The 115,343-nt window shown below is 40.9% G+C and carries 94 protein-coding genes, 1 tRNA gene and 2 pseudogenes; 30 read left to right on the top strand and 67 right to left on the bottom strand.

Annotated elements, in window-relative coordinates; all coding sequences use genetic code 11:
* Positions 1 to 80 precede the first annotated feature (80 nt).
* From AAEO50_RS01045 to AAEO50_RS01015, 7 genes are all read right to left on the bottom strand, one after another.
* Positions 81 to 153: transfer RNA gene (locus AAEO50_RS01045), tRNA-Val, on the bottom strand.
* Positions 154 to 346: 193 nt separating this feature from the next.
* A complete protein-coding gene (locus AAEO50_RS01040; protein ID WP_341979475.1) occupies positions 347 to 1,951 on the bottom strand; it encodes a M20/M25/M40 family metallo-hydrolase in 1,605 nt (534 codons plus the stop codon).
* 16 nt (positions 1,952 to 1,967) lie between these two features.
* On the bottom strand, positions 1,968 to 3,128 hold the full coding sequence (locus AAEO50_RS01035; RefSeq protein ID WP_341979473.1) for an aminotransferase class I/II-fold pyridoxal phosphate-dependent enzyme: 1,161 nt from the start codon (positions 3,126 to 3,128) through the stop codon (positions 1,968 to 1,970).
* A gap of 30 nt (positions 3,129 to 3,158) precedes the next feature.
* A complete protein-coding gene (locus AAEO50_RS01030) occupies positions 3,159 to 4,442 on the bottom strand; it encodes a TRAP transporter large permease (RefSeq protein WP_341979471.1) in 1,284 nt (427 codons plus the stop codon).
* Complete coding sequence (locus tag AAEO50_RS01025) at positions 4,439 to 4,930, bottom strand: TRAP transporter small permease (RefSeq protein ID WP_341979467.1); 492 nt, start codon at positions 4,928 to 4,930, stop codon at positions 4,439 to 4,441. Before AAEO50_RS01025 ends, AAEO50_RS01030 begins: the two co-directional genes overlap by 4 nt.
* Before the next feature lie 223 nt (positions 4,931 to 5,153).
* Positions 5,154 to 6,167: a DctP family TRAP transporter solute-binding subunit gene (locus tag AAEO50_RS01020; RefSeq protein ID WP_341979465.1), complete on the bottom strand. Its 1,014-nt coding sequence runs from the start codon at positions 6,165 to 6,167 to the stop codon at positions 5,154 to 5,156.
* A complete protein-coding gene (locus AAEO50_RS01015) occupies positions 6,164 to 6,820 on the bottom strand; it encodes a GntR family transcriptional regulator (RefSeq protein ID WP_341979488.1) in 657 nt (218 codons plus the stop codon). The genes AAEO50_RS01020 and AAEO50_RS01015 overlap by 4 nt, the downstream gene beginning before the upstream one ends.
* Positions 6,821 to 7,128: 308 nt before the next feature.
* On the opposite strand from AAEO50_RS01015, the gene AAEO50_RS01010 reads away from it, so the two are divergent.
* Positions 7,129 to 8,493, top strand: a complete 1,365-nt coding sequence (locus AAEO50_RS01010; RefSeq protein WP_341979463.1) for an FAD-binding oxidoreductase — start codon at positions 7,129 to 7,131, stop codon at positions 8,491 to 8,493.
* Between the two features lie 490 nt (positions 8,494 to 8,983).
* On the opposite strand, the gene galE is transcribed toward AAEO50_RS01010, so the two are convergent.
* On the bottom strand, positions 8,984 to 9,979 hold the full coding sequence (gene galE / locus AAEO50_RS01005) for a UDP-glucose 4-epimerase GalE (protein ID WP_341979460.1): 996 nt from the start codon (positions 9,977 to 9,979) through the stop codon (positions 8,984 to 8,986).
* 319 nt (positions 9,980 to 10,298) lie between these two features.
* On the opposite strand from galE, the gene AAEO50_RS01000 reads away from it, so the two are divergent.
* From AAEO50_RS01000 to AAEO50_RS00990, 3 genes are all read left to right on the top strand, one after another.
* On the top strand, positions 10,299 to 11,366 hold the full coding sequence (locus AAEO50_RS01000; protein WP_341979458.1) for a LysM peptidoglycan-binding domain-containing protein: 1,068 nt from the start codon (positions 10,299 to 10,301) through the stop codon (positions 11,364 to 11,366).
* A 242-nt stretch (positions 11,367 to 11,608) separates the two neighbouring features.
* On the top strand, positions 11,609 to 12,853 hold the full coding sequence (locus tag AAEO50_RS00995) for a glycosyltransferase (protein ID WP_341979456.1): 1,245 nt from the start codon (positions 11,609 to 11,611) through the stop codon (positions 12,851 to 12,853).
* A gap of 62 nt (positions 12,854 to 12,915) precedes the next feature.
* Entirely contained in the window at positions 12,916 to 13,803 is an 888-nt protein-coding gene (locus AAEO50_RS00990; protein ID WP_341979454.1) for a helix-turn-helix domain-containing protein, read from the top strand.
* 75 nt (positions 13,804 to 13,878) lie between these two features.
* Here AAEO50_RS00990 and AAEO50_RS00985 read toward each other — a convergent pair whose 3' ends face one another.
* The 12 genes from AAEO50_RS00985 to AAEO50_RS00930 form a co-directional block, all read right to left on the bottom strand.
* Positions 13,879 to 14,979 carry a plasmid pRiA4b ORF-3 family protein gene (locus AAEO50_RS00985; protein WP_341979452.1) on the bottom strand — a complete coding sequence of 367 codons (1,101 nt, stop codon included), beginning with the start codon at positions 14,977 to 14,979 and terminating at the stop codon, positions 13,879 to 13,881.
* A gap of 418 nt (positions 14,980 to 15,397) precedes the next feature.
* On the bottom strand, positions 15,398 to 16,267 hold the full coding sequence (locus AAEO50_RS00980) for a carbon-nitrogen hydrolase family protein (RefSeq protein ID WP_341979450.1): 870 nt from the start codon (positions 16,265 to 16,267) through the stop codon (positions 15,398 to 15,400).
* Between the two features lie 57 nt (positions 16,268 to 16,324).
* Complete coding sequence (locus AAEO50_RS00975) at positions 16,325 to 17,449, bottom strand: glycerate kinase (protein WP_341979448.1); 1,125 nt, start codon at positions 17,447 to 17,449, stop codon at positions 16,325 to 16,327.
* Positions 17,450 to 17,466: 17 nt separating this feature from the next.
* Positions 17,467 to 19,440: a BglG family transcription antiterminator gene (locus AAEO50_RS00970; RefSeq protein ID WP_341979446.1), complete on the bottom strand. Its 1,974-nt coding sequence runs from the start codon at positions 19,438 to 19,440 to the stop codon at positions 17,467 to 17,469.
* 56 nt (positions 19,441 to 19,496) lie between these two features.
* A complete protein-coding gene (locus AAEO50_RS00965) occupies positions 19,497 to 22,145 on the bottom strand; it encodes a glycoside hydrolase family 38 C-terminal domain-containing protein (protein WP_341979444.1) in 2,649 nt (882 codons plus the stop codon).
* Positions 22,146 to 22,245: 100 nt separating this feature from the next.
* Positions 22,246 to 23,265 (bottom strand): PTS fructose transporter subunit IIC, encoded by a 1,020-nt coding sequence (locus tag AAEO50_RS00960; protein ID WP_341979442.1) that lies wholly within the window; start codon positions 23,263 to 23,265, stop codon positions 22,246 to 22,248.
* 31 nt (positions 23,266 to 23,296) lie between these two features.
* Complete coding sequence (locus AAEO50_RS00955) at positions 23,297 to 23,608, bottom strand: PTS fructose transporter subunit IIB (protein WP_341979440.1); 312 nt, start codon at positions 23,606 to 23,608, stop codon at positions 23,297 to 23,299.
* A 22-nt stretch (positions 23,609 to 23,630) separates the two neighbouring features.
* A complete protein-coding gene (locus tag AAEO50_RS00950) occupies positions 23,631 to 24,092 on the bottom strand; it encodes a PTS sugar transporter subunit IIA (RefSeq protein ID WP_341979487.1) in 462 nt (153 codons plus the stop codon).
* A gap of 431 nt (positions 24,093 to 24,523) precedes the next feature.
* Complete coding sequence (locus tag AAEO50_RS00945) at positions 24,524 to 25,834, bottom strand: (Fe-S)-binding protein (protein ID WP_341979438.1); 1,311 nt, start codon at positions 25,832 to 25,834, stop codon at positions 24,524 to 24,526.
* Entirely contained in the window at positions 25,827 to 27,245 is a 1,419-nt protein-coding gene (locus tag AAEO50_RS00940) for an FAD-binding oxidoreductase (RefSeq protein WP_341979436.1), read from the bottom strand. Before AAEO50_RS00940 ends, AAEO50_RS00945 begins: the two co-directional genes overlap by 8 nt.
* Positions 27,238 to 28,122, bottom strand: a complete 885-nt coding sequence (locus tag AAEO50_RS00935) for a DUF6282 family protein (RefSeq protein WP_341979433.1) — start codon at positions 28,120 to 28,122, stop codon at positions 27,238 to 27,240. The genes AAEO50_RS00940 and AAEO50_RS00935 overlap by 8 nt, the downstream gene beginning before the upstream one ends.
* On the bottom strand, positions 28,094 to 29,017 hold the full coding sequence (locus tag AAEO50_RS00930) for an alpha/beta hydrolase (RefSeq protein ID WP_341979431.1): 924 nt from the start codon (positions 29,015 to 29,017) through the stop codon (positions 28,094 to 28,096). The genes AAEO50_RS00935 and AAEO50_RS00930 overlap by 29 nt, the downstream gene beginning before the upstream one ends.
* Before the next feature lie 179 nt (positions 29,018 to 29,196).
* Between AAEO50_RS00930 and AAEO50_RS00925 the strand changes: the two genes are divergently transcribed.
* Together AAEO50_RS00925 and AAEO50_RS00920 are read left to right on the top strand one after the other, a co-directional pair.
* Positions 29,197 to 30,564, top strand: coding sequence for a sodium/glutamate symporter (locus AAEO50_RS00925; RefSeq protein ID WP_341979429.1), 1,368 nt, complete (start codon positions 29,197 to 29,199; stop codon positions 30,562 to 30,564).
* Positions 30,565 to 30,651: 87 nt separating this feature from the next.
* Positions 30,652 to 31,362, top strand: a complete 711-nt coding sequence (locus AAEO50_RS00920; protein ID WP_341979427.1) for a FadR/GntR family transcriptional regulator — start codon at positions 30,652 to 30,654, stop codon at positions 31,360 to 31,362.
* Between the two features lie 126 nt (positions 31,363 to 31,488).
* Here AAEO50_RS00920 and AAEO50_RS00915 read toward each other — a convergent pair whose 3' ends face one another.
* Positions 31,489 to 33,429: a PTS fructose transporter subunit IIABC gene (locus AAEO50_RS00915; RefSeq protein ID WP_341979425.1), complete on the bottom strand. Its 1,941-nt coding sequence runs from the start codon at positions 33,427 to 33,429 to the stop codon at positions 31,489 to 31,491.
* Between the two features lie 136 nt (positions 33,430 to 33,565).
* On the bottom strand, positions 33,566 to 35,497 hold the full coding sequence (locus AAEO50_RS00910; RefSeq protein WP_341979423.1) for a BglG family transcription antiterminator: 1,932 nt from the start codon (positions 35,495 to 35,497) through the stop codon (positions 33,566 to 33,568).
* 198 nt (positions 35,498 to 35,695) lie between these two features.
* Between AAEO50_RS00910 and AAEO50_RS00905 the strand changes: the two genes are divergently transcribed.
* From AAEO50_RS00905 to AAEO50_RS00890, 4 genes are all read left to right on the top strand, one after another.
* The gene (locus AAEO50_RS00905) at positions 35,696 to 36,505 is read left to right on the top strand and encodes a nuclease-related domain-containing protein (RefSeq protein ID WP_341979421.1); all 810 of its coding nucleotides are present in this window, start codon (positions 35,696 to 35,698) and stop codon (positions 36,503 to 36,505) included.
* 150 nt (positions 36,506 to 36,655) lie between these two features.
* Positions 36,656 to 37,645 carry a LacI family DNA-binding transcriptional regulator gene (locus tag AAEO50_RS00900; RefSeq protein WP_341979419.1) on the top strand — a complete coding sequence of 330 codons (990 nt, stop codon included), beginning with the start codon at positions 36,656 to 36,658 and terminating at the stop codon, positions 37,643 to 37,645.
* A 143-nt stretch (positions 37,646 to 37,788) separates the two neighbouring features.
* Positions 37,789 to 39,180: a sucrose-specific PTS transporter subunit IIBC gene (locus AAEO50_RS00895; protein WP_341979418.1), complete on the top strand. Its 1,392-nt coding sequence runs from the start codon at positions 37,789 to 37,791 to the stop codon at positions 39,178 to 39,180.
* A 426-nt stretch (positions 39,181 to 39,606) separates the two neighbouring features.
* The gene (locus AAEO50_RS00890) at positions 39,607 to 41,097 is read left to right on the top strand and encodes a sucrose-6-phosphate hydrolase (protein ID WP_341979417.1); all 1,491 of its coding nucleotides are present in this window, start codon (positions 39,607 to 39,609) and stop codon (positions 41,095 to 41,097) included.
* 113 nt (positions 41,098 to 41,210) lie between these two features.
* Here the strand turns inward: AAEO50_RS00890 and AAEO50_RS00885 are convergent, their stop codons facing one another.
* The 4 genes from AAEO50_RS00885 to AAEO50_RS00870 all read right to left on the bottom strand — a co-directional run bounded on the left by AAEO50_RS00885 (position 41,211) and on the right by AAEO50_RS00870 (position 49,340).
* Entirely contained in the window at positions 41,211 to 42,335 is a 1,125-nt protein-coding gene (locus AAEO50_RS00885; RefSeq protein WP_341979416.1) for a glycerate kinase, read from the bottom strand.
* A 68-nt stretch (positions 42,336 to 42,403) separates the two neighbouring features.
* Positions 42,404 to 44,092 (bottom strand): alpha-amylase family glycosyl hydrolase, encoded by a 1,689-nt coding sequence (locus AAEO50_RS00880; RefSeq protein WP_341979414.1) that lies wholly within the window; start codon positions 44,090 to 44,092, stop codon positions 42,404 to 42,406.
* A 517-nt stretch (positions 44,093 to 44,609) separates the two neighbouring features.
* Positions 44,610 to 47,246 (bottom strand): glycoside hydrolase family 38 C-terminal domain-containing protein, encoded by a 2,637-nt coding sequence (locus AAEO50_RS00875; RefSeq protein ID WP_341979412.1) that lies wholly within the window; start codon positions 47,244 to 47,246, stop codon positions 44,610 to 44,612.
* A 138-nt stretch (positions 47,247 to 47,384) separates the two neighbouring features.
* On the bottom strand, positions 47,385 to 49,340 hold the full coding sequence (locus tag AAEO50_RS00870) for a fructose-specific PTS transporter subunit EIIC (RefSeq protein ID WP_341979410.1): 1,956 nt from the start codon (positions 49,338 to 49,340) through the stop codon (positions 47,385 to 47,387).
* Between the two features lie 390 nt (positions 49,341 to 49,730).
* Here AAEO50_RS00870 and AAEO50_RS00865 point away from each other — a divergent pair, with 390 nt between their 5' ends.
* Positions 49,731 to 50,474, top strand: a complete 744-nt coding sequence (locus AAEO50_RS00865) for a MurR/RpiR family transcriptional regulator (RefSeq protein WP_341979407.1) — start codon at positions 49,731 to 49,733, stop codon at positions 50,472 to 50,474.
* 274 nt (positions 50,475 to 50,748) lie between these two features.
* On the opposite strand, the gene manA is transcribed toward AAEO50_RS00865, so the two are convergent.
* Complete coding sequence (manA, locus tag AAEO50_RS00860; RefSeq protein ID WP_341979486.1) at positions 50,749 to 51,696, bottom strand: mannose-6-phosphate isomerase, class I; 948 nt, start codon at positions 51,694 to 51,696, stop codon at positions 50,749 to 50,751.
* A gap of 166 nt (positions 51,697 to 51,862) precedes the next feature.
* Positions 51,863 to 52,723, bottom strand: coding sequence for an ROK family protein (locus tag AAEO50_RS00855; protein WP_341979405.1), 861 nt, complete (start codon positions 52,721 to 52,723; stop codon positions 51,863 to 51,865).
* 360 nt (positions 52,724 to 53,083) lie between these two features.
* Between AAEO50_RS00855 and AAEO50_RS00850 the strand changes: the two genes are divergently transcribed.
* Entirely contained in the window at positions 53,084 to 53,563 is a 480-nt protein-coding gene (locus AAEO50_RS00850) for a hypothetical protein (RefSeq protein WP_341979403.1), read from the top strand.
* Between the two features lie 213 nt (positions 53,564 to 53,776).
* Here the strand turns inward: AAEO50_RS00850 and AAEO50_RS00845 are convergent, their stop codons facing one another.
* Entirely contained in the window at positions 53,777 to 53,935 is a 159-nt protein-coding gene (locus AAEO50_RS00845; RefSeq protein ID WP_341979401.1) for a hypothetical protein, read from the bottom strand.
* A 19-nt stretch (positions 53,936 to 53,954) separates the two neighbouring features.
* Positions 53,955 to 55,259 carry a helix-turn-helix transcriptional regulator gene (locus AAEO50_RS00840; RefSeq protein WP_341979399.1) on the bottom strand — a complete coding sequence of 435 codons (1,305 nt, stop codon included), beginning with the start codon at positions 55,257 to 55,259 and terminating at the stop codon, positions 53,955 to 53,957.
* Between the two features lie 443 nt (positions 55,260 to 55,702).
* On the opposite strand from AAEO50_RS00840, the gene AAEO50_RS00835 reads away from it, so the two are divergent.
* The 7 genes from AAEO50_RS00835 (at position 55,703) to AAEO50_RS00805 (ending at position 61,914) form a co-directional block, all read left to right on the top strand.
* Entirely contained in the window at positions 55,703 to 56,191 is a 489-nt protein-coding gene (locus AAEO50_RS00835) for a hypothetical protein (protein ID WP_341979397.1), read from the top strand.
* Positions 56,192 to 56,326: 135 nt separating this feature from the next.
* Positions 56,327 to 58,099, top strand: coding sequence for a hypothetical protein (locus tag AAEO50_RS00830; RefSeq protein WP_341979395.1), 1,773 nt, complete (start codon positions 56,327 to 56,329; stop codon positions 58,097 to 58,099).
* On the top strand, positions 58,089 to 58,775 hold the full coding sequence (locus tag AAEO50_RS00825) for an ABC transporter ATP-binding protein (RefSeq protein ID WP_341979394.1): 687 nt from the start codon (positions 58,089 to 58,091) through the stop codon (positions 58,773 to 58,775). The genes AAEO50_RS00830 and AAEO50_RS00825 overlap by 11 nt, the downstream gene beginning before the upstream one ends.
* A 2-nt stretch (positions 58,776 to 58,777) precedes the next feature.
* Positions 58,778 to 59,962, top strand: coding sequence for an ABC transporter permease (locus AAEO50_RS00820; RefSeq protein ID WP_341979392.1), 1,185 nt, complete (start codon positions 58,778 to 58,780; stop codon positions 59,960 to 59,962).
* Positions 59,963 to 59,966: 4 nt separating this feature from the next.
* On the top strand, positions 59,967 to 60,965 hold the full coding sequence (locus AAEO50_RS00815; protein WP_341979390.1) for a hypothetical protein: 999 nt from the start codon (positions 59,967 to 59,969) through the stop codon (positions 60,963 to 60,965).
* Positions 60,966 to 60,975: 10 nt separating this feature from the next.
* Positions 60,976 to 61,482, top strand: a complete 507-nt coding sequence (locus AAEO50_RS00810) for a DUF4825 domain-containing protein (protein ID WP_341979388.1) — start codon at positions 60,976 to 60,978, stop codon at positions 61,480 to 61,482.
* A gap of 225 nt (positions 61,483 to 61,707) precedes the next feature.
* Positions 61,708 to 61,914, top strand: coding sequence for a hypothetical protein (locus AAEO50_RS00805; RefSeq protein ID WP_341979386.1), 207 nt, complete (start codon positions 61,708 to 61,710; stop codon positions 61,912 to 61,914).
* 64 nt (positions 61,915 to 61,978) lie between these two features.
* Here AAEO50_RS00805 and AAEO50_RS00800 read toward each other — a convergent pair whose 3' ends face one another.
* On the bottom strand, positions 61,979 to 62,278 hold the full coding sequence (locus AAEO50_RS00800; RefSeq protein WP_341979384.1) for a hypothetical protein: 300 nt from the start codon (positions 62,276 to 62,278) through the stop codon (positions 61,979 to 61,981).
* A gap of 507 nt (positions 62,279 to 62,785) precedes the next feature.
* Here AAEO50_RS00800 and AAEO50_RS00795 point away from each other — a divergent pair.
* Positions 62,786 to 63,148, top strand: coding sequence for a DUF948 domain-containing protein (locus AAEO50_RS00795; protein ID WP_341979382.1), 363 nt, complete (start codon positions 62,786 to 62,788; stop codon positions 63,146 to 63,148).
* A gap of 500 nt (positions 63,149 to 63,648) precedes the next feature.
* Here the strand turns inward: AAEO50_RS00795 and AAEO50_RS00790 are convergent, their stop codons facing one another.
* The 6 genes from AAEO50_RS00790 to AAEO50_RS00765 form a co-directional block, all read right to left on the bottom strand.
* Positions 63,649 to 63,801, bottom strand: coding sequence for a hypothetical protein (locus AAEO50_RS00790; RefSeq protein WP_341979379.1), 153 nt, complete (start codon positions 63,799 to 63,801; stop codon positions 63,649 to 63,651).
* Positions 63,798 to 64,358: a transposase gene (locus AAEO50_RS00785; protein WP_341979377.1), complete on the bottom strand. Its 561-nt coding sequence runs from the start codon at positions 64,356 to 64,358 to the stop codon at positions 63,798 to 63,800. Before AAEO50_RS00785 ends, AAEO50_RS00790 begins: the two co-directional genes overlap by 4 nt.
* Before the next feature lie 172 nt (positions 64,359 to 64,530).
* Positions 64,531 to 65,511 carry a glycosyltransferase family 2 protein gene (locus tag AAEO50_RS00780; RefSeq protein WP_341979375.1) on the bottom strand — a complete coding sequence of 327 codons (981 nt, stop codon included), beginning with the start codon at positions 65,509 to 65,511 and terminating at the stop codon, positions 64,531 to 64,533.
* Positions 65,512 to 65,632: 121 nt separating this feature from the next.
* The gene (locus tag AAEO50_RS00775) at positions 65,633 to 68,323 is read right to left on the bottom strand and encodes a YfhO family protein (RefSeq protein ID WP_341979374.1); all 2,691 of its coding nucleotides are present in this window, start codon (positions 68,321 to 68,323) and stop codon (positions 65,633 to 65,635) included.
* 33 nt (positions 68,324 to 68,356) lie between these two features.
* On the bottom strand, positions 68,357 to 68,737 hold the full coding sequence (locus AAEO50_RS00770) for a GtrA family protein (protein ID WP_341979371.1): 381 nt from the start codon (positions 68,735 to 68,737) through the stop codon (positions 68,357 to 68,359).
* Between the two features lie 95 nt (positions 68,738 to 68,832).
* Complete coding sequence (locus AAEO50_RS00765; RefSeq protein ID WP_341979369.1) at positions 68,833 to 69,735, bottom strand: cysteine peptidase family C39 domain-containing protein; 903 nt, start codon at positions 69,733 to 69,735, stop codon at positions 68,833 to 68,835.
* Positions 69,736 to 70,286: 551 nt separating this feature from the next.
* Between AAEO50_RS00765 and AAEO50_RS00760 the strand changes: the two genes are divergently transcribed.
* Positions 70,287 to 70,610: a DUF2628 domain-containing protein gene (locus AAEO50_RS00760; protein ID WP_341979368.1), complete on the top strand. Its 324-nt coding sequence runs from the start codon at positions 70,287 to 70,289 to the stop codon at positions 70,608 to 70,610.
* A gap of 130 nt (positions 70,611 to 70,740) precedes the next feature.
* Here the strand turns inward: AAEO50_RS00760 and AAEO50_RS00755 are convergent, their stop codons facing one another.
* The 3 genes from AAEO50_RS00755 to AAEO50_RS00745 all read right to left on the bottom strand — a co-directional run bounded on the left by AAEO50_RS00755 (position 70,741) and on the right by AAEO50_RS00745 (position 73,556).
* Positions 70,741 to 71,202 carry a hypothetical protein gene (locus tag AAEO50_RS00755; RefSeq protein ID WP_341979366.1) on the bottom strand — a complete coding sequence of 154 codons (462 nt, stop codon included), beginning with the start codon at positions 71,200 to 71,202 and terminating at the stop codon, positions 70,741 to 70,743.
* Positions 71,203 to 71,334: 132 nt separating this feature from the next.
* Positions 71,335 to 72,168, bottom strand: a complete 834-nt coding sequence (locus tag AAEO50_RS00750) for a DUF6574 domain-containing protein (RefSeq protein ID WP_341979364.1) — start codon at positions 72,166 to 72,168, stop codon at positions 71,335 to 71,337.
* A 14-nt stretch (positions 72,169 to 72,182) separates the two neighbouring features.
* Positions 72,183 to 73,556 (bottom strand): TcaA NTF2-like domain-containing protein, encoded by a 1,374-nt coding sequence (locus AAEO50_RS00745; RefSeq protein ID WP_341979362.1) that lies wholly within the window; start codon positions 73,554 to 73,556, stop codon positions 72,183 to 72,185.
* Between the two features lie 604 nt (positions 73,557 to 74,160).
* On the opposite strand from AAEO50_RS00745, the gene yidC reads away from it, so the two are divergent.
* Complete coding sequence (yidC, locus tag AAEO50_RS00740) at positions 74,161 to 74,898, top strand: membrane protein insertase YidC (RefSeq protein ID WP_341979485.1); 738 nt, start codon at positions 74,161 to 74,163, stop codon at positions 74,896 to 74,898.
* An 89-nt stretch (positions 74,899 to 74,987) separates the two neighbouring features.
* The gene (locus AAEO50_RS00735) at positions 74,988 to 75,383 is read left to right on the top strand and encodes a hypothetical protein (protein ID WP_341979360.1); all 396 of its coding nucleotides are present in this window, start codon (positions 74,988 to 74,990) and stop codon (positions 75,381 to 75,383) included.
* A 103-nt stretch (positions 75,384 to 75,486) separates the two neighbouring features.
* Here the strand turns inward: AAEO50_RS00735 and AAEO50_RS00730 are convergent, their stop codons facing one another.
* The 4 genes from AAEO50_RS00730 to AAEO50_RS00715 all read right to left on the bottom strand — a co-directional run bounded on the left by AAEO50_RS00730 (position 75,487) and on the right by AAEO50_RS00715 (position 79,985).
* Complete coding sequence (locus AAEO50_RS00730) at positions 75,487 to 75,891, bottom strand: hypothetical protein (protein ID WP_341979358.1); 405 nt, start codon at positions 75,889 to 75,891, stop codon at positions 75,487 to 75,489.
* A 68-nt stretch (positions 75,892 to 75,959) separates the two neighbouring features.
* Positions 75,960 to 78,017, bottom strand: coding sequence for a carboxypeptidase regulatory-like domain-containing protein (locus AAEO50_RS00725; protein ID WP_341979356.1), 2,058 nt, complete (start codon positions 78,015 to 78,017; stop codon positions 75,960 to 75,962).
* Positions 78,017 to 79,324, bottom strand: coding sequence for a hypothetical protein (locus AAEO50_RS00720; RefSeq protein ID WP_341979355.1), 1,308 nt, complete (start codon positions 79,322 to 79,324; stop codon positions 78,017 to 78,019). Before AAEO50_RS00720 ends, AAEO50_RS00725 begins: the two co-directional genes overlap by 1 nt.
* Positions 79,325 to 79,667: 343 nt before the next feature.
* Complete coding sequence (locus AAEO50_RS00715; RefSeq protein ID WP_341979353.1) at positions 79,668 to 79,985, bottom strand: hypothetical protein; 318 nt, start codon at positions 79,983 to 79,985, stop codon at positions 79,668 to 79,670.
* Positions 79,986 to 80,558: 573 nt separating this feature from the next.
* Between AAEO50_RS00715 and AAEO50_RS00710 the strand changes: the two genes are divergently transcribed.
* Positions 80,559 to 82,733 carry a N,N-dimethylformamidase beta subunit family domain-containing protein gene (locus tag AAEO50_RS00710; protein WP_341979351.1) on the top strand — a complete coding sequence of 725 codons (2,175 nt, stop codon included), beginning with the start codon at positions 80,559 to 80,561 and terminating at the stop codon, positions 82,731 to 82,733.
* Positions 82,734 to 83,207: 474 nt separating this feature from the next.
* Here AAEO50_RS00710 and AAEO50_RS00705 read toward each other — a convergent pair.
* Positions 83,208 to 83,576, bottom strand: a pseudogene (locus AAEO50_RS00705) (glycosyltransferase); the annotation flags it as partial.
* Positions 83,577 to 83,596: 20 nt separating this feature from the next.
* On the opposite strand from AAEO50_RS00705, the gene AAEO50_RS00700 reads away from it, so the two are divergent.
* Positions 83,597 to 84,883, top strand: coding sequence for an ArnT family glycosyltransferase (locus AAEO50_RS00700; RefSeq protein ID WP_341979349.1), 1,287 nt, complete (start codon positions 83,597 to 83,599; stop codon positions 84,881 to 84,883).
* 1,285 nt (positions 84,884 to 86,168) lie between these two features.
* Here the strand turns inward: AAEO50_RS00700 and AAEO50_RS00695 are convergent.
* From AAEO50_RS00695 to AAEO50_RS00605, 19 genes and pseudogenes are all read right to left on the bottom strand, one after another.
* Positions 86,169 to 86,673, bottom strand: a pseudogene (locus AAEO50_RS00695) (fructose PTS transporter subunit IIA); the annotation flags it as partial.
* A gap of 74 nt (positions 86,674 to 86,747) precedes the next feature.
* Complete coding sequence (locus AAEO50_RS00690; protein ID WP_341979347.1) at positions 86,748 to 87,851, bottom strand: hypothetical protein; 1,104 nt, start codon at positions 87,849 to 87,851, stop codon at positions 86,748 to 86,750.
* 144 nt (positions 87,852 to 87,995) lie between these two features.
* Positions 87,996 to 89,744, bottom strand: a complete 1,749-nt coding sequence (locus AAEO50_RS00685) for a phospho-sugar mutase (RefSeq protein WP_341979345.1) — start codon at positions 89,742 to 89,744, stop codon at positions 87,996 to 87,998.
* A gap of 141 nt (positions 89,745 to 89,885) precedes the next feature.
* Complete coding sequence (locus AAEO50_RS00680) at positions 89,886 to 91,277, bottom strand: sugar phosphate nucleotidyltransferase (protein WP_341979343.1); 1,392 nt, start codon at positions 91,275 to 91,277, stop codon at positions 89,886 to 89,888.
* Between the two features lie 2 nt (positions 91,278 to 91,279).
* A complete protein-coding gene (locus tag AAEO50_RS00675; protein ID WP_341979341.1) occupies positions 91,280 to 91,987 on the bottom strand; it encodes an acylneuraminate cytidylyltransferase family protein in 708 nt (235 codons plus the stop codon).
* Positions 91,988 to 91,989: 2 nt separating this feature from the next.
* Positions 91,990 to 92,637, bottom strand: coding sequence for an HAD-IA family hydrolase (locus AAEO50_RS00670; RefSeq protein ID WP_341979339.1), 648 nt, complete (start codon positions 92,635 to 92,637; stop codon positions 91,990 to 91,992).
* 4 nt (positions 92,638 to 92,641) lie between these two features.
* Positions 92,642 to 94,219: an aldolase catalytic domain-containing protein gene (locus AAEO50_RS00665; RefSeq protein WP_341979337.1), complete on the bottom strand. Its 1,578-nt coding sequence runs from the start codon at positions 94,217 to 94,219 to the stop codon at positions 92,642 to 92,644.
* Positions 94,212 to 95,717, bottom strand: coding sequence for an O-antigen ligase family protein (locus tag AAEO50_RS00660; protein WP_341979335.1), 1,506 nt, complete (start codon positions 95,715 to 95,717; stop codon positions 94,212 to 94,214). The genes AAEO50_RS00665 and AAEO50_RS00660 overlap by 8 nt, the downstream gene beginning before the upstream one ends.
* Complete coding sequence (locus tag AAEO50_RS00655; protein WP_341979333.1) at positions 95,717 to 96,949, bottom strand: hypothetical protein; 1,233 nt, start codon at positions 96,947 to 96,949, stop codon at positions 95,717 to 95,719. The genes AAEO50_RS00660 and AAEO50_RS00655 overlap by 1 nt, the downstream gene beginning before the upstream one ends.
* Positions 96,950 to 96,956: 7 nt before the next feature.
* Entirely contained in the window at positions 96,957 to 97,817 is an 861-nt protein-coding gene (locus AAEO50_RS00650; RefSeq protein WP_341979332.1) for a glycosyltransferase family 2 protein, read from the bottom strand.
* Positions 97,817 to 98,587: a WecB/TagA/CpsF family glycosyltransferase gene (locus AAEO50_RS00645; protein ID WP_341979330.1), complete on the bottom strand. Its 771-nt coding sequence runs from the start codon at positions 98,585 to 98,587 to the stop codon at positions 97,817 to 97,819. Before AAEO50_RS00645 ends, AAEO50_RS00650 begins: the two co-directional genes overlap by 1 nt.
* 9 nt (positions 98,588 to 98,596) lie before the next feature.
* Positions 98,597 to 99,910 carry a lipopolysaccharide biosynthesis protein gene (locus tag AAEO50_RS00640; RefSeq protein WP_341979328.1) on the bottom strand — a complete coding sequence of 438 codons (1,314 nt, stop codon included), beginning with the start codon at positions 99,908 to 99,910 and terminating at the stop codon, positions 98,597 to 98,599.
* Positions 99,891 to 100,871: a GDP-mannose 4,6-dehydratase gene (gene gmd / locus AAEO50_RS00635; protein WP_341979326.1), complete on the bottom strand. Its 981-nt coding sequence runs from the start codon at positions 100,869 to 100,871 to the stop codon at positions 99,891 to 99,893. The genes AAEO50_RS00640 and gmd overlap by 20 nt, the downstream gene beginning before the upstream one ends.
* Before the next feature lie 32 nt (positions 100,872 to 100,903).
* A complete protein-coding gene (fcl, locus tag AAEO50_RS00630) occupies positions 100,904 to 101,842 on the bottom strand; it encodes a GDP-L-fucose synthase (RefSeq protein WP_341979324.1) in 939 nt (312 codons plus the stop codon).
* Positions 101,843 to 101,857: 15 nt separating this feature from the next.
* On the bottom strand, positions 101,858 to 102,475 hold the full coding sequence (locus AAEO50_RS00625; RefSeq protein ID WP_341979484.1) for a sugar transferase: 618 nt from the start codon (positions 102,473 to 102,475) through the stop codon (positions 101,858 to 101,860).
* A 72-nt stretch (positions 102,476 to 102,547) separates the two neighbouring features.
* A complete protein-coding gene (gene galU / locus AAEO50_RS00620) occupies positions 102,548 to 103,438 on the bottom strand; it encodes a UTP--glucose-1-phosphate uridylyltransferase GalU (RefSeq protein ID WP_341979322.1) in 891 nt (296 codons plus the stop codon).
* Between the two features lie 379 nt (positions 103,439 to 103,817).
* Positions 103,818 to 104,585: a tyrosine-protein phosphatase gene (locus AAEO50_RS00615; protein ID WP_341979320.1), complete on the bottom strand. Its 768-nt coding sequence runs from the start codon at positions 104,583 to 104,585 to the stop codon at positions 103,818 to 103,820.
* A 98-nt stretch (positions 104,586 to 104,683) separates the two neighbouring features.
* Positions 104,684 to 105,358: a CpsD/CapB family tyrosine-protein kinase gene (locus tag AAEO50_RS00610; protein ID WP_341979483.1), complete on the bottom strand. Its 675-nt coding sequence runs from the start codon at positions 105,356 to 105,358 to the stop codon at positions 104,684 to 104,686.
* 19 nt (positions 105,359 to 105,377) lie between these two features.
* Positions 105,378 to 106,124, bottom strand: coding sequence for a YveK family protein (locus tag AAEO50_RS00605; protein ID WP_341979318.1), 747 nt, complete (start codon positions 106,122 to 106,124; stop codon positions 105,378 to 105,380).
* Positions 106,125 to 106,322: 198 nt separating this feature from the next.
* Here AAEO50_RS00605 and AAEO50_RS00600 point away from each other — a divergent pair, with 198 nt between their 5' ends.
* The gene (locus tag AAEO50_RS00600) at positions 106,323 to 107,129 is read left to right on the top strand and encodes an SGNH/GDSL hydrolase family protein (protein WP_341979316.1); all 807 of its coding nucleotides are present in this window, start codon (positions 106,323 to 106,325) and stop codon (positions 107,127 to 107,129) included.
* 97 nt (positions 107,130 to 107,226) lie between these two features.
* Positions 107,227 to 108,162 (top strand): LytR family transcriptional regulator, encoded by a 936-nt coding sequence (locus tag AAEO50_RS00595; RefSeq protein WP_341979314.1) that lies wholly within the window; start codon positions 107,227 to 107,229, stop codon positions 108,160 to 108,162.
* Between the two features lie 48 nt (positions 108,163 to 108,210).
* Here AAEO50_RS00595 and AAEO50_RS00590 read toward each other — a convergent pair whose 3' ends face one another.
* Positions 108,211 to 108,750, bottom strand: coding sequence for a DUF6241 domain-containing protein (locus AAEO50_RS00590; RefSeq protein WP_341979312.1), 540 nt, complete (start codon positions 108,748 to 108,750; stop codon positions 108,211 to 108,213).
* A gap of 317 nt (positions 108,751 to 109,067) precedes the next feature.
* Positions 109,068 to 110,000, bottom strand: coding sequence for a LysM peptidoglycan-binding domain-containing protein (locus tag AAEO50_RS00585; RefSeq protein ID WP_341979310.1), 933 nt, complete (start codon positions 109,998 to 110,000; stop codon positions 109,068 to 109,070).
* Positions 110,001 to 110,530: 530 nt separating this feature from the next.
* Between AAEO50_RS00585 and treP the strand changes: the two genes are divergently transcribed.
* The 3 genes from treP (at position 110,531) to AAEO50_RS00570 (ending at position 114,686) form a co-directional block, all read left to right on the top strand.
* Positions 110,531 to 111,946 carry a PTS system trehalose-specific EIIBC component gene (treP, locus tag AAEO50_RS00580; RefSeq protein WP_341979307.1) on the top strand — a complete coding sequence of 472 codons (1,416 nt, stop codon included), beginning with the start codon at positions 110,531 to 110,533 and terminating at the stop codon, positions 111,944 to 111,946.
* A gap of 446 nt (positions 111,947 to 112,392) precedes the next feature.
* On the top strand, positions 112,393 to 114,081 hold the full coding sequence (gene treC / locus AAEO50_RS00575) for an alpha,alpha-phosphotrehalase (RefSeq protein ID WP_341979305.1): 1,689 nt from the start codon (positions 112,393 to 112,395) through the stop codon (positions 114,079 to 114,081).
* A gap of 431 nt (positions 114,082 to 114,512) precedes the next feature.
* Positions 114,513 to 114,686 carry an aspartyl-phosphate phosphatase Spo0E family protein gene (locus AAEO50_RS00570; RefSeq protein WP_341979304.1) on the top strand — a complete coding sequence of 58 codons (174 nt, stop codon included), beginning with the start codon at positions 114,513 to 114,515 and terminating at the stop codon, positions 114,684 to 114,686.
* Positions 114,687 to 114,723: 37 nt separating this feature from the next.
* Here the strand turns inward: AAEO50_RS00570 and AAEO50_RS00565 are convergent, their stop codons facing one another.
* Entirely contained in the window at positions 114,724 to 115,332 is a 609-nt protein-coding gene (locus AAEO50_RS00565; RefSeq protein WP_341979302.1) for a nuclear transport factor 2 family protein, read from the bottom strand.
* Positions 115,333 to 115,343: the final 11 nt, after the last annotated feature.

The following is a 115,343-nucleotide window of genomic DNA, read 5'->3' as shown; positions in this document are numbered from 1 at the left end:
GCGTAGTGATGCTCCGCTTCGCTGCGCAAGGTTAAGGAAGGATCTTTTTACTCCGCTAACGCTCCGTAAAAAATCCTAAATGGAGGATGACGGGATCGAACCGCCGACCCTCTGCTTGTAAGGCAGATGCTCTCCCAGCTGAGCTAATCCTCCGGTTTATAACCAAAACCTGAATGGTATTGACCACATTATCAAGACCTCTATTAATCTATCAATTTCTAATTCAATTGTCAACTTCATATCTAAATTTACTTTAAATTCGTACAGAACTATTGAAATAGGACAGGCAACCTGCCCCATTTCTAAAGCCTTTCAAAACTCAAAAAAATGGGACACCGGACCTGTCTTACGCCCCACTCCCCATAACAGTCTTTATCACCTCTTCTACAAACACAGGCGTCTTCACGAAGGCACTTTCAATGTGAAGTCGTTCGGTTCGTTTATGCGCATCCTTACCGAACGGGCCTACGTTGAGGACAGGACCTTCAAGCTTATGCATCTCTTCGAATGGAATGGAATAGGTCGTATTCCAAACCGGGGTATTTTTTTCATAGACGGCCCAGCCTTTATTTTCATCTTTGTAATTGACATAGCTCAAGTCCGAGATGCCGTTGAAGTAATGAATCTGTTCGACCGGGAGATCAAAGTGATCCTTCGCAGACTTTACCACAGCTTCAACGCACTCTAACACCAGCGGATGCTCAGACGTATTTACGGGCGGATAATAGGGCGGCGTGAACATGATGACCATCGCTGGTGCAAGCTCCTGACAATTGATCATGAGCGTATCGGCAATCTTAAAAGACTTTTCCCTGTCGTCTCCTTCGTGGCCGCCGATATCATGCTTGAGGGCTACAATATAGTCCCTGCCGAGCTTCTTCTCCGCATAGGCAACCAGTTCTGAGTACCGAAGTACCCCGACTTCACCAACAGAAGGAATCCCTTCCCGTTCACACAGTTCCCTGTACCACTGATTGCACTCAGCCGCTGCAGACAAGGCGACTTGTTCAAATTCATTCATGACATCCGCCGCTGTCTTCTTCATTGTGAAAACATTGTATAGAGCAGCGGTTCCAAACGGCGTTTGAGCAGAATAGTTCAACCTCAAATCATCCTGCTGCAAGGTCACAGGCAGCGGGGTGGTTTCACCAAAATCGGTCTCCTTAAACCTAGGATTCCATTCCATTTTCCTTGTGAGGAACGAAGCGATGAACGGTGATGTCATCCCGCTCAGCGGTTCACCGACATGCGTTTCCCTTCCATAAAAAAGAGCGGAGGGCATGATCTTCCCGATGGTTCCTGAATATACATTATAAGACGTATCAGTCGGGTTTTGAGAAAACACCGGTTCTCCGTTTAAGAACAAGGTATAGTCGAGGCCATGCACTTCCTTCAGTTCATTCAAATGAACGACAGCCTCTCTCATCCCGGAGGAATTCACTTCTTCATCAGGTACAGTTACAAGGACAAGGTTGACCGGCCAGCCTTCATCGGCAGCTTTTTCAATAATGCCCATATGAATGGCCAATCCGGCCTTCATGTCCATCGTCCCTCTTCCCCACAGGTAGTTTCCCGATTTCAAATCATTCTGTGCATCCGGATGGAGCTCATCCATGTAATTCTTCAGCTCTTTTGTCAGCTGCTCCGGGTGAAAGGCAAGGGCTTCGAGCTCCCCATATTCCTCCGTACTCACTGTGTCAAAATGACTGATGAGGACGATGGTCTTTTCAGCTTTCTCATGCTTGTATAGCGCTGTAAAAAACCGCCTTCCATAATCGGCATCACCAAGGTGAAGATGAGTCGGATTCGCACGGAAATATGGAACAGCCTCCATCTTCTCATACACTTTTTTCGGAAATTCGATTTCTCCCTCAGTCAGCGTCCTGCTGTGCCAGCTGACCAGTTCACATAGCAGCGCCCGCAATGTATCAGGTGTCCCCCAATGTCTCATGATATGACCTCCTTATTTACAAAAACTCCTGATTAAGCCAGCACTCCAGCCGGTTCATCGCTTCTTTAATTAATTCCATGCTGTATGCAAAAGAAATACGGATATACCCTTCACCAAACTCAGTGAACGAGCTACCGGGCACAACAGCTACCCCCGCTTCCCTTAAAAGCCGCGTCGCAAATTCCAGCGAAGGCACGCCGAACTGTTTAATAGAAGGAAAAATGTAAAAGGCTCCTTTAGGCATGACGACATCAAAGCCCATTAACGTCAAACGCCTGTAAACATAATCCCGCCGTTCCCTGTAAGCGATATTCATCTGGGCGGGAACATGCCTGTTGTTCGTCAGTGCTTCGATCGCTGCGTACTGTCCCGGTACCGATGCACAAACCCCATTGTATAAATGGACCTTAACGACATGCTCCATGATGAAGGCAGGCCCAAGGACAAAACCAATTCTCCAGCCCGTCATCGAATGGGATTTGGACAGGCCATGAATGAGAAACAACCGTTCCTTTAACTGAGCATACGAAGCAAACGTCTGATGCTCCCCTTCCAGTGTATTCTCACTATAGATTTCATCCGAAACGATGAAAAGGTCGTACTTTGCGATCAGTGATGCCAGCTCGTCCATCTCCTCTTTACTGAGGGACACTCCGGTAGGATTCGAAGGATAATTAAAGAGAACCGCTTTGGTATTTTCATTGATCAAGGCTTCCAATTTTTCAGGAGAAGGCTTGAACCCAGTAAGGGATGTGTCCAAATAAACCGGCTTCGCCCCGCACATCGTGATGATTGGTTCGTAGCCTGAATAAAGCGGCGCCGGAAGAATCACCTCATCCCCTTCTTCCAAAATCGTCCTGAACACTGAATCCAGCGCCTCACTGGCACCGGTCGTGACAACGATTTCCGTTTCAGCATCATAATCAAGTCCATATGACTCGGCAAAAAAATCACGGATGGCCACGCGCAGCTCAAGCAAACCGGCATTATGCGAATAGATCGTCTGATTCGAAGCTATTGCTCTGATACCCGCTTCCTTCACCGCTTCCGGTGTGGGAAAGTCAGGCTGGCCTATGGTCAAATTTATGGCATTCGGATAAAGAACGAGCTGATTTGAGAATTGTCGAATACCCGGAATGACCAACCCTTGTGCTGCTGCATTTATTGATAACGACATAACCTTTCACACACCTTTCACATACCTAACCTATTTCATCAATCCCGGTAACCAAAGGGTCAGAGGCGGGAAGAATGTAATAACAAGAAGACAGATAAACATCGATATCAGGAACGGAACGATCGCCCATGCAATTTTCTCGAAACGAACGCCGCCCACGCTTGATGCCACAAAGAGATTCACTCCAAGAGGAGGTGTAATAAAACCGATTGCTAGATTTGCCACCAGAATCACCCCAAAATGAATCGGGTCTACCCCTACGGCAGTCACAATCGGCAGCAGGATCGGCGTTAAAACGACTAGGGCAGAAATGGTATCGATAAACATACCCACAATTAATAGCAGGATATTGATTGCAAGTAAAATAATAATCGGATTCGTTGATAAGTCAGTTAAAAAGTCAGAGATATCGGTTGGAATCTGTTCCAACGTCATAAAGTAGGCAAAGGAAACCGATAGACCGATGATAATCATGGTTGTGGCATTGATCACAACCGCCTCACGGAAACATTCAAAAACGGATTCCCAGGTCAGCTCTTTATAAACGAACAAACCTACCACCAATGAATAGACCACAGCCACTACAGCTGCTTCAGTCGGAGAGAATACGCCTCCGTAAATCCCGCCAAGAATGATGACCGGAATCAGTAACGCCCATTTTGCTTCATTGGTCGCTTTCAACACATCTTTAAAACGGAAAGGCATGGCTTCTTCAGGCTTATAACCCCTTTTTCGTGAAATGATATAGGCCGTGAACATAAGCCCTCCCCCGATCAGGATCCCAGGGATGATACCGGCAAGGAACATGCTGCCCACCGATACGCTTCCGATAACCCCATATAATACAAATGGGATACTCGGAGGGATGATGACCCCGATTGAGCCCGCTGAAGCTGCCACTGCCGAAGCAAAGCCGCCTTCATATTTGCGTGCAACCATTGCCGGGATCATAAAGCCGCCTATGGCTGCTACGGTTGCAGGACCAGAACCTGAAATTGCAGCAAAAAACATACAAGCCACGATGGTGACCATCGAAAGCCCGCCAGTCATCCAGCCAACCATCGCCGTGGCCAGGTTCAAGAGTCTCTGTGAAACCCCGCCCTTCCCCATCAGAATCCCGGCGAGCATAAAGAAAGGAATCGCGAGTAATGGAAAAGAATCGAGTGATGTAAACGCTTTTTGGGTGATGATATCGAGCGGCAAAGTGGATCCGAAATAAATAGCCACGAGCGCCGATACCCCCAATGAAATTGCAATCGGCACCCCGATCAATAAACAAACGGCAAGGGTGCCAAATAACAAGGCGACTGTCATACCCTCACCTCCCCTGAAGGAGAATCATCACTATTTCGCCAAATGGTCACCATTTGCTGCAGCAGCCGGAGCGCCATTCCTCCTCCTCCAAGAGGTATCGCAATGAAAGGAATCCACATCGGCAGCTGCATGGCCGGGGTTACCTGCCCATTTTGCAGGCTTGCAAGAACGAGTTGAGTCCCAAAGACGGCAAGAAACAGGGCAAGCAGAAACCAAATGATGAGAGCAACTGTTTCAATCACCTTTCTGGCTGTGCCTTTGAAAAGCTCAATAAAACTTTCAATACGGATATGCTGCCTCTTTTTCACGGCATAGCTTGCACCGATCCACACCTGGAATATATGTATATAACGGGCCATTTCCTCTGTCCAGCTAGGTGCAGAAGAGAACACATAACGCCCCACCACCTGTCCAAAAATGAGAGCCACCATCAAGGCCAGCGTCAAAACAAGAATCGTCTCTTCCATTACATCGAATTTCTTTTTCATCTAAGAAGCTCCTTTCTAAGAAAAGCGCAAGCGCCTTGATCAGCCCCGACGCGCTTTAGGGCCGACCGGTGAAGTCGCTTTTTGACTTCAGTGGGCGGACCGAAACGTCTCGAGGGGCTAGGCGCTGGAGCTGGATCATTCTCGAATTATATTTATACTTTCCTATTTTTCTAAAAAAGCAAGGAATCAAGGTGAGCCTTGATCCCTTGTTTCATACCGATGATTAGTTGTTCGCTTCCAATGCCTTGTCCACTAAATCCTGACCAATGCGGTCTACGTATTTGTCGTATACAGAGGATGCTGCATCACGGAATTCATCCCTCTGTTCATCGGTTAATTCATTTACTTCCATACCACTTTCCTTCAATTTCTTAAGGAACTCAACGTCCTGCTTTTGAGCCAGTCCGCGCTGTTCTTCCCTGTACTCCTCGGATGCTTCAGTGACAAGCTTCTGTAAATCTTCAGGCAGCTCATTATAAAAATCATTGTTCATCAACAGAGCCGTTGCAGCGTACACATGACCAGTCATTGATAAATAATCCTGTACTTCATAGAACTTGTTTGTATAATAAAGCGAAACCGGACACTCCATTGCGTCGTATGTACCTTGCTGAAGAGCCGTGTACAGTTCACCGAATGCAAATGGTGATGCATTTGCGCCAAATGCTTTGAATGTATCCGTATGAAGAGGATTTTCAAGCGTTCTGAACTTCTGCCCCTCTATGTCTTCAGGACTTTCAATGGGTCCTTTGTTATTCGACATATGACGAAAACCATTTTCCCCAAAGACAAGACCCTTAATGTTATTTTCTTCGAGATCCTTCATTAGTTCCTGACCAAGTTCACCATCCAGGGCTTTATAGGCAGCTTCATTGTTGTTGAACAGGAATGGAAGGTCGAACACCATGAACTTTTCATTAAAAGAAGCAAGCGGAGCCACAGCAGGGATCGTCATTTCGATATTGCCCAATTGAACCGCCTCGATTGCCTCACGATCAGAACCATACAGCTGGCCATTTGGATATAGTTCAACCTTGATACGGCCATCAGATTCTTTTTCAAGCTTTTCTTTGAACATCTCAGCAGCAACATGGGAAGACTGTTCTTCAGGTACAAGGTGAGCAATACGGATCGTGTATGTTTCGCCTTCTCCCTCACTGCCGGATGAAGTGCTTGGACGTCCGCATGCAGCCATCATCAAGACCGCCATCAATAATAAAATCAAGTATTTTTTCATTTCTCTTCCTCCTCCAAGTAATAGCCTTTGATTCTCCGTGAAATATTCTTCATGTGGTTGGCCATCTCTATCTTGGCCCCTTCAACCACTCCACTTTCCAATGCATCCACTATGCGTTTGTGTTCTTCATATGCTTCCATGGCACTTAACTGCAGCGTATTCGACAGAACCAGGAACGCCCTGTTCACCCCGGTATTAACCGAATGGATTAAAGCCCTTAGCTTAGGGTTGGGGTTTTCACCGGCCAATAACAAATGGAATTCCCGGTCGAGATCGATAAATTCTTCATAGCACCCTTCTGTAATCGCTTTCAATTGTAAATCCAAGTTTTCTCTTAATCCCTCAAACACTTCATCCAATAACGGAAAAGTCGCTTCAAGATTATAAACCTCCAACAGTGTACGAATCTCCATAAAATGCATGGCATCTTCTTCTGTAAATGAGGCTACGGTCGCTATCTTCTGATCGGATAACACAACCAGCCCCTCCACAGCAAGCCTTGTCAGCGCCTCCCGGACAGGTGTCCTGCTGATACCAAGTTCCTGTGCAAGCTTTTTTTCAGGAAGCTCCTCTGCCGGTGCCAGTTTTCCTGATATGATGTCTTTCTTGATCAGGTTAAAAGCCTGTTCAGCCAGAGTTTCTTTTTTGATCACCCTTTGCAAGCTGTTTCCTCCCCTTCCCCAGCCTCTAGACAATAGTTTTGTAAATCATAAAATTAAAAGGTGAATAGACTATGTATGTTTATTCTTAGTTGATTGATAGAGTTTGGTGCGCATTGCGTCTTCCCTTTGATAAAAAAATATCTTGGTGAGATGGATTCATTGTGATGAAATGATATTCTTGGTGGGTTTTCATAATGAAATGATTCAAGGTGGTATACCGTATACATTTATGATAATTTATGCTAATCTATTTGTAAATATAAAATTTAGAATATTTTAAAAACGGAGGTATAACCTGGATGGGTACTGCATGGATAGAGAACCTGAAAGAGATGATAGGGAGCGAACGGGTAAGTACAAGTGAAGGAGAGTTGTTCCGGCACAGTAAGGATGAATCCTTTCATCCTCCTGTTCAGCCAGAAACGGTGGTTTTTCCGGAATCGACGCAAATGGTCAAAGATATCGTAGACTTTGTAAGGGAAAGGAACCTCCCCATTACCCCATATGGAGCAGGATCGGGTCTCGACGGCCAGGCCATTCCTGTTTCAAGGGGTGTTTCCATGAATTTTGACCGGATGAAGAAGGTCATTTCCTTTACCCCTGAAGACTTATCCGTGACAGTCCAGCCTGGTATCACACGGCTTGAATTGAATCGAGAAATCAACCGGCAAGGTCTGTATTTCCCCATCGACCCGGGAGCAGATGCCTCAATCGGCGGCATGGCTGCCACCAATGCAAGCGGAACAACCGCCGTTCGATACGGGTCCATGCGCGATCAGGTACTAAACCTTGAAGTCGTACTGGCGGACGGCAGGATCATCAGAACCGGCAGCGCGGCAAAAAAATCATCCAGCGGATATCATTTAAACGGGCTCTTTACCGGATCGGAAGGAACGCTGGGCATCATTACCGAAATCACCTTGAAACTCCACGGCATCCCCGAACACACAATTGCAGCACGCTGTACGTTCGATACACCGAAACATTGTGCGGCAGCGGCTCAAGCTGTACTCACGAGCGGCATCCCCGTGCTTCGGATAGAACTCGTCGATGCGCCCAGCATCAAACAAGTCAATGCGTATGGAGACTATCACTTTCCAGAACAGCATTCATTATTCTTCGAATTCGCCGGGACACAGACATCCGCTGAAGAAGAGGCCTCTTTTGTAGAAGAATTAATGGCTGATATGGGGTGCGGCAATTGGGAGCGGGCAAGCGGTTCCATCGAGCGGGCCGAGATATGGAAAGCAAGACATGAACTGGCCTATGCCTTCCGTCACATGAAAGGAAAAGAAGTAGTGGGATCAGATGTGTGCGTCCCCCTGTCGAAGCTTGCCGACATGGTCGACTTTGCCCGCGGCCAGATTGAAGCAAGCGGTCTGCTCGGGAGTGTCTTCGGGCATGTCGGAGACGGGAACTTCCATACCATCATCGTGTATGATCCTAAAATTCCTGAAGAGAAGCAGGCATCGGAGACGATCAACGAACAACTCATCTTAAAGGCAATAGAAGCGGGTGGAACCTGTACTGGAGAGCATGGAGTCGGCCTTGGGAAAATAAAGTATCAGGAGATGGAGCACGGCGAGGCTTTAGAAGTTATGAAGTCGTTTAAAGAACTGCTGGATCCAGGGAAATTGTTGAATCCGGGGAAGATTTTTATCTGATTGAGAGGCAGAGTGATAGGGAGATGATACAGGTATGCATACTTCACCCAAACATAAGGATGCTGGGACAAAACTAAAAAAACACCACATAATTACGAACAACTTCAGTGTAGACTCTTAATACCGCTAATGATTTCCGTGCAAGACTTCGCTTTCCGCAGGAGTCTTTGTCTTGCACTCCAACCAACCGCTGGAAAGAGTTAAAATCCAGATGTATATTTGAACAAGTTGAAAACCCGAACTAATTTGACTCTTAGAAGGCTAATTAGTTCGGGTTTTACTTAGACTTAGACACTTTTGTCCCAGCCTCTCTATTAATAGACTAATCTTCACTTATCACGGAAGATGCCGTTACTGTCTCCCTGCCCCATGTTAAAGCTCCTGGACTGGTGTCACCGAAACTGTTATATTCCCGTGGCACTTTCCGAACTGTATTATTCTATCTGTTTTTCTTTAAAATATGCCATAACTCCAATCCCTTTATGATCTTTTACTGATTGAAGTTTTTTTCAAATCTCCAGGCATCCCTGCACATAGCGATCTTATCACGTGTAGCTGACCAGCCTAATTCACGCTTTGCTTTTGAAGTATCAGCATAACATGAAGCAATATCACCAGGTCTGCGTTCTGTTATTTCATAAGGTATTTCAACCCCATTCGCTTCTTCAAAAGCATTAATAAGCTCGAGTACGCTTGTACCTCGACCAGTCCCCAAGTTATAAACATGAGCACCTTCCTCAAGGTGATCCAGAGCTGCAACATGTCCATCAGCCAAGTCCAATACATGGATATAATCTCTGACTCCAGTACCATCTATAGTAGGATAATCATCTCCAAAAATACTCAGTTTCTCTAATTTCCCATTTGCTACCTGAGTAACATAAGGCATAAGGTTATTCGGGATTCCATTAGGTGCTTCTCCAATTAACCCGCTCTCATGCGCTCCCACAGGATTAAAATATCGAAGAAGAGCAACCGAGAAACCAGGGGCTGCTTTAGCAATATCAGTTAGAATCCTCTCACTCATTGCTTTTGTCTCACCATACGGGTTTGTGGTCGGCAAAAGTTCCATGGTTTCTACAAAAGGAGACTCGTTATCTCCGTACACTGTTGCAGAAGAACTAAACACGAATCGGTTCACACCGAATTTCTTACAAGCCTTTGCAAGGGTCATCGTGCTGACGATATTATTGTAGTAATAGTCCAGTGGTATTTCTACAGATTCACCTACTGCTTTCAGACCTGCAAAATGGATGACTCCATCCAAACTATTACTTGAAAAGATATCGTTGACTGCATGTTCATCTGTCACATCAACATTATAGAACTTGACTTCCTTATTCGTTATTTGTTTTATATTATCTATTGTTTCAAATTTACTATTGCATAAGTTATCGGCCACTACAACCGAATGACCTGCTTCTAGTAAAGCCACACATGTATGCGAGCCTATATACCCGGCACCGCCAGTTACTAGTATGTTCATGTGGTTATGTCCCCTTTGGAAATTAATTTACTAATCACAATCTTTGTTATTATAAACTCCAATCTACCATCAGTAAACCTTTGCAGCAATTCAGGTACAGAAGGTTTCACCAATCTCGCCTTATAACACAAATTTATAGAGTTAGAGAACGAGTTATTAGTTGTCATTTCATCTCCGATTCCCTCTAAAAGTGGTCCCATATTTTGTCGAAAAATATTCTTCCCAACCGCTGTCCAAGGTAATTCCCAATCTAATGGAAAGTCATTATAATTAAATCAGGAATCACTTCCTATACTTATATTTTCGAAGGAGAATGAACATGGTCACGAAGAAAACATTAACAGCTTCTGTTTTGGCAACCTCTCTATTATTTTCAAGCAGCGCACTGATTCATCCAGGTTATTCGGTGGAAGCCGCTCAAGCAATCAATCATCAGCTGGAGTTGGACAAGTTTTCCTCTCATTATGCAGCCATCATACGTACGCTGGAAAGCTATACAAAAAAGATAGATGCTGCAAAGTCCGAAGATGAAATGATGGATCTCTACGCTGAATATATGGATTATTATGATGTAGCTCTAGAAAAAGAGGCTCCTGTCAATGCGTCTAACAGCGATATCGTGAAGCTGGATGAATATATTTATAATAGTCTAATAGAAGTATATAATTCTGAAATCGACACAATCGACTATTATAACGGTGACCTATCAGAGGAAGATTACAAGAAAGCCCTTAATAATATGGAAGACAGTGTAGCCCAGCAAGAGATCATGTTCAAGCAGACTGCAAACAGCTACCAATCCAAACACCGTATTACCTTTAGTAAAGATATGTACTACCTGTTGGGAGAAACCCCTCCAGCTAAACCAGCACAGACAAACACCTACAAAGTAAAGAGTGGCGACACCCTTTATTCCATTGCCAAGAAAAACAAGACAACAGTCAGCAGCCTGAAGAAATTGAACAACTTAAAGAGCGACCGCATTTATACAGGGCAAGTTTTGAAGGTTTCGGGTACTCCATCGACACCGTCCAAGGATGAGAGCAAAGCTCCTTCAAAAACAGTGTCCTATAAAGTAAAGAAAGGCGATACCCTTTATTCCATTGCAAAAAAACATAAAACGGACGTTACCACTCTGAAGAAGCTTAACAACCTGAAAAATGACAGGATATACGCTGGACAAACCTTGAAGGTGTCAGGCTCTGAAACCGTTCCTTCCACTAGCAAAGGTACGTCTCCATCCAATGTCTCGACCTATAAAGTAAAAAAAGGGGATACCCTTTATTCTATAGCCAAAAGATACAATACAACCGTGAGCAAGTTGAAGAAAGCAAATAACCTGATCAGTGATCGAATATATGTGGGAGAACTGTTGAAGGTTAAGTAATCTGAAAAGATAAATGTCTTTTCAATACTTACGTTCTATTAAAAAAAGAAAACCGACCATCGAAAACACCTGCCAAAGTAGCAGGTGTTTTTTCTCTGCAATAACAACCCCTTACAATACTGCATTTTGTCTTCCATCCAAGGAAACAATTCTCTCGTTTGACTGGCATAGAAAAGGTGTAAAAACCTGAAGAGTAAGAACTTAATTATTCATACCATTCTATTTATAAAGGAGAATATCCCTTGGCAGATAAAAAAATTCACAAACTATTCATTATCCTTTTATTCGGACTTATCGTTTCTATGCTATTAGTTGTCAGAAAGTACGCTCACGGCGGTGTGGACTATACTTTAGGAATCTATGGTTCAATCATGATTACATATCTACTTGGAAAAATGGTTCTCTCATTTCAGTACAAGACAAAAGCCGGAACGCCGCCTGATTTAAAAGTGTCAGTCGTCATCCCTTCATATAATGAGAAACCGAATGCCGTCATCAAGACAGTGGAGAGTATCCTGCAGCAGGACTACCCGGTTCATGAGATTTTCTTTGTGGACGATGGCAGTAAAGATACTTCGGGTTATGAAGCTATCCTGGACCTTAAAGAAAGCCGGAACATTGAGAAGTTGATTGTTCATCGACTGGAGAAAAATCAAGGAAAACGACATGCTCAAATATGGGCATTCAAGCAAGCGGCAGGAGACATCATTTTCACTGTCGATTCCGACGGTTATATATACCCCGACGCTACAAGAGAATTGTTGATACCGTTCCACGATCCGGAAGTTCAGGCGGTCACCGGTCATATCAATGCCAGGAACAGAACGGATAACTGGTTTACGAAGTTATTGGACATGCGGTATGAGAACGCCTTTCGAGTGGAGAGGGCTGCTCAATCCTTTACTGGGAACGTTCTTGTCTGCTCCGGTCCTATCAGCTGCTACAGACGTGATGTCATCATGGATAATATCGATGACTACGGCAATCAGACCTTCTTAGGGGAGCCTGTTCAATTTGGAGATGACCGCTGCTTAACAAACTATGCGATTCTAAAAGGAAAGACACTCTATCAATCAAAAGCTGTGTGTCTGACTGACGTGCCGGATACCGTCCGTCAATTTATTAAACAGCAGATTCGCTGGAACAAGTCTTTCTTCCGGGAGAGCCTGAATGCTTTAAAAGTAGGATTCAAGAAACCGAGAACCCTTATTTGGGTGTTATTAGAACTGTCTCTTTGGATCTTATTTGGATTTGTTATCTTATTCGCCTTTATTTTCAAGGCAAAAACGATCGGTTTACTGCTAATGTTCTATTATTTCATCTATATTTGTCTTTCAGCTTATGCAAGGAATATCTATTATATTTTTAAGCATCCAATCGTGTTCTTGATGGCCCCGTTATATGGCCTCATTCACTTAGGACTGCTATTCCCTTTACGGATGTACGCCCTTGCTACCCTTAAATCAAATGGATGGGGCACACGTTAATCCAGTCCTTTACTTTTTCTGTTAAACTATTTATATATAACCTTTGACAAGGAGACAGGAACATGGATTACTCAGCAATCGGCAAAAAGATAAAAGAATTGAGGAAGGTTATCGGACTTACACAAGGAGAGCTGGCAGAAGGAATTTGCACGCAGGCTCTTGTCAGCCGGATTGAAAAGGGAGACATCTATCCTAGTGCTGCGGCTTTGTACCAAATCGCCCTCAAATTAGGTGTGGATGTAAACTATTTCTTTGAAATCGGTACCACTCCCCGGCTTGATTATGTCTTAGAGGTGGAAAAACAGTTAAAGCATCTTAGAATCAACTTTAAATTCGAAGAAATCATGGAGCTGGTGAAGACGGAGGAAAGGAACCCGCTCTTCTATAAAGATAACGAAAAACTTCAGCTTCTATATTGGTACAAAGGAATCTATGCATTTGAGGTGAAAAAAAACGAAACGGATGCTTTTTCCATACTGAACGAAGCCTATCACCTGACTGCTCACCAGAAAAAAGCCATGACCGAAAGAGAGATGGAGATCCTATTGAGTATAGGGACGATTCATTCGTCGTTATATCATCATGACGAGGCCCTCCGCTATTATCATCAAATCGAATCCGCCCTGAAAGCGACTGAACAATTACACGACAAAACCATTAAACCACGTTTGTATTACAACATATCCAGAGTGTTGACTCGCACCGGCAGATATGAGGAGTCTACCGGCTATTGCATGAAAGCCCTTGACTGGTGCATAGAGGAGGAGCTCCTCTGGGGGCTCGGGGAACTGAATTATCAAATCGGGTATAATTTTGAGCTAGTGAACGAATATGAGAAGGCGATTCCTTATTTTCAGCGTTCCTTGCATATGTTCGAACTTCGTCATGATCAGAAAAATCTAGAGTTTCTTGAAGAGAAACTGGAGAGGCTAATGAGTCACACATTGTAATGGCTGGCTCATGGGGCTCAGTTCCCTTGATCACTACATACAAAAAGAACCAAGGGAACTCACCCTTGGTTCAACTCAGCTATTTCTCTTTAACATCCGATTAACATCCCTGATGTCAAATTCACCATATCCCTGCATTTTCCCCCACTCCTGCAAATCCTCCTGATCAGGATGGGAAGGGTCTTCGATAATAGCAAGAAACTCTTCATAACCCGGTTCTCCACCTACATCTTCCGGAGGGGCACTTCCTGCTCCGTCTTCACACACAGGATAGTTGAATGTGTAGTCATCAATGACACATTCAACTTCGATGGTATGCCGCCAATTGTCCCCAAAGTCGTAAGTATAAACGATTGCAGCCGGCAGGTAGTCCTTCACCTTAATTCCGGTTTCCATTTTCATCGGGATTCCCCCTTCATGGGAAAGGACTGCTTCATCACAGACCAGGTGCAGGCTTGGCCGGTCTTGCTGGATGGAACCATCTTCCTTCTTCTCATAAATGTCGAAGTTGTGGAGATGGCTGTCATGCCAGGAGAAAGCCGTCTGCAGGACTTCATGCAGCTGCGGAAACGTAATATTTGCAGGCACCGTAATCCGCCGCCAAACAGAATGCTGCCCGAGTTCCAGCGTGACTTTCAGCACCACGGCTTCCGTTTCGAAAACCGGACGACCGGCAAACTCCTCCAGATCCTTAAACATCTCTTCATTCGGATTGAAGTAATCGTTCTTCCCATCCCCGACCAGCAGCGAGCTTATCCACTTACTCATAGCAACTTGGATGATCTCGCCAGGATCCCAGAATTTCTCACCGAAATGAACCCATTCACACGCTTTATTCAACCTCGAAACCAGCTTCCGGTCCTTCGTTTTAGCAAAAGTGAAATCCGATGATGCCTGCAGATAATCCTCGATGATTTCTTCTTTAATCGATTCTGCCCGAAAAACTTCACGTATGGCTTTCTCAATCAAGGTCTCGATGTTCTTCTTCTCCTTCGCTTTCAAACCATAAAGGACAATGGCATAGCGATTCTTATCATTTACAAGCACAATGAATTTGTGCCTGCCGATTTTCAGCAGGTTCGCGTGCCAGGATAACAGCGGGTTTCCTTCTTCATTCGCTTGAACAGGGGAAGCCTTCAGTTCATCGAGAAGTTTCTTGGTACATTGGATCAGCATAGGGAGCCTCCTTTTTTTCGTAATCTGATAGTAGTTGTTTTGATTGTATCATAAGAGCTGAGTAAACCAGGAAGACAGAGAGTTAATGGCCCTTTTTAATGGGCCGAGCTTCATACATCAAATGGATTCCTGATGGTTTTGAAATCTATGAAGATCCCAACGGAAAAGTATATTTAAAGAAAAATACAACAGTTGTTTAGTGCTGAAAAAGCCTATCTCATTCTGATTAGAAGACTTAATTAAACGTTTGTTTAGAAAGGTATATGCGCTTAAGGACAATTCACTGACTATGGTGGAAACGAAGGTTATTCCAGAGGGAAATAACGTTTGCGTCAAAACGATGAGAGAACATTACTACAAAAAAAAACCAAGTTCATTAAAAAGAAACTTGGCTTTTCTGGAAAGAGCTAGTACCATATTAAGTCATTTTCCGATGACAATCTGCAAGACGTTCATACATTCCTGTTGTTAAATCTCTTAAAACAGGAAAATAAGGGCGGATTTTACCATGATGTTCAATGTCCACATCTCCGAGGGTAATACCCTCTCCTTCGTACGGAGCTTTACATATAAGTGGAGTGCCCGGGAGCTTGGTCTGTTTCTCCCCTGCTCCGATGATGCATCCACCACCCCAATACTCGGTTTCTCCTTCTATTCCTACCAGGTTGGTATATACGAAGTTAACTGTATTTTCCATTGCTCTTACTTTCACAATAGGTTCGAAGATGTCTTTTTCGAATGAAGGTGAGCCTGAAATCCCAACGATGATGTCTGCCCCTTTTAACGTGAGAAGGCGTGAGAGTTCAGGAAAGAAGATATCGTAACAGATAAGAACACCTATTTTCCCAATTTTTGTATCGAATACCGGGAGATCCTCACCCGATTTAAAATATCTTCTATCCGGAAATGCTCCTGGACCTGTTAAGTCTGTTGCATGGCCAGGAAGTGCGTTTTTTCTCCATTTACCTACGTAGCCCTCCGGACCAACCATGGCTGCCGCGTTGTACAGAACATGAGTCAGACCCAGTTCGGGCATCCCCAAAATAATATAAATATCAAGTTCAGCCGCAAGTTTTTCAAAAAAGCGGGTAGAATCTCCTCCTGGAATCGTTTCTGCTACTTCAAAAAAACGATCCCCGCAATTGTAGCCGGATAATGCAAGTTCGGGGAAAGCTACCAACTTAGCCCCATTTTCTGCAGCTTCTATTGTAAATTGTTTCATTTTTTCTCTGTTAGTGTTTTTATCTCCCGTTAATGGAGTAATTTGTCCAATAGCTATTTTTACCATTCAAACAATCTCCTTATTTAGTATTTTATAACTCTTCGGAATGTATCTTCTGCAAAGTCATCTTTTATCTAATTGAATCAGGCGAGCAACATTATAAGCAGTCTCATAGAGTAATTGCTTTGCATTTTCTATTGATTCATTTAGACTCATCGGTCTGTTTGATATCGAATGGCAACTAGTGAAATACTGGTATAGCTGTTGATAATTTTCTCCTAAAGCCCCTGAAATAAGAATCGTCTTTACACCATGGTTTTGGGCAATTTCAGCTACATGCACGGGGACTTTTCCATAAACAGATTGAAAATCACTTTTCCCTTCACCAGTGATTACCCAATCCGCGTGTTTAATATATTGATCAAGTTTCATCGCTTCAGCAACGATAGCAGCACCTGATTGAATTTCAGCGTTTAATGCCAATAATCCAAAGCCCAATCCACCGGCAGCTCCCGACCCCGGAATTTCCCTGATTTTCTGTCCTATCTCATTTTCTATAAGGTTAGCAAAGTGACTTATACCTTGATCAACCTCTGCTAGTTTATGTTCAGGTATTCCTTTTTGCGGACCAAAAACGTAAGTGGCTCCATCCTTACCACATAGTTGAGTCTTTACATCACTTGCAATAATAATTTTAGATTGGTAAACCTCTGGAATGATACCGGAAAGGTCGATTTTAGAAATCTCATTTACATTCCCTCCTCCAAGCGGCACTGGATTTCCACTGATGTCGAAGAATTTACCACCCAAAGCCTGCAGCATACCCTGTCCACCATCATTTGTTGCACTCCCCCCAAGGCCGACAATAATCTTCCGATACCCGTTACTTATCGCATGCTTCATTAGCTCGCCGACGCCATAAGTTGATGCCTTCATAGGGTTTCGTTGAGAAATAACCTGCATTCCAGCAACCTTCGCCATTTCAATGATTACAGTTTGGTTATCACCCAATACACCGTAACCGCTCATAATCTTCTTGCCAAATGGATCTTCCGCTTCGACTTCTACAGTCCTTCCATTCGCAGCATAGACAAGAGCTTCTACTGTTCCCTCTCCGCCATCCGCCATAGGTAAGATATCAATTTCGGCTTCTGGAATGTGGGCTGATAGTCCGTCACTGATGCTCTTGCCCACTTCCGGTCCAGAGAGACACTCTTTGAACGAATCTGGCGCTACAACAATTCTCATAATCAATCTCCTATTTATTATTTAATTTTCTCCAACTTAGCCATGATTTCCGAAAAGCTCAACATATTACATAATTCGGCCACGAGCTTCTTGTCTTGGACGATGTTCCATAGACGAGTAAAAAGAGGACTGAACTCTTCTTTATCTTTTTCATTCAATGCAAGTAATAATACAAATTGAACTGAATGTTCCCCCCACTTCACCGGTTTCTCCAATATTCCGATTGCAATACATGAATCCAGTGCATTCTGATTGATTGGATGGGGAATTGCGACCAAGTTTCCAATCGAAGTTGGTGATATCTTCTCACGTTCAATACAAGATTCAACATAATCTGCAGTTACAAATCCTTTGGTATATAAAGAATTTGCTAAACTTGTAATAATGTCGACGGGATCATCGTATTTCAGTTTCGGGAAAAATATATCCTCGGAAAATAGGTTCTGTAATTTCTCACGAGATTTTTCTTTATTATCGTTTAAATAAGTACTTGTTATATACTCATTAACTTTGTCGACATCTTGTTGATTCATTAATGGGTTGATTGTAAGAACGGGGATTGAATTTCCCTCTACTGGGACCGTACTTAAAATCAAATCTATTTCTTCGTTCTCCATGTTTTTCAAGGAGTAAGAAGGATACGTGCCGACGATCGTCAATCCCGGAAACTTACTTTCAATACTTGCAGCTAATAGTTTCGCAGTCCCCATTCCTGATGCACAAACCACAGCCACTTTTCTGATTTCCCGTTTTTTTCTGGTCTTACTTCTTTCGAGTGCAGCCTCTAAGTGAACAGCGATATAACCGATTTCATCTTCATTTATCGAAATATCGTTATTATTTTGAATGACTTCAGAGGCAGCTATGGCCAGTTCAAAGGAAAAGGGATAGCTTTTCTTTATCTCTTGCAGCATAGGATTATGAAGATTCATTTTATATCTTAAGCGATTCATTGCAGACCTTAAATGCAGACCCAACCCATAAATGAGCTCTTTGTCATCTTCCAATTCCAGTCGATATACCTGTTCGATTTCAGCTAATATATCAATTACCAATTGATAATTTTCAATACCAATCATTTCAATGAAATCTTCCCTGGAAAAACCGCTGTCATGAAATCGTTTGGCACCAAGTAAGTGAATCGTGATATAGGCAATCTCTTCTTTTGGAATTTCTATGAAAAAAGCTTCTTCTAAAGAAGTTACTATATGCGATGCAACATAGTACTCTTTTTGATCTTTTATATGATTCATTTCTAAAGGGTCAAGCTGAATGCTTTTTCCCTTCTTAATACGTTGAATTCCTATTGCAATGTGCATGATTAAATTATTTAGCGGCAATTCTGCAATATCGAAAGACAAATGCCTGATATGCTGCCTGGTAATAGCTTTGATGAAATCAGTATCTATCCCCTTTACAAGGGAGTGATTATGCTGACTGGTTTGTTGTGATTGTTCGTTCTTGAATTCGGCCATACAGGCTGATAAACAAAACCGTATATTCATCTCATTTCCAAGAAGTTTAATTCCGTAATTAGTCTTCTTAAACAGAGAAACATCAAATTTACTTAATATTTTTTCAACCTGTTTCAAATCGTTATCCACTGTCGACTTGCTCACAAACAACTCATTAGCTAAGCGTTCAATCGTGATGAAGTCGTCAGCCATAATGATTTTTTTCAGAATAAACAGCGTTCTTTCTTCAGGTAAAATCGGAAGATCATTGCTGGAATCTTCATGGAGTTGGAAGACTTCCTGAATCAACTCCTTGATTTCACTATCTGGTTGCGGGTTAAGAAAATAACCGACTCCTCTCTGAGCCTCGATCTTCACCCCGATTTTCTTAAATTCTTGATTAAGAAGAATCATATCATTTCTTACTGTACGGGATGTAACCCCTAAAAGTTTAGATAAGTAATCGCTGGTTATTGGCTCATTGTTATCGAGTAATTCAGTTATGATTTTCTTAACACGGTTATTTATTAAAGCCATTGAGATACCTCCTTTCCTGAATGACATTAGTAACCCAACTTAACGTACCCTTTAAATCACCTTGTTAATTTGAAATTAAGAATTTCATTACTGGTAATGTTCTTGATTTCTATAATACCTTTACTAATACTCATTCTTTCATTTGTATTCACAATTGGCTTTTCATTTAAGTCGACCAGTTCAACTTTATTGAAGAACTGCGTGTCGAATGATGCCTTAGCAGAAGACATTTCCTGATTAGTCGCATTATAAATTCTCACAATGACATTTTCATCATCTTCACTTTTTTTCACTGCACTAATGGCCATGTTTTCTTCATACAGTTGGAAGAAGCTATTTTGGTCACTATGTCTAGGGACGCCATCAGCCGAATGACTATTCACTTGGACAGCAAATGCAGGCGTGATGTATTCATTGGACTTCATGGCAACATATGCATCCATTTCGTTTCCCTTATGCGGAATGATCGAGTACTCCATTTCATGCTTTCCTAATAAACTACTATCTGGTGTTTCAACATGCAGACCTGATCTTCTTCCTGGTCTGTATACTAAATCCTGTTTCCCCATATAATCCGTACCACAAAGCAAAGTTAAAGCGATTACAGGTTCTTCACCGTTAAGGATCTCATATTGGGGAAGACCTTTATTAAGAATAGAAATCCCTCTCTTATCATCTGATACATCTACAAATTTTTGTTGTGGATAGATCGGAAAATACTTTTCTTCCCAGTGATCACGTTCCCAATACTCGACTTGTGGTAAGTAGTTCTCCCGGCAAATCGTACCAAACTGTTGGTCAGCCACGTGAGTTTTGGACTTTATTCCAGTATTGAAAAGTGCTCGAATTCTATGATTTTTAACAGTATTATGAATCACCGTCTTTATATCAATGCGATCTTCATGCCGGTTCACTTTTACAAACGTTTCAATCGTCATGATTTCCTGTTCTTTTGAACGTTTATTAACATCGGTATTCACTGGTACATCAATAGTATGGACAATCTTTACTTCAGCGAAAAGAGGACCATTGTGAACGACTGAAATGTCGGGTGAAGAATTTTTCGTCGTGATAATTACATCTTCCCTGGGTGGAGAAAAATCATACTCATCCCCAGCGTTTCCACTTTCCTCTAATACATTCAAATGATCGTATACTGTATCTGTGGAGTAATCCTTAACCGTTAACGAACCATTACTCTCAATCTTAGCTTCAAAATATTCATTTATGAAAACACCCTCTTGGAAAACCAGTTCAGATTCTTTATTGGAGTGTGTTTCATTCTCTTTTATATAATAAGTTTTGTAACCGAGCCCTTCAATCTCTGCAAAAAACATTATTTTAATGGTCCAGACAAACTGATCTTCATTTTTGACACCAATCTCAATTCTCTTGTCATTCAAGTTTTCCTGCTTTGTTTCAACTACTTGGTAAGGGATTACATTACCCTCAGTATCTGTGATAATAAAATGTTCACTCTTAAGCTGGATGGTTGTTTCAACTATATTATCTCTCATATGTCCCAATGTATTAAACACCAGTAAAGGAATACCTTTATCATAATCGAATTTGACTTGATTGATTAATTCCGTCAACGCTTCACTTTGGACAGTCTCAGCTATTTGTTCCGCGAATTGATAACGCATTTCCATTTCTCTATGAGTCTCATCTTTACACACATTACAAATTGAATCATGAGCATGGTTTTGAAGCGTGTATTTCCATCCTTGATTAATTATTTTATTATCGTAAGAATTACCAAGCAGCATAGACATTGAATTGATTGGTTCCAAGTACTTTTCATATAAATTTTGCACTTCAAAGTTCACTTTTTTCAGGTCGAGTCTCGTTGATGCAATGCTGACATGCACTCTCATGTTTTTTCCTTTTCTAAATTCACCGCTTAAGGACTCCAGTTTATCCGCTTCATTTCTAACGTTATCAAAATAATCCATTAGCTTGCTTATCTCAAAGGAGTAGTCAGCGCCTTGACCTGAATAATGACGATTTAACTCATCCATAATTTCCGGCAGCTCTTTAATTGCACTTCGTTGATCGAAGCCGCACATTAATAACATGTTTGGGGATGTTGTCATTTTTTCTAATTCATTTATATTTTCTTCAATTACCTTTACATTCTCTTCAAGATTACTGGAGAGCATTCTCGCGTTTCCATATCCTAAAGGCAGATGAGTAGTAAGCACCTTAGAACCATCTGGCCCATTCCAATAGAAATCTGTTTTTTCCGTTTCTTCCTCTGTAATCCCGCGCCAAAACAATGCACTTTTAATCCCAAATCCATTCAGAACTTGTGGAATCTGTGCAGCTTGCCCAAATGAATCAGGAAGATAGCCTATTTGCATAGCAGTTCCATATTCATTTGATATCTGTTGACCAATCAATAAGTTTCTTATCAAGGATTCTCCGCTGGGGATAAACTCATCCGGCTGTATATACCAAGGACCTATTAGCAGGCGGCCTTCTTGAACCAGTTTCGAAATTGCTTCTCTTTTATCTGGTTTGACCTCCAGATAATCCTCCAGCACAATTGTTTGCCCATCTAACATGAAAGAAGAATAAGCTGGGGTTGATTGTAATAATTCTATTAATTCATCCATAAATCGCACAAGCCTAACTCGATATTGCTGATAGGTTTGATGCCACTCCCTGTCCCAATGTGTATGTGAAATAACATGAAATTTCATTTCATTACCTCCATTGCTTTATTAATATGGTCTATATATGGAAGAAGAGGGAACTATTAATTAGATCCCTCCCAGTTGTTGACGATATGTGTTTTCCGTTTTACACTTCTTCTGTTATGGGAAGCTCTTCCTCAACTTTCTTCTTTAACAGTGCTGCTGTTATAGCTGTTACAATGATACCAACAGCAAATGCAATAACGAACATGATTGGTTTAACGAAGAATGGTACTACAAACACTCCGCCGCTTGGAATTGGAGCTTCTGCACCTAATGCCAATGCTAGTGCGCCACCCACCGCTGAACCGATTACGATTGAAGGAATAACGCGGAGTGGATCACTAACCGCAAATGGTATCGCACCTTCTGTAATACCTGTTGCCCCCATAAAGGTTGTAGGCAAAGCACTTTGGCGCTCAGCCAACGTGAATTTCTTAGGTGCAATTCTTGTTGCCAGAGCTAATCCGATTGGCGGTGTCATGATTCCAATCCAGCAAGCAGCCATAGGATAGTAGATTTCTTGATTAAGCATACCTACACAGAATGCAAAGGCCACTTTATTAACAGGACCTCCCATATCAAATGCCATCATAGCTCCGATAATAAGTCCCAGTAAAAGCATGTTGCCTCCGCTTAGAGATTTCAACCAGTCTTCCAAACCGCTTGATAGAGCAGCAATAGGCTGTCCAATAAAGTACATCAGTAAAGCCACTGCCCCTGCACCAAGCAAAGGAATGACAATAATAGGTTTCAATTGAACCAAATATCTGTGCATCGGCAAACTCTTAAGGGCGTTAACAATATACCCCGCAAGGAAACCTGCCACAATTCCTCCCAAAAACCCTGCACCTATCTCGTTGGCAATGAGTCCTCCTACCATCCCCGGAGCAATACCTGGACGGTCAGAAATGGAGTATGCCATATAAGCAGCCATCACAGGAACCATTAATGAGAAAATAAGAACACCGGTTTCAACAGTCTTTTTGGCGAATCCAGCCTCTTGTTCTCCTCCGCCCATCAATAAGCCAATCGTGAGAATCAAACCTCCTGCCACCACAAATGGCAGCATATATGAAACACCTGTCATAAGATGCGTTTTTGCTTCTTCTAAAACCTTCTTCATAAACGTTCACCCCTTAACCTAATTGAGATAACTACTTATTTGCCAGCTCGATTGCCTTATCAATTAATCCTGGAGCATTCTTCACTGCCTCAGCTACTGAAACTTTAATCTGTGGAATGTTATTGAAGCGCTCAGATTTTGCAATAGCTGTATCCACAGCAAGGATAAGTACATCTGCCTCAGCTACTTCTTTGTCTTTAATTTTGTTTTCAATGCCCATTGCTCCTTGCTTTTCCACTTTAATTTTGACACCTGATTTTTTAGCCGAAGCCTCCAGAGCTGCTGCTGCCATATGAGTATGTGCTACACCTGCAGGACATGCCGTAATTGCAATAATGTTCATATTTTATCTCTCCCTTAATAGATTAGTTATTTTTTTCTGTCATACTATCAGCTAATAATTTTAAAACATCTTCTTTAGCTGTGACACTCATCAAATCATCTCTAAAATCTTCATCCATCAAATTCCCGGATAATCTGGAAAGTAGTTGCAAATGGGTTGACCCACCCTCAGTGTCCGGTACAGCAAGCATGATGACAAATGAAACGTCAGCATCATCCATTGCTTTCCAATCTACTCCATTTTTCAGTTTACCTATGACGATACTGGCACGATTGACAGTATTACTTTTGCAGTGTGGAATCGCTATACCATTCCCAAACCCAGTCGTGAATTGCTGTTCTCTTTCTAATACACCATGTGTAAAAACTGACTTCGAATCAATCCGACCTTGTTCTTCAAGTAAGGAAGCCATCTGTTGAATAACTCCAAGTTGATCTGAAGCATCCAGTTCAAGGTCAATCAATCCTTCGTTTATCATTGCCATCAATTCCAAAGTTTCACCCTCTATCTCCTCGTAGTATAAAAACCTGATAACCCGGATTTCCTATTGCGTTAAAATACCGAGCAAGAATGTCTATTTACTGTTTTCATTATAAGATTCATACAATTAAATTAAAATTTATCAATTTTCCTAAACTCAAAGGAAACGTTTACAAACATGTTAATTGTTATGTTAAGTAATTGGGTTTTTTGTTAGCAACGCCAAAAGGCGAATCCGGCCGGCAGCAAAAAGGCCAAGCTCTTTTGAATAAAGAGCTTGGCTTTTTTATCTGTACCCAATATCTGTTCCTTGCTGCGTTAATGTATTAAATGCGGAAAAGGATCAGTTTAACTTGGCAATCTATTTCAAATAGTTCTATATTGGGAGGGCTGGAACTTCTTCTTTCAATATAAGTCGCCAGGCCGCCTCCTCTATCATTCAACCTTAATCCCACACGCTCTAGCCAATAGTTCAACAAGATGGATAGACTCAGGCTGCCCCTCCCCGTAGGTGTTGATTCCATGTGACATCTGAATTAAACACCCAGGATTTGATGTCACCACAATATCCGGCTCGATCACGTTAACTTCCGTCATCTTACTGCCAAGGATCTTCATGGACTCTTCATATTGTTGGATGTTGTACACACCACCGGAGGCACAGCATGAATGTTTACTTGGTAACTCCATATATTTGATGCCGGGAATTTGCCGTATGAGTTTTTCAGGATAAGCCCCTGCCTTTTGTACATTGTTAAGATGACAAGACGGCTGATAGGTAACGACTGCATCCAGTCTTTCTTGAAACGGCAGCGATTCAAGAGAGCATAGTACTTCCGAGATGTCCTTAATCTTTCCGCTGAAGGCCTTTGCTTTCGCTTTCCATTCTTTTGCTTCTGTGAAAAGATGGTCGTATTCTTGAAGGATCGCTCCGCATCCACCTGCATTGGTGATGATGGTGTCTACTTCATACTCTTCAAACGCCAGAAGGTTTTCTTTTGCCAGCTTTTTTGTTTGCTCCGTTTGTCCTTGATGAGCATGAAGGGCGCCGCAGCAGTTTTGCTCTTTAGGAACATATACATCACAGCCGGATAGACGGAGTAGTTCCAATGTATAGTAGTTCACATGATAAAACACGGCATCATTGATGCATCCAAGGAACAATGCGACCGTTCTGACTGCTTTTTCTGTTTTGGCCGGATATCGTTTCCCTCGTTCAATCTGATACTTTTTAGAAGGGACCCGGGGCAGCGCTTTTTCAAACGCCCCAATATCTTTCACTGCTATTTCCGGCAGATTTACTGATCTGGCTACTTTCTGAAGACCGCTTTTCTGATAAAAGTAGTACAGATCGCTTGATCGTTTCATTGACTTGGGTTTCATGAACAATTGATTCAATGCAAAATCTTTAAATCGGTTATTCCCTTTCCCTCGGACTTCCATGTCATGAATCGTTTCCTTCGCATGCTCCAATATCGATCCATAAGGGACATTAACCGGGCAGGCTACTTCACAAGCTCGGCAGCCGAGACAAAGGTCGATCGGTTCCTTTAAATCTTCCAGAATATCGATTTTCCCCTCTGCAGCCATTTTGACCAGGTTGATCCGCCCCCTCGGCGAAGCACTCTCGGTTTCCATGGAAGCATAGGTAGGACAAGCTGGAAGGCAATAGCCGCACTGGATACATTGACTGACCTCATCATACGTTTTCTTATGAAGGGCCTCGATTGTTTCTGTGTTACTCATTTTGCGTAAGCACCACCTTTGTCTGCCCTTTCTGAGGAAACATCTTGCCGGGGTTTAAAATATTATGAGGGTCCCAGGCTTGTTTGATCATCTTCATTAAATCCAATGCAGGACCCAGTTCGCTCCTCATATAGGGTGCCTTTAATATGCCGATCCCATGTTCTCCGGAAAGGGTTCCTCCCAAATCAATCGCCGCCTGAAAAATTTCTCCAACAGCGCTTTCCGCTCTTTTCATTTCTTCTATATTTCTTTTATCAGTAATGATGTTCGGATGCAGGTTTCCATCCCCGGCATGTCCGAAGACGACTAGATTCAAATCGTATTTCACACGTATTTGATGAAGCCTCTCAATCATTTCCGGAATCTTGCTTCTTGGGACTGTCGCATCTTCAGAGATCTTCGTTGGCCCTAATTGGGTGATCGCCGGTGATACCATCTTCCGGGCTTTCCATATCTTCACCCGTTCTTCTTCCGACTTGGCTACCTTCACAACCGCACCCGGGAAAGATCGACAGATGTCTGAACACTTATCGATTTCTTCATTTACAGAGGCCTCATGCCCGTCAACCTCTATGATGACAATTGCTTCTGCCCCAATCGGCAGACCTGAAGGCTGATAATGCTCCACCGCCTCAATGCAATATTTATCCATGAGTTCCATCGCAGCTGGCAAAACCCCAGCTGACAAAATATTCGTGATCGCCCTTCCCGAATCCACCACACTTTGGAACGAGGCGAGCAATGTCATTTTATGAGCAGGTTTGGGAATGAGACGCAGCGTGATTTCTGTGACTACTCCGAGCAATCCCTCTGAACCGACGATCAGCCTGGTCAGATCAAACCCAGTCACATTCTTGACTGTTTTACCGCCAGTACGGACAATCTCCCCCATTGGGGTAACCAATTCCAAACCGATGACATATTCCTTTGTGGTTCCGTACTTTAACCCTTTTGGCCCGCTCGAGTTCTCAAGGATATTCCCTCCGATGGTAGACACATGTGAACTGCTTGGGTCCGGGGGATAAAATAGTCCTTCTTCCTCTGCTTTGTCATGGATAGACGCTGTAATGACACTAGGCGTCACAATCGCCAGCATATTTTCTTTATCGATCGATATCGCTTTGGGATATTGAGACATATCAAGAACGATCCCACCCATTGTCGGAAGCGGCCCCCCGCTCAGGGAAGTAGCAGAACCTCTGGGATAAACAGGAATACGGTATGTGTTGGCGATGGTCACGATCTTACTGATTTCTTCCTTTGATTGCGGCTGAAGGACTACATCAGGTAAATATTCGCCAAATGAAGCATCAAAGCTGAACGAATACAATTCACTCTTTTTTACCAGTATCCGATTTTCCTGAACGACTTCCCTTAGTTCATTCAGAATCTGTTCACTGATCTTATTCATGCTTATCAACACCTAATAATGATCTCGGATTTTCTTGCACCATCTTTCTTATCTGCCCTTCACTTACGCCATGGAACATAAGCTCTTCAATGAATCGGCTCAAAGCGTGTACAGGGGGTTCATGGTGAGGCTGACCGTAATCAGTTACTAAAATACATGACTCATGCCCGATCATTTCTATCGTTTCTGCCATTTCGGCTGTGCTCAGATCATGAAAATCAGTGCTGCATGCCAGAAAACACTTCTCGATCATGCACCCCAGGGAGGCGAAATACTGCTGGTCTTGAAGCGGAATCTTTGATATTCCCATGTCAGCGTGCTGGATGATGATCTTTTCTATACCTGTTTCTTTGGCTGCCCTGACAATTTTATGCTGTTCAGCTAATGACAAGTGCCCTGTCGCCAGTACTGCGTCATAATCTTTGATCATTTGCAAGATGACAGCTACTTCATCCAGCAGTTTTCCATCTTTTTCAATCGAAACGGTAGCCTCGGATAAAAGGGGATTCCCATTAAAGAGCTTCGTATCTTTTCTGCTAAAATAATGTTGGTGCTGCCCGGCGGAAAGGGTAGGAAACCACACAACCTTCCCACCCATTTTCAATGCCGTTTCCACAGCGTAGGGATTCATTCCCCCGACATGCTGGTTCAGCACAATTCCTCCAAATGCCTTTGGAGATGTTTCCTTTTCATTTAACAAAAAAGCCCGTTCGACGGTTGAGGATTCATGACTCTTTAAGACGATGCCGCCCATCTTCGCCTTCTTCGCATCTTCTAAGAGCTCCCAATCCGTCTGCTTCCGATTGAAAATGCTCGGTGCACTATGAACGTGGCATTCGTATGCCCCTTCAAGTAAGGGATGAAACGGACTTTTCATGTGTACCACCTTTAAATGCGTCTTGTAAGAACTCACCTAATGCATCATTCAATCGAATAAACTCAGCATGATCGCCAAACATGAAATCATTATGCTTTCCTTCTATCCAGTAGAACGTTTTAGGTGACCCTGCTTTTTGATAAAGGGAAACAGATTCAGACTTCGGATGCAATAAATTTTCTTTCCCGTGACCGATGAATAAAGGAACAGGAGAAACATCCCCGACCACATTTTCTGCATTGGTCTCTAAAATGGAATCTGTAAACAACAGTTGTGTTTCATGTCCAAATCCGTATACTGATGCCAATTCATTTTCCACGTAATCTTTCGTTGATGGATCAAGCGGGTAATGGAGGAAAGTATCCGCAAATTGTGAACGCCCAGTTGCCGCCCTTACTTTACGATCCTCTTCCAAAGTCTTTTCAATTTCGACAAATTCAACATACGAATGAATCGATTTCAACCATCTCTCTCCATGGTAGAAGCCATTCAAGCCTGCTACTGCACTCACTCTTTTATCCTTGGCTGCTGCGTGAATGACGTTGCAAGCCCCCATGCCCCAGCCTATCAGACCGATTTTCGTGTGATCTACATTGTCATGACCCGTTATGTAGCTAATCGCGTGCTGGATGTCACGAACTTGTTCATCTAAAACGACTCTTCCTTTTTCTCCTTCGCTGTCGGCAAATCCACGATAATCAAATCCAAAGCACAAATACCCCTTCTCCGTTAACTTTTCTGCAAAGAGCTTTGGATAAAATTCATTAAAGCCCTGGTAACCGGAATTAATGATGATTGCAGGATATTGTTTATTCTCATTAAATTTTTCAGGATAATAATAACTTCCTTTCAACTTCAACCCATCACTGAAGAATTCCACTTTTTTCTCTAGCATGCCGCTCACCTCTTATTAAGTATAGTCTACCTACAAATGAAAACGCTTTATTTAAACTTGTAATACAAGTATACTACTTTTTTGTTTAATTTCAATATCTAATTGTAATTTTCTAAATTTACTGTATACTTGTATTACAAATGATAGCGCTTTCTAAAAATTTCAAAGGAGAGATAAACTTGAACGATTTTTCTATCTGGTCATTAATGGTGGATGTCAGTATTATTTCAGGTCTGCTTCTATTAGGTACGATTCTGCGGGCAAAAGTGAAATGGATTCAATCTTTATTCTTACCGGCAAGTATGATAGCCGGATTTGCAGGTCTTGGTCTGGGGCCAAGCGGGGTGGATATCCTCCCTTTCTCAGATCAACTTTCTTCCTATCCAGGATTATTGATAGCAGTGATTTTCGCTTCCATACCAATCGGCGCTGCAAAAGTGAATCTTAAGGAAATCATTCACCGTGTGAGAGAAATGTGGTCGTATTCCATGCTTCTCACCTTATTGATGTGGGGCGGTGGTGCTTTCTTTGGTTTAGTGGTGATTAAGCAATTATTTACAGACCTGCCAAGCGGATTCGGTGTCATCTTGGGTGCCGGATTCCTGGGAGGACACGGAACAGCTGCCGCTATCGGGGAAGGCTTCAGTCAGTATGGCTGGGAAGAGGCGATGACGCTTGGTATGACATCTGCCACAGTCGGAATTTTAGTGGCTGTACTTGGCGGACTATTCCTTGTCAAAAAAAATACGGAAAAAGGGCATACACAATTTATTTCAAGCTTCAAAGACCTTCCTGCTGAATTAAGGTCAGGTCTGATGAATAAAGATAAACGGATCGCCATGGGTAAAGAAACCGTTTCACCCAGCTCGATCGATCCATTGGTGCTCCATTTGTCCATTATTTCATTTGTCGTCGGAGTTTCTTACTGGCTAACAGGCGCATTAGAGTCCATCCTTCCCGGAATCTCTGTCCCTCTATTAAGTATCGCCTTTGTTGTCGCCCTCGCCTTTCAATTTCTTGTCCGTACAGTCAAGGCGGACGATTATATCGATCAGCGGGTAATGGAAAGGATCGGCGGGAGTGCGACTGACTATTTAGTCGCTGTCGGAATTGCTTCGATCAATATTACAGTGGTCATGGATTATGCCGTTCCATTAATTCTATTATTTGTTTTCGGTTCGATTTGGGCATACCTTATCTTCCGCTTCATCGGGCCGAATATTTTCAAAGACTTCTGGTTTGAGAAATCTCTATTTGGCTGGGGCTGGAGCACAGGTACAGTAGCGATGGGACTCGCACTTCTCCGAATAGTAGATCCAGAATTAAAGAGCAAAACAATGGACGACTATGCCCTGGCATACATAGGGATGGTTCCAGTCGAAATCCTCATTATCACCTTTACCCCCATCCTGTTTTCAACTGGATTGCCGTGGGTGATGCCAATTGTCCTTCTAATTGGCGGGATTGTCATCATAGCCGCACATAAATGGTTAGGCTTATGGGGGACCAACATAAAAGACACACAATACAAAAGAAATATCAGCTAAGAGAATTCGAGCCTTTCGTCTCCGCTATTCGTTTCATGTTATAATAGTAGGAAACGAAAGGCTCTTACATCTAAAGGAGAATGAATGATGATCGTCAGAAAACGTGTATCTCATCAAATTATCGATGAAATTAAAAACAAGATAAGAACAGGTGAATTCCCGGTCGACTCAAAACTGCCTTCCGAGAACGAATTGGCAAAGATGTTCAATGTCAGCAGAGTCCCGATACGAGAGGCATTGAGTGCTTTAGCTTCACATGGAATCATTGAATCCGTCCATGGCGGCGGCAGCTATGTCCGCCCCAAACCCCTGGAACAGCTTCTCGATCAACCCTTAATGGAAGTGATATCCTATCATCAAGTCATAGAGCTGCTGGAAACGAGAATCATCCTGGAAACGAAAGCGGCTGCACTCGCGGCTGAACGACATGAAGAGGAAGACCTGAATAAGATGTACGAAGCACAGGAAATGCTTTTCAAGGAACTTCACGATCCAGACAAAATCAACGACAAAGCCGACTTTCTCTTCCATCAATCCATCCTTCACTCAACCAAAAACAACGTGCTTATTCATACACTTGAAAACCTGTCCGACATCTACAATCGGGCCCTCAAAGCCTCGCTTACCATCAACACCAGGATCAAAGGGAAGAAACTGCAAGTCTATGAAGAACATCAGTCTATTTTGAAAGCCATTTCATTGAAAGATGCAAAAGGTGCTGAACAACAAATGTATATACACCTTTCAAATAGTATGGAAAAGCTCAAAGCACGACGCAGTGAGTTTCATGAAGGGTAGAGCGGGGACGGTCCCCACTCTCCCCTTTACCTATTATACTTTCAATCAAATCCATTTTTACCTTGGAACATAGATAGGTAGACCAAAAGAAAAAACCTCCACCTATGATAGGGGAGGTAATGACAATCATTTAACTTCTTCCAACAACGTATATGCTTCTTCCCTGCTCTTCACATTCATCAATTTCTCGCGATACTCCTCATCCATCAATTGGCGGGACAGTAGTTGCAGAATCTTCAAATGCTCATTGCCTTCACTTTCTTTCGGAACGGCAATCATAAAGATCAACTTTGCTTCGGAACCATCCAAGCTGTTCCAATCGACTCCATCCTTTTTGATGCCGAAGACCACACTTGGCTTTTTCACAGCATCGGATTTTCCATGAGGAATGGCAATGTTCATGCCGATACCGGTGCTACTTTCCTCTTCACGACTGATAATTGCTTCTTTGAATGCCACTGAAGAGCTTATACTTCCTGTTTGTTTTAACATTTGGATCATCTCGTCAATCACATCATCACGAGTGGACCCGCTCAAGTCAATGTTAATAAGGTTAAGATTAGTGATATCCGTTAATTTGTTAATGTCACTTATTTCCGCTTTGGTCTGCATCATCTGTTCTTTCTCTTCTTTTCGTGCGGGTTGGGTCTCTCCACCTTTTGCTCCGCTGTGGGGTTCAGGCTCATAGACATCTTTTTTTAATAGATTCACTACTAATGCAGTAACAATGGCCCCCACGATAACGGCGACGAAGAACATGACTACATTGTCGACCGCACCAAGAACCGCTACAATCGGTCCCCCGTGAGCCACCCGGTCGCCTACATGACCGAGCATGGCGATGACGGAACCTGTCATTGAGCCTACCATAATACTCGGAATCACTCGCAGCGGATCTTGCGCAGCAAACGGGATTGCTCCCTCTGTTATTCCAAATAGACCCATTGTAAAGGAGGCTTTTCCTGTTTCTCTTTCAGCCGGCTGGAACTTCTTCTTTCCGATAAAAGTCGCCAGGCCCATCCCAATCGGCGGGATACAGATGGCAACGGCGATCGGCCCCATGATTTCATAGTTTCCTTCTGCAATCATAGCAGAACCGAAAAGGAAGGCTACCTTGTTGACCGGGCCGCCCATGTCAAATGAGATCATTGCACCGAGGATCAACGCCAGTAAGATAGAGCTCGTCCCCTGCATGCCTGCAAGCCAGTCCGTTAACACGGTGAATACTCCCGCTACAGGTGCACCGATCAGAAATACAAATGCAAGTCCGACAATGAGTGATGCCAGTACCGGAATGATGATGATCGGCATAATAGGCTGAAGCGCCTTAGGAACTTTGATCTTCTTAATTAAGAGCGCCACATAACCTGCAAGGAAACCGGCGATGATTCCACCAATGAAACCTGCCCCCGCTTCACTGCCATAGAAACTTCCATTTGCAGCAATATAACCTCCGACTACACCCGGAGCAAGACCCGGTCGGTCTGCAATGCTGTATGCAATGAACCCTGCAAGGATCGGCACCATGAAGGTAAAGGAAGCTCCACCAATCGCTTCGATGCTTTTCCAGAATGAATCTTCAGGAATGGAGAGGCCGCCTGGTGTCTTCACCCCGCCCATCGTCAACGCAACGGCAATCAACAATCCTCCAATTACAATGAAGGGGATCATATAGGATACACCATTCATTAAATGACGGTAGACCGGATTTTCCTTCTTGCCATTCTCCTTCTTCTCATCTCCAGCGGCAGCATGATGCACCGGCACCTCTCCGCTCATGACTTTTTGAATAAGCTGTTCAGGCTTGCGGATACCGTCCTGCACGCCTGCAACTAATACTTTTTTACCGTGGAATCGATCTTTATTGACCGTTTTATCTGCAGCAATGATAATGCCGTCTGCTTCTTCGATATCTTTCGTTGAAAATTCGTTTTCGACTCCGATCGAGCCCTGTGTTTCTACTTTTAATTGGACGCCCAGCTCTTTTGCCGCTTTTTCCAGATTTTCAGCGGCCATGTAGGTGTGGGCGATTCCATTCGGACAAGATGTGATGGCTAGTAGTTTCATCTCTCAATCTCCTTATCTGTTTCGTAATCGCTTACATATACTGTACACCTTTGTTTCAGCACATAAAGTCCTTTCTTTTACCGGAGCCTCCGGTAAAACGGCAAAAAAATAAAAAGCAAGGCTCAGGCACCTTGCTTCATTCCCCTTGTAAGGAGGATAAGAATTGCATCCGATCGGTTTCCTTTAGAAGAGATTGGATCTGACCGGGATTTTCACTTAACTGGGAGATTTCCCTGAATAACTGTTTCACTTTTTCCTGTTTATCATTTTTGACAGCCAGCATAAAGACGAGAGAAACTTTTTCTTCACCCCATTCAACCGGTTCTTTTAAAGTCGCAACAGCCATCACGGATTGCCTGATGAACCTGGGGTTTCCATGGGGTATCGCAATTCCTGCGCCCACCGTCGTCGCAGCCATTCGTTCGCGGATCATAGAGCTTTCCATGTACTCTTTTTCGACGTATCCTTTTTTGTAAAGATCGTTTGACAGTTTCTTGATGATATCATATTTATTTGTTTCATCGAGATGAAGAAATACCAGAAAGGGATTCGTATAACTTAATAGAACCGATTCACCACTTGCCCCTTCAGGTCTGTCAAGCTGCTTGACCCATTGTTGGAGACGATTTTCTTCACCTTTTTCCAGCAGAGGCGACACGACAATATGTGGTATCTTCACACGTTCGAGAGGGACGGTGCTAATGATGAAGTCTATCTCATGCTTTCCGGCAAATGTCTGTAATTCCGAATGGGCTATGCAGTCTATAACTTGCAAGGTGTGGAATTTACGTTCAATCTTTGTCCTCAGCAATTGAGACATCCCGATCCCCATATGGCAGACAACGACAACCTTCTTCACAGCCAGATGCTGATTCTTGAGCCGCTCCAGGGAGGCCTGGAAATGCAGTGTTAAATAGGCAGCCTCCTCTTCAGGAATCTCGACAGGAAGAGTTTGATTGATCCCTTCCAACGCAAACAGGATCTGATCAAACATATAAGGATACATGTTCTTGATTTCCTGAAGCATCACATTCGACACAGGCAGGCCATGCTTCAAACGATTAAGCGTTGAATACAGGTGAACGTGCAGTCCATTCAGTAATTCTGCATCCCCCTTAAACTCAACCCCGTTCGACTCGGAAAGACTTCCCACCAGTTCATTTATCATCATTGATAGAAGTTCGTCGGTACCTTCTAAATCATCACGATCCCTGTGCAGAAATTTCCCTCCAAGGAAGTGCAGCGTCAAATAAGCCCTTTCTTCTTCTGGAAAACGAACCGAAAAGAACCTCTCCAGTGTCTCAAGCAATTCGCCTGTCCAACTAAATTCCTTTTGCTTTTTCACAAACGAAATTTCAGCATCCGACAGCGCGATGAATTGGTGAAGTTTTGTTCTCTTGACCATCATGAGTGTGTGGATCACGATTCGATCAAAAGAATCATCGGTAAAAGCCAGGGAATGGTTCTTCTGCAGCTCCCTCAGCCCAGACACAACCCCATTGACTTCATAAGGAGCAAATTGCTTCTTCAAAAATGCACTGGTTTCTTCCGATCGGACCAGTTCAGACAACCGTGACAGCGCCAACCGCTTATTCTTTTCTGTTCCTTCTAAGGTCAAGCCAACCTTCTGCTTAGACTCCAGTAACAAGTCGAAACGACTTAACCACATTTCAATTTGTTCTATATCTTTTCGGATGACAGACTTACCGACATAATAACTGGTCATAAGGTCTTGAACGGTAACAGACTTCAAGCTCATCAGAAGATGATAAGCTATTCGAACCAGCCTCTCCTCATCTTCAAACGTATTTCCCTTTGAACTCATTGCCTGAAGTTCTTTATATAACCTTGATTTATCATCTTCATTAATCTCAATACAAATCCCCAGACCTGGTTTTCGTATCAAAACAGCTGATGCATAATCCTCTGTATATGACTCAATCACCTTTAAATCATTTCGCACCGTTTTTTCAGAACAATTCAATTCATCCGTTAAATCCTTAACAAGCAAGAATTGATTGGCCTGACTTAAAAGGATTCGTATAATTTTCTGTTGTCTCTCATTCATTGTTCCACCTTCTTTATTATGAGACAGGCAAAAAGATTTCTATCTTATGATACTTTTCTCATATAAAAAAGTAAAATCAACCGGACACCCAAGGGGATTAGCTCGCTTGTATACATCGAAAAGACCCAAGTAAAAAACTCCTTTGTATAGACCGATATTACACATATAGCAGCCTTACGAAACATAAAGGAGGAAATGATGTTACGACTCTTAAACTTTCTTAAAAAGAAAAAAGAGGTTCCACAGCTCAAACAAAAGAAAAAAGCAGCTCAATTACCCAAAGAGATGAACGAAGCGATTGCCGCCAGAAAAGGCGAACTGGGAGAATACAAGATTGATATCCAGCTCGATCAACTCCCAAAGGATTGCCTCTACTTGAGCGACCTTCTCGTGAGAAATCCAAAGGCGAAATCGGGGTACTCTCAAATTGATCATGTTGTTTTCACACCATACGGGATCTTTACGATTGAAACGAAAAATTATCAGGGTACGATTTATGGCGGGAAAGACCGGAAAACGTGGCTGGTGAATGGGAAGTTTAAAATGATGAACCCCTTTGTCCAAAATTACGGGCACATCGAAGCGTTAAAGGCACTCATCCATGAAAAATACCGCCATTTATTTATTTCAATGGTTTCCTTTACGAAAAGATGTACCTTCAAGGTTGACCTGGATTACCGAAAAATAGCATCGAATGAACTGATTGTCTATGATATTGAGTTATCAGAATATATTCATAGAAAAGTATCCGTCTTAAAAATTCAACATAAAGAGCCTTTGCTGAGTGACAGTGATATTTCAAACATTTATCATGCTATTTCTAAGGCAAATATCATCGATCAAAAAGCTAGAGTAGAACATACACTCAAATTAAAAAGCGACAGGCAACCGGAACGGACATCGGCCGTCAACGCTGCTTGCATAGTATGCAGCAAACAAGTGTCCGTAAAGGTGAAGCAGTATTGTCTCTCTAATAAGAAATTCAAGGGAAACGTCTACTGTTATTAACATCAAAAGACAATATAGTAAGGATTCAAGAGGAAGGAGCCTGAGGGACAGGAGCGCACAGTTCGCTGTAACCTCCAAAAATCCCGACCTTCCAATCTCCCCGCTCATTATGTAAAATAAATGCATGAGTAATGACGAGGAGGACTTCACTTGATTACAATCAAAGAAGTGGCCAAAAGGGCAAACGTTTCCAGCGCGACGGTTTCCCGGATGCTGAACGATTCCGGGTATGTAAGCGAAGAAGCGCGGGAAAGGATTCTTAAAGTAATAGAAGAAACGGGTTATGTCCCAAGTGAGAATGCGAAGTCGCTGCGGACGAAGAAGACGAAGGTAATCGGTGTAATCTTGCCGAAGCTTGGTTCCGAGACGACAAGCCGGATGGTGAATGGGCTTGACCGCGTGCTTGCCGCGGAGGGTTATCAGCTTTTGCTGGCAAATACGAATTTAAGTGCCGAAAAGGAAATAGAGTTCCTGAAGCTCCTGAAAAGCAGGGATGTTGAAGGAATCATTCTTTCTGCGACAAACACGAGTGAACAGCTGGTGGAGGAAATCCAGAAATTGAAGATTCCATTCGTAGTCGTCGGACAGGATATGCCGGACACCCCATCCGTTGTGTTCAATGAAATCATGGCGACTCAAGACATGATCGAGTACTTAATCGAAAAAGGGCACGAAAAAGTCGCGTTTATCGGAGTGAGTGAATCTGATCGCGCCGTTGGTTTGTTGAGGAAAAAAGGGTATCTTGCCGCTATGGAAAAGCATGGACTACCAATTGAGGAGCATTGGATTCAGACCGCCTTTTTCGATGTGGAATCGGGTTACCAGGCTATGAAGAATATGATAGAAGAATCAGCTCAGCGTCCCACTGCGGTGTTTGCCGTTACAGACCGGCTGGCCATCGGGGCAATGAATTATATCAAAGAAGCTGGATTGCGGATCCCCGAGGACATGGCCTTGACAGGAGTCGGTGCATCAGAATTATCTCAATACGTAACGCCATCCCTGACAACCGTCGATTTTCAATACAACAAAGCTGGACAGGAAGCGGCAAACCTGATCCTATCCCTGATCAATCAAAAAAACATCCCTACCAGCAAAATTGTATTAGACTATGGACTAGTAAAAAAAGATAGTGTATAATTCTATGTAATCGATTACATAACGATATGCCGTATGTGTAATCGATTACACAAAGTTCTTTTGTATGGGCATCCTATTTGCCGATACTTTTATTTTCTACTTGTATGAAATCGATTACACATATGAACAAAGGAGGAGAAACGATGTCAGAGAATAGAAAAATCGCAGAAGATATTCTAGCGGGAGTCGGCGGCGAAGATAACATCCTTTCTGTCGCCCATTGTGCAACTCGTTTACGAATCATGGTGAAAGACAAAGAAAAAATAGATCAAGAAGCTGTAGAAAATACGGATAAAGTGAAAGGCGCATTCTTCAACTCCGGTCAATATCAAATCATATTCGGAACCGGGACTGTAAACCGTATCTATGAAGAAGTGAGAAACTTAGGGGTTTCAGGTTCGACGAAGGGTGAGCAGTCGAAAGAAGCCGCGAAAAGCGGAAATGCGTTCCAACGGGCAATTCGTACCTTTGGTGACGTCTTTGTACCGATCATTCCGGTACTTGTGGCCACCGGGCTTTTCATGGGGTTGCGCGGACTTGTCATGCAGGAGCAAATATTGGCCTTCTTTGGAATGACGCCGGACGATATATCCCAGAATTTTATTTTATTCACGCAGATCCTGACTGATACGGCCTTTATTTTCTTGCCTGCCCTGGTAGCCTGGTCCACGTTCAGAGTATTCGGCGGAACACCGATTGTCGGAATGGTCCTCGGATTGATGCTTGTCAGCCCATCCCTTCCGAACGCATGGGGAGTCGCTGGCGGGGACGTTCAGCCGCTTGAATTTTTCGGATTCATCCCGGTCGTCGGGTATCAAGGCTCCGTTCTCCCAGCCTTCATCGCCGGAATCCTGGGTGCAAAGCTGGAAAAACAAATACGAAAACGCACACCAGAAGCGCTGGATTTAATTGTCACACCATTCCTGACGCTGCTGATCATGATCACGCTGGCTTTATTTGTGATCGGACCTATCTTCCACAGCCTTGAAACCATCATCCTGGATGGAACAATCGCAGTCCTTGAATGGCCATTCGGCATCAGCGGACTCCTAATCGGCGGACTCAACCAGATCATCGTCGTCACTGGGATCCACCACATCTTTAACATGCTCGAGATTCAACTGCTGGCGAAATACGGAAATAACCCGTACAACGCCATCATCACCTGCTCGATTGCAGCACAAGGCGGCGCGGCACTGGCAGTTGGTTTAAAGACAAAGTCCAAGAAACTGAAGGCACTGGCTTTACCATCTTCCCTTTCAGCATTCCTTGGCATCACGGAACCAGCCATCTTCGGTGTGAACCTGCGCTACGGAAAGCCATTCGTCATGGCCCTCATCGGAGGCGGAGTCGGAGGATTCCTCGCTTCCATCATGGGACTGAAAGCAACGGGCATGGCCATCACGGTCATCCCGGGTACCCTTCTCTACCTGAACGGACAGATTCTCCAATATATCCTGATCAACGTTGTCGCGATCGGAGTTGCATTTGTCCTGACATGGATGTTTGGATATTCTGATAAGAAGGAAGTTTGATTTAATAAAAATTTGATAAAAGCAGGTTAGTGGGGTTCACTTGCCTGCTTTTCTTTATATAGACCGGATTCTGGTGTTATTTGGGCGAATTTTTGATTTTTCACAGTAAAAACTGATGCGTTTCACTTTATATTTTGCTTCATTAGGTTATTTGGTCCTACGATAAGGCGTGCCAGCCTGTAATGAGGGACTTCCGGCAGTCCCCGAACGGCCATTTTGCATTTTATTATCGAAAAAGAAACATTTATTATCGAAATCAAAAGATTTATTTTCAAAAATCCGGTTTCTTTTATCGAAAGTTTTCATTCTTATGTCGAAATTGACCCTATACAATCGAAACCAACCTGACACTTTCAAATAAAACCATTTATAGTCGATTCTTCCCGCGCAAGGGAAAATCTCTTTAACGAAAGGAATTTGACACACATGAATAGATACACCGAACCTAAATACCGCACCATCCTTGATGCTAAAGAAAATGAGCCCGAGCAGCTGCAGGAAAAATCCGCGTCTTCTACGTGGAAGCCTGCCTATCATATTCACCCCGGGTACGGCCTGCTGAACGACCCGAATGGACTCGCTTACTTTAATGGTGAGTTCCACGTCTTTTATCAATGGTATCCGTTCGGTGCAATACACGGCATGAAGCACTGGGCGCACGTGAAATCTGCTGATTTAGTGGATTGGGAAAGACTTCCGACAGCCCTTGTACCTGTTGAAGAGTATGAGTCGCACGGTGCCTATTCCGGAGCATCCATTGAAATTGACGGAGAACTCTATCTCTATTACACCGGCAATATCAAATACAACGCCGAGGAGCGGTCAGCGAATCAATGTCTGGCCATCATGGACAAGGACGGGAATATCCGAAAACATGAAAATAACCCGATTATCGAAGGAGTTCCTGCAGGCTATACAGGGCATGTCCGCGATCCGAAGGTATTTAAGAAAAACGATACCTATTATATGCTGCTCGGTGCACAGCGTACGAATCTGACCGGTGCCATCATCGTCTACGAATCAAGCAATGCGCGGGACTGGACATTTAAAGGCGAATTGGATCTGGACCTGAACTTACCGGAATCCTGCTACATGCTCGAGTGCCCCGACTACTTTGAATTGAACGGGCAGGATGTGCTCGTTGTTTCACCTCAGGGACTGGAGGCGGAAGAACATACGTATCAAAATCTTTATAATGTCATCTACGTTCTTGGTGAAATGGATATCGAGAATCTGACATTCAAGGTCGGGAGCCACCACGAACTGGACAAGGGCTTTGACTTCTATGCCCCTCAAACCTTTGAAGGAAAAAACAAGGAACGACTCCTGTTCGGATGGGCCGGCATGGGTGAGATGGACTACCCTTCTGACAAAGAGGAGTGGGCGCATTGCCTGACCATCCCGCGGAAGCTTGATATTGTGGACGGCAAGCTCGTTCAAAAGCCGGCACGGGAATTGAAGAAGCTTAGAAAGCAGGCAGAATCAGCGGAACTAAGACTGTATCGTGAAAGCAAAGTATTGTGTTCGGACTGCGAGCAATATGAGCTGGAAATCACCTTGGATGCAATTGAATCCGATACATTCGGTATCGAACTTTTCTCCTCTGAAAAAGAAGGACTGGTGCTGAAATTCAACCGTGCCGAAAAGGCCGTCACCTTGAATCGTGAAAACTTCGAAGAAAAGTTCGGAGGGGAATATGGATATGAGAGAAGTTCAGAGCTTGAAATCGGGGACGCCGTCAACATCCAAATCTTTGTTGACAGAAGTATCGCTGAAATATTCATCAATGATGGGGAAGTCGTTTTTACATCGAGAGTATTCCCGATGAAAGAGTCTACGGGGATCAAGGTGTTTGCTGATGGCAGCCTGGATTGCAGGTACACAAAGTATCCGTTGATGGGGAAGAACTCACTTTAAAAAGTGGTTGGTTATCTGAAGATTTTAGCCATCTAAATCCAGCTTCATATGCAACGTCAATCGTGAGCGTTAGAAAAGCCGCAGAAGATTCTTCTCTGCGGCTTTTTTGATTACTATTTTATTAACCTGACAACCTGCTCCACCGTCGTCCGCACCTGCTTGCTCGACACACCTTTCGTAAGGGAATCTTCCAAGGTTCTGCATTCGGTCTGAATGGAAAAAACCGCGTCCAAATACTGATTCACTTCTCCCAAATCTGTATCCACTCTGCCGGCTATTCCAATCACCTTTTTACCGTGCTTCTTCGCAAGTTTTGCTACGCCGACGGGCACCTTCCCCATCAGGGACTGCTTATCGAGACTGCCTTCTCCGGTAAAAATGACATCCGCTTCAACAACTTTTTCTTCTAACTTTGTAAGTTTCGAGATCGTTTCTACCCCGGATTGAAGAACACCTTTCAGCCCTGCGGCTATTCCGCCTCCAAGCCCGCCGGCAGCTCCGGCCCCTTCAACCTGCTGAAGATTGATGCCGTATGCTTTTTCAAATAAGCCAGCGATGTTCACCAGACACTTGTCCAACTCAATAATATCCCTATCAGTGGCACCTTTTTGTTTTCCGAAAATATACGCAGCACCCTGCAATCCATAAAACGGATTCGTCACATCGCTGGCAATCGTGAACGTGCATTGCTCGAGCCCGGGAAGTCGTTCATCATCTAGAAAAGAAGCCACTTTCAACAGTGGATTATCTTCATTCCCAATCAGTTTTCCATCCCGGTCATAAAACTTCCACCCAAGCGCCTGCAGCATCCCCACGCCGCCATCATTCGTTGCGCTGCCGCCAAGGGAAATGACAATGTTTCGGTAGCCGCTCTGCACCGCATCCCGAATCTGTTCTCCAAGCCCATAGGTATTGGTTTTCATCGGATTGCGTTTTTCAAAAGGAACAAGCGGAAGTCCGCTGCTGCGTGCGCTCTCAATAAAAACGGTATCTTCATCGAGCACAATATAGCTGACTGGAATGGGATTCATCAACGGATCATGAACCACCACTTCTTTTTCCACTCCATTCATACACGCCAGCAGCGCATCAATCGTTCCTTCCCCTCCATCCGCCATCGGCGAAATCACGACGCTTGCTTCAGGAACCGCCGAAACGATCCCTTCCCGCGCCGCCTCCCCGACTTCATAGGCTGAAAGCGAATCTTTGAAGGAATCAGATGCTATTAGATATTTCATATTTTACACGCTCCTAATAAAAGGTGCCGGAAGCCTTTCTCAGCCGCCAGCACCGGTAAATTTATACCTTATTTAATCCACACAAACTGATAAGGCTCCAGCTCGACAGCTTCGCTCATTTCTTTTCCCGTTACTAGATCCGTACCAGGCTTAGGGAGTTCGACCTCAACGGTGCGTGAATCCAGATTCACGACGAACGTTATCTCTTCCCCAGTATCAGCGTTGATACGTTTTAGACCAAACAGGTTTTCACCCAGATCCAGTACTTCCTGTCCCGCATAAGGAGAAAACGCTGATTCTTTTTGACGGATTGCGATCATGTTTTGCAGTCCTTCGAAAATGCCTTTGCGGCGGGAATCTGATTCCAATTCCGCCAGGATGTTTCCAAGTTCAAGCTTCTCACGATTGATCCGGCGATTGATGCCCGACTCTTCCACACCTGCCTCGTAATTTTGAGAACCTAGGAGCGAATGATAATAAATCGCAGGAACGCCAACAAATGACAAGAGAATCGAGTGGGCTGCGAGCATTTTCGCCACTTCCGCTTCTTCCGTCGCGTCCTCGCCCTTATTCACAAGCGCTTCGGAATAATTAATGTTCAATTCATAAACAGACTGACTGCCGTCACTATTGGCTTTATACGACACACGGCCGCCGTTTTCCTTCACTTTTTCAACAAGCATCTGTTTCTCGTCCTCGGTCAGGATCCCTTCCGTAGGACGCATCCCGATTCCGTCGTGACTGGCAAGGAAATTGAAGTATGTCGCGGTATCCGATACAGTATCAATCGTCTTCGCCCATTCCGTCAGCTTTTCACCATTATGAGTTGTCAGTGAATACAGCACCAACGGCGGGAGGGAAAATTGATAGACCATATTGGCTTCGTCGGTTCCGTCACCGAAATAACTGATGTTTTCTTTATGAGGGACATTCGTCTCCGTAATAATCTGCGTGTTCGGTTTGAAATAGTCGACAACGTCCCTCCACAGCTTGATGATTTCATGCGCCTGCGGCAAGTGAATGGATGTCGTGCCGGACTCCTTCCAGATGAACCCGATCGCATCGAGGCGGATGCTTGTCCCGCCTTTGCTTGCATATTCCAAAAGGATCTCCGTCATTTCAACCAGCACCGGAAAATGGCGGAAGTTGACGTCAACCTGATCTTCACTGAACGTGGTCCAGGCCGTTTTCACTCCATTATTCCCTTCGTATTCGTGATGTAGCGGTGACGTCCGGGGACGGACCACTTCACTTGCATCGAACGAGTCATCTCTCGGGATAAAATAATGCTGGTATTTTTCATCGCCGTTCAGGTATCCCTGGAACCATTCGCTGGACTTAGAGATATGATTGGCCACGAAATCAAACATGAGGCGATAATCCTTTGAAAGCTCCTCGATGTTCTCCCAGTCACCCAGCTTCTGATCGACCTGGCGGTAATCCACGACCGAAAATCCGTCATCCGATGTGTACGGGAACATCGGAAGCAGGTGGACATCCGTGACCGTCCCCTTCACTTTTTCGTTTAAAAAAGAGCGCAGCGACTCAAGCGTCGGTTTTCCTTCTTCATAGATGCTGTCGCCGTATGTGATCAGGTAGACGTTTTCTTCGGAGACAGGTGTTGCTTTTTCAAACGAATGAGTGCTCCACCTTCCTACCAGTTCGTTAAAAGAAGCCATGTACTTTTCTTTGAAGTCTTCACCGTAAATGGTTCTTAGCCTTTTTTCGATGTTTGTTAGTAATTCGTTTTTTGTCATGCCTTCACCTTCTTGGGATAGATTTTTTAATTTGAAGGCCCGTCCCAGACCACGTTAAAGCATTATAGTGTAATTTGTGGTTTGGTTACTTGACAGGTCCCTTACTCTATTGCTGGTTCACGGACCATTACCATATCCATATCAGATTGACTGGGATCTTTTTTTCAAAAAAAACACTCGCGCTGCACCAAACTGTATATATATTTATCCGTTACGCCCTTATTTCGTTATTTTATGATTGTTTTATTTAAAATTTCTCATTTGCATCTTAATAACGCCAAGCATTCATCCTTATTTGAGCCACTTTTAAGGATAATTGCGCCACTTCTGAATTTATTGCGCCACTTTCAAGGTAATCGCGCCACTTTAGAAATAATTGCGCCCTAAATCAAAATAATTGAGCAACTTGTCGAATTTTATTAGGTGGGACAGGTTTTCTGGGACGCAGGGACAGGTCCAGCTTCCCAGCCATTCAAAATTTCTGGGACAACTTACCTGTCCCCCTCTCCCAAGAAGCCTACGACAACTTCAAAGTCACATGCCCCTTAGCACCAATCTCGAATTCGGTACCAGTCTGCTCCCGCACCGCTTCCTCCGCAAGGTTAACAACCGAAATGTCCTTCCAACCTGTACCCAAGTTAAACCTCTGAACCTCTTCAGTCGGATTAAAGAACCGGACAACCACTGCCCCATCATCATACGCACGCTTACAACTGCTCATCACCACAGAAGGATTATCCACCTGCAATATCGAAATCGAATCAGCAAGCTCCTTCACAGGATAAGGAATTTCAAACCGCTCCAAGCGTTCCTCAAATGTATTCAGAGCCTGTTTCTGATACGAAACATGTCGCCCGATATAATGATCCATTTCACCGAACAAGGCAACTGGCTCTGCAGCACCGGCATAGATTCCGTATTCAAATACCATATGCTGTTTCATTTGCGCATCAGGTGTGTAGACTACTTTGTTGTTGATACCTGAGGCTCTTCCAGGACGCCACGCTAAATCGTCTTTTCCTAGCAGACCGACGCTTCGGAACAGGGTTAGTGCAAGCTCTCCTCCAACCAGTTCATACTCCTTGATGCCTCTTGTGATCGCTGCAAAAGTGGAATCTCCATCAGTTACGCCTGCAAAATTTTCAAGAGCGTAAATCGGTACGGGAGCTTCTGCAAAACCGTTCTCTTTCCAGTTCTTCATATAAGGATTCTCTGCATTGCGCTCAATCAAGCCGAATCCTTGATCGGCAAACGACGCTCCAGGATTTTCAAAGCCTGTATTTAACAAAACACGCACCCGATGATCTTCAACCGAGTTATCGATACTGTGCTGAACACGTACCACTTTCTCGTCTTTTCTTACCTCAAGAGTCGAAATGATCACTAATGATTCACTGTTGATCTCCGCTTGACGGTCTTCAAGGTTACCCGGTACGAGTGCTTCATGCTTCATCATCAGTTTTTGCGAAAGCCCGCCGGTTTCAACAGAAAGCAGCTCTCCATTTTCTAAAAGAATCGGTTCGTCTCCCTCAAGCGGTGAGAAATCGTAGGAATCCCCGGCATCTGCTACATTTTCGAAGCGCAGAAGCTGCGGAATCTTAACACCCGTTTCTTTCTTAGTCAGCGTCACATTCCCATCTGCAAACTCCACTTTCACATGCTCATTCTCGATAGAAGTCTGTTCAGCTTCTACAAGTTTCTTCATACCTTCTTCCGCTTCCTCGACCACAAACGTCTTATAACCAAGCGCCGGAACGTCCTTCAATTCAGCCATCACCACTGTACGGTAATAACCCGGCACTTCAACCTGCTTCTCGCCCTCTGCCGTCACGACGATTTTCTTCCCGCCGCTGATATACTCCTGGTCGATCGCTTCGACAGGAACATCCGAGCCAGCCATATCCTTCACCTTAAAATGGCTCGACTTCGTAAACAGTACCGCTTCAACCGATCCGGAGAACACCGAAGCATTCGTATTAAAGAAAACAAATACATTTTCCTTACCAAGCTTGTTGCTAACAGCTTCCGTCATCTGCTTCTTCAAGATGTTCAACAAGCCATCGGCAATACGCTCCACCTTTTCCAACCTCTGCACGATGTCGCGGTTCGTATCATCCGAGTTACATCCCCCGATGCTGTCATGGGCATGGACATCGAATAGCTGCTTCCACATACCGTCAAGCCATGCTTGCGGATAACGGAATCCCAGTGACTGGCCGATAACCGCTAAAGGCTCCAGCACATTCAAAATCTTATGCTCCACCTCATAATTCAATTTCTTGATATCATAGCGCTGCGAACGGATTGTATTATGAATCCGGGATTTCTGGGTAGCCGTCAGCTCTCCTTCGATTACATTAGAAAAAGCATCACCATTTTCCCACGTATCCTTCATGAACGTCTCATAATCAGACAAAACAAATTCATACTCCGCAGAGTCTTCGTTCAACTTCTTGATCGTTTCAGGAAAATGCTCACGCACGAGAACCTGATCCCCGCCTGCCGGCAACAACAGATTGTCACTGTTCGTGTTCATTTCAGCTAATTTCTCCAAAATCGGGAACAACCGCTCTTCTTTATACTCCTCTGATGCTTCAAGGAATTTACCCGGCCCATACCCGAAATAGATGTTATTCGCATTCACCGTTTCGCCGTCAGGAGATTTCCATGTAAAATTCAGGTCCCCTTTCAACTGGTCAGTGTAAATCCCGCGCTGCAGCACGCTGTTATCAATGCCGAACCCTTTAAAGATCGAAGGCAGATACTGATTTTGCCCGAAAATATCCGGAAGGTAGCCGCAGTTCATGCTGTGGCCGAAGCTCTTTGAAATCTTCGTTCCATAAAGCAGGTTGCGGATCATCGATTCCTTATGCACCAGAAGCGAATCCGTCTGTGTGTACCACGGACCGATGAATATTCTCTTTGCTTCCACTAACACCTTTAGGCGGTCCCTGTTTTCCGGACGGACCTTCAAGTACTCCTCGATCACACTTGCCTGGGCATCGAATACATAGCCTGTGTATTCTTCATTCTTTTCAAGAACATCCATAAGATGATCCAGGTTCTCTGCCAGCAATACATTCGAATCTTCTATTGTAAAATACCACTCGCGGTCCCAATGGGAATGTGGTACGACGTAGACGCGTTTCTTCATGATGTTCCCTCCAATAATAGATAAAGGAGTCCAGGTCAAAATAGACCCTGGCCCCCTTTTTATGATTGTATATGTTCAGAATGATGGCACTCCGCGTCGGCTGGACCGGGAAACCGGTCCCTCCCCATGCGGACTCCTTTATTTCTCGTTCTTTTTCAAAATCGCAAATCGGATGAAGATATTTGCAAATGCGATAAATCCTGCACCTACAACCAGTCCGATCAGATACGCCCAAATGTTCTCAACCAGCGGCCATCCCCATACAGCCGGCAGTGGATACCATTGAACGGCACCTAGAGTTACTGCAGTTACAGCACCAAGTATGGCACCGATGATGTTGATCGGAATCGTGATCAGCGGGTTCCTCAGCATGAATGGAATCGCACCTTCACTGATCGCGATGAAACCAAGCAGTAAAGAAGTGTTCCCTGCTACACGCAGGTTCGCGTCAAATACGCGGCGTCCTACAACGTATTTATCAATGACCGTTGCGAGTCCCAATCCGATCGGCGGGATGACAATTGCCAACACACGTGCCGTCAGCGGGTAAATCTGGTCTGCTGCAAGTCCGATTGCAATCGCACCGGCGGCTTTGTTGATCGGTCCTCCAAGGTCAAACGCGGTAGCCGCTGCAATGATACTTGCCAATACAACGTTTCCAGCGCCTTGAGCTGCCGTGATCCATTCGCTTAGTAAAGCATTCAATCCTCCGAAAACAGGATCGACAATATAAAAGTTCAAGAAGAAAATCGTCAGAACCGAAATCGCCGGAATGATCAGCATCGGCTTCATGGCGATCAGATTTTTATTCAGCTTGATTTTTTCATTTAAGAATTTAGAGACATAACCGGCCGTTAAACCAAGAATCAATGCACCCAGGAATCCTGAAGGAATACCGCCTTCGACTCCCCAGAATGTGTAATGAAGTCCTGCGGCAAAAACCCCTCCGATGAAACCTGAGACAAGTCCGACACGGTCGGCGATGGAATACGCAACGAACGCACCGAAGATCGGATACATGAACTTAAAGATCATGCCCCCGAATTTATCGAGGTGATGCAGGATGACGAACAGTTCGTTCGAATGAGTCGCAAATTTGATGTCATGGATTTGGTCTACAAGTCCAAACGGCATTGCCGCCAGTTTCGCGATTCCCATCATCAGACCCGCTGCGACAAGGACCGGGATCATGTAGGAGATACCCGTCATGACCGCCTGCGTTATTTCAGAAAGTAAGCCTTGCTTGCTGCCAGATGATGCTGCCATCTCTTCTTCACCTTCGTCGCCAACGACTGTTCCATCCGGGTTCGTTAATGCGCGGTTCAGGATGTCTTTTGCATGCTTCAACGGCTCTGCCACACGTGTCTGCACATATGGCTTCCCTGCGAATCGTTCTTTGTTCTTTGGAGCAATGTCGGTTGCAAACACGACAGCATCCGCTTCTTTTAAAATAGCTCCTTTATGAGCATCTTCTATCCCGTTCGCACCCTGTTTCTCGGTGAGGACGCGGATACCCATCTCGCGGCCCGCTTTTTCCAAAGCCTCCGCCGACATATACGTATGTGCAATCCCTGCAGCACATGCTGTGATGGCAAGGACCGTTTTTGTATATTCCTGAGGTGCTTCAACCACTGTTTCTTTGCGATCCAATGCTGCTAAAAATTCTGCCGGAGTCGCTGCGTTCATCAGGTTGTCGACATACGCTTTGTCCATCAGCCTTGTGCTCAGCTCGGATAGTACGCTTAAGTGAGTCGAGCCTGCTTCAGCATCCGGGATCGCCAGTAGGAAAACCAGTTGCACCTTATTGTTCGGGTCAATGCTTTCCCATGTATCGATTCCATTTTTGAGTCTTGCCACGGCGAATGCAGCTTTCTTGACGGAACCGCTCTTCCCGTGAGGAATCGCAAGTCCTGCTTCGAGTCCGGTCGGCGAAATCTGTTCCCTTTCAAGTACTGCTTGTAAAAAATCTTCTTTAGAAGTAAGTATGTCTTTTTGGTATAATGCCTCGACAAGAGTTTGAAGAATCTCTTGCTTCGATGTTGAATCCACATCGAATATGACAAGCTGTTCATCTGTCATTTTTCTTAATTCCATTGAGGTTCACCTCTCTATTAAAAATTTGTCTGTGTTAAACACCGCTGTTGATTTCCGTGAAAGACTTCGCTTTCCGCGGGTGACCCGTGAGCCTCCTCGTCGCATGCGCTCCTGCGGGGTCTCACATTGGCCACTTCTTCCGCAGGAGTCTTCGTCTTCCACTCCAATCAACAGCTAGAACCAGCTAATAACTACAATAAGTTTTACAGAACTAAAGCATTTGTTATGAAATCCCTTACAATCTATTTATAACATGGCGAATCTTGTCGAAACGGTACATAAAAAGTATAATTGTACAGAATGAAAGCACTACCATGTATAGTGTCCTAATAGGACTTGAAAATTGTAGATATACTAGAAAATATCAAGCGTTATGCAAAGGAGTTTATTATGGGGAAGGTACTGGATCGGTTCGCATCGTCAATCGGGGAACTTACATACGCAGAAAAGCACGTACTCTATTACGTTGAGGAACATTTAGACACGGCTAAAAATCAATCGCTCACAGCGATGGCGGAGAGCAACAGCGTCAGCACGACAACAATTGTCCGGATGTGCAGGAAGCTCGGGCTTGAGGGCTTCTCTGAATTTAAGTTTGTCTTGAAAAGCATCGATGAAAACGTGGGGCCGGCGGAGAACATGCTCGACCGCTACAGCCAGGATATGGGGCGGACCCTGTCCTCCCTGCGAGTGGAGGAGCTTGAGAAAATCAGTGAGCAGATCCTGCAGGCCGGCAGGGTCATGATTGTCTCGGTCGGATTGACCAAAATGGTCGGGGAATACTTCAGCAAATTATTCATGCAGGTCAACAAGCCGACCTCCTATGTGTACGAATCACATATCATCGACCTGCTCCCCAACATGGTGCAGCCAAATGACCTGATCGTTTTCATCTCATCAAGCGGCGAAACGAAAACGATCGTCGGTGCGGCAGAGAAAATCCGCTACAAAAATGCAGATACACTCGCCATTACGAACTCGGCCGACAGTACCCTGGCCAAAATCACACGCAACTCCATTAGCGCCGACGTACAAAAAGTACAATTCGCAGGCTACGACCTGACCCCGCGCTCCACCATCGTCGTACTCATCGACTTGATCTTTGAGTTCTACTTGAAAAAAGTGATGAAGTAAATGAGGGACGGGCCTTTACCAAGTTAAAGGCCCGTCCCAGACCGCTTTAAAGTACGAAAGCATGTGCCTTGGGGGCAGTTCCCTTGTCCCAGCCCCCTCCCCAATCCAATCAAACGTTTGTTTAAACTCCTCAACCCCTGCAGCACCAATGATTGAACTTGTTAATCAAACGTTTGTTTAAATTTTCCGAGACGCAAAAAGAAGCAAAGCATCCGCCTTTGGATGCTTTGCTTCTTTACTACACTAAAAGCCCGTCCCTCGCTCCTTTAAAGCGTTAAACGTGCGAAACGATCAATTCCAGTTGACCTTCGATTTCAAACGTTTCAATGTCAGCCGGCAGAATGAAGTGGTTACCTTTTTTCAATGTATAAGATTCTCCCTGCACTTTCAGTGTACCTTCTCCATCCAATACACTCGCCAATTGAAAGGGCTGATTCTGTACAAACGAAGCATGTCCATCAACCCGCCACTTATAAACTGTAAAATACTCAGCCTTCACAAACTTCGTCACTTCAACCCCGTCACGCTCCTCGACAGCAGGCTGCACATCCGTATTGCGATGAGGGATCGTCGTCACTTCAATCGACTTCTCAATGTGAAGCTCGCGGGTATTCCCTTCAGCGTCACGGCGGTCATAATCATACACGCGATAAGTCGTATCAGAGCTTTGCTGAGTTTCCAACACAAGCGTACCTTTACATAAAGCATGGATGGTCCCGCTCGGCACGTAGAAGAAGTCACCAGGCTTCACCGGAAGGCGGCGGAGCAGATCATTCCACTCGCCATTTTCAATCATCGATACAAACTCTTCCTTCGTCCCTGCCGTATGACCGAAAATCATTTCGGCATCTTCATCACAATCAATGATATACCAGCACTCGGTCTTCCCAAGCTCGCCGTTTTCATGCTCCTTCGCATATGTATCATCCGGATGCACCTGCACCGATAAATCCGCATTCGCATCCAGAATTTTCGTCAGCAGCGGAAATACCGGTGACGTGTGGCCGCCGAATAATTCACGGTGCTCATTCCAAAGCTCGCCGATCGTCTTCCCGGCAAACTCTCCATTCACAACCGTACTCTGTCCGTTCGGATGGCCTGAAATCGCCCAGCATTCCCCTGTTTGATCCGAAGGGATGTCATAATTAAATTGATCCTTTAACGCCGTACCTCCCCAGATTCGTTCCTGGAATACGGGCTGTAGAAATAGTGGTTGGTTCATAAGTTCCTCCTGAATCTTCCCTGTTAAAGGGATGTAAAAATAGATTACTGATGATTGTACTATTTTCTCTTCTGCTTTAAAAGGTGTAATGTCATCCTGACTCTGATCATTGCCGCATGGGACAAGGTCCCTGTCCCCGCGTCCCACTTCGGCCCGTCCAATTCCTTTATTTAACCAATCCAATCGCACCCGCGAGACCAGCATTATCACCCAATCCAGGCGGCACGATATACTCATCCATCTTTTCAAGGATTTGTTCACTCTGAACATATCCTCCAAGAATCTCTTTCACTTTCTCTCTCACCAGCGGATAAAGCTGAGCTTGCTTCATGACACCGCCGCCGACGATCACCTTCTTCGGAGATAAAATAAGCACATAATTCGCAATCGCCTGAGCCAGATAATAAGCTTCCAATTCCCACACTTTAGGGGAATCCACTAATTCCTGACCCTTCTTGCCCCATCGATCTTCAATCGCGGGACCTGCAGCAAGTCCTTCCAGGCAATCACCGTGAAAAGGGCAGCGACCATCAAATGAATCCTCTTCATGCCGCCTCACCATAATATGGCCCATTTCCGGATGCGTCAGCCCATGAATCAGCTTTCCTTCAACTAATGCCCCTACACCGATCCCGGTTCCGACCGTCATATACAGACAGCTGTCCAGACCTTTTGCCGCTCCCCATAGACTTTCTCCGAGAGCTGCCGCGTTCACATCCGTATCGAATCCGATCGGCACGTCAAAATGCTTCTTTAATTCACCGACAAGATCAAAGTTGTTCCAATGCGGTTTTGGGGTGCTTGTGATAAAACCGTATGTAGAACTTGACTCATCGAGATCCACAGGTCCAAATGAGCCTACACCAAGGGCATCTACTTGCTTGTCCTTGAAAAACGCTGCCACCTCGGCCAGCGTTTCCTCCGGGGTCGTTGTTGGAATCGATACCCGTTCGGTTATTACGCCGTCTTCATTCCCAATTCCGCATACAAATTTCGTTCCGCCTGCTTCTATCGCTCCAATGATCATCATGACCCTCCCATTTACTATTACCTTATTTGATTATTCTTCTGTCTATATTAATCATAAAGAGGAGAACCGTCAAAGCGTCCTGCAGCAAGAGAACGTCCGATACCGACATTCATTTTCAAAAATAAACCGCTCTTCATACCTCCAGCAGCGGACCATAGATTTGAAAGAGAGCGGAAGGAATTAATCCATGCTTCCCTAGTCTCAGCCGATGATGCGCTGCTAATCTAGAAAAATCATTTACCACCTCACTCCTTTAAAAATTCCGGAATGACCCAGGCTGATTTTCACATACACTTCAATGTTGCAGTTTCCACGCCCCCCTTTGAAAAGATACCTAGAAAATGAGGAGGATGAAGAATGAAAGGAAAAGTCTTTTTCCTGGGAGCCGTCATTCTGTTTCTATTATCAGGCTGCGGCGATCCCGTGCAAGATGATTTGTTGAAGTATGTCAATGAGGACTTAAAAGAGCTGGCTGTATTAGAAGAAGATGCCATAGCTGAATATGACACTGTGACAGGTGATAACTATGTGGACGACTATACAACCTATGTCCATATTGAAGAAGTGGTCATGCCGATGTACAAGGATTTCCTCGATCAGCTCGAAGAAGTGAGGCCTGCCACTCCTGAGGTACAGGAGGTTCATGAACGCTACATCGAAGCCGTTAATTTGCAAAACAATGCCTTTCTAAAGATACTGGCCGCCCTTGAACAACAGGATTATGAAATGATAGCTGATGCCAATGAAATGCTGGCCGATGGAAGAGCGGGGATGCGAAAATACACGAGTGAGTTGGAGCGACTGGCTGATGAGCATGATGTGGAATTGACGGAGTAAGTGATTAAGTGGGTCTTTCTGACATTCAACACATGTACCTTGTTCAATATTCAGATAAAGATGGTCTATTCTGTCCCATTATAAAACACTTCAACTCATACTTTCGTATCCCACTGCGTCCAAATACTATCCATTATGTGGTACTCTTTAGTTCTATGTGAATGAATGGCTCAAAAAAGGAAGCCCGAGAACAATCCTCGGGCTTCCCAGTGCTCAAACTTTCAAATCAACTATTACCTCCACCTCAGGTTCAACTTCATCAAGCAAAGGCGGGAAAATTTCATCCCCAGCCGTTTCGGTTTGATTAAACATGAAGGAGCTTCCCAAAATCCCAGTAGTCAATAAAAGTCCAAGTAAACATTTTTTTATCATTTTTCTTCCTCCTACTATTTTATGTTTGTAATCTCTTTAAATATTTATTTGCAAGTGAATAATAACGAGCTGACTTTTTATACTTGCCGTTTTCGTAATAATACTCCCCAATAAAGGTAAGGTATTCAGATAATAACCAGAATTGATCCTCTTCTTCAAACGCTGGTAAAATGGCCTTTAGTAACTTGTTATCCAACCTGTCAATGTCACCATTATATAACCTGTCCAATATTTCATATTCCAATTGCAGAATGTCGCTTACCTTATCGCTATCAGCCAGCTTCTTATACCCGGATGTTAGCGCTTTCTTGGCTTCATGGACCATTCTTGAAATATAATATTCCTTACTTAATGAAATATAAGTATTGCACACATCCTCCGTCCGGCACTCAAACTCTAAGCTGTTTTTAAAATGGCGGATGGCCAAGTTCGAGTTACGAAAGTGGGAATACAACGTGCCAAGATTATGCTCGATCGTATGCAGGATTGAAGTGTAACCTCCCATCAGCGCAATTTCTCTTGCTTTTTTGTATTCCTCGATTGCCTCAGAGAATTGATTTATACGTTTGTGAAGGATTCCCAATAAGATATGACAATTGGCGCACTTCTTGAAATCATATACAGATTGATAGATTGACAGGGCTTTTTTCGTATAGTCTATACTCGTTTGATTCATATTCAATTTTCCTGTAACCAAACCTAGAGAGTAGAATAAAGACGACTTTTCTCCAAGGGGAATATCAATGAATTCAGAGTATTTCTTTGCTGCTTCAAAATGTTCGTATGCACTGTTGAATTCTTTATGTATGTATCTTATCGTTCCTTGGAATTTTTCATAATAGTATAGTAAGGGGTAATCCATGATGAATTGAGACTCTCGAATATTTTCCAGAAGATTGTAAGCTTCTTCATGCCTCTTTAGTTCTATATAGTATTTAACAGAAAAAAGCTTAAATTTAATGAGGATGATCTCGCTGCTCGTTAATGACAGTTGTTGTTTTAATTCCTTATATTCACTTGCCGCTTCTTCTATATCCCTTGTACCGATTGACTGAAACCAGTCGTCGATTCTGTTGGAAAGTACTTGTTCGAAGCTTTTATCCTTGTTATAAATCCCTAGTCGTTTTAACAAGGCCCTCTCTACTTCCTTACTGGGAGTTAAACTATCATTTTCCACTTTAGAAAGATACGATACCGAACAGATCCCTTCTGCCAGACCTGATTGCTTAATCTTCTTTAACGATCGAACATACTTTATACGTTGGCCTAAAGTAAAATGATCTATTCCATTCAACTCCTCTCTGAAATATGAACTATAAATCAACTAAATAATAACAAAATTACCAGTTATGTCAAACCTCTTACAAGCTTCATAAAATTGCGCAGTAGCGCATTTGAGAAAAATATTATCTATTTTTTTCATAAACTTGAACAATCATATACAATAACCCTTCAATCTGGAACGTTCTGCAGGGATTATTATTCAAATGATTGACTTCAACTCGAAAAGAATAAACTTTATTAATAAATCACTGTGTAAAAACCTCTCATAACCCCATTAAAATATAACTAAAGCCCCTATTTTTACCCATTAAAAGTAAAATATGATATGTTTAACGGGACTTAAGCCTCTCGTTATGACAGAAATAACTGGCTTCAGACAAGATTTGCAGTGAAAATGACAACTTTTTGAATAAATTGAAATGTTTTGTTCTTTGATATACTGAAGTCGTTATAGTATAGAACAAAAAAGGAGGAAATTGGAAGATGGGTGCAAAAAAGAAAATTGCAAGTACTTTAGGTGGATTGGCAATGGCAGGCGCTATGATCTTGGGAGGAACTGCAGGCACTGCGAGTGCATACTCAGATTCAGTGACGGATCCAATCAGCAGCCTTCCTGGAAATGAAATTCAGTCGAATATCTGGATGAGTAATACGTATTTTTATCAAACTCAGCGTTATCAAGTAAGTGCTAAATTCTTAGGATACAACCCTCCAAATGCAGACTGGATCAAAACCGCATGGACGATTAAAGCGAATGGTCTAGGAGTGAGTATTGGCGGTGTAAGTGGTGGAAGTGCTAGTGGAAATACATTGTCGGGAACTTGGACAAACTACAATAACTGGATTTCTGACTACTCCGGCTCTTATAATATCTCCGGGGTCCCAATCAGCGGATCTGGTAACAATACAGCAAGTTTCTTAGCAAGAGGCGTTAAACAAGGCGCAACAGCTTCAATTTTCCGATTCTATTAATAGCTGTTACCCCTTTATTTAACAACCTAAACTCTAAAAAGAATTATAACATATCTTAATCGATATCTGTACTATAACCTATAGAAGTAAATGCTCAAGTGGGCATTTACTTCTATTTATTCATCTTCCCTTACTATGATGAGAAATAAAAGAAGAATCACCTATCTTATTATCATAATCGCGACAGTGGCCCTTTTCAGTTATCAATCTTTATTTAACCAGTCAGTGGCTCTCAGTAAAAATAATAAAGAAGCGCTGGGCGAACAACTGGCAGGGATCAGAGAAGCGGTTAAATCTGACCTAACCAAGAATACCCAGATTTTCTTGACCTATCCGGTCGAAGATTCTAAAGATGAGTTCACTACTCTATATACATATTTATCATTAGGGCTATTAGACAAAAACCCGCCTAAGAACGTATGTAAACAATTCTCCTATGAACTATCGAAAGAAGAATTCATTCAAACAAAAGAAAGCTTTTATACAGGAATTGAAAGATTATATTATTCTATGAAATTGATTGAACTATGTAATCAGGAAGAGATTACTGAACGAACGATTAAAGATGCAGAGGTTTCCACAAAAAAACTTTATCATTCAACCTATTATAAGGAAGGGTATTTCCTATCTGATGAGTTTAAAGAATTCAAGGATAAGGAAGGATACGAAGAGGTTAAATTCTTTCAGACGCATATGATGCTCAAGCTGGGTAAAAAAGCGAATATCGATTTCTCCCCGACAAAAGAGACCATCGCCGAGTGGCTGAATTACTTTATCAAGGATAGAAAAGATCCTCTCTTTATACGCCATTATATTGAGTCTATGAATCTGTTGAATATAGATCCCTCCCCTTCCATCATAGATAAATTGAGTTATGATTCAATTATTCAAAAAGACTATTATGAATTCAATGATTTACTGACCATCGAGAGTTTAACAAACATGCACATGAAAAAATGGGTTACTTTAAGTCCTGAAGAACTGTTATCCATATTACAGAAAATAACCGGCAGTCACAGCCAGTTTGCAAATATCCAACAGCAATATTACGTTCTTTCGATTTATTCACACCTTGACCAATTGGACAAGTATTTGCAGAAAGATAAATTGATCGACCAGTATAAACGATATGTTTATCCTGATGGAATGATGCCCTTATTCTCACAAACATCAAATCCGTACAGCACTTATTACAGTATGGTCGTAGCCTTGAAATCTGCAGAGGAGGGTGATGTGTCCGCCATTCAACTGCAAAAATACCTCTCAGGCTTTTTGAAAAGGACTAACGTTGAAGATTTGATGGACTTGGATGCTTTTGAAATCCTTAGTTATATACATCTGAAAGAGTATGTGGATGATTCCTTTCAACATACGAAAGAGGCAGAAATCGTCGCGGAAGCAATAAAAGATGAACTCCCTTCTCGAGTCAACGCAGGGAATATAATAAAAACAAGCTACCTTATTGACTCACTAGCTTTATTGGAGGAAGATTTAAACGAAGACGAACTCCCAGAAAACACCTCGGAAATAATCAAGAATCTGAGCCAAGGAAAAACAAAATTGTTCGATAACTCTTCTGACTTTTCTAACCTGCTATTTGTTAATAGTCTGGCAGCTACGGGAAAATTCTCGAAAGAATTAAAGGAGGTAGTACCCTACGCAGCTAAAATAAAGATTGATCTATCAAGTCAGGTACCTGCTTATGAACTATACCAAAAAACCTTATTTCTAAAAAGAATGGGAATAGAAACAGATGATAATAAAATTGCCGATCAGTTGATTAAACTTCATAACGGATTGGGCTACAAACTAAATGAAGAGCAAAGCTTTAAAAGCTTCTATGCCACCATTTTTCTCAACCGTTTAAACCATATCTTATTAGGTGAGGAGATTCATCATGACCAATAAACCATTAATGAGTGTAAAAAAATTAAGTAAGAACTATAAACTCAATGAGCAGGACATTTCCATATTGAGAAATGTCGACCTTGAAATTCACGAAGGGGAATTAAATGTCATCATGGGGCCATCCGGTTCCGGCAAAAGCACACTGCTAAGCATGATGGGGCTATTGGACCTGCCCTCAGGGGGAGAAGTTCAGCTGATGGGTAAAGAGATTTCCTCTTATTCTCATGAGAACCTTACCGATCTGAGAGCAGAGTTCCTTGGATTTGTTTTTCAAGATTATCACTTGGTACCGAATCTTTCAGCTCAAGAGAATGTGTCACTCCCTCTTCTCTTGAATAAAGAAATGACAAAAAAAGAGAGGGAGGAACATAGTCAAAAGCTATTGCAGAGCGTAGGATTATCACACCGCTGCTCTCACTTTCCTTCTTCCCTATCCGGAGGGGAGAAACAACGCGTCGCCATAGCCCGTGCATTATCAAATCAACCGAGGATCATCCTGGCAGATGAGCCCACGGGAAATGTCGATACCGAAACCGAATTGAAAATCATTGAAATCTTTCAACAGTTAAAGAAACAAAAAGTGGGAATGCTGATCGTCACCCATAATGAAATCTTCAAACAATATGCCGATCATTTATACACCCTTAACCAAGGGGAACTCGAAAAGGTGGTGTAATAATGAAAACAACAGACTATTATTCACTCGGATTCAAAAACTTCCAAAGAAACGGCAAGAAAAATATCGCGCCGATTATTATTATCACCGTTGGAATTTTACTATTCAATATCATAACGAGCTTTTTCACCAGCATCACGTCAAGTGTGAACGAAACGGTAGTAGACAATTCAAGCTTGAAGTTTATCCATGTCTCCTCTGTTGATGGCGATATGAAAGACACAGACCTTGAAAAGCTCAAAAATGTTGAAGGTGTACATAGTGTATTCCCAAGGACGGAATCATTTATCGGAATTGAAAATAATAAAGAAAAAATCACTACGACGCTGATAGGGATTCCAGATAACTCCATCCAATACTTTACGGATGAAAAAAACCTGTCACTCTCAGATAACGGGATCCTTCTCAACAAAAATATAGAATCCTCCCTGGAGAAAGGTGACCCGACTAAGATCAGTTACACCGTAAAAGTGAAAGAAAACGAAGGGATACGCAAAGAACTGAATGCAACCATTCAAAGTAAAATTGAACCTCCATACCTGATCAGCTTTCCGGAGGACATCTCTGTCGCGAGTATAGAACTCGTTCAAACGCTAAATGCAGGTTTCCTTGGTCTCACCCTTGAGGAGTACCTCCAGAACCCAAGATATCAAGAAGCAATCGCCATCGTTCCAGATATTAATGCAGTAAATGAAGCTGCAAACCAATTTGATGAAATGGGCTATATGACAAATTATTCACTGAAAGCTTCTAAATCCATCCCTGTTATTGCAAAAATAATCGGCAGTGTCGGAGGTATCCTTGTTATTGTACTTCTCGTCTTTGCAGGAACCAGTATTGCATCTATCATCAATCAGTCACTGCGCAGCCGTTACGGTGAAATTGGCATTATGCGTGCAATTGGTTTTAAACAAAAACAATTGATTAAATTGTTCACTGTGGAAGTAACCATCATATCAATTATTTCATTCTTCTTATCCATACTATTGAGTTTTATCGCCCTTAAAGTAATTGAACAATATGTCAACAATCTAGGATTTGCAGACTATACGTTTATTTTGTCAATCAGTGCTTATCAAGCACTTGCCAGCCTGGCCGTCATATTCCTCGTAAGCTTTCTAGCAAGTGCTTATCCGATTAAAAAAGCTTCCTCCATCCAGGTCACCGATATCTTGAAAGGGGCTTAAACCAATGACCGAAAAATTTCGTTGCACCATGATATTAATAGGATTAGCGGTCCTTCTCTCCGGCTGCTTCTCTGATGGTCAAAAAGTATCTTCCAATTCCATAAATTATTTAAATGGAGAAGACACCGTCAGCTTATTCGATTTCGATAAGAGCAAAGTGACCGATCAACTAAAGCTTAAAATCTCTTCCGAATTTCCTTTTGGGAGAACAAGTATCAACCCAGTCGAAAAAACAACATTGACGATGATTCTAAATAGTGAAACGAACGGGTATCATTATTATCTTCAATCCTCGGAATCTTTCAAGGAAATCGGGAAGGTGGATGAATCAATCTATGGAGGGGTATATACAAACGGGCACATCTATACCATTGTATACGACAAAGAAGGGACAATATTAAAAAAGTTCGACCCTGAAACCTTCAAAGAAAAGTCTAAGTGGACATTAAAAGGCGACCCCGAAGCAATCGTGGCTGACTATAACACAGGGACAGTCTATGCCCTGACAAGAACAGATGACATTCTTCTCTATACCGTAAAGGATCAGGAAATCACTGAGAAGAAGCTGCTCGACAACAGCTATGAAATAAATGCACAATTTGAAGATAAAACGTTAATCGTTTCGATCAGCCAGCTCGTAAGGCAAAATGGCAAAGAAACAAACAATAAAGAAGAAAAAAGGATTGTATTCTACGATACGGATCGTGAAAAAATAACGAATACCTATACGACAGAGCACCCGCCAAAGTTTGTGATGCCGAGTGAAAATGGGTTACTCGTCTTTTCCGGCACGCCAAACAACAATTATCTTGAAGAAATCAATGACGAAAATGAAATAATTTCAAGCAGTGAATTAGAAACAACGGAAATATTCGGACTGGCAGTCCACCAAGAGCATAAATACATGGTGGCACGTGATGGAATTTATGAAGTGAAAAACGGGCAAGTATCCTTAATTGAAAAAAACGAGGTACCTGATTCAGTTGATCTGAGCATACAATAAGGAGGCAGCTATGAAATATCTCTTACAATATACCTTGCCGCTCATGCTTTTATTTACACTGGCAGCAGGCTGTTCATCAAACCAAAATTCAACCGTCAAAAACATGGAAACTATCGAATATAAAGAGATTTCCCACCTGGAAAAAACGAGTCTCGGAAACAACTCCGCGATCATCAATTCCGTAACAGCACTGACTGGTGGAGAGATCCCACACAAAATCGAAATTTCTTCTGATACATTGCAGATAGCCTATGACTTGGAGAAATTCAATGAGGAGAACGAAGAAAGCGCATCTTATTGGTATGATTCAAACAATCAGGAACGCAACTCTTCCTTTAACAGCGCTATCCTGTTTACACTTGTTGAAAACGCAAATCTATTAGAAGTTACCTTCAAGGGGGAATCCACAGAAACCCATTCATTCACACGTGATGAACTTGCAAGCACGTTAAACACCTCTTTTGAAACTTGGGATGAAGAAGCATTTGAAGAGTACAAAACTGCATTTAGTGAATGATTGGCCTGTGATGGAAGAGAGAGCTCATTTTTGGGCTCTTTTTTTTGCCGCTTCACTGCCCCCACTTCCCAAGAATCGCCTTCATATAACTCGATCACTGCTTCCCCTTGTTCAGAAGCCTTTTTCCTCGCTTCCACAGCCAGGCAGTTGGAAAGCTTTTCACCCTGTCAAAAATTAAAAAAATGAAACCAAAAGGGACCAAGGAACGTATAATCAATTAATAAAATGAACATCGATAAAGGGGTGGACGTCATGAATAAATGGCGAAAGAAAATGAGGGAAAAGAGAAAAAAGAGAAATTACGGAGAACGATTTACCGTATTGGATTTCCTCCTTGAACTCCTCTGCTGGATACCGGAAGTACTTATTTTCCCTTTCAGAATGGTGTATTGGCTGTTTAGGGGAATAGTTAAATTATTTGGGGAAATGTAATCCTAATAGCAGCTAACTGAAATGACCGCCCATAAATATCCCTTTGTTGTATTGTCCTCCCATCCTAAACATAAACCACTCCCATAATTACAGCAATCACCACAAACGGCACCGGTATAATAGGGATCATCCCTAAAAAACCCAAAAAATTACCGGATTCGTTTCTATTCATAATCAAATAAATAATATTTGGAATCAGAGCGAGGATCACCAATTGGATTATTGCTGTCGAAACACCGTTGATATATGCGCCGCCATCTTCTCCTAGAAAAATGGCTGCAAATAATAAGAATGACAGTACAATATACATCGGGAAAATTTTAATATTGAAACGTATGTATTTTTTAAGCATAGCATCACTCACCTCTACTTTAAATTCAACAGAGGGAGAATAATTTCCCCCTTCGCGCCTTTAGGTTAATAAAAGATTTTATAGAATTGAGTTGAAGAGTGAGAATTTTTATCTAACGCCTTCTCATAATAAGGTTTAGGATTCCTGATAGCTGCGACTAATAAGTTTTTAAATTTACGAATAACAACCAACTGCTTTCTCACTCCATTTCCATATAACGCAGTATAAAAGACACTCCCCCCCTTGTGCGCTTATATAACCTTACGTTAAAAGTTAAGAGATGTTGTATTCTTATGAAAAATTTTAGACGAATGCTAAAAATGAGGCCAGCGGCTCACTACTTCGCACTTATGGCTTTCTCATCCGCATTAGGTGGCTCAAAAGTATGGACTACGGCTCATTCGGTCTGCAAAGTAAAAGAATCAAGAGAACTCCCCCCCCTTTCTTTAGCCTCTCCTTCACAGGAATGTCTGAACCCCCACCCTCATAGACTTATAGAAAAGAAGGGAGCTGGTCTCAATGCTTGAGTGGAGTGCCGTTATTGCAGCCGTCGCGTTTACCATTCTTGTCATCTATTTGATTTTGACATTAAGAAAAGTAATGACAACACTTGCTGAAACGAAAAAGACGCTGGCTGACACCCGGACAGCTGTGAATGGCATTACAGAAGAAGCAGAAGAACTGATTCATACAGCCAACCAGATTTCCGTGGATGTAAAGGGAAAAATGAAAGCCGTTGATCCTTTGGTTGAGTCCGCTCATGATGTGGGGGAAATCATACACAATGTTACAAGTTCGGTAAAAAGAACTGCACTGCAAAAGAACAATCCCAAAACCATTCATGCGCAGGAAAGCAAGCCTGTCCAGATTAAATTGAAGTAAGCAAAAAGAGGTCGGGCGAGCTGGCCTCTTTTTATTTGGTTGGGGGCTATCTCCTTTAAACTTGGTCCGCGTCCCAATGACATCGCCACTCTCATTGCAAACAAGCATCGGTCGGTACCAATACAGGATTTCCGCCAGTAATGTAATCGCCACAAAATGCACCTTCCCGCTCGAAAACGTAATATTCTTTTACCACAAATGAGGAACCAGATTCCCCTCGATCTTCATATCCCTAACCTGATCCACTACTTTACAACCTGATTTCATAAAAAAATTCCACCCTTCCATATTTAGTCACACTAGATATAAAGAAAGGTGGAAAAAGGACACCCTGAGAATGAAATTTATTAATTAAACGTTTGTTTAGTTGCAGAAAAGGCTGTTTCATAAGGGATTCAGAATTAAATCAAACGTTTGTTTAAAAGATGCTCTCAGCCATTAATTTTATTCTTCACGATTCACTTATTGTTCGGGCTGAAGAATGTTTCTCACTATGCGGTCTATGCTTGAAGGGCATCTTTTGATTCTTTTACAGAAGCATCAGGCAAGCCTACAATGACGAAAGACCCATTCCCCTGCATGACTCTCACTTCAACACTTACCTTATAGCCTTCCAACCCTTTAAGTCCGACACCGGTTACTTTACTGGTCATATGAATTCCCCCTTTATTTTTTCAAGCTTATTTTCAACATAAGATTGGTAATTCAGGTGAACAGGTTCATTGAAATAAGAATATGTTTTGGTGGGATCTGTATGTGGATTCAGAGTGTAGGAAATATAAGAGGGATAACTACTCCAAAGATAATCTTCAGAACGCTCCACCATGTTGGCCTGCAATGGATTTCGGTGGATGTAGCGGCTTACTTCCAGGAAATAACCACTGGATTCAATCAGCTCGGCTTTATACCTTCCTTGAAAGATATGGCCATCTGTATTCATCCGTTGGTTCAGATAGACGGCATAACGAGAATGAAGGGTCTTCATGATGTATTGAATATGATGATGAATGGTTTCTAGTTGGAGATGAATGTGATTGGTCATCAAGCAATAGGAGTGTAAAACAAAGGGGTAGATCGAGCGGACATCTTCGAGGATGTGTAAATACGTGAGATAATCGGTTTCATCAAAAAACAAGGGACTGCGCTTATTTCCTCTGGCCGTAATATGATACGTAGCACCAGGATACCAAATCCGAAGCTTCCTGGACATTTCATTCCTCCTCCCTAAAACAGAACGTATGTTCTTAATAATTATTACATTTACTTCAACTACTTGTCAATATATATCAAAACAAAAAGGCACCTCTCCTTAAGAAGCGCCTTCTTACAATACTAAAACTCATTTTAGCGCATTAACGCTGGAAACTTTAGCTGAGTGGGGGTCAGACCCCACTTTCATACCGGGAGTGAAATCTATCCCTTTGGCCTTGGACTTTCTCCTCGTTATACTCATCCACAAAGTAAAGAGGGCGGTTTTTGGTCTCATTGAAGACCCTTCCTAAATACTCTCCGATTATGCCTATGGTCAATAATTGTACTCCTCCGAGGAACAGGATAATCACCATCATGGAAGGATAACCCGCAACTGATTCACCAAAGTACAGGGTCTTGAAAATAATCCAAATCATATAAATAAAAGCAGACAAAGAGACGAACACTCCAAAAAAGGTTGAGATCCTTAGAGGAAAAGTGGTAAAGGAAGTGATTCCTTCGAGAGCCAGTTCAGCCAGCTTCCAATAATTCCACTTTGTTTCTCCCGCTGCTCTTGGATTGCGGTCAAACAAAATTTCTTTTTTATTATAGCCAATCCAACTGAACATCCCTTTAGTATATCTTTGTGTCTCTCGTATTGTTTTCAGTGCTTCAATACACCTTCTGTCCAATAACCTGAAATCTCCTGTATCAGCTTGAAGCGGGATCCTGGTAGATTTCTGCAAGGTCTTATAAAACTTGGCAGATGACCATTTCTTAAACCAGCTCTCTCCCTCTCTCGTCCGGCGTTTGGCGTATACATCATCATAGCCATCTTCCCAATAGTTAATCATCTCAGGAATGAGTTCCGGCGGGTCTTGAAGGTCCGCATCCAGAATAATGACAGCGTCCCCTCTCGCATAATCAAATCCTGCGCTCATCGCAGTCTCTTTGCCGAAATTGCGCGAGAGGTCCACAAAACTTACTCTCGGGTCTGTTTTTCTCATTTCTTTAATGATCTCCAACGTGCGGTCTTTACTGCCATCGTTTATAAAAAGAATTTCAAAATCGTATTTGTCAGCTCTGCTCATGACAGTATTCAGCCGCTCATATAACTGTTCCAATACATCCTCTTCATTATAGGCCGGAATAAGTATGGTGATCAATTTCATTAGTTTCACTCTTTCTGTCTTGATCGATTATTTTTTCATCTTTGAAAATATTTCTTTGCACTCCTGCGAAATACATTGCTTCCATCTTTTCCTATACCCACCTTTGAAGGAAACTACCCAATTAATCCAATTCCTTCTTGCTGAGCCGAGCTTTATTCCTTCTTAGAAGGAGGAGGACAATCCCGGCCAAGCTGGCTGTTGAAACAGCGGCTCCGATTGCAAATCCCTCCGGCGTATACCTTAAGGTTACCTCATGCATTCCTTCTTTTACAGAGATACCAGTAAAGGCTGTATGCACGGGAAATGTATCCACTTTTTCGCCATCAAGATAGGCCTGCCAACCTTTTGAGTAAGGGATGGATAGGTAAAGAATGGATGCTCTATCAGCTTCTATTTTTCCTTTAACAACATTATTTTCCACTGTTACTTCTCTAAGTGGGTGTGCTTGAAGTTCTTTAACAGAGCTTTCATAATCATTGTAGTTTCCTAACGTTGCTTGAAGTTTCTTCAATAGAAACTTGCCCGGAAGAATCGTCACTTTCATTTCTTTTGAACTTAAATCCTGCCCGAAACGGATTCCGACTCTATCGGCTGTGCCTGTATAGGAGTACTGAGTCACAACATATTGAGTGCCGCTCATATTCTTTCTCATGGTGTAGGCCCGTCCATCTTCAACTTCTGCCTTTATTGTTATTCCCTCAGTCTCGGTATATGGCTGGAATTCCGCGTAAAGACTCAATTCACCTAAATCATGAGGAGCAAGCGGGATTGTGAGCACAATCGGCTGTTCTGATTCCACCAGAAGACCTTCTTCCTGGGCAGTAACTTTTGTTTCTTTATTAAATTGAGCCTCTTCAAGTTCACCGATTATTCTGTGTGTGAGATCTTTCTTGGTGGTTAACCCGCTTTCTTGGAATGCTTTTTTCGGGATAACGGCATTGTTAAGCATAATTTCTTCTTGGCTGCTAAATTCTGCATTATTTAAATCCTGCTCCGTAATGGCATGCTCGTACAAAAAGCCGATGGGCAGCCAATTCTGACTTTCTTGGACGATGAGATCATCTTCTGCGACAATATCCTCATATCCATATAAATTTGTCCGGCTGCCATTGAATGAGACATAATATTTATTGCTTAGAAGTGTATTCATGATGGTGCTATTGGGATAACCCCTTAGGAGATTCAAACCTCTTCCACCCAGCTGGGCCAAATAATCCATCTCAAACTCCTGCAGGTTCCACTTTATTAGCGAATTATAAGCATAGAAAGAGTGGTATCCATAAGTCATGGACGAATTATGGGCAGTGATGCCTGGGTAGTTCATGGTCAATCGATAGAATTCTTCTTCCTCTAAATACTCCAGCGCTTTCTCTACCTCTGCGTTCTGATAAAGCGTCTCGTACCCTTCTTCTGTCATTAATGGGAGGGTTCCCCACACCCCTTTATGTGCTTCTGTACTCTGCTCCCCACTGCTCTTGGCAAGAAGGTCAGTAACCAAACTCCAGGGGTTCAGCATACTAAATACTGAAACAAACGCTAAAGCAGACGCAAAAAAAACTCTCTTTATATACTTGTTTTTTATATAGGAATAAAGAATAAAAGCAGCTGAAAATAAAACCGGCATCCACTTCAAGTACTCATCATAATGAGTGAAGGGGTGAAGCTCCAGCCAAAAATACATACTAACAGCAAGAATAGCCAGAAGCAGTGGATTTTTAACCTCCCTGAAATCCACTTTATCGAGTGAAATGGCTGCCAGCATAATGAAAAGGGTGTTGAAAACAAAGAAACCCCTGAATTCATGAGGGGAGCTTAACCCTCCGACAATACTATTAGCCTGCTGGAACATGATCAGGATGAGAAGAAAAATTCCCATCAAGCCATACCAAAAATTTCTTTTTCCATTTATAAACAGAATAGGGATAGTGATGAATGGGAGAAAATTCATCCCGCCATCCCACATCAACTTGCTAATTGTCTCCTCGAAGGTAAGCCACGGTTGGAAATCCAATGTGTCCGGCCGGACAAAAAGATTCGATTGGAATAATCCAAACGCAGACGGCAGGAAAATGACCATGGAAAGGCCCAGCCCCAGCAGGTAAACTCCGGAAAGTTTTAAATGGAATACAAAGAACCCTTTTGCGCCTCTTGGATAAATGGTCTGAGCAAAAAACCGAAAAACACTATAAATGGCGAGACCTAAAGTAATCATAAAGAGAAAATAGAAATTACTGATTCCAGCTAAGAACAAAAATAGAATCAGAACCAAGCTATTTTTAGTTTTAAGATACTTCTCATACCCAAATAAGATAAACGGAAAAAAGACCGCCGCATTTACAAAGAAGTAATGAGAATAGAAGTATTCAAAATAGAGTATGGCGAAACTGTAAGCGATACCTGCCAGAAAAGAAATCGGTCTTCTAATTTCCAACTCTTTTAAAAATACGTACATGCCAAGAGCCATCAGCGACAGCTTCAGCATACTGACCGGAACGAAAGAGTGCGGAAACCACTCTGTTGGAAACAATAGCAGCGGCCAGATGAAGATATCACCAAGCATATAATAACCAAACTCATTCCAAAAGCTTCCTCCGGGACCATAACTCCAACTCCAGAAGGGCATCTCCCCGCTCCTCACCAAGTCGTGAAATAAATTGAAGAAGTGAATATACTGTTCCTTGATGTCCCCTATACTGGAGATATAGAAAAAGGGGCTTTCCAGCACCCGATAAAAAATCAGGCTGCCCATTAATAAGGTAAAAATGAATAGAATTGGAATGTAAACATCGATATTTTTTAACCTTTGAATCATCTTATCCCCCTGTTGAATCTGATTTCCCCCGCACTAACCCTCTTGGGTCAGAATTATTTTGGAGATGACAAAAGTAAACGGAATGGCCAGCGCCGAAGATAAAAGCGGTGCCACGTTTTCACTGAGCGCAAGAAGGTCCACAAACACCCACATTGCCAAAGTAGAAATGAGGATATTCACTACATAAGTCATAGGGAATTGAATGAATTTCCGAAATGTGGGCTTTGTTCGATAAGTAAAGTAGGAATTCAAATAAAACGAACCTACCATGCTGATGACAAATGAAATAATATGGGCTGCCATATAATGCCAATCCAACAAATGAAAGAACAGCAAATAGAGGATATAGTAATTGAAGGTGTTAATAAACCCCACTATAACGAATTTCCAGAATTGCGCTGTAAAAATAAACATAAGATACCTGCCTCTTCTAATCTAAAAAAATTAAAACCTTAGTGCTAATTGTTACTCTTATGAAAGTTGCGCACCATATTTAGGGGAAATAAGCATCATTGATCATTGTAAATCCCTTTGACTATAATAATACTTTTCTTGGTAAATGAAAACCCGAATGCATAGGATTTAGTATACATTACGGTAAGTAAGAGTTTATAAGGAGAAGAAATCACGGTAAATGAGGGGAGGACTATATTGAACTCTATAAGAGGGGCAAAGGGACAGGTTAATTGCCCTTGGTAAATATCGATCTTCCGTGACAAAAACAGCAGGATATGCTGTCGAAAAGCAGTCAATATCTGGAATAACGTGACCAGCCCGAATACAATCAAAAAGATAGAAAGGCTATTCTTCATTTGATAAGGGATGATCTCATCCATCAGGATTTTCGGGAAGAGACTGAGCAGAATCCCGATCCCGCTCAACAGCAGGGAAGCCAGGATGATCAGCGTCAATAGTTTCTTCTGGGATAGGATGAGCACTTTGAATAAATCGAACATCCCGGTATCTTTGTATGAAACCTTCTCAAATTCACTATTGGGGACCATCAATACGAGAACACCCGTAAACAGCTTATCGAATTCTGAAAACTCAACCTTCATCAATCCCCTGTCTGGATCCGCAATCACAAACCGGTTATACTTGGTCATTTTATGGATTACCACAAAATGAATAAGGCCTTCCTCCGTCTTATTCTGGGCGATCGCAGGAAACGTCATGTCTCTAGTAATCTCAAAGGTCGTGGTGCGGATGGCCTTCACATTGAAATGAAGCTTCTCCAGCCCGTCCACAATCCCCTTCACACTGGTTCCGTACGCATCCGTCCCTATGATCTCCCTGATTTTCATAATGGAATATTCACATTTATACTTAAGCAATATCGGCGATATCGCCGCGGCTTCACAATCCGAAGCGTCATGCTGCATCGTACAGGGATAGGACTTAAATAAACTCAACGCTCTCCACCTCAGTCAATTGGCGCATGCTCATAAAACGGCCCCCCTCTATAAGATTTCAGGAGGATACAAAACCACAAATCACTTGCATGTGCATTCGTTCATCGAAGAATACATCATTCATTACAAGAGCCTGCAAATACCTCTCGCTCATACTATAGCAGTATGACAAAATTCCTGTAATTTCGATTAAAAGGGGTTCATTCGAGTATAAGAAGGGACTGGGTGTGGACTCTGGATAATCAATAAAATTTATAAAAATACTTATATTTTTTGGTTTTATTTGGAAATTAAAAAGCGAAAGGAGGGAAAGGCCGATGTGATGATATTCAGTCATACTGGTGCTGATCTGATAGAGGTTCAAGACTTCAAGCTATGCTTCTCGAGCAATGTGGGCAGGATGGAGGAATTACATCCTGCCCAATCTTTGAGGTTAAGCCCAAAATCACTCCAATATTAATAAATTAATATTATTTCTGCAATAACTAGAAAATTTCGCCAAAAATTTATAGTATAATCAATATGTACCACGACCAAAGGAGGATTAATAAATGAAAGCGAAATTTCGTAATGACGCAGGTGTAACAAAGGAGGTCAAAGTGGGCTTCAGCTGGACAACATTCTTTTTTGGGTTTTTCCCAGCACTTATAAGAGGCGATCTAAAGTGGGCTGCTATCATGTTTATCACGGCTTTTGCAGTTGGAGCGTTCACTCTTGGATTTGGAGCATGGATTCCCGGTATTATATTTTCTTTTGTTTATAATAAGATTTTCATTAAAGATCTACTTGAAAAAGGATACCGCCCTGCTGATGAGCAAACACAAACAGAACTTGAATCAAGAGGGATCATCTCCCCTGTTGCCAAAGCAGTTTAATAAGAACGAGCTGATTATGTGTTTCATAATCAGCTCGTTTCTTATTATATAGAATTAAATATTCTTAAGAATCCATTTTGCAAACTAAGAATACCCCCAGCTCAATAATGCATTTCCCCAGGTTTCTCTATCATGGTTCTCTGACATCCGTAATATACCAAATACGATCTTTCTTCTTCAAATGGAACACAAGGTTCTGAATTTCACTGTCATTTTTGGATTCTGTTTTAACTTCAGCATAGACCTTTGCTTCCGTCCGTAATAAATCCATTTCACTTCCCTTTACAACTGCATACATACGAGATCCCTTGTAGCCTAATACATCTTCTGAAATCGGCAGGAAATCTATTAACAGTTCGGCTACATCCACTCCCAGAACTGCCTTACTGATGGAACCCGTAAATTTCAATGCTGATTTCATCTTATCGACTTCCGGGTTCTTAACCATATTGAACATCTTATTTATATCTTGGCGATTATAGGCATCCATAAAGGCATCGACACGATCTTCAGGTTTTTCAAAATACCCCATATACGAAAGGAAGACGCCTGCACATACCATAGCAACTAGAAACAGCTTAGCTCTCTTCACTCTTTTTCCCCTTCATTCTGTCATTTTCTTTGTTTCTATCTTCATTTTTCTCTACGCTTAAAATGCTGTCCCCCTAGAGACAAAGGACAGCATTTTAGTACAATCATATACTCTTATCAGCTAACTTTGATTTTAAAAACCCATATTAAACAATGACTCGATATCACTTACAAAATCCATCACACTTGTACGTACAATAAAATAAGTGATCAACATGGAAACGGCAGAAGCCCCCACCGACCAGTAAACTCCATTGACGGGCTTTTTACTTTTTACTGCCCTGTCATACACAACGAGAGAAGGCATGATAACAATGGTAAAGAGCAGCGATACTCCTGTAAGAAGAAGTGTAATTTGAATAGAACCCATCAATCCAAAGAGAATTGCCGCTACATTCAGAGAAGCGAATGGAATGAGGATACCACCGAATCGGGCAAGTAATTCTTTAACTGTAAATCCTTCTGCCATGAGTTTCGCAGCCAGAAATACACTGATGAGTGCTCCAATGATAAAGAGGAGTGAAAATAACATTAAGGATGAAGCAAATTGGAAAAATGGCAGTGATTGGCCCCCCATCTCGTCTCCAGAGAATAAACTTCCAAGACCTCCAAACATCTCTTTATAGAATTTATTTGCAAGAAAGTAGATGCTGATTGATAGAGCAATAACAAAGATACCAATCGTGATGACCCCGTTAAGGAATTGATTTTCCTTACCCGCTAATGCGGTGGATGGCTTCTTCAGTACTTCTAATGCATAGTTCCAATACTTTGAAACTCCCTCCTTGGCCTTCATTAAGTTTTCATTCGAGTTCATAGCGGGAACTGGCTGGGCAGCAGCTGCAGTCTCAGCATGAGCGGCAGGCTGCGGTTGACCGCCTGTTCCTGTTTCCATCAGATTTGTTCCACATTTTCCGCAGAATTTCCCTGTACTCTGCTCATTTAAACAACTAGGACATGTAATCATGTTCTGTACCTCCATTAAATTTCATTTCTTTCCGTATCATTGATCTCGATTGTTTCGATCGTATAAGTAAAACCGGTCTGAATGACCGTGTAAATCTTCTCACGATCATAGGTTGTTTGTTCATTTAAGTGATTCGTAAAGGTGAACTTCTCTTTCGTAGTGACCTCAAATACCTCAACATCGATTTCTTTCGTTTCCACTATGGTGTTCTCTGTAAATTCATAAGAGTATTCTTTGTCCTGCAGATCACCTATATAATCAATTAATTCTTCTTCTGCTAGACTTCCAGGCTTCATGTAAGAAGAAATCAATGAATAATCACGATCATTCAATGCCTGTTCATAGGCGTCCCTGAAATCCAGGACATACCGGGCCGCTTCCTCAGCAAATAATGAAGCTTCTTCAGTCTTTGTCTCGTTTACTTCCTCTTCATCGTCAAACATGAAAGAAAGGCCGCCCCATGATACTTGATCCTGAGTGATTGGCTCGCTTTTTACCTTCTTTCCATCCGGTGTTTCAATCTCGGCAAACATGGTCACCTCCTGATTGACAGGAAAAGGTCCCAAGTATTCGAATTCCTCAAGCTTCGAGTTGGTATTTTTCCCATTCACATATAGAATTGCTTCAGGGTGATTGGTATCAATCCCATAGGCATTGCCTTCAAACTTCATTTGGTAGGTCGATTGATGGTCCTCTGATGATTTCACTTCAATCTCCTCTGCTAAGGTAAAGTCACCGAAGAGATTGGAAGCTTCAGCTTTCACGTTATATGTTCCAGGATAAGCATCACTAAGCTTTACAGGCTCCTTGCTCCCATCTACACTGATCTTTCTATTACCAATCTCAAAGGTGGCAGGCTGCATATTGGTCGTAAAGAACACCTGATTAGGAATTGCTTCAATCTCATATGTATCATATAGTCCGAGAACCTTATCCCTTTTCACTTTAAACACATCGTTTCCGTATCGATCCTTCACCATTGCGTCCGCACTCGACTCAATCTCGGTAATGGACACAAGCTGTTCCCTCATATCTTCCCAATCCATCTTGCTTACATAAGAAAAATATTGCTTTTTATCTAATAAAGCATCTTCTACAAACGTTATGTACTCCAAAAAACCTTCTTCACTATTATTCAGCATCGCATTGTTCATTGATTGAATATCTTTTAATGGATCATAAATAGAAGATAAAATCATATGAGTACCAGTCAACCCTGCCACTAAAAACCCAACCACAAACAACGATACCTTTGTCTTCTTCGACATTGGACGCTTTTCTACTATTCTCTCTTTTTGCGTCACATTTCTTTCTCTCTTCGCTCCACAACCTTCACAAAAATCCGGGTCGTTCTTTAGAGCATTTCCACATTCTGTACAGTAACTCAAATTGCTGCCCCCTTATTTTTTATGAGTAAATTAATCCCTTCACCTCCAAACGTTACCATTATATCATTTGTACAATAAAATAATAGGTATAATTAACTATTTATAATAGTTAATTATACCTATTTAGTGTACCTTTCCTCCAGCCCCGTCAATGTGCTCATGTAAACAAAAGAATAAGTATTATCTTATTTTTTGAAGAACTTATTTGGAGATTTTGGTATGTAAGGGGAATATGAAACCTTTTTCTCTTAAGTCCGTATATACAAATGAGTCTTCCAACTGGGGTGTTTGTTGTGATTGAATTAATAAATGATTACACGGGTTTGTTAACTGTATATTCAATATATGGAGTTATACTGGTAAGTCTTATACTGACATGCCTCTTGGGTTGGCTGGCCAAATCTTCTTTCCCTTTTACCAATTCACGATGTGATGTTGAATTCGCTGATGTTAAACTGACCTTACGATTATATAAAGATCGCAAAGCTGTGCCTGTCGTGACCTGGTTATTCAAAGCTGTCAAACGACATAACTACCCTGATGAAGAAGAGTCTATTTTTCCTTAAACCTATACTAAACATTTAAGGAGGAATAGATTTTGAAAGTGAAGGTTAGATTGTTTTGGAGTTTGATATTTTTTACATTTTTGATCTTAACGGGGTGCCAGCAAACTGATACAGGCGGCGGCGGACTGCTGAACAAGTTTTTTATCAGTCCATTCTCTATAGCTATCGAGGGATCAGCTCATGTGCTGGGGGGCAATTACGGGTTGGCAATAGTGTTTATAACCATTCTAATTCGTTTAGTACTATTGCCTTTCATGCTTCAGCAGATGAAAAGCCAAAAACAAATGGGCATCAGAATGAATGAACTTAAACCTGAACTTTTAGAGGTTCAAAAGAAGTTAAGAGAGACAACCAATAAGGAAGAGAAATACAAGCTGCAGCAGAATATATATGAGCTATATAAACAACGCGGTGTAAATCCTTTAAACCTTGGGTGTCTCCCTCTATTGATTCAATTTCCTATTTTGATGGGACTGTATTATGCAATACGTGATTCCCAAGAAATATCAAGTCATACTTTTTTATGGTTCAACCTGGGCCAGCCTGATTTATGGGTTACCTTTATTGCAGGTATAGTTTACTTCCTGCAATTTAAAGTAAGTCAGAAACACATGACTGTTGAACAGAAACAACAAATGAAACTGGTTGGTCTTTTATCACCAATCATGATTATTTTTTTCTCTTTTCATGCACCAGCTTCCCTTCCTTTATACTGGGCTGTGGGAGGGCTGTTCTTAGCTTTACAATCATATTTAATTAGTAAATTTTCAGGATAGGCTTTGTGCCCATGTAATAATACAAAATATGTATTATTGTATCTTTATAAGAACTTAATGGAAATTTTGGTATGTAAGGGGAATTTGTTTTGAAAAAGAAGTTCATTGTTTTAGGTTTATCAATAGCAGCTGCAGCTCCATTATCTGCTATCCTGCTTGTGTTATCAGATATTATATTAAAGGGTGAAGAGTACAGTCTTGCTATGATAGCGGGATCCATTATGACGATTACCTTGTATGAAATCGTTATTTACTTAGTAGTGGGGATACCTGTCACGCTAATCATTGACTTTATTAAGAAGCGCATGATCAACAATAAAACTCGTGATTACCTGGTAACCGTTGCTTTGTATTTCATCCCTGCACTGTTGGTAACCTATCTATTACTAGATGGAATAACGGTAGAGAATCTGACATTTGTCTTGATTCCTGTATATGTATATATGCATTTTGTTTATTTTTCCGAAAAGAAATTTGTGCATTAATGAAGAACAAGAGACCAAATCAACTCGATTTGGTCTCTTTCTTATGGAACGATAGTTTTCCGTGTTGATAATAAAAGAAGCAAGAGCACCGTTCCCATTGAACCTACAACACTGCATTACTTAAAATATAAACATAATACCAAATGCCTGCAGCGCTGAAAAAGAACAGCAAAAGGACCACGCCCGTCACTTTGTAATACTGCTTCACCCAAAACCCTAAGGTGAATACTGCATATAAAACGCCGATGTTCATCACAAGATGAAGGACGCTGCTTTCCGGATCTGACGACCATATAAGCTGAGATAGGAAAGGTTTAGACAGCATTTCCAGCGTAATGAACGTACTTCTCATTCCAATCTCCATTCCATATGTACTTACTTCCAGGAGCAGGTTCCCTATCAAGAATAGAATAAAAAGAAAAATGATCCATAAAAACAGGCTGGTTGTTTGAAAGACTGATTTTTTAATTGGGATATTCTCTGATTTTATCGTTTTTCTTAGAAACATTGATTATAGCCCCCTTTACAATAAAGCGGAAGGGGACCCTTCCCCTTCCACTCCACACGCTCTACTAGCTATTCAATTGTATTCACTGGATTAATGGCACCATCTTCAATGGTAAAGACATTCCATTTGACTCCCGCCTGGTTTACAGGAATATCGAATTCCCTATAACCATTTTCAGTGTACACTTTTATTTTTGCAGATGAATTGGACATGGCTGTGCTTCCCGGATTCGACTGGTTGGTGTAATCATGGATGTAATAGTGATAGACGCCGCTTTTCAGATTGCGAATGGTAACTGTCTCAGGTCCATAAGATGTGACATCATCAATATCCAATTCGGCGTGTACAATCCCATCTTCATAATAGGTTTTATCCCCATAGAATACATGGAATTCTCCTCCGTCTGATGCAGGCCCGGTCAAATGAGAGTCCAGGTCACTCGGCTCCGCACCCCATTCCAATACAATCCTTACTTCATCTTCATCAAGAGCAGGTGACATCAGAAGCTGTTTGACTACTTCCATCCCGCCTATGGCAGTGACGTTGATGAAGGTAGTGATGTATCCATCTTTACTTATTTCGATTGTGTAGTAACCCGTTTCGACATGTTCGAATAAGAAGGAACCGTCGTCCCCGGTCTCGGTTTCATATAGTACTTCGCCCGACCTTGAATTGAAAGATTCCCTTACCTTTATGACAGCACCCGGAATGATGCCTCCATTATCGGCTCTATAGGCATGCCCTTTGATGATTCCATCGGTTCTTCCTTCATATTCACTTGGAATCTGCAGAATCGTTTCAAGGAATTTCTCTTCATTCTCTTCCAATGTGATGCCTTGATATTCAACAGGCATATACCCGTTCTTACTGATTAAAATATTTCTATTCTCACCTGATTCGACCTTGACCCTGTAATTCCCTTCTTCATCGGATAAACCGAGCGATTTATCGAATTGGTGGCTGGCATTCAGCGAGCTGATTGCTGCATTTTCAATCGGGCTGTTCGTAACTGCATCCTTGACATGCCCTGAAAGGATGGCGTCAGCATCGGTTAAGTAGGTTGATAGATAGGTTTCAACATCTTCGCGGAGATTCACATTCAATTGAGGGATACTGTTAAAATTGAATCCGCTGTCTCCCTCGTCAATCCAGTCCGTCACGAACTTCTCCTTTTCCGTGAAAGGAGGGAAAGGTTCATTTGAATAACTGCTTACTTCACTGGCAAGGACATCGACCCAATCCCCACTGAAGTTTAGATAAGAATATCGGCTGTCACTCGTTTGATTGAAATCCAGTTTTTTTAGTGTATACTGATTGAAATCAGAAGTGCTCAAATCACTTGTATCGGGTAAAAGTATATTTCTTCCGTCAGGATGATCAATCGGTCTCTGGGCAAAATCCTCTGCTGTCAAGTCTGAAGTCAATCCTGCCAATTCCTGTCCTTTTTTGCTGAATCCCATAAAGATCGGCACACTCAAATCATACGTGCCCTGAACAGGATAAACCGCATGAGCCCCTCTGGCAATCGCAATGATCGGATGGTTATCATGATTCGGGAATAGATTGCTGTCGTCTTCAAAAGGCATAACGAGCCTTGAGGAAGTCCATGAATAATCATCACCGTTCAAGCCCATCGTCTGACCCGGCAAGTGACCGGATGTGCTGATGCTTATGGCTTCATTGTCAGCACCCAGTTCAATCGTAATACTTTCCCTGTCATAGTTATGGGCACCTGAACCAGGATCGGCAGCCGTTCCATTCTTTGGATCAAAGGCGTAAATCATGTGATAGTTCAGGAACTTACGGCCGTCCTGCTCAATGTAAGAGTAATAGATTGTGGAGTTCTCCCTGCTTCCAGTCACCTCCTGGAGCCCCAAAGCGTTTTTCCCATTGATGACGTAGTCAACATGGCCGTTATACGAGAGGTATTCCCCCAAGTGATGAAAAGGTATATCCTTTCCTTTATGAACACCATCAAACCAGTTTGATATATCCCCTACTTTCGTGGTTGGTATATCCGCTGATAATAATTCTTCAAATGATATAGGGAAGAATTGCTCATCTTCCTGGAATACAGTGATCGGTGCATACTTCCTGGCCATTTCACTTATCTCGCTTTGACTCATCAAACGTGGAGAACGTTCGATATAAATATCCTGGATCCAGAATAAATCATCAGCAAAGTCTTCTTCGGAGAAAACGAATCATCCTCAAATAACTTTACCTGGTAGACACCGTTGTTCAATTTTTTCTTTATGGTCAAATCATCATCTTCCATTTCAGTCACGCCCACCAATTCGGAAGGATCACTATCCACGCCTGTTTGTTTATAAATTTTGTAGTAGTATTCCGGGTTTCCGATTTCAAACGGGCTGTCATCGATATTCTGCAGATAAGTAAGTTCTGCTTCAAAATTCCCATCCGAATCATTTCTCTTGATATTAAACATTTTTCTAATGCTAAAATCATCAGCAAGCACCTTATTGGCTTTGAATAAGTTTACGATTCCTGCAGCGTCTTCTACTAAATCAGTGAAGAAACCAGAGGATACTTTCGTCTCTGCCCTTGTAAAAGGGATCAGGGTCACAGAATCCTTCAACCTGAAGCTTGCTGCCTCCTGTTCTTCTGAAATAGTGAAAGGGAGCCATTCTAATATTTTTTGGCCATCTTCCACATAATAATCCCCTACCCCGTAAGGAGTATCCTTATAGTTCACTTTCACGTTAATATAAGCATCCGTTGTCAACTTCTCCTCTGGAAGCTTAATGGAAACAGGCGAAGAAACGATTGATACCTTTTCCTGTTCATTGATGATGTCACTCAGCGGGAGAGTTGTATCATTCTCAAGGGTGATATCTTTCACGAGCTCGTTCCCGGTAAATTCATATACATTTCCATCCTGGTCCGCCAAGCGCTTGGAGAAAGTATAACTTTCCTTCGTCGTAAATTCATAAGAATAGGATCCATTCTCAGACTTATTCTTGTTGTTATTCTTGTCTGCCTTTACCTTTAGCTCAACAGAGTAATCTGTATTGGGATCCAATGTAACACCCAGCACAACCAGTTTGTTCACACTCTTGTCATAGAGACTTTCTACTTCCCTATCATTAAGGGTAAGAGAATATTTCATGTCTTCAAACTGCTGCCTGTATCGTTTAAAATTCTTATGTGAGGAATCCAGCGTAATCTCTAGTGGAGCGGCAGGATCCACCTCCAGGTTACCGTTTTCCGGTGCTACACTTTTAATTGGCAATTCATGCTGCTGATTTTTCTGAGCTTTCGCTGACACATCGCCATTCACCATAAATGGCTGGAATAATTGAAAGATCAAACTAATAATAATGATAAAAATCCATTTTTTCTGCTTCACTTTTCTCCTTTTCCCCTTTCTGGCAATCACATTTTCTCTATCCTTAGCCCTGCACACATACACACATAACCTCCTTTAGGGCTATGTTTTATTATAGTTCAAAATACTTACTTAAAAGGGATATATTCCTAAAAGAATATTACAGAAGAAAGTAAATCGTATTAATATAAAACTTCACTAAAAAATGTTGTTTAACAGACATAAATAGACTGGTACAAAATTTTAAAACCACTGTTTAAACAAGAAGATTTTAGAGTAGGCTTTAAAACACCTCTAATGATGTTCGTGCAAGACTTCCTTTTCCACAGGGTTCTTCGTATTGCACTCCAATCAACCGCTAGAAAGAGCTGAAATCTAAATGTGCACTGAACAAATTAAAAACCGGAACTAATGAATCCAAACCGCTTTACTGCAAAACCGTAAACATATACCCATGCTGCATCTTCTCCGCCCGGATCCACCCATACTTCTCCAGCCGCTTGATCGACCGCTGAATCCTCGAAATGGAATATTCGTCAATCTTATTCCCGCTATAGAACCACAAATAGTCTTTCAGTCTACCCAGCGATGCTATGTACTGACCTTTCTCCAGAAAACGCCCTCCCTCATATCCATCTTCTTTCTTCGCGTGGGTAAGAATCCATAAATAAATCCGCAGATCCTCGGTGTGACGAAAATTCGTTTCCTGAATCATTCCATTTGTTTCCAGTATTGAACCGTACATTGTCATCTCCTCCTTTACCCCCTATATACAACCAGCCGGTTCAAACGGATACCGTGAGAGAAACATTTTTTATTTATTTCTGTTTCACATGCCAATCAGGGGTTGAGCGTGAACCACCGGGGGCACCACAGCTTACCTTTACATCGAGAGATAAGTTTTCCCCTTAGTGAATGCCTTCAACTCTGCCACCAGCTTCGCCTTCTCCGCTTCAAAATCGTCATCTTGACTACTCTGTTCACCCTTAAACCACTCCGGCAGCTTTTCTGTGCGCACCGATTTCCTACGCTGTCCGACAACTTTGCACACCAGCCCTGGATTTTCTCTCTTTCTTATGCAATAAGTCTGTATGTCTTATTTCCAGAACCTTGTACACTGAATGATTTTTGTTATTAATCTCTTTTTCCTCCCCCTAAGCAAACATTTTCTCCACTCAATAGGAAATGCGACCCCCTTTATCCCTTATTTACTATAAATAAACTAAGTAATATAACTCAATTTTATTACTTTATATGGAATTTACATGGTATTATTAGGTAATAGATTGCTATTTTTACATTTATTAGGGGGATGAAGTTGAAAAAGGTAAAGATTTTGTTTCTACTGCTGTTTTTACTGACTTTAGGATCGGAAGCAAGTGCACAGGAGAATGAGGTAGACAGACTTGGCGGGAAAGACCGATTTGAAGTTGCTGTGAATGTTTCAAAGAAAGGGTGGGGAGAATCTCAAACTGTCTATCTAGTAAACTACCTTGCTTTCGCCGATGCATTATCGGCCACTCCATTAGCTTACCAATCTAATGCACCAATCTTGCTTACACACGCCAATTCTTTAACCAGTACTACAAAGGATGAACTCATCCGCTTAAAACCTTCCAAGGTGGTACTTGTTGGCGGACCCGCAAGTGTCTCACAGAAGGTTGTCGAGGATTTAAATAAAATAGGAATTAGAGATATTCATAGAATTGGCGGTAAAGACAGGTATGATGTATCTGCCAATGTTGCAAATAACCTCCATACAAACGATACAGCCGTTATCGCCACGGGGATGACGTTTGCAGATGCCCTGTCTGCAGCACCTTATGCCGCAAGAAACAGTTATCCTATTCTGCTTACTCGAAAAAGCGATATTCCAGCATCTGTTTCACAGTTTCTGAAAAACAAAAAATTCACCTCTACGATCATCATGGGAGGAGAAGGAAGTGTTGGAAAAGAAGTGGCCGGGAAGCTGCCCAATCCAGAACGAATTGGAGGGTCAGACCGTTACGCTGTAGCAGCAAATCTGATTAGACAGAAGAATATTCCAGCTGATGAAACCTTTGTCGCAACCGGTCTGTCATTTGCCGATGCCCTTACTGGATCAGTCTTAGCAGCTAAAGAAAATAATCCCATTCTTCTTACAAGGGCAGATAGCATGCCTGTTGATACGAAGAAAATCATCGAGGAAAAGAAGATTAAAAATTATATTCTATTAGGCGGTCCTGCATCTGTACAAGAGGAAATATTAAATGATTATTCGGATGCATTGATCATTGAGAATAACCATACGATTGAAGGTTATACAGATAAACCAAGCTATAGCGCAGGCCAGACAATTGATTTTAAGGTTCATACACTTCAACCCACTTTCTCTTTAGAAGTGAGGAGATTCGGAAAAGAAGACTCCGTCGTTTTCGAGAAGGTTGAACTCACAGGAACAAAGCAAAACTATCGAAAATATTCATATAAATACGGAGCCGGGTGGGCAACCAGCTATTCTTTTCAAGTTCCTTCTGATTGGAAGAGCGGCCTTTACGGTGCCAGAGTTTATGACCAGAGCGGCGAAGAATTCTACATAATGTTTACAATAAAGAATTCAAGCAGCACGAAACCAAAGATTGCAGTACTCGCAAATAACTTTACCTGGGAAGCTTATAACTTATGGGGCGGCGGTTCTTACTATGGGTACAAGATTAATGATGGTACAAATCGCAAATATGCTCAAATCGTAAACTTTCAAAGACCAAATCCAACAATTAACCCTTACAAAGACAGTATTCATCTGCCTTTCGCAGAGAAGTTCTTACTATCCTGGCTGGAGAAAAACGGATATTCCTATGATGTAATATCCGAATATGATTTACATCACCAACCGGGGATCCTTCAGCAATATGAAACTTTAGCATTAAACTCACATAGTGAATACTGGACCAGGGAAATGTACAATGGGTTTGAATCCTTTTTGAATAAAGGCGGAAACGTCCTTAACCTTTCAGCTAACAGCATCTATTGGAAAGTGGCTGTGAAAGGGGATCAAATGGAAGTACGCAAAGATAGAGGGTACCATACCTTAACAAACGAAAAAGGCGGCCTGTGGAGGGACTTATCGAGACCTGAGTCAAAACACCTGGGAGTAGCCTATAATTATCTCGGTTACGGGACATACACTCCTTATAAGGTGGAAAGACCTGATCATTGGATTTTCAAAAATACAGGGTTGAAAACGGGAGAGTTGATCGGAGAAACAGGAGTAAACGGACGTGGTGCTGCAGGCGGTGAGACTGATAAGATCACCCCTCATACACCGAAGAATTTCGTTCGTCTTGCAAAGGGACAGAATCCCAATCAAGGCGGTTCTGATATGATTTACTACGACACCCCTTACGGAGGCGGAGTGTTTTCAGTCGGTTCCCTTACATTTACCGGGACTCTTGAAAGCGATAAAGATATCTCGCAAATGGTTAAGAACGTTTTAAATCATTTTCATAAATAATATCAAAAATGATTTTGGGATAAAACTAAAAAAGAACAATTACAGTATAGGAGCATAATACCGCTAATGATTTCCGTGCAAGACTTCGCTTTCCGCGGGTAGCCCGTGAGCCTCCTCGGCAAGCCTGCGGGGTCTCACTTGTCCAGCTGCAGGGCTTAGAGGCACATGTCATAAGTCAAACCGACCAAGAAGGCAAAGAACGCCTTCCAGGCCGATTCGTCTTATGCCACACGCCTCTGAGCAAAGCTCTTTCGCTTTTCTGATAAGCTACTCATCCCGCAGGAGTCTTCGTCTTGCACTCCAATCAACCGCTGGAAAGAGCTAATCTAAAGTACTTTTGATAAATATAAAAAACCCGACCAAATTTGCCTCGAATAGTGCAAATTAGGTCGGGTTTTTCTTAGACTAAAACACTTACGTCCCAGCCTCATTTCTTTAACTAACTCATTTGAGTATTACAGATAACAGAAAAGATCAGCCTACATCTTTTCGTCTTTTATTGTGAGCCTCTTTAATGTTGACGGTATCTTTCACTATATAAATAGGCCGGTTTTTACTTTCATCGTATATTCTCGCAATATATTCACCGACTATGCCCATTCCCAGCAATTGGACTCCACTAAAGAATGTAATGGCCACCATGATGGAGGCCCACCCTGTTTCCACTTCACGTCCGAAGAGTTTGATGGAAATGGCATATATAAGGACTAGAAAGGAGACCAAGACCGAAAAGAAGCCCAGAGTCATGACTAATTTTAGGGGCTTGGTTGAAAAAGCAATGATGCCGTTTGAAGCAAATCTGATCATTTTCTTCAGCGGGTATTTCGTCTCTCCTGCAAATCGTTACGAGAAGGAGGAACAATATGGGAGGGCAATTCTTTCATTTTTTACATAGATTTATCTACTTCTTATTCTTTGCACTGATTTTATTTCTAGTGGGACTCAACATCTTTATGAGCAGAGGATATAGTACAATCAGTCAGGAAACACCCCAATACCTTAATGTAATAACATTGATTCTTGCAGTATCACTTTCAGCCATGATATTTTTATTCAGAAAGAAATTGATTAGGTTTCTGGAAAAAATCCCTAAATTCTATACTGTTTTCATCTTGTTGGGATTAAGTTTGCTTTTACAAACCATTGCTATTCGGGAGTTGTCCGTTACCCCTTCCTGGGACTTCGGAGCCGTAATAGACAGCGCAAAGCTCTTTGTGGAGAGCGGAGAAATTGGTGAGTATTTCACCATTTATCCAAATAATATCTTACTGGTTTGTATACTTGCATTGATTGGAAAAATTTCCACACCTGACCTTATCAATTTTCAAGTCTTTAATGTCATTATCATTACCATAAGCCAGTACTTAATTTATCGAATCGCTGCAAAGGTGGCAGGAACAGCAGTGGGAATAGCAAGTTTACTAGTCAGCGTACTTTTCTTTCCCTATATCTTTTTTGCACCTATCGTATATACAGATACTATTTCACTCATCTTCCTGCTCCTGCCTTTGCATATTTTAGTGAATAAGAACGGAGAATTCAGGAGCCATGTTTTTTTAGTCATTGCAGCATCCATCCTATTTTCATTCGGGATGCTATTAAAAGGTTCACTTGTGATCTTTTTGATTGCCTTCAGCATCGTTCTTTTTTTAAACCAAAAAAAATGGAGAAAATTATATTTCATAATACCATTCATCATTCTATTAATTGTTAAGTCGGTATTTAACAGCTCCATTTATCAATTCGAGATTTTGGATATGGTAGCTGTCGAACAAAAAAGTATGCCGGTTACCCATTGGATTGTGATGGGGCAAAACAAAAATAAGTTTGGAAAATACTCTCAGAATGATGTCGTGTGGACGAAAGATCTGTTAGCAAAGCATTCAAGAGAGGTAGTCTCTCAAATTCACTATCAAGAACTGAAAAACCGAATTTCCGAAAAGGGTCTAATGGGGAATATATTATTTAACATAGAGAAGATTGGCCATACCTGGACAGATGGAACCTACTACTCTTTAAATAAACTGAGGCGGATACCCGAACATCCAGAAAACTTTACCAAATTGACTACTCAAACACCTGGTGACTTGGTCCAAGGGTATGCAAGGGTCCAGCATCTCATGTTGCTGATCGGATTGCTGTTTTTTTAAAAATTAAAGAACAAGAATTCCTTCATTACCTTTTCCATGTTATCGCTTATTGGATTTTTTTCTTTTCTTCATCATTTGGGAAACGCGTTCAAGGTATTTGGTTAGTATGACTCCTATAATCATCATGATGAGTTGTATGGGATATTTAAAAGTATTTAATGTTAATCATAAAGGTAATTCAAATATTTCAGACTAGAAAGAGCCTACTTTGTTATATTTTATGGGAAGAGCCATTACTTTAACTCCCTTGCCCGACGTGCTATCCGCTTCACCTTCATTCCTATACCATTTTCTCCCCTGTCACGTTGCTGGAACAGACCGAGAAGCGTTCGCAGAACAAAAAAGCCTTCAAGATTATAAATTTATTAATCCGTAGAGCTTTTCTATATAAATGGTAAACATGTTGGCGTAACCCTGAAAAACCTTGGCAAACGGTGGTAAACTCCCTTGGCTAATTATCAATGCTTGAATATATAGTATATATACCAAAACTCACTTTTCTTGGAATCTGTGTTAATACTATAAAATCGATTAGAAGGAAATAGCATTATACAAACAAAAACAGCCATCGAAGATTTGGTTTCGATGGCTGTTTTGAAGATAAAGATAAATGAATGACCCCCATATTCAGGGGCTCAAAATGGATAGATTAAACATACACCAACTCTTTGTAATCTCTGGCTGGATGGAAATTAGAAGCCATTAGTCCTAACTCTTATAGCTTGAGAAGTAAAAGACTTACATGATTTATATACAATGGTCTAATAAAAACACAAAAGCCTCTCTCCTAGATGGGTTGGGGCCAGCTCTAAATTTCCGAATTCATTCAAAATAAATCACAAAATTTCCATATTTACGAAGAAAATTGAGTGGAAGAACGAAATCGCTACCGCGGTGGTTAATTTTACAAAAACAAGAAAAACCAAAACGCGTTCATTAGTAATACATAATACTAATGAACGCATCAGCCCTAATACAACTATAATTATAAAATACCCTTAACAATCTTCACCCAACCAAAAAATGATATCCAAAGCGGAATACTCAAAAGGGTTCCCCAATACATTCCCTCAATAAAATTACCTTCTTCTCTCATCAATATAGCACCCCTAACCTATAATTAGATACATGGAGCCAATGATTTATGTATGTTCATTATAATGAATCCTTACTAAAAAGCTTGTCAGATTTACACTGCATTATATAAGAGCATTTATCTTTTTTCGTCGAATCACATCTTTGAATCTATAATTCCCCTATAAAACTGTATTAAAACTCCCATATTTTAGAAACAATAAACCTCCACCTGTATTAGTGGAGGTTTTTTACATTGATTACGATTATTTAACATTTTATATGCTTCTTCCCTGCTCCTCACATTCAACAACTTCTCACGATACTCCTCATCCATCAACTCACGCGGAAGCAGCTGCAGGATTTTCAGATGTTCGTTTCCTTCGCTTTCGTTCGGAACGGCAATCATGAAAGATCAATTTCGCGTCGGAGCTGTCCAGGCTGTTCCAGTCCACTCCGTCCTTCTTGATTCCGAAAACTACGCTTGGCTTTGTCACTGCATCGGACTTACCGTGCGGAATCGCGATATTTATGCCGATTCCGGTTGTGCTCTCCTCTTCACGGTTGAGGGTCGCTTCCTTAAACGTGAGGGAGGACGTCATCCTGCCTGTCTGTTTCAACCTCTGTATCATTTCGTCGATGACATCATCGCGTGTCGTCCCCGCAAGATCCACATTGATAAGGTCAAGGTTTGTGAGATCTGTTAGTTGATTAATTTCATTCACTTCCGTAACAGTCTGATTAACCTCTTTTTCAACCGGTTCAGGCTGGACAGGCGGATTTTCAATCTTCATCCTACTAACTTTTTCAATTCTTTTACAATCTCAAATAAATCATTTTGATAGTGAATTTCAGAATATTTCATTTCTTTCATCATACTAGCAAAACTCTTCACCTGCGCCAACTCTTCCCATTCTATCGTCTGGCATAAATTTTTCTCTTTCAGATGAGCAATCGTATTCCTGTCTTCCTTTATAGACTGACGATTGATAATAAGTAAGGGAGTATTCCCTATCACTGCCTCACCCACAGTTCCCCAACCGGCTTTTGTAATCGCTAGATCTGCCGCCGCAATAAAGTGGTGTGTATCTGTGTAGTCGGATGGAATCCGGTAGACATTTTCCCTGTCGATCACTGTATTAGAGGAAACAATAAAGGTAGTCGCCGGGTCCTTCCAAAACTCAAATTCATCCAGTCCATCATGATCAATCTTCATCCCCAGACCGAAATACACCAGCTTCTTTTCCCCAAGAGGATTCAATAACTTTCTGATTCGATCAACTTCGCAAGTGTTAATTTCTCGCGATAAGAAGCCGAAAGACTTCGTATAGAGCGTGTTCCAGTCAGGTTCACAAGCCCCTGCCAGTGTAAAGAAGCCAGTCATAGAATCATACGCCTCCTTCATCTGGCTAAGCTTTTCCTCCTCGATTAGTCCCTCATAAGCTGTATACCAAGTGAAATTGGATACTCCTACAGAAGGTATGCGTATTTTCTTTGCTGCTTCAAATGGAAAAGCCACAATGTCCGATAGGACCAGTTCCACACCCTCGCCTTGCAAAAAAGTTGCTTCTTGTGAGACACGTTCATTCCATTCCTCCATATAGCGATCATATTCCAGGTTCAATCGCTCCAAATCTGGTTCAATGAAATTTCCCTTTAAAAAATATCCGATGTCAGTGGGGATAAGTCGAAACTTTACACGTGAATCGTTAAAATTCTGCTGTAAAAATGGCATGGCAAATGAGTTACAGATCGTGATTTCAACACCGTCTATTTTATTCAAAAGTCCATTGATAATACCAGAACTCCTTGTGGCATGTCCAAATCCATAATCGGATATGTAGTAGGCTATTTTCTTCTTCATCGATACGTACGCATCCTCTCTGTCTAACATTCATACAACACCCATTTATCTCATATGACAACGCATTCAGTGGTCGACTATATAACATTATTCATCAATTAATGGTTGACCAGACTTAATAGAATGACAACAAAAATAAGCCACCTCGGGATTTATCCCAAGGTGGCTTTCTCTTTAGTGAGTTACACCAATCATTTGATGTACCCGTTCCATTACGCTTTCTTCAAGCTTTTGTAACTTAATTTTACTATCTTTCACTGAAGAACCTTTTACCCCAAAATAGAACTTGGCTTTCGGCTCAGTTCCCGATGGTCTTACACAGAACCATGAACCATCTTCCAAGAAATATTTAATTACGTTTGACTTTGGAAGATCAATTGAATTAGTAGTACCTTCAGACACTACTTTCCGCTCTGATGTCTTATAGTCTTCAATTACAGAAACTCTCACCCCGTTTATTTCTACAGGAGGATTCTTTCTAAACTCTGCCAGAATTTCAGCAATCTGTTCTGATCCTGCTTTCCCTTTAAGAGTAAGTGATTTAAGAGACTCTTTAAAATATCCGTACTGTTCAAAGATTCCCATTAACCCATCAAACAATGATTTGCCTTGCGACTTATAATAAGCAGCAACCTCAGCAGCAAAAATTGCCGCTTGAACAGCATCCTTATCACGGACAAAATCACCAATTAAATAACCATAGCTCTCTTCATAGCCAAACAAGAAGGAGTACTCACCGGTTGTCTCAAATTCTTGAATCTTTTCTCCAATGAACTTAAAACCAGTAAGCGTATCAAGAATTGGAACCCCAAAGCTCTCAGCAATGACTCTGCCAATTTCAGACGTAACGATTGTCTTAATGACCATTCCATTGTCCGGAAGAGTTTCATTATATTTCTTTTGGCTTAACAAGTAATGAAGCATCAAAGCGCCCATTTGGTTACCTGTCAACACTTCATACTTTCCATCAGCGTTCCTAACAGCAACCCCCAAACGATCTGTATCCGGATCTGTCCCCATTAGAATATCCGCATCTTCTCTTTCACCGTACTGAATTGCCAGTTCGAATGCGGCATGTTCCTCAGGATTAGGAGACTCGACGGTAGAGAAATCTGGATCAGGTAGTTCCTGTTCCTTTACTACTGTGATGTTTTTGAACCCAAAGTTTTTGAGCCCTTCTCTTACTGGGATGTTGGCTGTACCATGTAAAGGAGTAAACACGATTTTCAATGATTCAGAAGTATCTTCAATGATAGTTTCATTTTGTCTAATTGTAAGTAATTCTTTCTGATAAGCCTGAACAACTTCTTCCCCGATGTACGTGAGTGTCCCGTTACTCACCAATTCTTCAGCCTCAGCAACTTCAATGTCTAATTCATTTTCCACACCATTTACATATTGAATTAATTTTTCTGCCGTTTCAGGCGGAACCTGTCCACCATCTGATCCGTACACTTTATAACCATTATATTCAGGCGGGTTGTGACTAGCCGTGATGACAATTCCGGCAAACGCATTTAAATATCGAACTGCAAATGAAAGAACTGGTGTTGGCTGAAGCTCCTTAAATAAGTATGACCTGATTCCATGCTGACCAAGAGTCTTGGCTACTTCTAAAGCAAACTCAGAAGATTTATGCCGAGAATCGTAAGCAATTGCTACACCTTGTCTCTTGGATACGTTCCCCTTTTCTTCAATGTATCTAGCTAATCCTTCTGTTGCTTTACGAATCATATATAAGTTTAGACGGTTTGTTCCAGGTCCTAATTCTCCTCTTATACCACCTGTACCAAACTCTAGATATTTATAAAATAAGTCTTCTATAGCTTGTTTATTATTTTGTACATCCGATAATTTTTTCTTTAACTCTATGTCTAAATCAGAATAATTAATCCACTTTGTATAATTACTTTCCCAATTCATATTTTCCCCTTATAGAATTTTATTTTTTACTGATAAAAATCAATATCTAATATAATTTTCCCAGAAAATGCAACCTTCCTTAGTTAATCAGAACTCCCAATATAAAAAAGGAGCCCAATTGCTCCTTTTTTTATATTTCTATTAGAATGAGATCATTTTTGATTTCGATGTTTGAAAATGTTCAATTACTTCTTCCCAAGTAAACAAAAGTCTTGTGAAATCTTCGTCAGAGATGCTTAAACCTGTTTGAACTTCAATGAATTCCAAATCTGTTATAGCTTTTATTCCATGTCTTTTTTCTGCAGGTAAATGTATAGTGTCGCCAGCTTTCACACGTGTTATATGATTATCTAATGCTAACTCTCCTTCACCATTTATAATAGTCCAAACTTCATCCCTTAATTTATGATAATGATAGCTTGAATTTTTACCCGAATGTATACAAATCCTTTTGGTTACCATCTCAGATCCTTCATCAAATTTAACATAGTCTAAAACCCTCGACCAACCCCAGATACGCTCTTCATACATAGGAGGATGATTAAAATCACCGATAAGTTCTTTAATCTTAGGACTTGAAGCCTTATCAGCCACAAGAATACCATCAGGGCTGGCAGCAACAACTAAATCTTTAGCACCAATAATTGTAACTGGGATATCTAATTCATTAACCAAGTGGGTATTTATGTTATTATCCGCAAGAATCCCTTTCCCTATTTGGTTAGTATCCATTTCTTCAGTTAGAGTATTCCATGTTCCTAAATCTTTCCAACTACCATCGAAAGGTAATGCAATAATATGTTTAGCTCTTTCAACTACTTCATAATCGAAACTGATTTTTGGAAGTTTATTGTAATTCAAAATCAACTCGTTATAATCTGTAGACAGTCCCTTGTCTCTAAGAATATCTAAAATGTATCCTAACTTAAATGCGAAAACACCACAATTCCAGAGTGCATTCATTTCAATCAGTTTTCTCGCTTCTTCTTCCTTGGGTTTTTCCGTAAAGTGATTTACATTTAAATAGTCATGTTCTTTTGTATTATTATTTGATGGGATAATATATCCATACTTTGAAGAAGGATAAGTTGGCTTTACTCCCATCAAAGCTAAATCTGCTTTTGTATTAATTAATGCTTTTTCTAAGTCTCTAACTCTCTTGAAAAATTCATCTTCAACATACGGATCTACAGGTAGAACTAAAACTACTTCATCTTCGGGTGTTTGTTCTGCAAATAAGTGTGTTGCAGCTAAAGCTATTGCAGGAAAAGTATCTCTTCTCTCAGGTTCAATAATTAAGGGGATATTTTCACCTATTTGACTGTGAATCATATCTCTTTGCATTTTAGAAGTGGCAATTACTGTAGAGGCTGCTAATTCTACAGATTCTAACTGTTTCCAAACTCTTTGGACCATTGATTCTTTTACTTCATTTATTCCTTTTAATACTTTTAAAAATTGTTTTGACCGAGTGTCATTAGAAAGTGGCCATAACCGCTTACCTGATCCACCAGAAAGGAGTATTACTTTCATAATTAAAATTCTCCTTTTTGTTTTTGATTCCAAATAGCTTGGGAAATATTGAAATCTTCTTCCCAATCAATATCTAATGAAGTAACTGTATCTAACGGATACAATAATGGCTTGGTTCCTATTCTATTTCTAAGTTCTTTATAAGTAGAAACTTCACTCAAAAAGAACCCACTATTCACTTCAAATAAAGGTGAAATATTTTGAGTCTGTGGCCATTTAATCTCTTCTGGTTTATAGTTTATTGGACCGTTTGAATTCCAAATGAACTTTTTCAATTCGGTAACACTCATCATTGAATCAAATCCAAATTGTTTTCTTTCGAAAAACTCTTTTATTGCTCTATCATATGTTTCCTCATCTATAAAAGGACTAGTGACATGTGTCCACATTACATAGCAATGCTCTTTGATAATTTCACCCACATATTCTATTACTGAATCCGTCGTAGCCTCAGATGTAGCTAAAAATGCGGGCCTATCCAAGATTTCGTATTCTTTGTTACTGTCTTGTAATAGATCTTCTGATATTTCTTTTACCAGCTTATCATCAGTTGAAACAATAATTTTATCAATTAGTTTAGATTTTATTAATTGATTGATTTTAATTGACGTAAGCCCTCCATTGATTCCTGCAAAAGTTCTGGTATTTTTATTTATTACTCGTTGACTACCTTTTCTACATGGTAGAAAAGCAACTATTTTCGTCTTCAAAGCTACCCCACCAATTCTAAGAGTGTATTAACACTAGCTATTGACTTTTCTTCACATTCTTTTATTAACATTTCGTTTTGCTCAGAGTATTTTTTCACAAAAAGAAAATCTATGTTATTTATAAAGGCAGCTTTATAATCTTGGATTGAATCACCAATCATAAGTGCCTTACCAATATTATTCTCTAATATATTGCCTATAATTTCATTTTTTGGAGTTGGAGATCCAAAGATCCCATTAAAATATTTATCTAAATCCCTCTTTTTGAAAACTTCTATTAATTCTTCCTGGTCACTACCAGATGCAATAAAGCATTTCTTTTCACTAAGACTACTAAGCAATTTTAAAGAACCCTCTGTCATATCTACCTTGGTATAAAGTTCAATACAATTCTTTGAAAAATTCTTAAGCATTACCTTGTAAGTTGTTTCTTCAAATTTATTTTCTAATATATTCGATAGGAAATATTTGAATTTTTCATACCTGGAGATTCCACCATTATTTTTATGATAATCTAAAAAATCTTCTATATAATTATTGTCATAATCTTTTAGCGTGATTTTGAAAGCATCAGATTTTTGCTTATTAGAGTCTAGCAGCACACCGTCACAATCAAATATTATAATGTCATAACCATTAAGAATATCCATCGTCCTATTTAACTCCAATATTTTTTTTGTTAGCAATATAACTGTAAACAGAATATCTATCTATATTGTATAGAGATGGGGTTAAGGTTTGAATATTGTTCTGTTCAATGTCATTGTAACAATTGATTATTTTCTGATTTTCAGAAGATAACGATCTTTCTTTCTCAGTTAAACCAAGATATCCATCAAAACCAGCTAAATATACATTTTTTGATTTGAATTTCAGCGAAAGAGTTAATGCCATAGCAAGTGGAGCATCTTCTTTAACATCATTTTCAAAGTCAAGTCTACTGTCTATCTCAATAGTATAGATAGGAGAAACAAAGTCATCCTCTTTAATTAATTTTGCTGTGTTATGAGTAACTATCATTCCTTTAATATTTCCGTTATCTCTACTAAATGACCCTTTAATTTTGTTTCTTTCATCACCGGGTAAACATACAAACCTTTTTAAATCTGGAACATTAAACAGCTCTTGATTTTTAGTAGTGCTATTAATGATCAATGCATTTTTTTCTTTAGCAAATTCAATAATTGCATCGTGATGGTTGGATAATTCTTTACCACCACCAATTATTATGACATTTTCGTAAGAATCAGAATTCTCTTCCTCAATTTGAGGAAGGTATACGTTATTGTAATGATTACTTTCAGAAAAACTTTCAATTATGCTCGAAGCTGAGTATCTGTTTTTTGAAAGTAAACTCATTACTTTATCTTGTGGTAACCCATTTAATCCTGCAAACATATATGGCAGGGAGGTCCCCCATCCATATTTATCTTTTAATTCATTAAAAACATTTACTATTTGTTCAATCGCATCAAAATCAATTGGGGTATTTGATGTTTTCGATTTATAAAGAGTAATTAATTCGGTTTTTAGATTACCTGCTCCCCTACCCATACCAGTGAATGTAGCATCTACCATAGATACACCTTTATCAACAGCTTTTAGTGTATTAGCAAATACTAACTCTAGATTGTCATGCCCATGAAAGCCAATCTTTACTCCATGAGAATTCTCATTAAAATGTGTAATCAACCTTGCGACTTGATCAGGAGTACATGCGCCATATGAATCAACAAAATATATATAGTCTAAGTCATTTATGGAATCTAAATTTATTAAGTAATCAATATCTGAAATTGTTAGTTTAGATAGATACATAAGATTTATTGCTACTTCAAAACCTAGTTTTTTTGCTCTGGATGCTAGTGAAATAGAATAAGATATATTTTCAGGCGAGGTTGCAAATCTAACCATATTAACATTTGACTTACATATATTTAATAACTCAACAAATTGTTCTTCATTATTAATATCTTTGGTGTTTATCATAATAGCTATTTTCTGGTCTTGCCTAATATTCTCTCTAATAAATCTAATCGTGTTAATAGGTAAGTAAAAATATTCTCCTAAGTATCCTTTTTTTGAAGGACTTCTATATCCAATCTCAACATAATCAATTGGGAGCGCAGCAACAGCTTCAATATATTTATTTACCAACTCTTTACTGAAATCCCAATCAGTATAATATCCACCGTCACGTAAAGTACAATCTAAAATTTTAAAATCACTCATAAAATTCTCCTCCTTGGTTTTTAATATTACTCCCGTTAACAAAAAATATAGATAAAGCTATTAGAAGCATAAATAATATCTTTAAATTTGTGTTTACGAATAAGCTTTCTGTTACTCCACTGCCAAGCAAGCTTATTAAACTACATAGTAAGCAAGATACAATATATCTATCTTCTTTTCTATTGCTATTGAAAATAACCTTTAATGATTTAGTGATTGTTACCAACAATATAATTATTACTGATAGTAAAGGGATTATCCCTTTACTATATAAAATATGTAAGAACATATTGTGGGGAGCAACTAAATCAAAAATCAAGAATGAGGTCATACTAGGATCTAAAAAGTCTGTTCCACTTCCTAAAAACATATCTTCTTTAGATTGAACCAATGCAATTTTCCATAATTTTAGCCTATCAGTTAATTCTTTTATATTATTAATATCTAAGTTGAAAATTCTACTTTCAAGAATACTCGGTTTAATCATGGTAATTATTATTAATCCTATACTCGAAATAATTATTACTAAAATTAGTTTAATCATAGTTGATGAAAATACATTCTTCTTATAATTAAGGAAATATAATAATCCAATGCAAAATGCAGAAGTTAGAACACCACCCCTTGAGCTTGTAAACACTAATGCTAAAAATTGAATTGTAATTGTAAGAAGATAATATACTTTCCACTTTTTCTTTATTTTTTCTTTTAAGAATATAAAAGATAGGATAATTGTTGATCCTATTAATGCGGCAAAGAGATTATGAGCATAAAAAGTACCGTGTGCCCTAAATTTATTTGTCTCAGGGACAAACGCCCTTAGGTGTTGTATGTCAGCTGTATTTTTATATAAAGGTATCTCATTAAATAGTCCTAAATATCTAAAGTTTGTTATTAAACCCGATAGCATGGTACCATTGGATACATACTGAATTATTGCAATTATAGATGCAATTGTTGCAAATGCTATTAGGACTTTGATTACTTTTAGTACATTATCCCTACTTATCAATACAATTGTTATCAGAAAATATAATGATATATACGGTATTTCAAAAATCAAGGATTTTGAAATACCAACTAGAAAACTACCTTCATACTCTATTATGCCTACTGTTGAAAACGCAAAATAAATAGTAAATAATACTGATATAATAAAGTTTTTCTTATTGGTTGAAGTTTCTAGATAAGTATTGTTTTTAGTGGGAAAATATAATAACAATATAAAAACAGAACTCATTACAAATAAATCTATAACACCAATACCACCAAGCTTGAAATTATTTTCGAACAACACTATTCCCGATATAAAAATAGTGTAAAAGAAACCGAGACTCTTTTTAAATAACAATAAAAATATACCTATTAAGGTTATAGCGAAAAATAGTAATGTACCGAACTTGACTAACTTAGGAGCTGAAGCACCAATACCAGCAACTATACCAATTATTAGAAAACAAATTAAATATAATGGGCTATATTTTGTATATAAATTCATTATTTTTCTCTTCTGTTATTCAATAAAGAAATGTTAGATTTTGTTAATGTTTTAAAGGACTTTCCTTTTTCTTCTCCAAAGTTTATAATATCCCCCAAATATTTTACATGTCTCTTATAATATTCTGTATACAATCTATCCCTAAAAAAAGAAGGGTGAGCTTGTTCTATGGTTCCCGTCAGTTCGTCAAATTGAACACTAGAACTATGTTTCCAAAAATTCTTTTCTTTTTTTTCTCTTCCATCAACTCCAATTATATCTATCCGGTCACTAATTGAAGCTGCAAACGGAAGCATAAATAAAGTTAGAATATTCGAAGAATAGTTTACATAGAATTTATCCATTGTTGGAAAATTAATCCCATTTCCTTTTGGTACACCTATAATATAGTTTTCTAGTTCCGGATAATGCCTTAATAATAATGGAGCTGCTGTTTCAGGAACAACAACGTAACTATTATATTTCTCCACTGTCTTTAATACATGGTTTCTAAATATAGTTGAGTATTTATTTGAACTAAAGTGATAAACAGGATCGCCGAATGTGATTATTCTTGGTTTTATTTGCTCTAGTAGCCTATCGTTTTTCACAATACTATTACAAATAATATTAAAACTATTTTCAAAATCCATATTAAAAGCTTTATCAATGCTTGGACCAGTTGCAAATACTGTAACTCTGTTCTTATTGTTTTCTTTAAGTAAATTCGTAAAATTTCTTTTGTACAATGATTGTAAATCAGTAGTTTGTTCTTTATTTAACGTTTCAAAAAATAGTTCTCTAAAATTAGAACTTTCTGTATGTGAATAAAAATTCGGATCTACAATTTTTGATATTGCAACTAATTTAAATGGTAATTTTTTCATTTCTTTTTTATCCCAAACAAGAATTAAATCAGTAGTTAAAGAACTAATATTTTCTTTACTATCTCGTATTTTTAAATGAGATAATAACTCCTCATCCAAAAATTTATATTGATGGTCAGGAATCTTATATAACGTATTTTTTACATCAAAGCCTTTTGCAATTATTTCAATTTTATATTCTCCATAGTTAGGTAAGTACCACGCTAATTTATTTAAAAATTCAGCTAGTTGTTTTTCTTCATGAAACTCAGGATAAATTAGAATATTCTTTAATTCTGATTTGTTTTTAAAGATTTTATTTGGTATTTTATATAACTTGTTTTCAGCATGCTTACTTATGACAGAAAAAAGTTTAGTAGGATTCATAAATCCCTCACCTCTTTAAACTACTATTTTTGAAATGGGAGTAAGCTAGTCTTAATACATCAAATAAAATGTAAGACACCTTAGCATTGTTAGGACAATTTTCATTGGCAAACGTAAACCTTGATTTCCAGTGATAAGGTGATCTTTTATTCTTAAACTTGCTTACTAAACTTTCTTTATATCCATCTTCATCTTCGTTGAGTGTTGTAAATACTGGATTGTGCATATCTACTAATAGATTATAATTTTTCTTTTTTGCTTTTAAAGAATAGTCAGTATCAGCTAAATATTGAGGAAGCTTAGAATTAAAATAACCAACTTCTTCAAAAGCCATTCTTGGTACTAGCATCCCTCTTCCAATTAAATAAGCACTTTCTCTAAATCTTTCGTTATATTTTTCTTTATAGCTTTCTTTTTTATTAAACCAATTTAAATACTTTGCTGTATACCAATTTATTTTTCGAACTCCACCAAATAAAATTTTCGGGTCTATCCCTTCAGTTATAGAAGTAGCACAAATTAAAGCATTAGGATGAATTTCTGAAGCATCTACCATTTTTTCAAGAAAATCTTCTTTAATTTTCACATCGTTATTTATTGTTAAAATGAAGTCATAGTCTTTAAATTTGTTAATTCCTGTTTTAAGTGCTTTATTAGTACCTCCAGTCCACCAAAGATCACCATTTCCCTTCTCAAGTGATACTTCCGGGAAATTTTTTTCAATTTTCTCATAGGTCCCATCTATTGAATTATCGTCACAAATAATCACATTAAAGTTTTTGTAAGTTTGTTTTCTCATCATTCCCAAAAAATTCAATGTGTCATCTATTCTGTTATAAACAGGAACAACTACTAATATCTTTTTCACTATTTTTTTTCACCTCTCTTGATAGAGAATCCGTTTATTATTATATAAAAAAGAAACTTCGTGTTAGTCTTTAGATATCTTTTAAATAGCCTTTTGGGTTCTTGAAATAAGCGATATAACCATTCGAGACTAAATTTTTGCATCCATATCGGAGCTCTCTTAATATTACCCGCATGATAATCAAATGCAGCCCCTACACCAACTAAGATTTTCCCTTCTAAATCATCGGAAAACTCACTCATCCACTCTTCTTGCTTCGGTGCTCCAAGCCCAACCCAAACAAAATCAGCATTGCTATCGTTAATCTTTTTAATAATATCTGCTTTTTCATTTATATTTAACGTTCTAAATGGAGGAGAGTAATATCCAGAAATATTTATTTCTTTATAATCGGTTTTAAGATTACTTATTAACTTATTTAAAGTTTGATTTGTCGAACCGTAAAAGAAATGGTTAAATTGATTGAACCTTGAATCCTTAAAAATATCCAACATTAAGTCTGGTCCAGTAATTCTTTCAATATTATTAATTCCTTTAAAGTATCTAAAATAATATACCAGCGGCATACCATCAGTAATCGATAGATAAGAAGAATTATTAATTTTTTTAAAGTCAGTGTTTTCTATACATTCCACAGAAGTATGTACATTATTAACACATATATAATATGATGTTTTCTCTAATTTAGTAAGTCTATTTAATATTTCTTGTAGGGCTTCTTTTTTTGTACCCACATTATATTTAACATCCCTTAAAAATACTTTTTTCATATAGTTCCCCTAAATTAATATAAGTATTATGATTAGTGTAAGAAGCAGTGTTATTTTCATTAACGGTAATTTATAACCAGAAAATTCATCCTTAGAATATATGAGTATCACCAATACCATAATTCCTTTACTGATCATAGTTGAAAGAGCAATCAGCTCAAAATCCCCTATATTTATGAATATAATATTCAAAATAATGTTTAGAATAGCTGAGCTAAATGTAATTATCGTTAAGGATAGTGACTTCTTTCTTTGGAAGAAAGGAAAAGCAAAATACATATATAGATTGTGAAATAATATGCTGATTAACAAAAAATTCACAAACTCATAATCATAATTGTATTGGTCTGAAGAAACAATCTTGATTACATAATTAATAGATTTTGAAATTACTATGGCCCCTACACCTAAAAATATTGTTGAGCCTAATATTGATTTATCCATAAAATCTTTCTTTAAATAACCTAACTTAGCGTTCATTTCAAAAAACTTAGGATTTATTGCTTGATTTATTGAAGTTGCAACTATCATTAAAACTGCTGTAATCTGAGCTCCTAAAGAATATATACCTAAATTGTTTAATGTATCGTATTTCTCAATTACGATTCTGTCACTAACAGAAAAAATCGACCAAGATAAGATATGAAAAACGAATGGGGTTGTAAATTTCAAATGTTCAAAAGTTTCTTTATATTCGAATCGATTTTTTAAGTAAAATTTTACATATGGAAACATATAAACAATAGATATAATAGTAATTATCACCGTGGCAACAATGTTGGCTAATATTATTGACACCGCACTTGCCTCTATAAAAAACACAAATGTTAGATTAGTTAAAAGGAGTAATAATGCTTGTAGTATACTTATTTTTAAATAAATTTTTCCTTTATCCTCTAAACGAAGGAGGGACTGGAACACTATTTGAAATGAAAAACTTAAACTATAAATAATTAACAGGTAATAATATGGAGAAAGTGGAATCTTTGAGAATACAATCCCACCAATTTGTTGATCAAAAATTAGTAACAGTATCATTAAAAGTAGCGAACTAATAGAAACGATAGTAAAACTTTCTCCAATTATTCTTACTTTATAATCATTATTATTTTTTTCATAATACAATCTAGGAGTTGAAGATTGATACCCCAACCCCATAAATACTAGTAAAAAGCTATATATTGCGTTCACTGTAGTGACTATTCCATACTCTTCTGGAACTAAATAATGAGTATAAAACGGTAGAAGCAAAAATACCATTAGCTTAGGTATCATTGCTCCTACAGTGAAAAGAATTGTACTATTATTTAACCTTATTTTCATATTGTTTACTTAACCTAGATAGATCTTCATCTACCATCATGTGAACCAACTCTTTGAAACTTACTTCCAATTCCCAACCTAATTCTTTTTTCGCCTTAGAACAATCTCCAAGTAACAAGTCTACCTCTGCTGGACGAACAAACTTTTCATCTAAAACCACATAATCTTTCCAATTTAGACCCACACGTTCAAAGGAAATCTCTACCAGTTCTTGTACTGTGTGAGTTTCTCCTGTTGAGATAACATAGTCTTCAGGAGATTCTTGTTGTAACATTAACCACATAGCTTTTACGTAATCCCCAGCAAAACCCCAATCCCGTTTAGCATCTAAATTACCTAAACGAAGTTCATTTTCTAAACCTAATTTTATTTTTGCCACCCCATCTGTAACTTTACGTGTTACAAACTCCAATCCACGTCTAGGAGACTCATGATTAAATAAAATGCCTGAACATGCAAACATATTAAAACTCTCACGATAATTTAAAGTTATCCAATGACCATATACCTTAGCAACTCCATACGGACTTCGAGGATAAAACGGTGTGGTCTCTTTTTGTGGTGTCTCTACCACTTTTCCAAACATTTCAGAACTTGAAGCCTGATAAAATTTAGCCGAAGGCTTCACGATACGAACTGCTTCGAGCATATTTGTTACTCCCATTGCTGTAATTTGTCCGGTGGCAATCGGTTGTGGCCATGAAGTTGCAACAAATGATTGGGCTGCTAAGTTATAAACTTCATCAGGTTGAGATATTTCAATAGCCGTAATTAAAGAGGCTAAATCGGTTAAATCTCCGTCAATCCACTCAATTTCGTTTTTAATATGTTCAACATTTTCGAAATTAGGGGTAGAAGTACGACGTCGCAAACCATATACTTTATATCCTTTTTTCAGTAAAAATTCCGCCAAATAAGATCCATCTTGTCCTGTAACCCCAGTTATTAATGCATGTTTCATTTTAAAGCCCTCCGATTAGTAAATTTCTCGATTTATTTTTTTATTATTTCATTTTCTAAAAACCATCTATATGCTTTTTGTAAACCTTCTTCAAGAGAGGTAGTAGCTTTCCAACCTAAAGAATTAATTGTGGTAACATCCACTAACTTTCGTGGTGTTCCATCCGGCTTAGTTGTATCGAACCTGATTTCCCCGTCATATCCAACTACAGCCTTAATTTTTTCACCTAATTCTCCAATCTTTATGTCCTCACCAACACCAATATTAACAATTTCATTTCCTCCATAGTTATTCATCAGGAACAAACATGCATCAGCTAAATCATCTGAATACAAAAATTCACGTTTTGGTGTCCCTGTACCCCACATCTCCACAAATGGAGCTTTTGAATCTTTTGCCTCATGAAATTTCCGAAGAAGTGCCGGTAATACGTGAGAAGTTTTTAAGTCAAAGTTATCATTTTCTCCATACAAGTTCGTCGGCATAGCCGATATGTATTTCGTACCATATTGGCGGTTGTAAGATTCACACATTTTTATACCAGCAATTTTGGCAATAGCGTATGGCTCATTGGTAGGCTCTAATTCTCCAGTGAGAAGGTATTCTTCTTTAAGAGGTTGGGGAGCCATTTTAGGATATATACAAGTGCTTCCCAGGAATAATAGTTTCTCAACATTATTTCGATAAGATGCATCGATTACATTTGTTTGAATTAATAAGTTATCTCGAATAAAGTCAGCCGGGTATTCATTATTAGCAACGATTCCGCCTACTTTTGCCGCTGCAAGGAATACGTATTCAGGTTTTTCTTCTTGAAAGAAACGATCAACTTGATTTTTATCTCTTAAATCCAGTTCTTTACTCGTTTTATATTGAAGGTTAGTATATCCTTCAGATTTTAGTTTTCGTAGAATCGCGGAACCGACTAACCCTCTATGTCCTGCAACATAAATTTTAGAATCTTTTCTCATTGTTGACCCCCATACTTAATACGCATTTTTCGAACCAAATAATAGTAACACTGTTTTAAAAATAATCTTCAGATCAAACCATGTATTTCGTTTTCTTATATACCTTAAATCTAATTCCACCATTTCTGCGAAGCCTATATTGCTACGTCCACTAACTTGCCATAATCCGGTGCAGCCAGGTGTAACCATAAGACGTTGTTTATCATAGTTTGTATATTCCTCAACCTCCCTAATTAACGGTGGCCTTGGACCTACTAGACTCATTTCACCTTTTAGTACATTAATCAATTGAGGAAGTTCATCTATACTTGTTTTGCGGATGAATTTCCCTATCTTTGTTACTCTGGGATCATTCTTCATTTTGAACATGGCTCCAGTTGTTTCATTATGTTTAAGTAGTTCAAGTAATCGTTCTTCAGCGTCCGCAACCATTGAGCGAAATTTAAACATGTTAAACTCTCTACCATTTTTCCCTACTCTTTTTTGCGAAAAGAAGATTGGCCCCTTAGGATCTTCAATTTTAATAATGATAGCTATAATGATAAATAATCCACTAAGTAAGCAGATACCAATTGAAGCTCCAACGACATCTATAATTCTTTTTTGAGATAGGTAGAATTTTGAATCCTTCATCTTAACCTTCGCACCAGATTGAGTGTATAAAAAATCTTGTTCAGCTAGGTTTGCCATCTACTTTACCTGCCTTTACTTCAATTCTATCTTTTTGTTTCTCAGTACTAAGGAATTCATATACTCTAGGATGGAATCGCGGATTTCTTCGTGCTCCAATGCAAAATCTATAGTTGTTGTAACGAATCCTAATTTTTCCCCAACGTCGTAACGCTTTCCTTCAAAGTTATAAGCGTAGACTCTTTGTGTTTCATTTAATTTTTGAATTGCGTCTGTTAATTGGATTTCTCCACCTGCACCGGTTTCTTGATTTTCAAGCAGATCAAAAACCTTCGGAGTTAGCAAGTACCGTCCCATAATGGCTAAGTTTGATGGAGCTGTACCAGGTTCAGGTTTCTCAACAAAACTGTTCACTTGATATCTTCTACCTTCGCTGAATACTGGATCAATTATTCCATAGCGATGTGTTTGGTTATGTGCAACTTCTTGAACACCAATGACTGAAGAACCCGTTTCTTCGTATTGATTAATAAGTTGTTTTACACATGGTGTTTCACTAACTACTATGTCATCACCTAATAATACTGCAAATGGTTCGTCTCCAATGAAGTTTCTAGCACACCAAACAGCATGACCTAGTCCTTTTGGCTCTTTTTGACGAATATAATGAATATTCACTAGATTACTAGAATGCTGAACTTTCTCCAATAAGTCAGTCTTTCCTTTTTCAGATAAGTTTCTTTCTAGTTCAGGAGCAAAATCAAAGTGATCTTCAATCGCTCTTTTCCCCTTACCTGTAACAATGATAATATCCTCTATCCCGGAAGCTATTGCTTCCTCTACTATGTATTGGATCATAGGCTTATCCACAATCGGCAACATTTCCTTTGGCATTGCCTTAGTAGCTGGAAGAAAGCGTGTTCCCAAGCCTGCTGCGGGAATGATGGCTTTTCTCACTCTTTTCATGTATTAAGTCCCCCTTAGGATTAGTTTGAAGGTTGGTTTAACGACATAATAAATACCTAATGAAAAAACACAATTTCCAAATGTTCTTTCATTAGGTATCCAATTGGAATTATAACCACCAATTACATAAAGCGTTTACATTGTTTTTCTTTACTTGTATCTTCTAAAATAGTAAACGTGGGCATCTAACCCTTCCTCACATCCCACCATCGACGACGAGCGTCTAAGGCAAAGTTTCAACTTACCCACGGCGTGACCGAGTGCCTCCATTGATAATGGTTAGGAGACATCCCCAAAATATCTACTGTTGTCTTGTTTACTTCATATGGATTCCACCAACGACAATAGTACCTTAGGACCTTATTAGGAATGTTATAAACTAGAAGATTCCAAGAAATTTTTTCTTTTTGATTTCTTCCGGAACCTCTTTATATATGGTTTTATTATCTACAAGCATTTCTGCATTTTCTGTAAAGTAATAGAGACTGTCTATTCCGTACTTTTTCTCTATATAGTTCATGGCTTCTTCCATCTTAAAGGTTCGGTTGTTAATGTTGTGAGCATCTGAAGCGATGAAATGAGCCAGGTTTGCTTCGATCATTTGCTGAGAGAATTTTTGAATGTTTTTACCGAAATAACCAACAAGACTGGAAGCTGTCAATTGTGTAACGGCTCCGTTTTTCACGAATTTATACAACTTGTCAGGACGTTCAATAAGTTCTGCGTTTCTTTCCGGATGAACAATCACTGGTGTTAGTCCCTCTACTTGAAGCTCGTAAAGTAACCTTTCAGCATACCTGGGAACTGAGTTTGATGGGAATTCAATAAACAAGTACTGAGAATCTTTGTTTAGTGTTAGAATGTCACCTTTTTGATAGTCTTCAAGAATTTCACCGTAGATACGGCATTCCTGTCCGGGCAAGACTTGGAGATCGATCGCTTCTTGTTTTAATGTTTCATTTAGTTCACTAACAAGTGGAAGGATGTCCGACTTTAGATTGTCGTACTTTCCGTTCATATGATGAGGAGTCGCGATGATGGTACGGATACCTTCAGATACGGCTTGCTTAGCCATATCAATACTGTCATTCATTGTTCTGGCGCCATCGTCGACCCCCGGAAGGATGTGGCTGTGTATATCAATCATGTCGACTCCTCCTTAGTTCTTTCGACTCAATACCGCAACAATATATAGTTTAACCGATAGGATTGAAATGTAAAGAGTAGAAATTTGTCGAATCTATGTTATTTATTTCCATAGTAGTAATAATAATTTGTATCTTTCATTTCTCGATTATTTAACACGACTCCAACAAGTTTGGCTTTAGCAGATTCCAATAGTTCTTTCGATTTAACTGCCCTCTCCACTTCTGTAGTTCCCGAACTGATGACCAGCACAGTCCCTTGACATTGGTTCGCAAGTATTTGAGCATCCGTTACCGCTAATACAGGTGGTGTATCGAAAATGACCATGTCATATTCTTCGTATAATTCTTTAAAGAAATATTGCATTCTCACTGAATTGAGGAGTTCTGCCGGATTTGGCGGAATCGGTCCGCAGGTGAGTAAATCCAAGTTTTCCACATCCGAAGAATGAGTGACTTCAGTTAATGGTTTCTGTCTGGTTAACACACTTGTTAATCCATACGTATTATTTAATCCAAATGTATAATGGGCGGTTGGTTTACGCATATCAGCATCTACCAGGAGAACTTTCTTTCCTTCTTGTGCGAATACGACACCCAGATTGGCAGAGGTTGTAGACTTCCCTTCTCCCGGTCCCGATGAAGTAACCATTAAAGATTTCAACTCTTCATCAATAAATGAGAAGTTTATATTCGTTCGAATCGTTTTATATTGTTCAGATATAGGGGACATTGGATCTGTTTTCGTTATCAGTTTACGTTTTGTGTTCACCATTTGTTTTACTTTTTTCTTATTAAGAGCCAACTCTCTCACCCCTTAGTCTTGATCTGCGTTGTTGTGCACGGCTCTTGGCCTTCTCCTCTTGATCTTTGATTCTAGTGATTGAACCCAGAACCGGTAATCCAAGAAGCTTTTCTACCTCTTGTTCTGTCTTAATTGTGTTATCGAGGAATTCCAATAAGAACGCAATGCCGACACCTGCCATTAATCCCACAACCATAGCAATGGCAATATTAAGGAGTGGCTTTGGCTTAATCGGTGATGTATCTTCCCCAACTTCCGCTTTGGCCAGAACGCTTACGTTATTGACGTTCATGATTTTTACGATTTCTTCTTGAAAGACTTCTGCTGTCTTATTTGCAATGGCAGCGGCTTTCTTCGGATCTGTATCCTGCACAGACAGGTTGATTACTTGTGAATCTTTCTCGCTTGCGACAGTTAATTTCTCATTTAATTGAGTTGCGGTAATATCTAAGTCCAGGTCAGAAATAACCCTTTCTAAGATTGCGGGACTTTTCATAATCACGTTATAGGTGTTAATCAATTGAAGATTCGTTTGAATTTCTCCTATATTATAAGCGGGTTGATCCGACTTTGATTGATTGACTAGAAGCTGGGTTGACGATTGATAGACAGGTGTTAAAAGAAAGAAGCTTACTCCTCCGCTCACAATCACAGCTGTTAAAGTAATCATCAGGATAAATTGCATCCTTTTTCTCAGTGTCTCCATCAACTCTCGCAAACTGATTGTTTCTTCCATAATGTCCTCCTAAATAAAAATAAGTAAAATAATAGCATATTTTGTTGTTTTTTTTATCATTTGTTGTCATAATTTTAATTAAACTGTAATATTTAAACACTTATACTATTAAACTACAAATATTTCTATTTGAAAAGGGATTATTCATAATTGGATATTATTTCTTGTCTATTTTTACCTATTCGGGAGGAATTTGTAATGAAAAGCTTTTTAGTCCCAGTTCTAGCTATTAGTTGTGCCGCCTTTCTCTTTTTTGGCAATATGCACTGGAAAGAGAGGACATCTATTTCCGCTACCACTGAAGAGGCAGCCGATGAAGCAGTAGATGTCGAGGAAACGGAAACAGAAAATAAAAAAGAAGAACCGCAAGAAGAAAAGAAGGATGGCGATGTTGAATCTCTTATTTCTAACTGGCCGGAAGAAGCGCAGGAGAGATTTACTTCTTTACTGAAAGAAGAAGAACCGTTTAAAGTGGCCATCGTCGGCTCTTCCGCTTTAGGAGATGGAGAAAATGGCTGGGCGCCTCAGTTGAAAGAAGCACTCCATAATCAATACGGCAGCACCATTGAAGTCACTGTCTTTCAACAGGATGTAACGTCAATTGATTTCATTAATGGGGAGGACAGCGAAGAAGTCCTTTCATATGAACCAGACCTGGTCTTAATGGAGCCATTCTCTTTAGTGGACAATTCAAACAGTGTCGGAACCGTACAGAATCACGAAAGTATCCTTATGTTCTTGAGTCAGCTTGGTGAAGCGAATGAAGATAGCACTCTGATTCTTCAGCCTCCCCATCCACTGGCAGGGGCTACTTATTATCCTCAACAGATCGACTCGTTGAAAGAATTTTCGGAAGAAGAAGGAATCCCTTACCTGGATCACTGGACAGTCTGGCCGGAAGACGAAACGCTGGTAGATTATTTAATTGAGTCCCAGGATACCCCTAACGAAAAAGGTCATAAACTCTGGGCAGACTATTTAGTTGATTATTTTGTAAATGAGTAAAGGATTTCACTGATAAATATTGTTAAAAACATCTATGCAATTTGTCCTCAATCTGCTATGTTATGGATTAGGTTAAGTAAAGGTGAGGGAAAAGAAAATGAGAATGGATAAACATACACGACGAAAGAAACGTAAGTGGCCAAAGATTGTCGGCATCTTTCTACTATTATTTATAGTAGCAGGCGGAGTCTATGCATATAGCATTTATCACTCGTTAAATAAAGCAGTTGAAACCATGCATACACCGATTGAGCGCGATAAATCTTCTAAACGCACGAAAGATATCGAGTTTAAAGAGAGAGAACCGTTCTCTGTACTCTTAATGGGTGTCGATGAACGCAAGAATGATAAAGGCCGTTCAGATTCGATGATCGTGCTTACCGTGAATCCCGAGGCAGAATCAGTTAAAATGATCTCCATCCCGCGTGACACATTGACAGAAATCGTCGGACGCGGCACGAAAGATAAAATCAATCATGCCTATGCATTCGGCGGAGTGGAAATGGCGATGGATACGGTAGAAGGCCTTCTTGATATACCGGTGGATTATTATGTACAGGTGAATATGGAAGGGTTCAAAGACATCGTGAACGCTGTTGGCGGCGTAACCGTAAACAATGACTTGAATTTCAGCTATGAGGGACATTCTTTCTCTGAAGGAAAGCTGAAGCTAAGCGGTAAAGAAGCACTAGCCTTCTCCCGAATGAGATATGAAGATCCACGCGGCGATTTCGGACGCCAGCTGCGTCAACGCGAGGTCATTCAGGCGGTAATCCGCGAAGGAGCGAGCGTCTCAAGTTTATGGAACTTCGATAATATCTTTGATGCGCTAGGCAATAATGTGAAGACCAACCTGACATTCGATGAAATGGTCGATATCCAGAAGCATTATAAAGCCGCTTCAAAAGACATCGAGCAGATTCAGATAAAGAACGGCTCTGGAACAAAGATCGACGGGATCTATTATTATGTGATTCCTGATGAAGAGTTGAATTCGATTCAGACTACTTTACAAGAGCATTTGGAAGTTTAATCTTAGTATTTGCACACCCCTGCTGACGATTGTCAGCAGGGGTGTTTTCTATCTGGATTCTTTATTCTGCTTTTGAAGATACGCTTCTTCCGCTTTCGGGGATAATAATCCCTTTGCTTCCCCAATGGAACCGTTCTGCAGCTTCCATACAGCGTTATGCTGCCTATCCGCTTCAGAAAAATCCCCTTTTTTCCAGCTTGTTAATATCTCTTTATAAAGACGATCGTGTTTATAGTTATTAACCTCTAATTGTCCCAGCAGGAAGTCTATCCGTTCATCTGTGATTTCAAAGAATGACCACTTTTCATCTGCGGCGACCTTTTGATGACTCATTGCATGGATATATTGCTGAATCAGCTTTTCTTTTAATGGCGTTTTCACTTTTGGTTCAAACGGGTTGGGAGTGCCTGTCTCTTTGCCTGTTTCATTTATATCCGTTTCTGCTGCTCCCTCACCTGTTTCCGCCGTGGTTTCACTGGAATTAATACCTTCTGAAGGCTGGTCCATACTTCCCACTGCGATATATACACCGAGTGCTGTCAAGAAGAGTACACTGCCCAGTATGCTGAAGACAAGTTTTTTACTCATTTTATCTCGCCCCTTTTCTTCCTTCTATCTCTACTTTTCTAGATTCATCGGCAGAATCCTTTTTCATCATTGTAATCAGTTACTATATTACCATATTTTAGAAGATATGATTGCCACATCGTTTTCGAGCTTTTCCTTTTTCCTAAGTTGAGACGGAAGAAGATCTTGTTAAATTGTCATGATGAGTATTAGGGATTTTGTTTGGTCATCCGGTGAAGAATAATCGTTCATTTTCAAGAATTGAACACAGAAAAGCCGGCGCACTCAGCATCTTGCTGTGTGCGCCGGCTTTATTAATCTAGATTCGAAACGAAGAATTAAAATGTTCTGTATCCTGCAAATCGTGGAGACCAGTAAGAGTTGCTTAGCTTACTTACCTCTACTCCGCTATCGGATGCGTGGATGAATTCACCATTTCCAAGATAGATGCCCATGTGGCTGATACCTGCTTTATATGTGTTCTTAAAGAAGACCAAGTCACCCGGTTCAGGGTTGGAGATGGCAGTTGACTTGCTGTAGTAGCCGCCAGTGTTCGTACGTGAGATTTTTGTTCCTGCTTGATTGAATACATAGTAGATAAATCCGCTGCAATCAAAACCGCTCGGAGACGTTCCGCCCCATGCGTATTGAGTCCCGATGTACTTCTTCGCTACATCAACGACGTCTGAAGATTGGTTTGAATCCTCTTTTGCTTGGGTAGTGGTACCAATGGAGAGCTTTTGTCCGACATAAATGGTATCAGAATTTAAGCCGTTCCAGGATTTGATTTGGGATACACTTACGCTGTATCGTACCGCGATATGAGAAAGTGTGTCACCTGATTGGACAGTGTAACTGCCTGTACTAGTCGTTGGCTTAGGCTGAGTTGTTGTGCTGCCTGGTGCAGAAACGTTAAGAACTTGCCCTGGATGAATCACATCGCTGGTAAGATTATTCCATTCTTTCAGCTCTGCAACATACACATCAAATTTCTGACCGATTTTGGACAGATAATCACCAGATTGAACTTGATATGTTTTTGTTGACGTTGATGATGATGGAGCAGAAACCTCTAAAACTTGATCAACATAGATTGTATCTGACTTTAAATCGTTCCAGCTTTTCAAACTCGAAACAGATGTATCATATTTATAGGCAATCACAGATAGTGAATCACCGGATTTCACGCGATAAGAAGCGGCATCAACAGATGTAGCAGCAAGTGACGAGACTAGAGCAGCAGTTGTAACAGCAATAATCGTTTTCTTCAAAAGATATTTCTCCTTTTTCATGTAAAATTTTCTTGCTTTTCCATTATGAAAGAAGAAGATTCATATTTTAAGAGGTTTATTATGGTAATTACTGAATATATAGGGAGAATGCCCAGTGTTACTGGATTTGGTACCCATGTGTTATATAGTGGATTGATTTCCATAATTATCAATAAACTAAATCTACAGGGAGCCATTACACTTTTCGCGTATTTTCTATATTGTGCATTTCTGCTTCCACACTATTAATAATTTTCCATTCGGCAAAAACCAACATTTTATGAAAACGCTGCCCTTTTTTCATTGACAACTTGTATATACATGAATAGAATAAAAATATATCTTGTATATACAACAAGAACCCTAATAAATGTAAGCGTTTCTCTTCTTGAAAGAAGCATAAAATGGAAACGTTTTTCTCAAACTATTTAGGGGAATTCCATTAATAGAATTGAAAGCGGGTACATGACAGCTTTCGACAATTACCGGGAGGTGCCTGTCACCTGCCGAAATACCAGGGAGGGAATTTCATGAGCGTGAGCAAAGAATCCGTTCGCGAGATAATTGAAGCGATTGGCGGTAAGGAGAATATCCAGACGGCCACTCACTGTGTGACACGCCTTCGTTTAGTGTTGAAGGATGAGAAAAAAGTAGACAAAGAACGTCTGGAAGAGATTGATATCGTCAAAGGATCATTCTCCTCTAACGGGCAATTCCAAGTTGTCATCGGACAAGGCTTGGTTAATAAAGCGTATCAAATTTTAGCAGAAGAAACAGGTATCGAGCAGGCATCGAAGCAGGATGTCAAAGATGCAGCGACTCAGAACCTGAATCCATTACAGCGTGCGATCAAGACGCTTGCTGATATCTTCATTCCGATCCTGCCGGCGATCGTAACGGCCGGTTTACTGATGGGTCTGAATAATATCCTGACAGGTCCCGGCATTTTTTATGATGAACAATCTGTGATTGATGTTCATCCACAATGGGCGGACCTTGCAAGTATCATCAATCTGATTGCCAATACGGCCTTCGTGTTCTTACCTGGGTTAATTGGTTGGTCAGCGGTTAAGCGCTTCGGCGGAAGTCCGTTACTCGGTATCGTTTTAGGTCTTATCTTAGTACATCCTGACTTAATGAATGCCTGGGATTATGGTAAAGCTGATGAAATCCCGACATGGAATCTCTTCGGACTTGAAATCGATAAGATTGGTTATCAGGGGCAGGTATTGCCGATCCTATTCGCATCCTACCTCTTAGCGAAAATTGAAATGTTCCTAGATAAACGGGTCCATGATTCGATTAAACTATTAGTTGTTGCACCTATTGCGCTGTTGATCACTGGTTTTGCATCATTTATCTTAATCGGCCCAGTAACATTCTTCATTGGTAATCTATTGACTGACGGCGTTGTTTGGGTATTCGATTCTGTATCGTGGTTAGGTGGATTGTTATACGGTGGTCTGTACGCAGTTATGGTTATCACAGGTATGCACCACACCTTCCTTGCAGTAGACCTTCAGCTTGTCGGAAGTCAGGGCGGAACATTCCTATGGCCGATCCTTGCGCTCTCCAACATCGCTCAAGGTTCAGCTGCACTTGCTATGATGTTCGTTGCCAAGAAAGAAAATGAAAAACTGCGCGGCCTCGCCGGTACTTCAGCCATTTCAGCATACCTTGGAATCACTGAGCCTGCGATGTTCGGGGTCAACCTCCGATACCGCTATCCATTCATCTCAGCATTGATCGGATCAGCTATCGGCGGTGTGCTGCTTGCGATGACAGGAACCAAAGCATTCTCCATCGGTGTCGGCGGACTACCTGGATTCCTTTCCATCATCCCTGAATACTGGATCCCATTCTTCATCGGAATGGCAATCTCCATTGTCGTACCTTTCGTGTTGACAATGATTTGGTCAAGGTTTAGTAAGAATAAGCCAGTGTAAAAAGAGAGTTTTGTGGGGTCTGACCCCCGCCACGGTAATGCGTTACCGCAGCGAGTTACGGGCCTTCATAAAGTATAAAAAGAGATAACAGTAGACGAACTTGTATATACAAGTTAAGATGAGGGGGCGAGATGATCATCAGTGAAATAGACTTCACTGATGGTCCTCCCCCCTTTTCGTTTTTTACTAAACAAAAGTAATTTGATGAGAACAACATATTTGTTCTCTCTTCAATCTTTTTTTGCAAAATCAAAGTATTTTAGCGGGTTCCAGCTTTTGATTGGAGTGGAAGACGAAGACTCCTGCGGGAAAAGTAGCTAATGTGAGACCCCGCAGGGAGGTACGACCGAGGAGGCTCACGGGCTACCCGCGGAAAGCGAAGTCTTCCACGGAAATCAAAAGCGGTATTAGAAGTCCTAACTAAGTCACGAAAGGTGCGAATGAATATGAAACAACAACCATGGTGGAAAAACTCCGTCGTCTATCAAATCTACCCGAAAAGCTTCAACGACACATCCGGCAACGGCGTCGGCGACATCAAAGGAATCACACAAAAACTAGACTATCTCAAAAAGCTGGGCATCGACGTGGTATGGCTCACACCCATCTACAAATCGCCACAGCGCGACAACGGCTACGACATCAGCGACTACTTCAACATCCATGACGAGTACGGCACCATGGATGACTTCGATGAGCTGCTTGAAGAAGCACATAAACGCGGCATCAAGATCATCATGGACATCGTCATCAACCATACATCAACCGAAAATCAGTGGTTCATCGAATCACGCAAATCGAAAGACAACGAATACCGTGACTTCTACATTTGGAAAGACGGCAAGCCAGATGGGTCCGAGCCGACCAACTGGCAATCCAAGTTTGGCGGCAACGCATGGCAATACGATGAAGAAACTGGTCAATACTACCTTCACCTCTTTGACGTGACACAGGCTGACCTGAACTGGGAAAACGATGAAGTCCGCACGAAGCTCTACGACATGATGCACTTCTGGCTGAAAAAAGGCGTCGACGGCTTCCGTCTGGACGTCATTAATCTCATCTCCAAAGATCAGGATTTCCCGGACGATGACGGATCAGTGGCACCTGGAGACGGACGCAAATTTTACACGGACGGGCCGAAAGTCCACGAATACATGCAAGAGATGAATAATGAAGTCTTCTCTCACTATGACATCATGACGGTCGGAGAAATGTCTTCGACGACGATCGACAACTGCATCAAGTATTCTAATCCTGATCGTAACGAACTCAGCATGACGTTCAATTTCCACCATCTTAAAGTGGATTATCCTAACGGCGAGAAATGGTCAGTTGCCGACTTTGATTTCCTAAAATTGAAAGATATCCTGTCGACCTGGCAAAGTGAAATGCACAAAGGCGGCGGCTGGAACGCACTTTTCTGGTGCAACCACGATCAGCCGCGTATCGTATCCCGATACGGGAATGACGGAGAATACCGCACCGAATCGGCCAAGATGCTTGCTACGACGATCCATATGATGCAGGGTACGCCTTACATCTATCAAGGCGAAGAAATCGGCATGACCAACCCGAAATTCACAAGCATCGATGAATACCGCGACGTCGAATCAATCAATATCTTCAATATATTAAAAGAAGAAGGCAAATCCGAAGAAGAAATCCTGGAGATCCTTCGTCACAAATCACGTGACAACTCAAGGACGCCTGTCCAGTGGAACGAAGAAGAAAACAGCGGATTCACTTCTGGCACTCCTTGGATCCCGGTCGCAAAAAACCATAAGGAAATCAACGTGGAAAACGCGTTAGAAGACGAGAACTCTGTCTTCTATCACTACCAAAAGCTGAACAGCCTGCGGAAAGAATACAGCATCATCGTTCACGGTGACTATCAATTAATCCATGGAGATCATCCCGAAATCTTTGCTTACGTACGTAATGGCAATGGCGAAAAGCTGCTTGTGGTTAATAATTTCTACGGAAAGGACACAGAGTTCACCCTGCCTTCAGAAGTGGAAGTTGAAGGCTGGTCCAGTGAAGTTCTTTTAACAAACTACGAAGATACAGTAAACCGATATGAGAACATCACACTTCGTCCGTATGAGTCTGTTGTCTTCCGATTAACTAAATAGCATTCAGAGGTACCTGCATATTGCGGGTACCTTTTTTACTGAGAGCAGGTAGTGGTAATATAACTTATTTTATTTAACTTGTGTCCATGGAAAAGTTGATTGTTAATCAGAGGTCTTTCCAGCGGTTGATTGGAGTGCAAGACGAAGACTCCTGCGGGAAAAGCGTGTTAGGTGAGACCCCACAGGAGCGCAGCGACGAGGAGGCTCACCAACCGCCCGCGGAAAGCGAAGTCTTGCACGGAAATCATTAGCGGTATTAGGAGCCTACAATGAAATTGTTCTAAACATAGGTTTGTCCCAACCTCTCTTCATCACATATTTTATCAATAAAATAATCTATACAAAAAACTGTAAAGAAAATAATAGTAAATCCGACACATTTCCCGAGAAATATGTCATAATATAGACACAACATCAAGAGGAGGGATTCCATGCAATCTACCAACCTTCAAAACATCATGTACGAAATGGAAAAAAAGCGCTCAGAGCTCCAATCCTTCGCTCTTGTAAATGGCTTCACCCACCCTGTCACCCTCAGGCTTAGTGAAGAACTTGATGAATTGTTCAATCTCTATACCGCCCAAGCTGCTAAAAATGATGAATAATACATAAAAAATAGACTGCCGCAGCAGTCTATTTTACTTATTCCTTCTCTTGATCCTCTTCATTCGCAAGGAAGAAGATGGCGGCAACCTTCCAGCCTTCATCCTTCTTATGGAATACAGTCACTTGCTTTCCTGAGCGTGTCACCTCTTTATCGCTGTTTGGATCCTTTGTCGTAGCTTCGATTTCAGCATAAACATCTGCTTTCTTTCCAGCATAATTGATGATCTTTACATTTTCCACCGTACGCTTGGAGTCAACAGAATCAAAGATTTGCTTCACATAACGCTCTTCATCTTCATATTTGAAATTCACCGGCGTCTTCGAAATCACACTCATATAGGATTCGAAATCCTCCGCATTGAACGCATCGATATATTGATTAAAGGCTTCAGTGATCGCCGTTTTCTCCTCGGCAGGAATGTCTTCCACTTCTTTCAAAGCGCCGGCATCTTCAACGATTCCAGTCATCTGTGTAAGTGATGCCGCTTCATCCGTTGCAGGATCTTTCTTAGGGTCTTCATTCTTCTGTACCTCTTCTGTATCCTTCTTCTCTTCCTTCGCTTCCTCTTCTCCTCCGCAAGCGCCTAATAGCAGCGTGCTCATTCCGATTCCCAGCATGATTTTTTTCCAATGTTGTGTCGACAATACTCTTCACC

The sequence above is a fragment of the Rossellomorea oryzaecorticis genome (assembly GCF_038405515.1).
Classification (GTDB): Bacteria; Bacillota; Bacilli; order Bacillales; family Bacillaceae_B; genus Rossellomorea; species Rossellomorea oryzaecorticis_A.
This window is presented reverse-complemented; position numbering and strand designations above follow the sequence as displayed.

Coding starts and splice junctions, on each gene's coding strand:
- AAEO50_RS01040 (WP_341979475.1), bottom strand. CDS start 1,951: ATGAGACATTGGGGGACACCTGATACATTGCGGGCGCTGCTATGTGAA.
- AAEO50_RS01035 (WP_341979473.1), bottom strand. CDS start 3,128: ATGTCGTTATCAATAAATGCAGCAGCACAAGGGTTGGTCATTCCGGGT.
- AAEO50_RS01030 (WP_341979471.1), bottom strand. CDS start 4,442: ATGACAGTCGCCTTGTTATTTGGCACCCTTGCCGTTTGTTTATTGATC.
- AAEO50_RS01025 (WP_341979467.1), bottom strand. CDS start 4,930: ATGAAAAAGAAATTCGATGTAATGGAAGAGACGATTCTTGTTTTGACG.
- AAEO50_RS01020 (WP_341979465.1), bottom strand. CDS start 6,167: ATGAAAAAATACTTGATTTTATTATTGATGGCGGTCTTGATGATGGCT.
- AAEO50_RS01010 (WP_341979463.1), top strand. CDS start 7,129: ATGGGTACTGCATGGATAGAGAACCTGAAAGAGATGATAGGGAGCGAA.
- galE (WP_341979460.1), bottom strand. CDS start 9,979: ATGAACATACTAGTAACTGGCGGTGCCGGGTATATAGGCTCGCATACA.
- AAEO50_RS01000 (WP_341979458.1), top strand. CDS start 10,299: ATGGTCACGAAGAAAACATTAACAGCTTCTGTTTTGGCAACCTCTCTA.
- AAEO50_RS00990 (WP_341979454.1), top strand. CDS start 12,916: ATGGATTACTCAGCAATCGGCAAAAAGATAAAAGAATTGAGGAAGGTT.
- AAEO50_RS00985 (WP_341979452.1), bottom strand. CDS start 14,979: ATGCTGATCCAATGTACCAAGAAACTTCTCGATGAACTGAAGGCTTCC.
- AAEO50_RS00980 (WP_341979450.1), bottom strand. CDS start 16,267: ATGGTAAAAATAGCTATTGGACAAATTACTCCATTAACGGGAGATAAA.
- AAEO50_RS00975 (WP_341979448.1), bottom strand. CDS start 17,449: ATGAGAATTGTTGTAGCGCCAGATTCGTTCAAAGAGTGTCTCTCTGGA.
- AAEO50_RS00970 (WP_341979446.1), bottom strand. CDS start 19,440: ATGGCTTTAATAAATAACCGTGTTAAGAAAATCATAACTGAATTACTC.
- AAEO50_RS00965 (WP_341979444.1), bottom strand. CDS start 22,145: ATGAAATTTCATGTTATTTCACATACACATTGGGACAGGGAGTGGCAT.
- AAEO50_RS00960 (WP_341979442.1), bottom strand. CDS start 23,265: ATGAAGAAGGTTTTAGAAGAAGCAAAAACGCATCTTATGACAGGTGTT.
- AAEO50_RS00955 (WP_341979440.1), bottom strand. CDS start 23,608: ATGAACATTATTGCAATTACGGCATGTCCTGCAGGTGTAGCACATACT.
- AAEO50_RS00950 (WP_341979487.1), bottom strand. CDS start 24,092: ATGGCAATGATAAACGAAGGATTGATTGACCTTGAACTGGATGCTTCA.
- AAEO50_RS00945 (WP_341979438.1), bottom strand. CDS start 25,834: ATGAGTAACACAGAAACAATCGAGGCCCTTCATAAGAAAACGTATGAT.
- AAEO50_RS00940 (WP_341979436.1), bottom strand. CDS start 27,245: ATGAATAAGATCAGTGAACAGATTCTGAATGAACTAAGGGAAGTCGTT.
- AAEO50_RS00935 (WP_341979433.1), bottom strand. CDS start 28,122: ATGAAAAGTCCGTTTCATCCCTTACTTGAAGGGGCATACGAATGCCAC.
- AAEO50_RS00930 (WP_341979431.1), bottom strand. CDS start 29,017: ATGCTAGAGAAAAAAGTGGAATTCTTCAGTGATGGGTTGAAGTTGAAA.
- AAEO50_RS00920 (WP_341979427.1), top strand. CDS start 30,652: ATGATCGTCAGAAAACGTGTATCTCATCAAATTATCGATGAAATTAAA.
- AAEO50_RS00915 (WP_341979425.1), bottom strand. CDS start 33,429: ATGAAACTACTAGCCATCACATCTTGTCCGAATGGAATCGCCCACACC.
- AAEO50_RS00910 (WP_341979423.1), bottom strand. CDS start 35,497: ATGAATGAGAGACAACAGAAAATTATACGAATCCTTTTAAGTCAGGCC.
- AAEO50_RS00905 (WP_341979421.1), top strand. CDS start 35,696: ATGTTACGACTCTTAAACTTTCTTAAAAAGAAAAAAGAGGTTCCACAG.
- AAEO50_RS00895 (WP_341979418.1), top strand. CDS start 37,789: ATGTCAGAGAATAGAAAAATCGCAGAAGATATTCTAGCGGGAGTCGGC.
- AAEO50_RS00890 (WP_341979417.1), top strand. CDS start 39,607: ATGAATAGATACACCGAACCTAAATACCGCACCATCCTTGATGCTAAA.
- AAEO50_RS00885 (WP_341979416.1), bottom strand. CDS start 42,335: ATGAAATATCTAATAGCATCTGATTCCTTCAAAGATTCGCTTTCAGCC.
- AAEO50_RS00880 (WP_341979414.1), bottom strand. CDS start 44,092: ATGACAAAAAACGAATTACTAACAAACATCGAAAAAAGGCTAAGAACC.
- AAEO50_RS00875 (WP_341979412.1), bottom strand. CDS start 47,246: ATGAAGAAACGCGTCTACGTCGTACCACATTCCCATTGGGACCGCGAG.
- AAEO50_RS00870 (WP_341979410.1), bottom strand. CDS start 49,340: ATGGAATTAAGAAAAATGACAGATGAACAGCTTGTCATATTCGATGTG.
- AAEO50_RS00865 (WP_341979407.1), top strand. CDS start 49,731: ATGGGGAAGGTACTGGATCGGTTCGCATCGTCAATCGGGGAACTTACA.
- manA (WP_341979486.1), bottom strand. CDS start 51,696: ATGAACCAACCACTATTTCTACAGCCCGTATTCCAGGAACGAATCTGG.
- AAEO50_RS00855 (WP_341979405.1), bottom strand. CDS start 52,723: ATGATCATTGGAGCGATAGAAGCAGGCGGAACGAAATTTGTATGCGGA.
- AAEO50_RS00850 (WP_341979403.1), top strand. CDS start 53,084: ATGAAAGGAAAAGTCTTTTTCCTGGGAGCCGTCATTCTGTTTCTATTA.
- AAEO50_RS00845 (WP_341979401.1), bottom strand. CDS start 53,935: ATGATAAAAAAATGTTTACTTGGACTTTTATTGACTACTGGGATTTTG.
- AAEO50_RS00835 (WP_341979397.1), top strand. CDS start 55,703: ATGGGTGCAAAAAAGAAAATTGCAAGTACTTTAGGTGGATTGGCAATG.
- AAEO50_RS00830 (WP_341979395.1), top strand. CDS start 56,327: ATGATGAGAAATAAAAGAAGAATCACCTATCTTATTATCATAATCGCG.
- AAEO50_RS00825 (WP_341979394.1), top strand. CDS start 58,089: ATGACCAATAAACCATTAATGAGTGTAAAAAAATTAAGTAAGAACTAT.
- AAEO50_RS00820 (WP_341979392.1), top strand. CDS start 58,778: ATGAAAACAACAGACTATTATTCACTCGGATTCAAAAACTTCCAAAGA.
- AAEO50_RS00815 (WP_341979390.1), top strand. CDS start 59,967: ATGACCGAAAAATTTCGTTGCACCATGATATTAATAGGATTAGCGGTC.
- AAEO50_RS00810 (WP_341979388.1), top strand. CDS start 60,976: ATGAAATATCTCTTACAATATACCTTGCCGCTCATGCTTTTATTTACA.
- AAEO50_RS00805 (WP_341979386.1), top strand. CDS start 61,708: ATGAACATCGATAAAGGGGTGGACGTCATGAATAAATGGCGAAAGAAA.
- AAEO50_RS00795 (WP_341979382.1), top strand. CDS start 62,786: ATGCTTGAGTGGAGTGCCGTTATTGCAGCCGTCGCGTTTACCATTCTT.
- AAEO50_RS00790 (WP_341979379.1), bottom strand. CDS start 63,801: ATGACCAGTAAAGTAACCGGTGTCGGACTTAAAGGGTTGGAAGGCTAT.
- AAEO50_RS00785 (WP_341979377.1), bottom strand. CDS start 64,358: ATGTCCAGGAAGCTTCGGATTTGGTATCCTGGTGCTACGTATCATATT.
- AAEO50_RS00780 (WP_341979375.1), bottom strand. CDS start 65,511: ATGAAATTGATCACCATACTTATTCCGGCCTATAATGAAGAGGATGTA.
- AAEO50_RS00775 (WP_341979374.1), bottom strand. CDS start 68,323: ATGATTCAAAGGTTAAAAAATATCGATGTTTACATTCCAATTCTATTC.
- AAEO50_RS00770 (WP_341979371.1), bottom strand. CDS start 68,737: ATGTTTATTTTTACAGCGCAATTCTGGAAATTCGTTATAGTGGGGTTT.
- AAEO50_RS00760 (WP_341979368.1), top strand. CDS start 70,287: ATGAAAGCGAAATTTCGTAATGACGCAGGTGTAACAAAGGAGGTCAAA.
- AAEO50_RS00750 (WP_341979364.1), bottom strand. CDS start 72,168: ATGATTACATGTCCTAGTTGTTTAAATGAGCAGAGTACAGGGAAATTC.
- AAEO50_RS00730 (WP_341979358.1), bottom strand. CDS start 75,891: ATGTTTCTAAGAAAAACGATAAAATCAGAGAATATCCCAATTAAAAAA.
- AAEO50_RS00725 (WP_341979356.1), bottom strand. CDS start 78,017: ATGAGTCAAAGCGAGATAAGTGAAATGGCCAGGAAGTATGCACCGATC.
- AAEO50_RS00715 (WP_341979353.1), bottom strand. CDS start 79,985: ATGTACGGTTCAATACTGGAAACAAATGGAATGATTCAGGAAACGAAT.
- AAEO50_RS00700 (WP_341979349.1), top strand. CDS start 83,597: ATGGGAGGGCAATTCTTTCATTTTTTACATAGATTTATCTACTTCTTA.
- AAEO50_RS00690 (WP_341979347.1), bottom strand. CDS start 87,851: ATGTTAGACAGAGAGGATGCGTACGTATCGATGAAGAAGAAAATAGCC.
- AAEO50_RS00685 (WP_341979345.1), bottom strand. CDS start 89,744: ATGAATTGGGAAAGTAATTATACAAAGTGGATTAATTATTCTGATTTA.
- AAEO50_RS00680 (WP_341979343.1), bottom strand. CDS start 91,277: ATGAAAGTAATACTCCTTTCTGGTGGATCAGGTAAGCGGTTATGGCCA.
- AAEO50_RS00670 (WP_341979339.1), bottom strand. CDS start 92,637: ATGGATATTCTTAATGGTTATGACATTATAATATTTGATTGTGACGGT.
- AAEO50_RS00665 (WP_341979337.1), bottom strand. CDS start 94,219: ATGAGTGATTTTAAAATTTTAGATTGTACTTTACGTGACGGTGGATAT.
- AAEO50_RS00660 (WP_341979335.1), bottom strand. CDS start 95,717: ATGAATTTATATACAAAATATAGCCCATTATATTTAATTTGTTTTCTA.
- AAEO50_RS00655 (WP_341979333.1), bottom strand. CDS start 96,949: ATGAATCCTACTAAACTTTTTTCTGTCATAAGTAAGCATGCTGAAAAC.
- AAEO50_RS00645 (WP_341979330.1), bottom strand. CDS start 98,587: ATGAAAAAAGTATTTTTAAGGGATGTTAAATATAATGTGGGTACAAAA.
- AAEO50_RS00640 (WP_341979328.1), bottom strand. CDS start 99,910: ATGAAAATAAGGTTAAATAATAGTACAATTCTTTTCACTGTAGGAGCA.
- gmd (WP_341979326.1), bottom strand. CDS start 100,871: ATGAAACATGCATTAATAACTGGGGTTACAGGACAAGATGGATCTTAT.
- fcl (WP_341979324.1), bottom strand. CDS start 101,842: ATGAGAAAAGATTCTAAAATTTATGTTGCAGGACATAGAGGGTTAGTC.
- AAEO50_RS00625 (WP_341979484.1), bottom strand. CDS start 102,475: ATGAAGGATTCAAAATTCTACCTATCTCAAAAAAGAATTATAGATGTC.
- galU (WP_341979322.1), bottom strand. CDS start 103,438: ATGAAAAGAGTGAGAAAAGCCATCATTCCCGCAGCAGGCTTGGGAACA.
- AAEO50_RS00615 (WP_341979320.1), bottom strand. CDS start 104,585: ATGATTGATATACACAGCCACATCCTTCCGGGGGTCGACGATGGCGCC.
- AAEO50_RS00610 (WP_341979483.1), bottom strand. CDS start 105,358: ATGGTGAACACAAAACGTAAACTGATAACGAAAACAGATCCAATGTCC.
- AAEO50_RS00605 (WP_341979318.1), bottom strand. CDS start 106,124: ATGGAAGAAACAATCAGTTTGCGAGAGTTGATGGAGACACTGAGAAAA.
- AAEO50_RS00600 (WP_341979316.1), top strand. CDS start 106,323: ATGAAAAGCTTTTTAGTCCCAGTTCTAGCTATTAGTTGTGCCGCCTTT.
- AAEO50_RS00595 (WP_341979314.1), top strand. CDS start 107,227: ATGAGAATGGATAAACATACACGACGAAAGAAACGTAAGTGGCCAAAG.
- AAEO50_RS00590 (WP_341979312.1), bottom strand. CDS start 108,750: ATGAGTAAAAAACTTGTCTTCAGCATACTGGGCAGTGTACTCTTCTTG.
- treP (WP_341979307.1), top strand. CDS start 110,531: ATGAGCGTGAGCAAAGAATCCGTTCGCGAGATAATTGAAGCGATTGGC.
- treC (WP_341979305.1), top strand. CDS start 112,393: ATGAAACAACAACCATGGTGGAAAAACTCCGTCGTCTATCAAATCTAC.
- AAEO50_RS00570 (WP_341979304.1), top strand. CDS start 114,513: ATGCAATCTACCAACCTTCAAAACATCATGTACGAAATGGAAAAAAAG.